We start from the raw sequence: 115,343 nt of genomic DNA on the forward strand, positions 1-115,343 counted from the left end.
CTAAAGTAAATAAAAATAGAGAAGATAACAATACCCCTAACCAATCTATTTTCTTCTCTGATAATTCATCATAAGATTCTTTAAATAAAATCAATACTAATACACAGGCAATCAATCCTATAGGAATATTTATGAAAAAAATCCACTTCCAGCTTAATTGATCACTTAGTATTCCCCCCAAAGCCGGTCCAATAGCTGCAGCAAGTCCTCCAAAGGCCCCCATTATTCCTCCTATAATCCCTTGCTTTTCTTTTGGTACTAATTCTAAACCTAAAGGCATTGCCACCGGAACAATTATAGCTGCTGAAATTCCTTGAATTACTCTAAATAGGACTATTGTTTCCAATGAAATAGATAGTCCACATAATAAAGAACTAATTGTAAATACAAATAAACCTATTACATAAAACTTTTTACGTCCAAATCGATCAGCTAATTTTGCCATAGGTAACAAACAAACAGCAAATGCTAAATTATAACTATTTATAACCCAAGAAATATGTTCTACCGAAGTGTTAAAACTGATTGTCATTTCAGGTAAGACAATATTAACTATGTTTGAATCTAAAATTGCCATAAAAAAACCTGAGATTAAAGCAAATAAAGCAAAGCTATGAGTTAATTTATTATTCATTCTTATCTCCCCAATCTTTAAATTTTTTTACCTTACAGTGCCTTGATAGTAGATTTATATTAGTAAGTACTTACTAACATTTTATCACTTTTTTTACCTAAAACAAATAAATTCTTTGTGCATCAATATAATATACTTCAAAGCTCTCATCGTTAAAGTTAAATATAGGTTGTTGATAATTCTCACCAACAACCTATATTTATTTTATTTAATCTAATTGATTATAAAATTTTTCTATATATTCATTATGATTTGATAACCATTTAAACCCTAAACGCTCTAACATTAAATTTGTTCTGTCACACACTCTTAGAAAATTTGATTCCTTAGTATTTCTAAATAAAAATGAATTTAATAAAACTTGAATTACAGATTGTCTTTTCATTGGGTCTTCAAGGTGATTAGATAAATATTGAACAAAATCATCAAAATTAACAACATCAACCGCTATACCCAAAGATTGAGCAACAATCCCCATATCATTCCAACTAATCTTATTAGGGTTAAAAACATGAAAAATCTCATTTTGAAGACACTCTTTATTAAAAAGGGTTACTATGGCTTCTGCTACCTGATTTACCCCTGATAAATCTAGTACTGGATTTATTAAAAAAGGATAGATTCCTAAATTATTCATTGCCTTTATTACCATATAGAAGCCTTCTTCTCTAAAATTATAAGGCATTTTTTTGGAGCAATAATTCATAAATAAAGAATTCAAACGATATATATTACAATTCAGTCCAGAATCCCTTGCAACTAGTACAGCTTCTTCTGCTAGTACTTTACTTCTTAAATAGTAGTTTTCAATCATATGATTTCCCTTTTTGTCATATTCACTAAATATGACATAATCACCACCACTTGCTATACTAAGTGTAGATATATAGTTGAAATCTTTTTTTAAACCTGTCTTTGCAAACTTCAATACATTTTTTGTTCCTTCGATATTAACATTATGGAAATCTTCCCAGTTCCCATAATGTTTTATTTTTGCCGCACTATGAAGAACACAATCTATTTTATAAGACAGTTTCTCATATTCCTTACATTCCATACCAAATTTATTTTGGGTAATATCTCCTAAGATAATATTGATTCTGGATTGATATTTCTTTAATAGATTTTCTTCATTAAAGTAATAAAGAAATCTTTTATTTAATTTTTCTTTAGCAGCTTCTACTGAAATTGAATTGACTAATAGATATATAGTTGATTCTGTTCTGTTTAATATTTCATTAACTAAATGAATTCCTAGGTACCCTGTTCCTCCTGTTAAAAATATATTGTTATAATTCTTTTGTGACAAAAGAACTTCATTAGAATAGCGCTTAACATCATTAGTATAGATATCTTTATATTCCTCTAATGCTTCAATATCGTTATGATTTATTAAACCTATGTCTTGTGTTATTTTATCTAGTTTGTTTTTTAAATAATTTTGCTTATAAGTCATGTTCTTTGCAAACTCAAAAATTGTAGGAAATGCATATACGTCATTAATAGATACCTCGAATAAATCTACCAACTCAGAAATTATCTCTATCGCTTTTATAGAATTACCACCAAGTTCGAAGAAATTGTCATAAATACTAATAAACTCAGTATTTAATACTTTCCCCCATAAGTCTGCAAGTAGTTTTTCTCTTTCACTACTTGGTTCAACTCTTTTATTCTTTTCTCTTTTTTGAAGTATTTGTAATAATGCATTTCGATCAGTTTTCCCATTTGCATTTAATGGTATTTTATCTATACATATAAAGTTTGATGGGACCATATATTTCGGTAATATTCCTAACAAATACTTACGTAATTCTGAACCACTAAACTCTTTTTCCTCTTTTATAACCAAAAAGGCATATAAAGTCGCTTTTTCATCTTGTTTCACTATCACTTTAGCTTCTTCGATACAATAATAATTTTTTAATATAGATTCAATTTCTTCTAGCTCTATTCTATATCCATTTAACTTAACTTGATTATCTTTTCTTCCTAGAAATTGAATGTCTCCTGTTGGAAGATAGCGAGCTAAATCTCCAGTTTTATACATTAAGGATTCTTCACTAAAAGGATTATTAACAAATTGTTCTTTGTTTAATTTATGATTGTTTAGATACCCTTTTGACAAGCCTTTACCAGCTATAACTAATTCTCCAACCCCACCAATAGGTTGTAACTTTAAGTAATCATTTGGATTAACAATAAAGCACTGATAATTCATAAGAGGGGTTCCGATCGTTATTTCAGTATCTTTAGTAACTTTTTTATATGTAGCCCACACTGTAGCTTCTGTAGGACCGTATGCATTATAAATATCAGCTGTTGTATGCTGCTGAACCTGTTTTAGTAATTCTTTTGGAAAAGATTCTCCGCCTACTATAATTACTTTTAATTTTTCAAGACCGCTTGCATCCTCAATTAATAATTTTAATCTTGAAGGTGTCAATTGTATTATATCAACTTGATTATCCATAATTAATTTATTTATTTCTTTAATATTCATATGTTGCTTCTCATTTGCAATTATAACTTTTAATCCTACCGCTAATGAATATAAAGATTCTAAAATAAATATATCAAATGATATACCTGTTAATGCTAACATTACAGTAGTTTGTTTTTCATTTAATATATTCCTCATAGCTTCTACAAAGTTAGTAAGTGCCTGATGTTGTATTTGTACTCCTTTAGGCTTTCCAGTTGATCCCGATGTGAAAATAACATACGCTATTTGATTCTCTTGTATCTGTAAATCAAGATTTTCAGAACTATACTCTAACAACTTCTTATAATCATGCTGTTTTTTCAACAGATTAGATTCATTAGACTCTTTTACTATGAGTTTATTTACTTCTAAAATCACATCATAGCGATACTTTGTCAGCTCATTTTCAATTTTGCAATTTTTTCCCGATATATTTAATGAATGAATTATATGGCTTTTTATTTGCAAATCATTAAACCAAGATTTTGCTAGAAATAACTCTGATGAAAAATCAACTTTGGTTCTATAATTTGGGTTACTTTTAGAAAAATGAACAAGTGATTCAATCATTTCAGATTTTTTATCCTGATCCATTATATCACCAAGAAATATAACACCTTTCTGATCCAACATATCTGTGGCAATATTTATAACCTTTTTCAAGTAATTATGACCTGGAAAATATTGAACTGTACTATTAATAATAATCACATCAAATTTCTGCTTAATTTGCCCAATTTCATGAGCTGCTAAACATTCTAATTTAATATTTTCAATACCCTGTTTTTTAATGTAGTTTTTATTTTTTTCAATAGTCACATTTGACATATCAGTACCATAATATAATTTACAATATGGCGCTATCTTGTACATTGTAATACCAGATGCACAACCTATTTCCAATACACGAATATTTTCATGTAAATAAGGAGTCAATTTTCTCAAAACGTTATTTGAATACTCTTCCATCTCCTCCCTACTAAATTCTTCTCCTGTATAACTATTTATCCAACCACCCATACCTATTCTATTATTTGTACTAGCTCCAATATGATTCCATAATTTCGGATCCATTAATTCATTATTATGTGTATCTTCCACTTCTTCAATGTTATTACTATCCAAACATACATAAGCTTTAAATTCGAAACATTCCCACTGAAGTTTATTTAGCATCTGAACATAATTAGATTTCGAAATAATAACTTTTATTGCAGTATTATCTATAATATTTTTAATTCTATTTGTAGGTAAAGTCGGATCAATAGGTACATAAGAAGCGCCTGCTTTTAAAACCCCTAACATTGCTATAATGGTATAATGTGATCTCTCAAGTAAGATACCTACACACTCATTTGAATCTATGGTATACTCGCTAATTAAATACTGAGCTAAACGATTAGCACATTTATTAAGCTCCTCAAAAGTTAGTACTGTTTCTTCAAACTTTAAAGCTATTTTATTCGGTGTTAATTTTGCTTGTTTTTCTATTAAGACATGAATTGGTTCATTAAATTCTTGATTAATCGCCTCTATATTGGAATTAAATTCAAATAAAATTTTGTTAGAATCATATTCAGATGTAGCATTTATATTTTTTAGTAGAACATCTGGATTTGTTGTTGTCTCCTCATAATACAATATTAGTGTACGTAGCATCGCCTCTATTGTTTCTCTAAAATATACGTTTTCATTAAATTCAACTTTTATTTCAATGCCGTCGTTTAAATTAAATATAAATGCAATATCCGCAAATATCGGCTTTATGTAATTTATATCTTGTATTTCTTCTAGTAATGTAACTATTGGGAACAAGGGCATTTTTTCATCTTCTAATAAGATTTTATTCTCTTGTAAAATCGTTTGGTAAGGAATTTCTTGATTTTGTAATGCTTCCACTACAACTCCTTTAACTTCATTTATCCAATCTCGAAAGCTTATTTGACTATTAATTTTCTTTCTTAAAGTAAGTAACTGATTTATTGTCTTCTCATCCCCTCCCATATTAATTATAGGAGTTCCAATAACAACATCTTCATTATCAGTATATTTATATACTAAATACATGATTCCTGATAGTAATAAAATATAGGTTCCTAACTCAGAATTTTTACTTATCCGAAAAACATCTCTTACCAATTCATCAGGAAATTTTAATTTTACAATTTCTTTTTTATATTCTTTTAATAAAACACGTGACTTATCTGTTGGGAAGCTGCTCATAGCAACTTCTCCTTTTAGTTTTTCTTTCCAATAACCTTTTTGATTCTCAAAAATTTGATTTGTTACATACGGATCATTCGTTGCTTTACCCATTTTCATTCACCTTTCTAATGAATTCAAAATTGAAACTCTATATTTTCTACATTTAAATTAATTTGCGTAGGCTTTTCTCTCAAAATATCATTAATCTGTATTTCAGGGTTTGAAGTAATATCATCTAAGATCTTCAAATAATGTTCACTCATCATTTTAATTGTTTCTCTTTTAAACAGTTGAGTACTAAATTCAAATGTAAATTCTATACCCTGAGCTTGTTCAGAAGCAAACAACGTAATATCAAACATAGAAGTAGTATTTTCAAATGGATACTTTTCCAAAGAAACACCCTCAAAATCAAAATTAGGTTTCTCCATATTTTGAAGTACAAACATTGTATCAAATAAAGGATTTCTTGCTGCTTCACGTTTTACTTTTATATTTTCAACTATTTTTTCGAATGGATAATTCGAATTATCAAAGAACTCCATAACATTTTTCTTTGTGTTTCTCATAAAGTCAAAAAAGCTTTGATTTGTTTGTATGCTAGTTCTTATAGGAATTGTGTCAACAAACATCCCTATAACATTTTCTAAATAATAATGTGGGCGACCATTTATTAACGTGCCAACTACAATATCCTTTTGAAGAGTATATTTATACATTAAAAGATAATAAGCTGATAACAAAACAGTAAATAAAGTTGTTTCGGCTGTTAATGCTAACTTTCTCAACTTACTTTCTAATTCTTTTGAAGAATAGCAAATAAATTTTTCTCCACTATATGTTAGCCTATCAGACCGTGAAAAATCAGTCGGTAAATTTAGAATTGGTATCTCTCCTGAGAAAATTCTTTTATAAAATTCCTCTTGTTTTTGATATTCATGACTATTTACCATATTTTCTTTCCAATTTGTAAAGTCCTTATATTGTCTATTTGGTTTATAAATCTCTTGTCCCGAATATGCTTTTATAAATTCATTTGTAAAAATCGCCATAGAAGTTCCATCTGCAATGATATGATGAATGTCTAGTAATAATAAATATTTATTTTCTTCTATTTCACCAATACCTACTCGAAATAATGGTGGTTCTTGTAAATTAAATGGTCTAATAAAATTCCGAATAGTTGTATTTATATTTTCTTTAATTTTTATTTCTTCAACTTCAAATGGCAGTGAAGCATGGATTTTTTGTACAGGTTGGCCATTAATTAACTGAAATGAAGTTCTTAATGACTCTTGTTTTTCCATTAGATCGAGAAAGGATTGTTTTACTTTTTCTAAATTTAAATTCCCCTCTAGTATAAAAGCTTGTGGCATATTATACGTTGTTGTTCCACTTGTAAATTGTTCCATTATATATATTCTTTTTTGGGCAGATGAAATGGGGTAGTAATCCATTACTTTACTTAACTCAATGTCATTTTTTAATTTAGTAACTTTTTCACTAGCGTCTTTATCTATATGCCTTATTAAATCTTTAAAAATTGGGTATTTTAATAAATCAGTAACTTTCCACTCTAAAGATAAATATCTATTCAATTTATTGATAACTTTTAAAGCTATTATTGAATCGCCACCTAGTTCAAAGAAGTTATCAATTATATGAATAGTCTTTAATCCTAATTCTTCTGCCCATACCTTTGCTACAAGTAATTCATTTTTAGAATAATTTTGTTTATCTTTTCCAACTATTTTTATTTCACTTAATATATCCTCAACACTGTTATTAATTGATATATAACTATCCCATTTCATTGTTAAATTTTCTATTTCTTTTTTTAAATCAGCAGGCACCTTAGAGTCTTTTAGTAAATGAGAAATATTCAAACTAAACTCTTTACTGTCATTTTTTTCTGGGATACTTAACCAGCATGGGTATTTGTCAAATACATATACAGGTAAAATTACTTTTTTCCGCAATTCACCTTTATACAGAAAACCCCAATCAATATCTGCTCCTTCAATGTAGTATTCACATATATTTTGCAATTCATTTCCTTTTACGTAATAAGGATTTTCTATTTGATTTATATATCTTAACGCTTCTTGGCTTGACTTTTTTATGTTTAACTCACTTAAAACTTTTATGTTTTCATCTGTCCTTCTATTTATTAGTGAGTATTCCCCCCAAAAAACCCCTTGTTTTTTTTGATTTTTTAAATTTTCTTCAGTAACTAGCAAATTTAATTTTGTCTTAAGTTCTTCCTCACTTTGGAATATGATAGCAAGACGGTAATTATAATGCCCTCTTCCAGTATTTGCTGTATAACATAAATCTCTAAGGTCATACTGGTTTTCATTTAATAATTTTTGGTATTTTTTTATTAATTCTTTCACTGCTTTTTCACTTTTTGCTGAGATAGTTAATAAATGAAACATGTTATTATATTGATGGTTATTTACAGAATTCTCATTATTCCATTCTGACAAGACAATATGGCAATTAGTTCCACTCATTCCAAATGAACTTACACCACAAACCCTAGCTTTCCCTCCATTTTCCCAAGGTAGTAACAAATCATTCACAAATACAGGAGATGACTCAAATTCTATTTTACGATTAGGACGGTAAAAATGGATTGAAGGTGGCAACTCCTTCATTTTCATGGCCATGACACTCTTTACAACTCCAGCCAATCCAGCCGCTGCCTCTAAATGTCCTAAATTAGACTTTACAGAACCGATTGCACAAAATTGCTTTCGCTCAGTAAACCTTTCAAACGCTTTTTCTAAACCAGCTATTTCAATTGGATCACCTAGAGACGTCCCTGTAGCATGTGCTTCTATATACGTAATATCTTCGGGAGATACTCCAGCATTTTCCCACGCTTGACAAATTACCTTTTCTTGAGCTTCTACATTTGGTGCTGTCAAAGCAATTGAATTTCCATCTTGGTTAATTGCCCCTCCCTTAATAACAGCTTCTATATGATCACCATCTTCTATCGCACAATGTAAAGGCTTTATTAGAATGGCTATAACTCCCTCTCCAGATCCAGTCCCTTCCGCCCCATCGTCAAATGATCTCGTTCTATAATCCGAAGCCTCAATGCCTAACTTTTGTTCTATTTCAAATGGCAATAAATTAATATGCGTAGTACCAACAATGGCTTGTTTACAATCTCCATTTCTAATAGCCTGACATGCTAAATATAATGAGGTAAGTGATGATGAACAAGACGTATCAATTAACATGCTTGGCCCTTTTAAGTCTAAGAGATAAGATATTCTACTTGGAATAATCGATGGTAAATTCCCAATAAATCCTGTCATATATGAATCTGGTTCAATATTTTGAATCATTTCTCTATAGTTTATTCCGCCTAGTTCACTATGCCCTACAAATACTCCTGTCTCTGTGCCATTCAGCCTTTTCCCTCCATAACCAGCATGCTCAATAGCTTGATACGCAACTTGAAGAAATAATCTTTGTTTCGGGTCCATTAAACTTGCTTCTTTAGGTGATAAATTAAAAAATTTGTAATCAAAATTATCTATCCGATCAATATAACCCATTTTTTTGTATCTATATTCATTTGTATTCAATATATTTACATGATGTAAATATTTATCCGCATGTTCTTTTCTCAAATTTGGAATAGAATGAACACAATCTGTACCTAAACGTATATTCTCCCAAAAACTTTCAACATTATCAGCTAATGGAAATATACCCGCCATGCCAATTATCGCAATATCATTATCACTTTTATCTAACTCTTTATTTTTCGAACTATTGTCCATGAGATCTTCAAATTTTATATCCTTAAAATCTAGCATGATTCTCCTCCATCCTTAAAAACTTCATTGAAAATTCAAATTAAAAAGAGTATTTTACTCCAGTTTCTTCATATAATTTTTCAAAACGTTTTTGTTGTTCCTGAAAAGGAACTCTTTTTGTATCAAATACTGTTTTAAGAAGTTTTAATGCATAATGCATTTGTTCTATAGATGGTTTTTTATCATTTAATTCAAGATCCTCTTGAATATTGCGTAATATCCTGATTGAATTAATAACCTCTGACATATATTCAGAAGTATCCATATTATAGTTTTTTGTTGCTACCATCATTCCTAAGCATCTAGTTATCAATGAATATTTAGGTCGTGGAGCAACATTCAATCTGTCAAATAATAGCTTTTTATCCGTCCCTTTATCATAAGAAAAAAATTCCATTTCTTGAACATGTCCTTTAGACAAATTAGTTAATACACCTTTAGGACCCATTTCAATTGCTACCGTTACTCCTTGATTTTTTAGGTATCCTATTGTTTGACTCCATTTAACTGCTTTAGTGATTTGAAGTGTTAGGTTCCTTTTCATTTCTTCTATGCTAACATAGGGCAAAGCTGTAGTATTTGAAATAATTTTCCCTTTAAATGAATGATATTTATTATTATCTAAATGTTTTGTAAAACTTTTGGCTACTGATTCCATTAAACTTGAATGAAAAGGGGCACTAACATTCAATAAGCTTGTACTAACTTTTTTTTGTTTCAAAAAGCTCTCCACTTGATGAATGGCCTGCGTATCACCTGAAATAACTGTTTGAGTCGGGGAATTATAACAAGCAATACTTACTAGATTACCTTGTTCATTTAACTTCTCTAAAACTTCCTTTACAATATTCTTATCAGAGTTATTTATAGCTAACATCATCCCAGTATGCATATCACTGGCCGCTTTCATTAACTGTCCCCTTGTTCTAACTAATTTTAGAGCATCAGAAAATGAAATTGCTTGCATACAAGTTAATGCTGAAAACTCGCCTAAACTATGGCCAGCGACATAATCAGGAAAAACACCAAACTCCTGTAAATATACACGAAACATAGCTACACTTGTTGTTAGAATAGCAGGTTGTGCATTCTCAGTACTTGTTAATACCTTAGAATCTCCTGAAAAACATATTTTCTTCAAATCCATGTGTAAAACGTCTGACGCTTCTTCAAATACCATTTTAGCAAGGGAAAACTCTTCACAAAGAGCTTTCCCCATTCCAACATATTGAGAACCCTGTCCCGGAAATAACATTGCAATCTTTTCCATAAAACCTACCCCTTAATGGAATATTTACTTATTATCATTTCTATTAGCTTGATAAACATATTAGATAGTTCCTGTAATGTGTGCATCGCTATTCTTTCCTTATTAGATTTAATTGTAAAATGAACTATATTATTTAATTCCTTAATTTCTATACTAGTATTAGACAGTGCTAAAGATTCAATTTTCCCCTTCAAGAATGTTTGATTATACATAAGGTAATCAAAATTGTTACTTTCCAAATGTTTATTATTGGTTGTCTTTACGTTTATAATTTGCTTACGCTGCTTATAAATTTCTTTAAACATAGTATTGAAATCATGTAAATTGTTCATATCTAAAGTAATAGTTTTTACATTTTCACTATCCAATAACGTTTGAACTTTCATATTCATCTTATTTGTTATTTTTGTAAACAAATACGTTGAGAAAGCTATTAATAAATCTTCTAACTGTACTTTTTCTTTATGAGCAATGCTTCTAATTTTTTGTGTTAATAATGCTGTAATTTGTCCTTCAGCAATATAAATATTTTGAGCTTTCGATATCTCAATATCATTTTTATCAATAAACTTTGCTAACTTTGATACGGTGTTATGAATAAACATATCTGTTATTTTACATTTCCCAGGATATAATTGTTCTAGCTTCCTATGCATTTGAATTAGATGTATAGATGATCCTCCCAGTTCAAAAAAGCTTTTATTTAAGTTAATATCCTCAACATGTAATACCTCACCGATTAACTGTTTAATTATATTTTCTGTTCGTGTTAACAACTTAGGGGCTTTTTCTTCCAATTTATTTTTTCTTATTTCCAAAGCAAGTAACACCTTACGATCGATCTTTCCATTCGGAGTCAGTGGCAATTGCTCTAATTTTACAAAATATTGCGGAATCATATATTCTGGCAACTTTTGTGCTAGATACTCTCGAATAGTTTCCATGACTTTCTCATCATCTACAACAATATACGCACATAAGAATTTTTTCCCGTCTGAATCTACTTGATCTATTACTACTGCTTGTTGAACATTCTTATGCTCTAATAGTTGATTAGACACTTCACCTAATTCCACTCGGTATCCTCTAATCTTAATTTGTTGATCTTTTCGACCTAAAAATTCAATATATCCTTCTTTTCTTAACACTCCATAGTCCCCTGTTTTATACAAGCGCCCAAATGTAGGATGTTCTATAAATGCATTTTTTGTTTTTATATCATCATTTTTATATCCTTGTGCTAGGCCTATTCCTCCAATATAGAGTTCTCCTTCTACCTCTACTGGACAAACCTGTCCTGCATAATTTAAAACATAAAATTTTTGATTTGCTAATGGCATTCCGTATGGAATGCTCTTCCACTCAGGGTTTATTTCATTAATCGGATAATAAATAGACCATATTGAAGCTTCTGTGGCTCCTCCTAATGAATTAATTTGTGCTTCCCCAAAATATTTCCAAATTTTCTCTGGTAATGTCAACGGAATCCAATCCCCACTTAACAATACAAGACGTAATTCGTTATCTTGATATTCTTTCATAGATTCTATAAATTCAATTGTTAAATCCATAATAGCTGGAACCGAATTCCAAATGGTAATATCATACTTGTCGATTGTTTCTATGACTTCTTGAATATCCCTTTGATCCTTAATCTGAACAATTGAAGCTCCACTACTCAAAGCACCAAAAATGTCATATACGGATAAATCAAAACAAATAGATGAGAGACCAATAAAACGATCATCTTCATTTACTTGGAATTTTTGATTCATATCTAAAATGGTATTAACTGCTGATTCATGAGTAATTATTACCCCTTTAGGCTTCCCTGTGCTTCCAGAAGTGTAAATAATGTAAGCTGTATCATTTGGACTACTTTCATTTTCCACATCTTCTATAGAACAAGAATGTAGACCCTCTTTTGAATACACATCCGGTGTCAATAATAAATCACATTGGCTATTATTTAAGATGTAGTCAATACGTTCTTGTGGATATTCTGGATCTACTGGTACATATGCCGCTCCTGTTTTTAAAATCCCTAAAATATTTACAATCGTATCTGGGCAACGTTGTGCAAGCACCCCAACTAGTGAACCCTTTCCTACTCTTTTTTCTTGTAAATACCTTGCGACTTGATTAGATTTTTCATTTAATTCTTGGTATGTCAAGCTCTCTTCTTCCATGATAACCGCTGTATAATCTGGTGTTTTCTGTGCTTGTCTAGCAAATAAATTGTGTAATGTTGTTTTTTCAGTTTCTTTCTCGGTTTGGTTATACTGCTTAACTATATTTTCATCAATCCTAGGAAGAGTTAATTGAGCTAAATCTTTCGATTCCACTAAATGATGTAACATTTCGATGTATTGAGAAAACATCGATCCAATCACTTGTTCATCAAATAAGTCCTCTACATAATCCCATGTAATCTGTAAATCTCCCTTTATCTCCATAACTTGATAATCCAAATATACTTGAGAAGTTTGACTGACTCCCAATTTAACTTCTCCTAAGTCTGTCCAATCTACCTCTTCTTTTTCTGGAAATAGCATACTAGTAAATACAATTGGCATCACTGCTTTTCCATTTAAGTTATGAAAATTTGAGAATTCCCTTACAAAGTCTATACCATCATACGATTTATGCTCTAAAGCTTCTATTAATACCTCTTGCAACTGTTGTGCACGATTAGCAAAAGAAAGTTCCCCCTGACTAAAATCAACATCTAGCAAGGAAATCATTGTGAAATCACCTATAATTCTATTAACATGTTCATGAAAAGGCTCCCTGTTAAATAATGTTGTATTAATAGCTAATTTAGGCTGATTACTCCATTTTGCAAGTATTTCTGCATAAGACGTACACAATAAAACTGAAGGCGTTATGCTATAACTTTGTGCAATCTTTTTGAGTTTACTCCAAATATTTCGAGATATTTTATATTCCAATCTTTTAAACTTTGGATTTTTTATTAAATTTGGTTCCTGTTTCATTGGTAGTTCCGGTGCAAAAGGAAAACCCTTCAATTTAGACAACCAATAGGCTTTATCCGTACTATATTTTTTTGTATTTTTAAACTTTATATGTTCTGTAATGTAGTCTCTAAACGTAAATTCTAATTTAGGAAGCTTCTTATTTGGATTCAAATACAGTTCTAACAATTCTTTGGAAAAGATATGAATCATACTGGCTCCATCCATTATCAATAAATCAAAGCTAACACAAAGAATATGTAGATTCTCTGCTATTTTTAATGCACGGAATTCAAATAAAGGCCATTGACTACTATCAAAAACATGATGTGACATTTTATTTCGTTCCTTAATAATTTCCTCTTGTCTTGATTTATCGTCAAGATAAGATAAATCAACTACCTTTATGAGATAATCTGGAACAGTTTCTAGTATTTTTTGTTCTCCAGATGGTAAAATTATACCTCTTAACATTGGATGTCGTTGAATCATTTCTTGTAAAGCTTTATTCAACCTTTCTATATTAACTGGTGTCTCTATTTCTACATAACTATGTGTAGACACCCCTCCCATTTCAAACGTATTCTCTCTTCCTAGCCAATAGGCTGTTTGTACTTCTGTTAATGGAAAAGGATTATATAAATTTTCCCAGTCTGCTGTCTTACTATCATGTTCTTCATGTATTATTTCTTCTTGTTTGCAGGATTCAATTTCTTTTGAAAGTTTAAAAATCGTTCTCAATTCAATAAACTTTTTAATTCCCACGTTTATTTTAAATTCTTTATTTATGGAATTCACCACTTGTATCATAGCAATAGAATTACCGCCTAATTTTAGAAAATCACTGTGTATATCAATAGGGGATATACCTAATACACCTTCCCATATACTACCGATTTTTTTCTCTATCTCTGTATTTGGATACTCGATATTTAAACTCTTATCATCTTCTATCAACTTAGGTTCTGGCAACACTTTACGATCGATCTTTCCATTCGGAGTCAGTGGCAATTGCTCTAATTTTACAAAATATTGCGGAATCATATATTCTGGCAACTTTTGTGCTAGATATTCTCGAATAGTTTCCATGACTTTTTCATCATCTACAACAATATACGCACATAGGAATTTTTTCCCGTTTGAATCTACTTGATCTATTACTACTGCTTGTTGAACATTCTTATGCTCTAATAATTGATTAGACACTTCACCTAATTCTACTCGGTATCCTCTAATCTTAATTTGTTGATCTTTTCGACCTAAAAATTCAATATATCCTTCTTTTCTTAACACTCCATAGTCCCCTGTTTTATACAAACGGCCCAATGTAGGATGTTCTATAAATGCATTTTTTGTTTTTGTATCATCATTTTTATATCCTTGTGCTAGGCCTATTCCTCCAATATAGAGTTCTCCTTCGACCTCTACTGGACAAACCTGTCCTGCATAATTTAAAACATAAAATTTTTGATTCGCTAATGGCATTCCGTATGGAATGCTTTTCCACTCAGGGTTTATTTCATTAATTGGATAATAAATAGACCATATTGAAGCTTCAGTGGCCCCTCCTAATGAATTAATTTGCGCTTTTCCAAAATATTTCCGAATTTTCTCTGGTAATGTCAATGGAATCCAATCCCCACTTAACAATACAAGACGTAATTCGTTATCTTGATATTCTTTCATAGATTCTATAAATTCAATTGTTAAATCCATAATAGCCGGAACCGAATTCCAAATGGTAATACCATACTTGTTAATTGTTTCTATGACTTCTTGAATATCCCTTTGATCCTTAATCTGAACAATTGAAGCTCCACTACTCAAAGCACCAAAAATGTCATATACAGATAAATCAAAACAAATAGATGAGAGACCAATAAAACGATCATCTTCATTTACTTGGAATTTTTGATTCATATCTAAAATGGTATTAACTGCTGATTCATGAGTAATTATTACCCCTTTAGGCTTCCCTGTGCTTCCAGAAGTGTAAATAATGTAAGCTATATCATCTGGACTACTTTCATTCTCCACATCTTCTATAGAACAAGAATGTAAACCCTCTTTTGAATACACATCCGGTGTCAATAATAAATCACATTGGCTATTATTTAAGATGTAGTCAATACGTTCTTGTGGATATTCTGGATCTACTGGCACATATGCTGCTCCTGTTTTTAAAATCCCTAAAATATTTACAATCGTATCTGGGCAACGTTGTGCAAGCACCCCAACTAGTGAACCTTTTCCTACTCCTTTTTCTTGTAAATATCTTGCGACTTGATTAGATTTTTCATGTAATTCTTCATATGTCAAGCTCTCTTCTTCCATAATAACCGCTGTATAATCTGGTGTTTTCTGTGCTTGTCTAACAAATAAATTGTGTAATGTTGTTTTTTCAGTTTCTTTCTCGGTTTGGTTATACTGCTTAACTATATTTTCATCAACCTTAGGAAGATTTAATTGAATTAAATCTTTCGATTCCACTAAATGATGTAACATATCGATGTATTGAGAAAACATCGATCCAATAACCTGTTCATCAAATAAGTCCTCTACATAATCCCATGTAATCTGTAAATCTCCCTTTATCTCCATAACTTGATAATCCAAATATACTTGAGAAGTTTGAAAAGAGCTTATTTTTACCTCTCCAAAATTTTCCCAACTAAATTTATTATTTTCTGTTAACATACTAGTAAATACAATTGGCATAGCCACTTCTGTACCTAATTCATGCAATTTGCTATATTCCCTAATAAATTCCACACCATCATAGTTTTTATGATCTAACGCTTGAATTAAAGATCTTTGAATACGTTGAGCACTTTCACTAAATGCTTCTTCCCCTTGCAATTCAATATCCATTAATAATAGCGAAGTAAAGTCCCCCACAACATGTTCTATCATTGGATGGACTGGAAGACGATTAAATACTGTTAAATTCAATGCAAATCTCTCCACATTACTCCAGATACTTAATACTTTTGCATACGTTGTACACAATAATACTGACGGAGTAATGTTCATGGATTTCGCAATGTTCTTTAAGGAGTCCCATTCCTTTTTATTCAAATTAAATTGTAATCTATTAAAACGTGGCTTTGTTAACAATTTTGGATTTTGTAACAAAGGTAACGATGGAGCTGGTGGGAAATCCTTTAATTTTTGTAACCAATATTCCCTATCATCCATATATTCATCTGTATTCTTTTGTTTTTGATAACTTAACATATAATCTCTAAAAGAAATCTCTACTTGTGGCAATTGTATATTAGGGTTTTTATAAAATTCCATTATTTCAGATCCTACAATTTGCATACTGATACCATCTGCTATTATTGCGTCAAAACTAATACAAAGTATATGTCTATTATCTGATATTTTGAATGCCTTATATTCAAATAGAGGCCATGTGTCCGACTTGAAAATAAAATGGGACATTCGTTCCCGTTCTTCTTTAATTATCAGTTCTTGTTCTACTGCATCTAGATGTTGGATGTTTTCTATTTCGATTTTGTATTTAGGAACATCTATAAGTATTTGTTGTTCTCCAGTAGGCAAAATGATTGCTCTTAACATCGGATGGCGTTCAATTACTTTTTGCAAACTATCATTAAACTTTGTTATATCTAAAGTTGTTTCTATCTCATAGTAACCATGGGTAGAAACGCCGCCTAACTCAAATTGATCATCTCTTCCTAAAAGATATGCTGATTGTACAGCAGTTAGCGGAAAGGGTTTATGTAAATTTAAAGGGTCTGGATAGGCAGATATTAATTCATTATTATTCTTTTTCTCTTGAATTGATTCAGCTAATCTAGAAATTGTTCTATTTTCAAACAAAGTACTTACTGTAGTACCTAAGGAGTACTCATTCTCTAGACAGTTTACAATTTGAATAGCTTTTAAAGAGTTTCCACCGAGCATAAAGAAATCTTCTTCAATACCTATCTTTTCAAAGCCCAAAACTTTTCCCCATATTTCCGCTATTATTCTTTCTTTATCATCTCTTGGTTCTATATACTCTTTTTGTACAACTAAGGCAGGATTAGGTAGTGCCTTCTTATCCAATTTCCCATTAATAGTTAGTGGCATTTGATCTAATTGTATTACCGCCTTAGGTACCATATAACTTGGTAAATTTCTTGATATAAAACCTTGCAACTGTTCAATTGAAATTTTTTCTTTGCCTTGAATATATGCACAAAGATAACTTGAACCATCCTTATTTCCCCATTTGAGTACAACTACATCTGTTACATCTCCAAATTTTAAATATTGTTTCTCTATTTCCTCCAGCTCTAAGCGATACCCATTAATTTTCACTTGAGAATCGTTTCGACCAATATATTCTATTTCACCATTTGGAAGCCATCTAGCTAAATCTCCTGTTTTGTACATCCGTTCTTCTAAAACAAAAGGATTTGAAATGAACTTTTCATTTGTCATTTCAGAAAGATTTATATACCCTTTAGCTAAACATTCCCCAGAAATATATAATTCTCCAATTTCTCCTACTGGTTGTACATTTTTCTCTTTATTTAATATGTAACATTTATAATGTGGAAGCGGTTTTCCTATAGTTACGTGTGTTTCATTAGTAAGTTCTTTAATTGTGGACCAGATTGTTGTTTCAGTAGGACCGTATAAATTAAAAATTCTTGAATCTGTTATAGTTTTAACCTCATTTAATAATTTTGAAGAAAATACTTCTCCTCCTACAAGAAGAATAGAAACCCTTTTTAGACACTTAGAATATTCCTCATTATCAAGTAATAATCTTAATCTAGAAGGTGTCATCTGTAAGATATCTATCTTGTGATTGAAGATTAATTCTTTTATAGCTAAAGGATTGCTACATTGTTTTTCCTTTGCTATAACAACTCTGATTCCATTTACTAGAGCAAATATTGTTTCGACAAAAAATATATCAAAAGAAATACTTGTTAACGCTAAAATTGACATATTCTCTCTCAATGGTATATTCCTAGCCATCCCATCAATGAAGTTACATACTGCTTTATGTTCGACGCTTACTCCTTTAGGTTTTCCAGTTGAACCTGATGTGTAAATAATGTAAGCTGGCCCTTGTCCTAGATCCTCTGCATGTCTATTTTTAAAGTTTGTAGATTCAGAACCTAATTTTTCTCGATCTAAAACAATGGTATTTGTACTAAGCTTTATACCTTTTAGTGCAAATTTACTAGTAATTACAAAAGACGCATCACTATCTTCTAACATATAGTTTATTCTGTTAACCGGATTTATTAAATCAATTGGCAAATACGTGGATCCTAATTTTAAAACTGCTAAAATTGTGGCTACTAGATCTAACGATCGCTCTAACATGATTCCTACAACCATATCCTTTTTCAAACCTTGCTTCTGTAAGTAATTTGCTAACTGATTTACTTTATCATTCAATTCTTGATATGTGAGCTGTTCACCATTAAACTGGATAGCAACCATATCACGATAAATTTTAACGTTATTTTCAAAAAGTTCAGATATATTATTTTCTAATACCTGATACTGCATGTTTTTACTATTAAAACCTTCAACAATTTCTTGCTTCTCTTTAGTAGATACTAATTCGATATTAGAACATTTACAATTCATATTATTTAAAACTTGTTCTAATATATTTTGATAAAATTCCAACATTCTGCAAATTGTTCTTTTATTATATGACATTTTATTATAAAATAATTCAACCCAAAAACTATCCTTGTCTTTTATACAAATAAAGTTTAATGTACTCGGCTGATTAGAAAGATACTCACCCACATAAGATATAGAATGTATTGTTTCAAAAAGTAAATTAACATTAAACTTTTCATTAGAATCTAATGACTTGCTAATATCTCCCAAAGGATAGTATTGCTTATTATATACATCCAATGTAGTATTCTTCACATTTAAAAGTAAATCTTTAAACTTAAGATTTTGGTCTACAATATTGTAAAGCGGCAATAGTTTATTTATTTTTTGTGAATTTTCATCAACACTTTGATACATAGGTGTTCCTATTGTAATTTTTCTTTGCCCACTTATTTTATACATTAAAACTTTTAATACAGTTTGCATAAATACATATATTGATAAGTTTTGACTTTGGCACATCTCAAAAAGCAGGTTAGCTACATTGCTTTTAATATGAATTTTTTCAATACCTAAATCTAATTTTTCCGAATGATTGTCAGCTGGAATTTTACATTGTTGTATTTCATTTAACGTAGTAACCCAATACTCTTCAACTTCTTTTAATTCGTCTATATCTATATTTTTGTTTACAGTTTCAAGGCTCATGTTTACATTCTCCTATTTCCTAAATTCTATTGCTCTAATTTTAATCCACCTTCAATAACATGTAGTAACACTTGATTCCCTTGTAACTTAAAATATTTTTTAACCTTATCAAAGTGTAAATCTCCTATTGAACATAAACCTATACCTTGATGCTCAGCCACAGATGTTAGTGTTGCCGTAATAATTCCTGCTTCAATTAAAGCATATGAATAAGCATTCCCACCGTACTTTGCCATAGAAGATTCAGAATTATATATCATGAAAATAGAAAATGCTGAAGACTCAAATATATTTTTATTATTATAGAAATGTACATCTTTAGTAATTAAAGCCATATCATCAACAAGATATATACTATGGCTGACAGGATGGTAATAATACAACCCTCTTCTAACCCCATCAATTCTATTTTTCTTAATATAGATAAATATATCAATTGGGTATAATCCTCCCGCACTACCATATGCATACTTAACTTCTTTTTTGTTTTTAATTTGCTGAAGAACTCCGAATAAGTTTGAAAAAACATCTTGAGATATCTTGGTAGTCTCGTCAAAAACGCGCTGTGATCTCCTTTCAAACATGGATAGAACTGTGTCATTTGGCTTAAGTAGTTCTATTTTCGTTTTTTTACAACCTTTAAACATACGATTTAACTGTCCGTTTGTATAAACATCCAGTTTTTCTTTATCAAACATAAGATTCTCATCGTATTTTTGAAATAATTTAGTCTGAGATTCAAACAAATCTTTTGGATTTAAAATAGATTTAATTAAAACTTTTTTTTCAATTAAAAACATAATCAATTCTTGTATTTCTTTTTCATCTATATTAGAAAATCTATCAATTAGTTCGTTGATTTCAATTCCATTCTGAGTACAAAAATAAAATTCAGGAAAAACCTCAACTGCAACTGTAGGTGCATTATATTCATTTATGATAATACGATTTCCACTCTTTTCCCAATGCATTATAGGAGACCAAAAATAAATATTTTTTTCTTGCATATTAATTCTCCTTTTATTAAAAATTAAAATCTGCCACGATATGTTTTTTTGATTTATTAAAGTTCTCTACTATTCTCATTCTCTCTAATCTAGTTAAAAGTTCAATTTCTTCAAGCTTTAACTTCGGATTCTCTATAATTTGTTCTATAATATTAACTAATCTTCCTAGCATAAGTTTTACTGTTTCTTTTTTATACAAATCCGTACTATATTCCATAGTAAGCCTGTATTCTTTTCTTTTTTCATTAATTATTAGATTTAAATCAAACATAGAAATATTTTTGTTTATATCATATAAATTACAACTAACATCTAGGTTATCCATCAATTCATTTTCTAGAGTTAAATAATTTATCATCACATCAAACAGAGGCATTCTTGATGGATCTCTATTTATATCGAGCTGTTCTACTAACTTCTCAAATGGATAATCTGAATTCCCATACATTTTTATATTTTTTTCTTTAACTTCATTTAAAAACTCATCAAATTGCTTATTTCCATTAGGATAATTCCTTAATGGAAGACTATTTACAAACATTCCTACTACTGAAAATAAATCTGGTTGTTTCCTACCATCTACGGGCACACCAATAACAATATCTTTTTGATGTGAGTATTTCGATAGTAATACATTATACGCTGCAAGAAAAAACATAAATGGTGTTACTTGTTGTGCTCTTGAAAACATTCTTATCTGATTTGTCATCTCCTCAGTAAGAAATAAATCAACTTTTTCACCTGTTATTTTTTTTACAGGACTCCGATTAAAATCAGTAGGTAAATTCAATTTGGGAACCGAATTTAAAAACTCTTCTTTCCAAAAATTTAATTGTGAATGTGTTTTCTTTTTCTCTTCAGGTGAGTTTCTCCATTCTAAATAATCATAGTATTGCAGAATATCTTGCTTTAATTTATTTCCTTTATATAGCTGTATTCCTTCTGTAATTAGATTTTTTATTGCTGTTCCGTCAGCAATCATATGATGAATATCAAAAAGTATTAAATACTTTTTGGTATTAATTTTAATCAATTTTATACGCATTAATGGCGCACATTTTAAATCGAACTCTTGAACAAAGTCCGCGATTAAATTATCTACTTCAGTCTCTTTGATTTCACAATATTCTACATCTAAATCTAACTTGTCATTAATTATTTGAAACAGATTTTGATTTTCCCATAAAAATGATGTTCTTAATGAAACATGTCTTGCTATTAATTTTTCGCACACTTGTTGAAACTTATCATAATTTATCTTTCCTTCTATAAAGATTCCATGCGGTAAATTATATAAAAGTTTGTTGTCATACAACTGACTATGCATATAAATCTGTTTTTGAGCAAATGAAGCTTCATATTTTTTTGCTCCCTTGTTAACTGTTATTCCCTTTTGAGAAATCACATCACCCATACTTAACTTTATTACCTTCGACATCCCAATAATTGTAGGAGCCTCAAATAGTTTGTTTATAGGGATATATAGATTAAATGATTCTTCTATCATACTATTTAATAAATTGGCCTTTAAAGAATCTCCACCTATTTCAAAAAAATTATCTGTAGGTCTTAAAATAGTTTTATCGAAAACCTTTTCCCACAATGATTGCATTTTTCTTTCAACATAATCAATAGACTCAACTTGTATATTATCTATCAATTCCAACCCATTTTGCTCTTTTTTAATTTCTTCCAATAATAAAGTGTACATCCCTTCACGATAACATTGTGCCAAAAAGAGTCTTCTTACTTTCCCACTAGTCGTCTTAGGTATTTTTTTTATGGGAATAATATTTTTTACAGGTATCGCAAACATTTCTTGTATAATTTGTTTTGCTTGGTGAAGTAATGGAATAAAACTTCTTATCTTTCCTTTATACAAAATAAATAGAATTAATTCATCTGTATGTTTTTGTTCATTAAACACTCCACAAGCTACAACTTTTCCTAATTCCATAGAAGGTAGTGATTCAATCATTCTTTCAATATCATGTGGATATATGTTCTGTCCATTTATAATTATTATTTCCTTAGCTCTACCAGTAATGACGATTTCACCATTCATCATAAAACCCAAATCCCCTGTTTTTAACCAACCATCACTAGTTATTGTTTCATTTGTTGCTTCTATATTGTTATAATATCCCTGCGTTACATTATCCCCTCTAATTTGAATATTACCAATATACATATCTTCCATAACATTATTTTTATTATCACAAATTCTAACCTGACAAGAATCTACAGGAAATCCTACTGCAACAAATGGAGCTGCATCTTCACTTTCACTACCCACTTCTTTTACTTTTTTACCAAAATTTAAATTTTGACGTTGTAAATAGATTGGATTGATTTCTTTATCTATTGTTGGGCCCGAAATACCGACAGTAGCTTCCGCCATTCCATATACTGGATACATAGATGTGGTTTTTAAATCATATGGTGTCATACGTTTCAAAAATTCATTAACTGTATTAATAGCAATAGGCTCAGCGCCATTTAAAATTAATCGTATACATGAAAGATCCCAATTCTCTGCATATTTTTCTTTAAAATATTTTAAGAAATAATGATACCCAAAGTTTGGTGAGCTTAATATTGTAGTTCTATATTCATTTGCCTTCTTTAACCATAAAATCGGGTTGCGAATAAACAGCCATGGATTCATATTCACTTGGTTAATCCCCTTAAATATAGGCATAAGATGGCAACAAATTAATCCCATATCATGGGTCAAAGGCATCCAACTTAACATTGAATCCAATTCACCAACTTCTATTCTTTTAACAATATCTCTAATGTTTGTAAGTAAGTTATGGTGAGTAAGAATAACTCCTTTAGGCGCCCCTGTAGAACCCGAAGAAAACTGTATAAAAGCAATATCTTGTTGCTTAGAAGAATAAATTACCCCCTCCTTCACTACATTTATTAATTCTTCTATAAAGATAACCCTTTCACCAATCATTTTTTCTTTATTTTTTATATCGGAATTTCGTAAAAATAAACTTAACTTTTGGTGTGTGTTTTTATCAGTTACAATATAAGGATTCGAAAGGTTCCCCCATACATTTACTACTTTCATTTTATGCAAATCATTGTTCCCTACGGTAATAGGTACAGGAATCATCCCTCCTAAAATACATGCCCAAAACAAGTACATAAATTGTTCATTATCATCTATTTGAAAAATCACTTCATCCTGGGGCTTTAAACCTTTTTTTTGTAAATTATATAAAACGCCTTTTGACTTTTTGTATAAATTTTCAAACGATATAAATTTTTCTGTATTACTATTCATTATTATGGTAATACCTTTATTCTTAATCTCTCTCTTAGATTCTAGCATCTCTATTAATGTTTTCATTCGATTACCCCTAGATTATTTTTAATTGATGATAATTTTTTTCATCAATTAATGTGTTATTTATAATTTTGGTAATGTCCCCAACATGCTTATTTATAAAAAAGTGGTCATCATTAAACAAATGAAAAGAACATTGTTCAGTAGAAAATTCTCTCCATTCCTCTAATTCTTTAATATCAATTAACTGGTCTTGAATACCATTAAGAATAGTCATAGGAACTCTGACTTTTTCATTTCCATATATAAATCTATGTTCATAATTTTCAACAATTTTAAAATCTGATTTCAAAATCGGCATAAAAATCTCCATTAATTCTTCGCAAGCCAACACTTCTTTAGGTGTTCCTCCCAAAAGAAGAACCTCATTTTTAAATTCCTCATCGGGTAATTTGTGCATAGAAGTTATAGATTTTTTATTAGGTGAATTTCTTCCTGAACAAAAGAGATGTACAGGAAGATTATTATCTTTCTGCTGTATAACTCTTGTTAACTCATATGTAATTAAACTTCCCATACTATGCCCAAATAAGGCATATGGTTTTTCTAGTAGCTGATTTCTAATTTTCATATATACATCATCAATTAACTCTTCAAATTCTTCATATAACGGTTCAGTGATTCTATTTCCTCTACCAGATAACTCTATTATTTTCAAATCAATCCCAGGGTGCAAATACTTCTGCCATCGCATATAATAGGTTGATGATCCTCCCGCAAATGGGAAACAAAATAAATTTATTCCTCCCATCTCACCCCTCCTTTACACTTTACTTTGACTCTTTAAGATAGTTATTGTACATCGATGCGCAGGTAGCAACAAAATGCTCACTTGTAACATTGTTCATCTCATCATTTCCAATTGCCACCATATTGATTAAGTAGGTAAATAATTGACCATAAAACATAGCAGAAATCAATTTAAAATCCTTCAATGGGATTTCACCTTTACCATGTAATTTATTTAAATAGGTAACTAAGTGATCTATCAAGCGCATATTAATTTCATTAAATAACCCTTTCATTTCTTCATTTTGTCTAGCTTCAATAAGAACAGCCCAAATTTGACTAACCTTCGGTATATTAATTTCCATATAAATATTCCCTAATAAATTTAGGTCATGTTCTACATCTCCAGTTAGTTTGGTTGTTAAATCAGCTAGTATTGCAACAGGTGTAGTTTTCAAAATAATACCCTCTTTAAATAACTTCTCCTTGTTACCAAAATGTCTAAAAATAGTTACTTCACTTACTTTTGCTTTTTCTGCAATTTCACGGGTTGTCGTCGAACTATACCCTTTCTCACCAAACAAGGAAATTGCTGCTTCTAATATTCTTTCTTTTGCTGATATTTTTGTCATTTTAGTTTTTTATCCCTCCTTATTAGTATTGTAAAACAATTATGTTAGTTAGTGTTTACTTACTTTCATTTTAGCACATTTTTTTCCAAAAACAAGATAAAATTGTAAAATAACTTTAGGTCAATTTAATAATTACAAAAGTATAAATTTCATTTTTTACATAATTCTTTTTAAAAAGGATCCCCAACAAAATCAAACGTCTCTTTGCCTACATCTATGAAATTGTGCAGATAATATGCAGATATAAATTATCATAAGTACACATATGATGAAATGAACGATAGGACAAGGAGGTATCATAATGTTTGCTTATACGTTAACTACCTTAACACTTTGCTGTACCTCAATTCTTATTACATCCAATATTTCTAAACGTAAGGGTACCCTAATGGAGTATATGGTATTTATTATGTCTTTTAGTATGAGTATCGGTTTAAGTATTGGTTTTTATTTAGGCATTCTCTTTAAGGGGGAATTACTATATTCTACTTTACTTGCTATTTTAATTAGTGGTTTTATCGGTTTTTTAGTGGGTCTACGTTTTCACCTATATACTGCTTTAGAAGGAATGTTTTCTGGATTAATGGCAAGTATGATGGGAGCAATGATTACAGAAATGTTAAATGCTCAACAAGCTCATAGTATATTGTTCATTAGCCTTTTACTTACTATAACAATAACTATGTCATGTATGATTCAGTTTTTATCAGAAAGTTTTTCTGCTGTTATTCAGCGACGTTTTCCATTATTACTGTCAATTGGTGTAGTAATTATCCTGACTATATTTGTAACGTTCCCAGAGCATATCCCGCCCACCTCTTCCACAGAAGAACAACATAAACATTAACAACTATAATCGATCCCCTCTACTATTTCATCATAGTAGAGGGGATCGATTTCATTATTTTTATTTCTTAACAGACAAAGATAAAAACACTTTGAATTGTTAGTTCAAAACTTCTAAATCTATGAAATTCTCTTTGCTTGAGAAAATATACTATTCCAGGTTGAAATAATAAAGCGAAACTTTAATCAGTAGGGGTTTTGTTCATCCCCACTGATTATCAGCCCTCACCAATCGGGCTTTTACGGGCAGTTGATCCCCAACCTAACTTCTTCGCTTTCGCTGAATTTTGAGACGTGGGGCTTACTGCCCGTTAGTGCGGGATAAATTTTCAATTAACCAATATATATTTTTGGATCCATAGCATTGCTCTTCTTTGCATTCCATTCACCTTTATGGATTTCAAAATGTAAGTGCTGTCCTTCAGATTGTCCTGTATTCCCCATTATGCCAATTTGTTGTCCTTGCTTCACTTTTTGACCAGCAGAAACAGGACGACTCTTTAAATGAGCATATACAGTCGTATATGTTTGTCCGTTAATATTGTGAGAAATAAACACAACATTACCATAGCTTGTAGAATAATAAGAGCGAGTGATTACCCCCTCTGCGGCAGCAACAACCGGCACTGTTCCTGAAGCAGCAATATCTAATCCATGATGCATTTTCCCACCACGTTTCTCAAATCTAGAAGTATATCTTCCTGCAGCTGGTTGAATAAAGTCATTTGTTTTATTTACCTCTTGGGATTGCCGCCACTTCTCTGCATCAGTCTCACTTGTTTTTGATAAAAATTCACTTGATACATAACCGTTTTTACCGTTGTAATTAATTTTCAACCAGCCATTTTGTTCAAATAGAACCTGTACTTTTATTCCTTTTGATAATGCACCAATTACACCATGATTTGTACCAGCGCCGTTTCTTACATTTAACACGTTTACGTTAACATAGTAGTCACCAACTGTTGCCCCAGTAGATAGATTACTAGTTTCAGGTTTTGATGGTGTACCTCCTTTAACGAATTTTACATATTCACTACTTACATAACCAGTTCTTCCATTATGATTAATTTTCAACCAGCCATTTTCAACGCCAGTTACTTGCAATATTCGTCCGTTTAATACACCACCAATTACACTATGGTAAGTAGCAGGGCCCGTGCGAACACGTAAAGAAGTAGCGTTTACAATGTATGTGCCGTCAGTTTGAACCGTAACATTCTTTTGTTGTTCATTTGTTTGGTCTACATTTGCATTAGAACCACTCTTTGAAATATAATCTTTACTAATATAAGCAGTTTGTCCACTATAGTTAATTTTGATCCAATCTTGAATTTCACCAGTTACTTGAACAACTTGTCCTTTATGTATAGAGCCTAAAATTGCATGGGAAGTACTTGGACCTGTACGTACGCGGAGAGAAGATACGTTAACTTTGTAATTGCCACTCGCTACTTGAACTTTTCCATTGTTATTGTCGCTTCCATTTGAACTACCGTCTATTACAAATTGACTGCTTACATAACCTACTTCTCCATTATGATTAATTTTTAACCAACCGTTTTCTTCTCCAATAACTTGTAAAGCTTTCCCTTCATATACGCGCCCCATTATTGCACTAGACGTATTTGGCTGTGTGCGAACACGTAATACATTAGCAGTTACAGTTTTACTACGACTCATGCTTACATTTGTCTTCGCTGATACATTATTTCCCGAAACAAATTCACTACTTACATAGCCAGTTTTTCCTTTATGATTAATTTTCAGCCAACTGTTTTCTTCTCCAATAACTTGTAAAACTTCTCCTTCATACACGCGTCCCATTATTGCACTAGACATATTTGGTTGTGTGCGGACACGTAGAGCATTTGTATTTACTGTTACTTGATTTTCATATTTTACTACATCAGTCGTTTGCTCATGCTTCGTGTCTTTTGGTATAACAGTATTTTTCGCTTGAGCAGTACTAATAAATACACTTCCTGTAACAGAAGCTACTGCTACACTAGCTAAAATCTTTTTCATAAGTACAAAACACCTTCCTATAAACACATTCAAGTATCATTATATTTTTCCCACTTAAACCATTCAGCAAAATTATTCTTTTACTTCCCATATTAAATTTCTAATCATTCACAATAATCTATATCTAGTAATAAAAGAAATTTAAATTCATAACACTCTGAAAATCCTCTCATTCTTTCAATCGAACACTACACAATGTAGTTTTAATTACCAAAAAAATACCGAAAAAATAATCACCTATAATTAATACTACAAAAATAAAAAAATCATAATTGAATCCTTCTTCATTTAACTCATAATTTTGCTTGAATATCTGACTTCTCCTTTCACACTACGAATTGTAGTATAAAATAAAAGAAAGGTCAAATATAAGTATTCAATCTTGTGGAACTACAATATAATACAATAAATTTATCCACTTCTAATCAAAAACCACCATGTTTTTTAATTCTTAAATAACAAAAAACATTCTCACCTTGTAAACTCTTTCTACAGGATAACCTTCTCGTATTATCTAAACTTTTATAAAAATAATATTCCCAATTCACAACATGACATATAAAAGCAGCAACCTATTAAGATAACTGCTTTTATCATTAATAAACTACATGATTTTCACATTATTCTGGTTTATTAGGAATATTAGGGTTTGGAACATAACCAGATTCATAATCTGTATAGTTCACTTCCGTTACCATCCCTGCTGAAGCATGATGTAGGTCGTGACAGTGGAACATCCACTCACCAGGATTGTCTGCTACAAAGGCTACTTCATATTCTTCTCCTGGCCTCAAATTCAATGTGTCTTTAACAATCGGAGAACCTTCTATCGGTTTTCCATCTTTACTCAACACCTGGAAGAAATGACCATGTAAATGCATTGGGTGATCATCCATTTTAGAACGATTTACCAACTTCACTTTTACTAAATCACCCTTTTTTACTTGAATTGGGTCAATATCCGGAAATACCTTTCCGTTAATTGTATATACCATTTCATTTCCATTCATTTGCGTATTTAAGTCCATATTATATGTGGCAGTATACTCTTGATTTAACGGGAAACTTCCTAATTTTTTAGTACCATATTTCATGATATCTACTTTCGGTAATTTTTCTTTTTCGTCTGCTTTATCTTTCATCTCTTTGCTGCCATCATATTCAATAACAGCTTTCATTCCTTTTGCACCTTTATTTTTCGAATGGTCTTCAACATACCATTTCCCAGTTTTATTAGCAGTAAATTCAATATCATAACGTTCACCCGGTGCGATTGAAATTACTTTATCCTTTATAACTTTTGGATCATTTATTGGTTGACCATCTGTCGCAATTACTTTTATATCATGACCGTGAACATGTATATCATGTGATAGATAACCAGCATTAACGAGTCGAAGACGAACTTTATCTCCCTTATTCACTTTCAATGGCACTACTAAATCACCGCTTTTTCCATTGATTGTGAATAAATCATACATACTCATATCATGACCTTCCATCTTCATATTTCCATGGTCCATTCCCGCCATATTGCCAGAGTCTTTTTGATCACTGCCCATGTCCATACCAGAATGAGCCATGCCGTTCTTATCATCATTCTTTTCCTCATTTTCATTACCTTTAGATTTATTACCTATTTGCCCTTTTGTCATTTCTTTTAACTGCTTATTCATTTCTTCTTTATCTGTAACCCATTCATCCAACATTAATGTGTAATCTTTATCATATTTTTCCTTTGTATCTTCTACAATGAGCGCTCCATACAAACCTCTATCTAATTGATTTACAGAATCTTGATGCGAGTGATACCAGTACGTTCCTGGTACGTTCGCTTCAAATTCGTAAGTGAAACTTTTTCCTGGTTCAACTGCATCTTGTGTCACGCCTGGAATTCCATCCATGTTATTTGGGACAGGATATCCATGCCAATGAATAGATACTGGTGCAGATAATTCATTTTTTAATGTCACTTTCACCTTTTCACCTTTTTTCACCCGAATTTCTGGACCAGGTGATGAGCCATTAAATGTCCAGACTGGAACAATAACACCGTTACCTAACTTTTGCTTTTCTTCTTTCGCTACTAAAGTAACTTCTGGTCCTTTTTCAACCTTCAATGGTTTTGTAGCTGTTTCAGCCTGTATTGTTTTTTTATCTTTCATATTTTTATGATCATTTGTTGTATTTGTGGCCAAAGAACATGCAGCAATTAAAAATATTACAGAGACCGTAACAGCTGTTAATACAAATCGCTTCATGGAAAATCCCTCCTTTTTCTTTTTCAAAATCATTATAGAACTTGATTTTCAAGAAAATAAGGAGATGTAATTAGATAATACGTAAGCTAATTGGAAGATTACTAAAAGCGGAGACATTACAAGAGGCGAATATTTTAAAAGTATAAAATACTTCCCTTGTAGCGACTATATTAGCCGTTTTCATATTTATTTTGACGTTATTTCTTAAGAAACAATAACACTGCTATTATTAAATAAGAAAAATGTAGCTAAAATGCTCTTCACAAAAGAACTTAGATTTTTGTATAATAAGAACTAATGTTCCTCACAAGGAAACAATGGACTCAAATTACACAAATATATCAAATAGAAGAGGATTGATATACGATGAAAATTGATAGACCAAAAATTTCAACAGAGTTATCTTCAAAGAATTTTCAAGATATTTTTTATGAAGAAGATCCAACATTGGAAGTGTGTGAAATTATAGACTCCACTTTCGAAAATGAATCTGTAGATAGAGTGCGATTATATGATGCGGTGATAAAAAACTGTAAGTTTACTAATACAGACTTTAGCAATATTGATATTACAGATGTTTGTTTTGAAAACTGTGATCTATCAAATGTTAATTTAAGCAATTCTTCTGTTCACAGAGTCGAATTTAAAAACAGTAAATTAATCGGAGTAAATTTCACAGAATCTAGCTTAGGAAATGTTAAATTTGAGAATTCAATTTTGAATTTAGCGGCATTTGGAAATTCCAAACTAGAAAAAATCATCTTCAATGAAACTTCATTAAATAATGCAGATTTTTTTGACTGTAAACTTAAAAAAGTTGAATTCCAATTATGTAGTCTTGATGAAGCTAATTTTGATCAGACATCACTGAAGGGGATAGATATTAGTTCTTCTACCTTTGATACACTTACAGTTTCAGTGAACGATTTAAGAGGATGTAAAGTATCAACATATCAAGCTGTTCAGTTTGCTACTTTATTAGGATTAATAATTAAAGATTAGTATTTCGAAGAAAAGAACCCTATCCCGAATCATGGATTTTTTAATTGTCCACGATTCGAGATAAAGTTCAAATAAATTAGTGATGACTCTTTTATTATTTAACTACAGCTTGGTTTCCTTTTACATGTTCATTATTTACACTCATAAATTCTTCAATTTCTTCAACTTCCCTAATGATATCTTTTGACAAGTTTTCATACCCGTCTTTCGTTACAAGAATGTCATCTTCAATACGAATTCCAATTGATTCTCCTTCAATATAAAGACCAGGTTCAATTGTTATAACCATACCTTCTTCTAACACTCTATCTTTATATGTTCCTACATCATGTGTATCTAAACCAAGGAAATGGCTGACACCATGATAATAGTATTTTGATAACTCTTCATCTTCTTGAATTAAACCAATTGCTTTACACTCTTCTGCCAGTACTTTTTTTGTATGCTCATTTAATGCAGCGAACTTTAATCCTGGCTTAATAAGTGCTGTTGTTTCTTTTAATGCTTTTAATACAATATTATAAATTTGTTTTTGACGACTAGAGAATGTTCCATTTGCCGGGAATGTATAACTAATATCAGCGTTATAGTAGTCTTTTTGAGCACCTAAATCTAGTAATACTAAGTCACCATTTTGAATTTGTGCATCATTATCTTCATAATGAAGAACTGTAGCATTTTTCCCACTCGCCAAAATTGTATTGAACGCATGGTGCTTAATGCCAGATGATTTCAGTGTAAAATCAAATTGAGCTTCTAATTCATACTCCATCATGCCTGCTTTTGCATTTTTTAACACATTGTAAATACCATCTTTCGTTACAGCAATCGCTTCTTTAATAATTTCAATTTCTTCCTCTGTTTTAAATACTCGTAATTCACAAATGTTCGGATATACATTACCAATTGTTACGTGTGGGTATTTTTCTCTTACATGTTTAGCAAATGCTAATGTTTTTGTCTCCGTACCATTCCAATCACGACGTTCTATATCTAAATATAGATGCTTCGCATTTTCTGTAAAAAGTATATTTGACATTGTCTTTTCAAAGCTATCTAAATATACAACTTTCTTTATACCTGAAATTTTCTCTGCTTCTTCGTTAGAAACTGTTTTACCGACCCATTTTTCCATTACTGGATCTGACTTTTCAATGAAAAGTGTTTCTTCAACACTACTTCCAACCTTTTTCAGCATAAAAATAACATTTGGTTCATCGATTCCCGTTAAGTAGTAAAAATTACGATTCGGTACAAATTTATAATGTGCATCAGCTGACATATGCGGTGCTTGTCCCGCAAATAATATCGTAATAGATCCCTCTGGTAATGTGTTTGCTAATCGTTCTCTATTTTGAGCAAAAAATGTTGATTTCATAATAATCCCCCTAGTGTTCTATGTATGCTTGTGAAACTAATCATCAATACAATTCATTCTATTATTGTTATAATTTTTCGTCAATTAATAGTACTCATAGCCAAAGGAGAATTTTCATTACTAAGGTCCCTTCCACGCTAAATTATGCATACCACTCCACAATTTCTTGACATTTATTCCATATACTTAAAATCACGTATATAGGAAAGGGGCCTACAAATTTGAAACATTATGTAGCAACAGGGTTAGCAATTACTTCTTTATTAATAATTTCAGGATGTTCTAGCAACGTCGAAACAGCACCAGTGAAGAAAGGAACGGCGCAATCTCAACCAAAAAATACAAAAACAGCAAATACGAATCCGCAAGACTCCTATAAAGAAATTACATCTGGAAAAATCGAGCACATTCATGGAATTGGCTATGCAGGAAATATGCTAGGTGTTTCTATTGCCACTCATAGCGGGATAAAAGTTTATCAAGATGGCAAATGGTTTGAAACTAAGACTGAGCTACATGATTATATGGGATTTCAGGCAACGAAGAACGGATTCTTTGCCAGCGGTCACCCTGAACCAGGTGCAAATTTAAAAAACCCTTTAGGATTATTGAAAAGTTCTGATGGTGGTAATACTCTTGAAAAGCTAGCATTTTACGGAGAATCTGATTTTCATAACCTTGCTGTCGGATATAATACAGAAGCAATTTATTTATACAATGAGCGTCCAAATTCTAAATTACAACAAGGTTTTTATTTCAGTACGAACAACGGACAAGATTGGGAAAATAGTAAGTTAAAAGGTCTTTCAAGTACGATTCATTCCTTTTCCGTACATCCGAATCAATCTAGTGTAGTCGCAGTAAGTGCCAAAGACGGTGTTTACTTATCTACAGATTACGGAAATACGTTTGAAATATTCGCTAAATCACTTGAATCGACCGCAATTACATTAAGTAATGAAGATGTTATTTACGCGCCTATCAATAAGCAAATCGTAACGAAGAAATCAATTGCTACAAATGAGGAGACAAACATACAAATTCCACCTTTAGATCCTAAAGATACAATTATGTATATATCACAAAACCCTCAAAATTCAGCTGAAATTGTATTTGCTACAATGAAAGCAAATGTGTTCCTTTCTACGGATGAGGGTAAAACATGGAAGCAGCTTACTAAAGAAGGAATATTCCAAATTAATTAGAAGGGTGAATATAACGTGTTTTCAATAATTAGTGAATGGAGCTATCAACTCATGTCTCCTTTAATGGATGCCGCGAATGCTACGAAATCAGTACCTCTTTTATTTGCGTTTTTATTAGGCATTGTAGGTACACTTGCTCCTTGTCAATTAACAGGAAACATTAGTGCTATTACACTTTATAGCAACCAATCTTTACAAAAAGGACATGTATGGAAACATATACTTTTATTCATTTTAGGAAAAATAATGGCTTTTACGACGCTTGGACTATTAGTATGGTTTTTAGGAAAAGAGATTCAGCAAATATTAACTTTGTATTTCCCATGGTTACGCAAAATGATGGGACCCCTATTAATTTTAATGGGGTTAATGTTGGCAGGTATTATAAAAGCAAGAAACTTCTTCTCAATCAAATTTATAAGAAAACAAAATGAAACTGGCTCATTTTTACTTGGATTCTTCTTTTCCTTAGCTTTTTGTCCGACCATGTTCGTTCTATTTTTTGGAACGTTAATCCCTTTATCTTTCTCATATAATTATGGTTACTTGTTTCCAACATTCTTTTCGCTAGGAACTGCTCTCCCTATCGTTGGAATTATGTTCATCATCTCTTATCTTGGATTAAATGGAACATTACTTAAAAAAAGTAGGAATATTGGCAAACGCGTTCAACAGGTAGCCGGTGTTCTTCTTATATTAATCGGACTTTATGATACCGCTCTTTATTGGTAATACATACAAAAGATAAGCTTCAGTGAAACGAGCTTACCTTTTGTAATATTATATTCATTTTTTCTTTTGCTGTAGTTGAGCTAATAAGTTCTTAACAAACGCGAGAAACAGCGGGTCATTCTCTTTTTTAGGTGACCATTGCATAATAAGTTGTCGTGGAATTGTAATTTCTATCGGCTGTACAATGAAGTCATGAATAATTTGCTTATGTAGTCCTGATAACGGAACGATTGTTATGCCATTAACTTGTATAGTAAGTGCTAATGCTGAACTAATTGATTCTGACTCCATCACTTTATTAACTGTTATTTCATTTTTCATCAAATACGGTTCGAGCACTTCTTTGCAACCAGAAAGCGGCATAATAAAAGGATAATTTTTTATATCATTAATAGTAAGGTTAGGCGGAACTTTTTTTGAAGAAACCATAACATACGGATCTTCACCAATGACATCATAATGAAATCCTTGTATTAAATTTTCTTTTATAGAAATAGAAAAATCTGCACTACCTGATGATAGCCAATCTAACACTTCTTGATAGCTTCCTTCTCGAACTGCAAGTACATATTGACTATGATCAATATTCCCTAGTTGAATACACTCCGCCAAACAATATACAGTAACGGAAGGATACGTAGCTAGTACAATTTTATACAAGCTTTTATTTTTCAACTGGAAAGCTGTTTCCTCAAGTTTTTCATACTCCATTAGAAGTCGATTCACACCAACTAAAAATTCTTTGCCATTTTCAGTTAGAATCGTTCCTTGTCTAGAGCGATCAAATAACGTTATAGCATATCGTTTCTCTAATTTGTTAATAATATGGGTTATTGCTGGCTGTGTCATATGTAATTCCTTTGCTGCCAGACTAATACTATTTAAACGAGCCACATATGTAAAGACTTTAAAATCAAAAACATTCATTCTGTTCTCCTTATATAAAATATATTTATATCATCTATAAATAACCTTCATTATATTTATGAAACCACTTCATTTACACTGAGTATACATCATCAATATTACAAATAGATGAAACTTATATACCCTAGAGGAGTGTTGATTAAATGAGTACTTACATTTTAGTACATGGAGCATGGCAAGGTGAATGGGCATGGGAATTAGTAAAACCTCAACTAGAGGCTTTAGGTCACACTGTTATTACACTAGACTTACCTGGAAGTGGGAAAGATACAACTCCTTCACAAAATATAACGTTAGATTCCTATGTTGATGCAGTAACAGCTAATATAAATCAACAAAATGAAAAGGTTATTCTTGTTGGACATAGTATGGGTGGAATCGTTATTACTCAAACTGCTGAACTTATACCAAATAAAATCGATAAATTAGTATATCTTTGTGCCTTTTTACCACAAAACGGAGAAAGTCTTGGTAGTAAATTAGACGGAGAAGATGGCCCGCAATTCACTATAAATGAAAATGACTTGACTGCTGAACTTATACCTAATCTAATTGAACAAACATTTTTAAATGCTACAGAAGACGGTTCTATTAAAGAAGCATCTTTTAATCAAATGCGTCCTCAACCACTAGGACCCTTCCAACAAGAGCTGAAAATATCTGAAGAAAACTTTGGAGCCATAGATCGCATTTATATTGAAACGACTCTAGATAGAGCGATTCCAATTGATTTTCAGCGCCGAATGAATACAGAAACACCTTGCAAGAAAGTTATTACTTTAGAAGCTGATCATTCTCCATTTTTCTCTAAAGCATCGGCACTTGTTCATTACTTAAATGAATTAAACTAAATTTTTCATAAAATAAATAGACACTCACAGGTGTCTATTTATTTTACTAATTAAAGCTATCTTTACTCTATCTACATTGCCATGCCCTTTTGCTTCATCTCCCACTTTTTATACAGTAGTACTGCACCAAATAAAAATACTCCCGCAACAAATGAAGCTACTGGTAACATCTTTATCATTCCATCTGGAAATACGAGCGGCAATAATGGAAATGCATACACTGCTGGAATACGTACACCAACAATTTTTAATAAAATAAGCATTAATATCATATTTAATAAAGTGACTACAATCCATGAATCAATCGCAAAGTACAATATTGTTCCAACAGTTGCAGATGCAGTTAATACGACTATTTGTTTAAAAGCCATTTTTTCATTGTACATCGGCTTTTGAAGTGATTCATACACGACAACTAATATTGGTGGAATAACTGCTAATTGTTCATAACCAGTTATCCAACATAAACTGATCCACACAAAGTTTAGTATTAGAAATACAATCATATACTTATACTGTATATTCACTTTTCGCTCCAGACCACTGTTCAATTTAAATATAAGTACACCAACCATTAATATAAATGTTAAAGCGCAGACCGCGATAACAAATGACCATTCCGTCGCATTTGTTACTAATGGTAATAAACCTGTCGCAATTGATGGTGCTAAATTGGATTGAATTACACGCAAAAACAGCATCATGAATACAAGCGTTAAGCTTACTTTCCCTAAATAGGCTATATCCATTTGATTCACCATAAAACCGATTACAGCTGTTATTGACGGTGCAATAAAAATTTTTTCTGGTTGTCTTAACCATCCTGGCTCACGATACGCCCATAAAGCAATTGCCATCGCCGCTATTTCCGGCAAAATGACTTCTGGATCATTTAATAACACACCCGCTGTTACCATGGCTAAAATAAATAAAATAGCAATCGTATATGAGATGATTGTTTCTTTCTTTGAAATTACTGCATTCATTATTACATACTCCTTTGTGCTCATTTCTTTCATAATGTAAAACAACAATTTTATACCCTACTACGGTATTGTATATTAACATCTTTTCTATTTCAAGTATTAGTAGTCATTTACATTCTCTCTCACCCCATACACTTACAAAACAAGGCATTTTATAGACATTGACACTTATTAAAAGATAGGTTAAAATAACTATACATTAGTAAGTAGCTAATGTAATTAAATCTAACTAGAGGTGAAACAAATGAAAAATATTTTATTCCGTATTAACGAATTGTCCAAAAAAGAAAAAGCAACTGGATTAACAGTTGATGAAAAACAAGAACAACAAATGTTGCGTCAAAACTATACACAAACATTTCGTGGAAGCTTAGATTCCATTTTATTAAACACAAAAATTGTTGATCAAAATGGTCTTAACGTTACACCAGCCGCATTACAAGATGCTCAAATACGTTTAAAATTAAGCAAATGAGTTCCGCGCTAAAGAATTTTAATAAAACATAAACAGAGCTGGATTTCCTATATAGAAATTCCAGCTCTGTTTATTGTCTTTTCTAATTTAGTAAACGAGCGATACATCGCAATTCTCCACGACACAATCATCGCAAATGCAAGTAAGAAAAACATTCCGCTTAACTCTGCCAAATCAATTGATTGGCTTAAATATGACTTTAATGCCACGCGTACAGCTAATAAGCCTACTAAAATAAATATGAATGCTTTTGACGGTTTCATAAATATATGTTCGCCTTTTATTTCGAACTTAGTTGTTTTAATAAGAAAAATAGAAAAGATAAGCCCTATACTAATTGCCTCGACTATTTCTAACGATGTTAATCGAAACTCTGGTAAAAAGTACATCATCCCGCCTGTACTCATAAAAATTGGCGGCAATATAATTTTCTTTTTCGTTACCGGCTTTTTCGCTGCTTTAAAACGTAGAAACATTACCCCAACAGCCATACAAACTGCTACGACACTTGATAAAAGTGCTATCATACTTTCCACTCCTATCTATTTAAATGACTTTTTTAGCAAAATCATAAACCAAACGAGCCCGATACTTATAATAACATGACCTAATCCAGCCATATGGCTTAAACCGTAAAAGTCAGTTCCATTTACTTGTAGAAGACCTCTCCATAGCATTGTAGCAATAGTAAAGATTACTCCTACATTATAAACAACAAACCATGCACAAAAGCTCTTTGTTTCTTGTACATGAAACACTTTACATAAAGCTAAAGCAATTAAAAAGAATACAAAACCGAGCACTAATACATGTGTATGCACTAATTGCAACATTGTGGATCCTTTAATTCCTTGTGCTTTCGTATACTCTCTTGCAAATACACCTGATAATAAACCAATAATTAAGTAAATAAATGCCGCATTATATAATTTCTTCATTCTATTCCTCCTGTTGTAAACTTTCTATATTCGCTGCAATCATTTTACGGAAAGTTTATGAACGGAATATGAATAAAATATTACATCCTATTTTCAAATAAAAAGCCATTTTGTTTATATTGGTTTACCCATTTCAAAATTACGGTGTCTCTTATACCAATAGCTTTACTAATTTCTCGGTAACTTTCATTTCCGTTCAAATAACGTTGAACGATGTATATTTTTTCATCAGTTGTGAATTTAACCATAGAAAAACTGCACCTCCAATTGTTAGACTGTGTCTAACAATTGGGGTGCAGTTCAGTTTTTAATGGTGGGATGCTCTTTTATAATTTATTCATTATTGATTATTTTCCATCCTGTAAGTTTCTAGCTTAATTTAAACCATTGCTTCAGTTTCTATAATTACTAAAATTACCCTTTTCTCATAACCGTCTAATATTCCTAAAATTTCCGGGATTTTTGAGTTCATGCGGTTAAGCCCTCTCAATTATTTTAGAACTTAACTAATCTTAGTTTGTAACTCCATTCCAAACATCGACATCATTATCATCTAAAATGGCTTTGATTTTATCTTTCTCAAAAACTACCAGATATTCATAAGGTAAGGCTAAAACTTGAATAATTGAAGGTCTAATTTTTAGTAGCTGATATGCGTAATATACTTCTAATTCACCGTCAGTTTCTTCTGTTTCATCGACAGGACCGATATACCAACCAGAATCACCTTTGTCACAATCCCTAGCTCTTTGTAAATAAACCTCATCTAGTTGTAACACATTTTTTGAAGTCACTATTTTATCGCTAAACTTTATTGTTTCACCGTCAATATTTAACTGACGTAAACAATGTACTTGTTCTAATTGCACCCATAAAGCAATTGTTAGATCATCTGTAGTATCCTTAAATGGATTTTTTGTATAATCTGGGGCAATAATATGATACCCATCTTCACGTTTGGATAGAACAAAAATAGACCAACCAACTTGCATAGAAAATCTATCAACTAATTTGTTATCTTCTACTTTAGTTAGCAAATACAATAACTTTTCTATCTGGGGGCCTAAATGTTCTTCTGCTGTAGCTATTATCTTTTTACCACCTATATTTTTAACTATTGTTTTCAATGGATTGTAACCTCTCTTTTATTGATTTTTTCAAAGCTTCTCTAGCCACTGCTTCACGTTCTAACATTTCTAGTCTTATAATTTCCGGAACATTACCGTATTTAGGGTGCCCCGGCCATGTACTCCAATCTTTTGCATTCAATGTAAGTTTTCGCTCAATGTGTTGTGCTTCTTGACGGATATTTATAAAGAAATGAGATAACTCTTTATCATTGTGCCAAGTTTCTAAAATACGGTTAAATAAGCGGTTGCTTCGATTTTTCAATTCGTGAAAATCAGCTTCCGCTTGTTCCTGAGTTCGAAGCGCGGATTAATTTCGGTCCTGTTCTTCAAATACACTTCGTAATTTTTGATTTAACTGTTTAATTTGGTTTTTGATATCTCGATCCATTTTTTTCCTCCTACCGTTTTATCTTTACGAAGGTGGTCATATTAGCGGAAAGTATTGTGAAGCTCGTGATCCATTCTCTCAAACTCTTTGGCTACCGAATGAATGTTATCGACCGCTTGTTGAAAGGCGGTGGATAATTGTTTCGTCAAATCTAAAACTTGTTGGTTCGCTTCTTGTGCTTTTGAATTAACTGAAAGCGTAGTACGTGTCGCCTTTTTTATAGAACGATTTGTTGCGCTTTGGATTGTATCTGAAGCTGCCCTCATTTGCGTTGCGATTTGTGTAGCGCTTTGAAAATTACTTTGAAATTGTCCCATCGTATAAACCCCTTCTATACTTAATAGAGCATGAAATTTATACCATATTAGTATAGATTTTTATATTGATAGAGAACCTTTGTTGGTAGGGTGTTTTTTAGAGTACGAAAGGTAATTCAATTATAAAAATAGCCTATCATCTTTTAATATTAATTGGGAATTTATATTGTACTTACACTACATTAATATTTAATTTTTAAAATTTCACATGTGGTAAAATAATAAATTGATGAAAAAGGGGACAAAATATCAGTAAATAATTCACCGCAATATAAAGTAAAAAAACTGCACCTCCAATTGTTATGCGTGTCTAACAACTGGAGGTGCAGTTCACTTTTCAACTTATTTTAAATCTTCTATTGAGAAAGCACCTGGAAGTAATTGCTCAACAGTCACTTCTTTTTCATCACCTTTTACATTCGTTAATAATACAGGCATTTTCGGATCACAGAATTCAGCAATTACTTGTCTACACGCACCACATGGTGAAATAGGTCCATCAGTTTCTCCTGTAATAACTAAATAACTAAAATCGCGCTCACCTTCTGATACTGCCTTAAATATTGCTGTTCTTTCTGCACAGTTACATAAACCGTAAGAAGCATTTTCTATATTACAACCAGTATAGATTTTCCCTTCTTTCGTAACTAACGCTGCGCCAACAGGAAATTTAGAATACGGAATATACGCTTTCGATAACATCTTGTTTGCTTCTTCAATATATTTTTTCTTATCCATATTATTTCCCCCTTAAAGTAAATGAAATGATGATTAGTCAGTAATAACTGTATGAACTAATTTAGGAGCCACTGCTGTTTCAGCAATAGAGATGTTCTCATAAATTTTTGCTTTTACATCTTCTACATTTTCACGATTTGCGTAGATTGTTACGAATGGCTCGCCTTCTTTTACTGCATCGCCAACTTTTTTACGTAACATTAAACCTACCGCTAAATCGATTTCATCTTCCTTCGTTGCACGACCTGCACCAAGTAACATAGCTGCAATACCAATCTCATCTGCAACAATGTTAGAAATAACACCTGAAGTTTTTGCAGGTACATCAATTACATACTTAGCTTGTGGCATTTTTTCTGGATTGTCTACAATTGAGCTATCTCCGCCTTGATTACTTAAGAACTCTTTAAATTTCTCAATTGCTTTTCCGTTTTTCATCACTTCAATTAGCATTTCACGAGCTTCTTCTAACGTATTTGCTTTTTTCGCAAGTACAACCATTTGACTTCCTAATACAAGTACTAATTCTGTTAAATCTTCTGGACCTTCACCTTTTAACGTATCAATCGCTTCTTTCACTTCTAGAGCATTACCAATCGCAAATCCAAGAGGTTGTGACATATCTGAAATAACAGCCATAGTTTGACGTCCTACATTATTTCCGATACGTACCATTGCATGTGCTAATTCTTTTGCATCTTCTTCTGTTTTCATAAATGCGCCAGCACCTGTTTTTACATCAAGTACGATTGCGTCAGCACCAGCTGCAATTTTTTTACTCATAATTGAACTTGCGATTAAAGGAATTGAGTTAACCGTTCCGGTTACATCGCGTAATGCATAGATTTTTTTATCTGCAGGTGTTAAGTTTCCTGTTTGCCCAATAACAGCTACTTTGTCACGGTTTACAATATCAATGAACTGCTCTTTCGTAATTTCAACGTGGAATCCTTCTACCGCTTCTAATTTATCAATTGTTCCGCCCGTATGTCCTAAACCACGACCAGACATTTTTGCTACTGGTACATCTAAAGCAGCAACTAATGGTCCTAATACTAATGTTGTTGTATCACCAACACCGCCAGTTGAATGTTTGTCTACTTTAATCCCTTCAATTGCTGATAAGTCGATCGTTTCTCCAGACTCAACCATCGCCATCGTTAAATCTGCACGTTCGCGATCTGTCATATCTTTAAAGAAGATTGCCATTGCAAGCGCACTCACTTGATAATCAGGAATACTTCCGTCTGTATATCCATTAATAAAGAATTTGATTTCTTCAGTCGTTAATTCTTTGCCGTCACGTTTTTTTGCAATAATATCTACCATTCTCATTACAATCACCATTCCTTTTTATATTATATGAATCTATTAAAATAGTAAGCCAACGATTGTTGCTGATAAGAAACTTACTAATGTTGCACCGAATAGTAATTTCAAACCAAATCTTGCGACTACATTCCCTTGCTTTTCATTTAAACTCTTAACTGCCCCTGCAATAATCCCAATTGAAGAGAAGTTTGCAAATGAAACTAAGAATACAGAGATAATCGCTGTCGTTCTATCTGAGAAATTAAAGTTTCCTTGTGCTAAATCTGTCATAGCGACAAATTCATTTGATACTAATTTTGTTGCCATAATATTTCCGGCATTAACTGCTTCATGCCAAGGTACACCCATAATAAATGCAAATGGTGCAAATGCATAACCAAGAATTTCTTGGAATGAAATACCGATTACACCTTTAAATACTGCATTAATGAATGCGATAAGAGCTACGAAACCGACTAACATAGCTGCTACTGTAATCGCAACTTTAAATCCATCAATAATGTATTCCCCTAATACTTCAAAGAAAGTCTTTTTCTCTTCTTCTTGTACTTCTAACATATCTTCTTCCTCAGTAACTTCATACGGGTTAATGATAGAAGCAATGATGAAGCCACCGAATAAGTTAAGCACTAAAGCGGTTACAACATATTGTGGTTTTAATAACACCATATATGATCCAACGATAGACATAGAAACTGTAGACATTGCTGATGCACATAATGTATACATTCTTTTCTCTGGCAATAACCCTAGTTGTTTCTTAACTGAAATAAATACTTCTGATTGTCCTAAAATCGCTGATGCCACAGCGTTATATGATTCTAGTTTCCCCATTCCATTTACTTTACTTAATGCTAGACCGATAGATTTCACAATAATAGGTAATACTTTAATATGTTGCAAAATACCTATTAAGGCTGATATAAATACGATTGGCATTAATACACTTAAAAAGAACGAAAACTCTTTTTGATTTACTAGTCCACCAAATACGAAATTCACACCGTCAGCAGCATATTTTAATAGCTCTCCAAAACCATCTGCTATTCCGCTTATTAATATATTCCCTACACTTGTATTTAATAATAGAAACCCCAAAATGAATTGTAATATAACCATCGTTATGATTGGGCGATATTTGACTTTCTTTCTATCATTACTAGCAAGCCAAGCGATACCTAAAATCAATACGAGGCCAAAAACACCGATTAAGTATTTCATAAGCCGTTTCCTCCCATTCGTATCCGCTTACATTTTTTTCAATTATTAAAGCAATAGATACACTTTACTTTGTGTATCTATCGCTTTTGACTTCATTAATGATTAGTAGTTATCTGTAGCACCTTTTGCATCATTTAATACGATTGCAACACTAGCACTTGCTCCAACGCGAGAAGCTCCAGCAGCTACCATTTTGTCTGCATCTTCACGTGTACGAACACCGCCAGATGCTTTTACACCAACGTTTGGTCCTACTGTTTTACGCATTAATGCGATATCTTCAGCAGTTGCTCCGCCAGTTGAGAATCCAGTTGAAGTTTTTACGAAATCAGCACCAGCTTTTACTGATAATTCACAAGCGCGTACTTTCTCTTCATCTGTTAATAGACAAGTTTCAATGATTACTTTTACAAGAGCTTTTCCTTTTGCTGCTTGTACTACTTCATAAATGTCTTTTTCAACAAGTTCGTTGTCACCATCTTTTAAAGCGCCTACGTTGATTACCATATCAACTTCAGTTGCACCTTTTGCGATAGCATCTTTTGTTTCAAATGCTTTTGTTTCAGTCGTACTTGCTCCTAATGGGAAACCGATTACAGTACAAACGTCTACATCATGTCCAGCTAGTTCATCAGCCGCTAATTTTACCCATGTTGGGTTAATACAAACAGAAGCGAATTTATATTCCTTTGCTTCTTCGATTACTTTCATAACATCTTCTTTAGTAGTATTAGCTTTTAAAATTGTATGGTCAATTAACTTTGCAATGTTCATTATCTTCACTCCTCATATCTTTTAACAACTTCATTCTAACTCTTAGTTGAACAAATGTAAATATACTTTTGAAATTTTGTTCATTTTTTTTAAAAAGTAATTTTCTTGTAGCAAATAAAGCGCATTCTAACAAAGAACACTTCAGATATATAATCAAAATTTTTATGTTAACAATGGTAGTATGTATCTCCATATCCATAATTATTTTTAAAAAGGCAATTTGTGTTCAAAAAAGACTCCTATCATTCATACATAACAAAATAAAAGGCATTCTCAAAATTAACATCTTGAGAACGCCCTTTATTTCTAATCTTTTTGATAATGTAACAATTCTTTTGCTGTATGCTGATCGATAATTAATACATTTGCATACCCGCCACGTAACGCACCATCAATTGCTTTTATTTTTCTATTACCACCTGCAACTAAAATAGAGCGTTTCTTTAATTTCAGTTCCTCTAACTCAATTCCAATGGTACGCTTATTGATTTCTTCACTACTAATATTTCCGTCTCCATCAAAGAAACGTGAACAAATGTCACCGACCGATTGTTTTTTGAGTAAATTTGTTTCATCCTTATCGAAATAACCTAATCGGAATAATAGCGCTTCATCTCGCACTGTTCCTACAGTGAAAATTGCAATATTCGCTTGTTTTCCCATTTCGATAATGTGATGAATATGTCGATCCTGCTCCACTAATTCTTTTGTCACTGCATTATCAAATATAACCGGAAGAGGTAGATTTCTTGGCGTCGTTTGAAAAGCATCTGCAAATAAAGCTATCGTCTCATTCGCATATGTATTTACACTTGAATGACTAATACCACCTTTTAGCTGGACAACCTCTACCCCTTTTACATGTTGCGGTACGATTTTTCTAGCGATTTCATACATAGTCATGCCCCAGCTTACACCAACAATATCACCGTTTTTAACTGTCTTTTCCATATACTCAGCAGCATATTTACTTATATACTCTGTAATCGTTGCATATTCCGGCACTGGAGAAAATACCACATGTGCCTCTAACAAGTTGTACTTTTCTTTCAGTAAATTCCCGACGTTATCTAAATCAGCAAATGGATCAGCGATGCTAATTTGAACAAACCCTTTTTCTTTCGCGTACTTTAACAATCTAGAAATCGTCGGTCTTGAAATATTTAATTTATTAGCAATTTCTTGCTGACTATAATCTGATTGATAATATAATCTTGCAACTTCAACGCTTAATTGTTGTTTATCTTTTTCCATAGTAACTCATTACAAATCCCTTCCTGTATTTCCCTTTCGTTACAAGCATTATACAGCTTTATGCAAAAAAATTCGACTACTGAATTTTATTTAACTGAACTTCTATTACGCTTATTATATATAATGAAATCGTTCAATAAGAAACATGAAACATCATCTAAAGACTACCTTTGCTAAAAACTATTCAAATACCCCTTATAAACAGAAGATACTGTTTATAAGGGGTATGTATTCAATTTAACTTTATAAAAATTGGATGGAAACAATGCAAGTTCTCACTTATTTAGAATAAGTGAAAAGATGATGTTTTATTTGTTCAATAAAATAATGATGGTGTATATTATCGTTAGATACTCGACTTGCCATAATAGCTCCCTCCATTGAAGATGCAAGAAAAGAAGCGAGCGATATAATGTCTATATCTTCTTTAAGTTCTTGTTTCTCTATTCCTTCCTTTATGAGAGAAGCCATTAACATTACTGTATCATCATAACCTTTTGCTGCTGCTTTTTGTAATTCTGGAAATACTCCAGTACTTTCGATTGCGCTATTAAGTAATGGACAGCCTCCAGCAATAGGAGGATTATTAGCTGCATCTTGATATACAAGGAATATTGCAAGGATTTTATCGATTGCATTCTTTTTATTTTCCATTGCTTTATGAAAATGACTCCACATAATCTCACCACTTTTGTCGTAGGCAGCAAGGACAATTTCTTCTTTACTTTTAAATCTACGATAAATAGATCCTTTAGGTAACTCAGTAGCTGTCATTATATCCTGAATGGATGTGCGAGTTATCCCATTAGTATTAAATAAATATAAAGATGTTTCAATAATTTTTTCTTTTACCTTATCAACTTTAGTCATGCTTTGTAATCCTCCTAATGAAAACAATCCTAATATTCTAGGTAATGTTTACCCTCTATTTTCTTAATTTTTTTGTAAGTATAAATAAGTTCGGAACAGAAATATCTTATCAATCCCTATCTTATGGAAACCTCAAACAATACAGTTTGAAAAGAAGTTAATCAAATTATATTATCTATATAACTTAAGTGAATTTTCTGTCAAAATAACATGACCGATTGTTTAATTCAGTCATATTATACAACTAATTTTATCTAAAATCGTAGAGGTGTAAAAAATATAGTTAATTTTAACGTATAGACATATGATTATTATATATAATTTTTATTAATATGTTTAGCTAAAGTGTTTGAACTACTCCCACTTTCACTTCGTATATTAGGGTATCTCCCGCAGTCCTTGCGGTTAAAAGCCTTATCACTTCATTCTATAAAAAGCTAATTGTCAAAAATGAATGAGTACTGAAATTTGCTTGTAAATAAGCAACTGAAATATAAATATATTTGTTGTTTACCATTTTTATTTTATTAATAATTTATAAAAGGGGTTTAAAAAACTAGAAACTTATAGTATCATTAGTTCCCGAACCGAACGGTCCGGTTCGGTATTTATATAAATATATTTTAGAAGGAGAACATAATGCAGAAAGAAAAATCAAAGATTCTAAGTAATTTAATTATGGAGGTAACAAAGTGAAATTTATACAAACCAATAAAAAAGAAATTAATATGCTACTAGTTTTTACAATCTTTACACTACTTCAATTTGGCTGGTTCATATTATTTGGCCTATCACTTTTAACTAACAGCAATTTAGCTGACTCAGAATTTATTATTAGTGCCATTGCTTTTACTGTACCTGCTATTATAGGAATAATTTTATTTAAGAAAGAAATTATTGAGAGTTTTGCTTATTTTAAAGAGAAGACAATTTTGAAAATAGTAAGTGTTCCTCTGGTGGTTTTATTTACGGTAATTGTAGAACAGACTGTTATGCGTTTTCTCGCACTTGGTCAGCCAGAGAATCAAGAACAGCTCCTTGAAACGGGCGCGGAGATACCTCTTATATTTACATTACTTGTATTTGGTATTCTCGGTCCAATACTTGAAGAAATTATATTTCGTCATATAATATTAAATCGTTTTTCACATTATATTGGTACTGCTATTGCATCTATCATTTCGATTCTAATTTTTACATTCCTTCATACGAACCAGCTTTCGGATTATGCTATATATCTACCTGGCGCGGTGATACTTACTGCGGCTTATCTTATTTCTAACAGATCCCTTGCATATGTTATGGCGATACATATGCTAAATAATTCTATTACTTTTATTCAATTGCATATGTCATAGGAAAACATATGTTAGACAATTGCAAGTTTTAATGCAAAAATGCTCTATGTTTCTATCGAGTATTCTTGGCAACAGAACCACTTTTTCTACGGCATAAGAAAGCCATAAGAAAGCTAATCAAAAATTATAATATATTAGGAGAGTGTCAGTCATGATTGTAACAACGACTTCTGGAATTCAAGGTAAAGAGATTATTGAGTATATTGATATTGTAAATGGGGAAGCTATTATGGGTGCAAACATTGTACGCGATTTATTCGCTTCAGTTCGTGATGTTGTTGGTGGCCGTGCTGGTGCTTATGAAAGTAAGCTAAAAGAAGCCCGTGATATTGCGATGGACGAAATGAAAGAACTTGCAAAACAAAAAGGTGCGAACGCTATCGTTGGTATTGATGTAGATTACGAAGTTGTTCGTGATGGAATGTTAATGGTTGCTGTAAGTGGTACAGCTGTACGTATATAAGTAAATAAAAAGAGATATTAATAAATCATTGTACGCCGAAAAAACACAGTTTGAGTGTAAACTGTGTTTTTTTATATAGAGGCCCCATCCCATCACTATCAAGCTAAAAATTTTGTGTTAACTTGTACAAAATGTCCATTTTTTCGCTTTGGGGTAATTTTGAATCCTTAAGTTTATGGGCATGTGGCGTTACCCTAATACTGTACAACTTTTTTATAAACGGTTGTAAGTTTCTACGTTTTTGACCATTCTGTACAACGATAACTTTGGTTTATTGATTTCACCTGTAATCTGGTAGCCTATCCTCTGATACAATTTAATGGCAAGTTGGTTCTCTTTCTTTACCGTCAGAGAGCATTTGGCAAAGCCTTGCAGCGAAGCTTGTTCCTCAGCAAATTCAATTAGTCTGGTACCTATCCCTAGTCCTCGACTTTCGGGCAGTAAGGCAATTGTTCCGATGTGAAACTCGTCATCTTCTCCCTCCTTCAAGGTAAACATGGAATAAAGCATTTTGATATTCAGAATGTTATAAACAACAAAACCCAGCTTTCGGAACGAAAGCAGCTGTTTAAAAGTGGGCCAGGCAAGACGATTTAAAACGGGTATGGGATAGCAAGTAATCATCCCTAAAGTTTTCCCGTCCATTTGAGCTTCATAAGCGTATTGATGACTGAAACGGTTGTTCTCCTGCCGCCATAGCTTACAAAATGTCCAATCGACTGTGTTCTTCTCCTCAGATCCTGCAAGTGGAAACGCCATGTATTCCAATGCCATTACATTTAGCTGGACGCCGACCATGGATTGATGAACAGCCTTTACAATAGAGATTTTATTCATTATCCTATTGCTCCTTTTCACTTTCTATATTATTAATATTAATTATCATGGATGTGAATCAGTTCACTTCCCTCTCAATTCATCCTTAGCTTTGAAACCATAATAAAATGTATTTAAAACAAGCTCTGCAGCAGATTTTTTAGCCACATTTCCTTCATGTACCTGTTCCCAGGTATGGAAAAGCAGAGCATAAAGCGTATTCAAAATCCATTCGCTGCTAACCATTTGCTGAAAGTAACCTCTTTGTTGTAGCAGTTCAATAACGCGTCGTAAGGGTTCCCTCAGCTTCTCTTCTGCTTCACCTAATTCTTTGTTGTTAAATACAGATGCATCATGACCTAGAAAATAGATTTTGTCACCTAAAGGGATTAACGCTTCAATGAGTTCCGGGATATAGTTTTCGCTTCTTTCCTCATCCAGTGGAATCTGGTTTACAGTATCACTTACCAGTTGTATAGCCCGATGGCCCAAGAACAGCATCAATTTCTCCCTGCTTTCGACGTAGCGATGGAGTGTAGCAATTCCAATTCCCGCATATTCCGCAATTTCATTCATCGAAGCAGTAGGATTTTCAACAAGCAATATAGTAGCTGAATCAAGAATTGCATTAAATCTCGCTTCCTTCAACGCTGACAAGTCTTTCTTCATCGTCAATCTCTCCCTTTTTCTGTATAAAGTCGTCATTTTTGATAGATAAATATATCATTTGATATTATAATAAACAATCTCAAATAAAGTGTCCAGCTGCTGAATGTAGCTTTTCAAAAAGAATTATATTACTGAAACTGATAGCACTTTGAATGTTTCATTTTTAGCATTTCATTATTTAGATAACGATGAAGAAATTAAATTCTTTAATGTAATAAATACAAGAGCCAAAGGAAATGGTACGAGTTACTTTCTGCATAAAGTTATCGGTTTATTTTAAAATTCACTTCCGGGTATTTGGTCATCAGCCTTTTAAGGATGGAGCCGTCATCCTTCTGTTTTACATACTGGTCAAAAAATGCCAGACTGAATTCGTTGATAATACGATGAACTTCCTTTGGATTTTCACCTGGGCTCTGCAACACAGGGGAGAACAAATGTAAATCAGTGAAGCTTGTATGATCCGTATGAGGAATGAGCATTGACATACCACCACCAGCTAACCCACGTCCGTATCGCTCCCTCACTTCATAGGGATCTGCTTCATCAGGCTCTTCTGCACTCATGAGCAGAAACGGTTTTCCAATTCCATTTTCAGGAAAAAATTTCCCATAGAATGTACCATCCATATTGATAGCTGCTTTGACACGAGAATCTTTTGCAAGTATTTGTGCTGCGGTAGCTCCACCGTAAGAGTGGCCAAACATTCCAATTCGCGATGTATCCAGTCTTCCTGTAAAGAAGCCGGTCTCATCGTTTTGGTTAAGTTTCTCTATCTGACTAAGGACAAAGCTGACATCTTCCTCCCATAATTTTATGTGGCTATCCCCTTCATCAGTTAAATTGATGGGCTGTACGTAAGCAGTTCGACCATCTGGAAAGACGGTAGCTGCAGCATCAAAGGTATGATCGATACTTAGAACAATGTACCCTTGACTAGCCAACTCCTCAACTTGAAACGTGTTTTGATTACGAAAACCATTAAAACCATGAGAGAAAAGTAATATGGGATAGTGATTCTCTGAGTCTGAGAGTTGTAAATCCATAAACGAATGAGACTTTACCAATTCCATGTGGCTGAATGCAAATGCAGGAATGGACAATGTTTTTTCCAATCCCTTGGAGAGCTCATTTATGTTACGAATATAAGGTTCTCGATCCCCCTTGCTTTTTTCAGCTGCAGGATACCAAATTTGCACCATCAGTTCGCGCCGATCGGTTGGATTTTTCGAATATGGTTCATTTCTCTGATGATCAATCCAATGATATACCTTCGTACCGACCCTATGTGGTCCAGTTGGTTCTTCAAATGAAAATACTGGCATAAGTAAGGGTAGCGCAACTGCTACAGACAAATAGATACATAGCAACGAAGTCTTAACTATGAATATACCCGAACTTCTAAAACCCTTTTTCCGCCCAGTTAATAAATAGCATAAAATTAAGATAACTGGGGATATATATGCCGGAATCATCTGCCACCTAAAACCTTCTGCCAATAACTGAACTGTAACCATTACAACGGCAACCAAAGTAGCTAATTTAGACCACTTTTTCGTTTCTCTGCCTACTAACAGTACCCAACTCAATAGACTAAAATTTACAATTATCAAAACAAATTCCCAGAAATTCATTGGCCTATCTCCTTTGCATGCATTTTACTTCTAATTAAAGAGCTAGTTTTCAGCCTGAGCAAAAGCAGATGAAAAACCTATATAGTTGCACCGATTATGCTAATCGCTTCATCCACTCTACTCCTTTATTCAAATTAAAAACTTAAAATGCCCAGCTACCTTTACGGAAAATTGGTTCTACAGTTCCATCTGGTAGAATACCGTCGATGTCCATCTCACTGCTGCCAATCATAAAGTCCTCATGTGTTACTGAAATATTTGCCCCTAACGTTTCAAGTTGATCGTTTTCTAAATCTCTTCCACCCTCTAAGCAAGTTGGATAAGCTTTACCAATCGCTAAATGGTTCGATGCATTTTCATCAAACAATGTATTAAAATATAAAATTCCCGATGCTGAAATTGGTGATTCATGTGGTACAAGTGCTACTTCACCTAAATAGCAAGAGCCTTCATCCACATTAATAAGCTCTTGTAATAAATCGTGTCCTACCTGTGCTCCAGCATTAACAATTTTTCCTTCTTCAAATGTCAGTTTAAAGCCATCGATAATATTCCCTTGATAAACTAATGGTTTTGTATTGCTTACATAGCCATTTACACCTTGTTTCATCGGTAACGTATAAACCTCTTCTGTCGGCATATTAGCCATAAAGATAGTATCATCAGGAGTTTTACCACCTCCAGTAACCCATTTATGCTGTGGTGCTAATGCAATTGTTAAATCAGTACCTGGCGCTGTATAGTGAAGCTTCATATATTTTTTATTGTTCAGTAGGACCGCACGAGATTCTAAATTTGTTACATGTTCACGCCATTTTTCAATAGTACTGCCTTCACCAATACGAACAGCTTTAAAAATAGCCTCCCATAATGCTGGTACTTGATCCTCTGCTGCTAAATCCGGGAACACCTTCGATGCCCACTTTGGTGAAGGAACTGCTACCATCGACCAAGCTATTGAATCCTTCATTACGGCGTTGCGATTGTTTCTCAGAGCAGCTCCTGCTACCTTTTGATAGGTAGCTAGACGATCAGATGAAATACCTGTAAATTTATCAGGATCTGTAGCATCTATCATTAATAGTGCTCCTTTACGTTCGATCAGCTCATCATTCATTTTGACTATCCACTCTGGGAAGCGATTAAATTCTTCATCTGAGGCATAATCAAAGTAAGCACGTTCCATTTCTTCATCCGAAAAATTAACATGAACACGCCCTGCCCCAGCCTTATAAGCCTCTTTCACAACTATACGGGCGAAATCCAATGCATCCACTGATGTATTGACTAATAAGTATTGCCCTGGTTGAATATTGACACCGATTTTCACCGTAAGTTCTGCATATGCTTGTAATTTTTCTTCAAAAGTCATATTATTTACCTCGCTTTTATTAAATTGGTTTTGAATTCCCCTCACTAACCTGCTTTCATACCATACTTTCTAAACTTTGATTCAATTAATATTGGTTTGTTTTTCAAAAAATCTAATCGAAGGTATCAAACACTACATCAAATTATAGAGTTCTTTATTGTGAAAGCTCACTCATTTCTTCCCAATCTTTTCAATGCTGCTGCACCTAAAGGCTTACCATCAATGGGGCGTTTAACATTCTCAATCACTCCTTTATCTTTACAAAAGTATTTTTGATAGATAAATATATCATTTGAGATAAGATTAAATCATTTTAAACGAATTATCAAGTCATAAAATTTAATTTTTAAAAAATTCGGTAAAAAAACCATATGAACATGGATTCTATCAAAGGGAGCGATAACGAAAAGATTTTTACACACACATGGATAAAACACATGACAAACTTATATATAATTGCAAGCTCAACTCTCACAAAAAACAGGATAAAAAAATAAACAGCAGAACTAGTCCACTGTTTACTTTGCCACACCTTCATGTAATTTTTCTGTATAATCCTTTACATCTTTCCAGCTATCTTTCGCTGTATGTAAATCTTCTTTTATAAACGTAAACTCTTCCGGACTAATTCCTTTTACGTTTTGTAGTAAATTATTATATTTTGCACCTACTGTATACCATTGATTTGATATGTTTTGTAGTGCTGTAATTGCTGCATCAATTGTTTCTGTCATGTTTGTTGTTTTATTTTTTACATCAGTCAAAATTACGACTTCTGCTTGTGCTCCTGAAATTCTATCTTTTAAATTGGCGATTTCTCTTTCTGCATTTGCGATATCTTTTTTCGCAACCGCAATCATCGGCCCGCCAGCAAGACATGTTATTAGAGCTACGCAAAGTACGCCACCAGCAATGACCATATCATTACTCTTTTTAATCGAATCGTTATATGTATTTATTTGTTGCTCTAGAGCTGGAATACCAGCATTCGTACTTGCCAATATCGATGTTAACTGATTTGTATCCTCTTTGAAACTATTTGTATCTTTCGCCATTCTATCGCGAAAAGCTTTCAAATTTCCTAATAATCCATCTACCTCATTTTGATTCTTTACAATATCCGCATACAACTTTTCTAAATCCGCTTTTAATTTTCCGCTATCCTTTTGATCAATCGCTATTAACATGTCATTATAATACGATTGAAAAGTATTATTGTAATTAATAATATTTTGATCCGTTTTCATAATTTGAGGCTTCATATTATTTAACCAATATGCCGCATTAATTTTTGCATCTCTTTGATGCTGAATCATATTCCCTTTAAATTCACTATTAATCGACCTTATTTTACTTAAATCCGTCTCTTGTTGATTTTGAATTAATTTTGCATATGAATCTATTGCAAATATGCTTGATGTCGTTTGTGCCATTACATCTTGGAATCCGGCTGGTCCAAGAGAATAGCTTTTCACATTTTCTTGTAGCATCTTTACATTTTGTTCTGCTGCAAAAGGATGTAAAGGAAATGCGTTACTCGTTGCCACCCCAGCAATCATTACCGCTAAAAGACATTTTTTATAAAATCGTTTCTGCATATTTTTCACCTATTCTCTTTATAAGGATATCAAAAGCTCCTGCTCACAACTGAACAGGAGCTTCAAATCATTCATCAACACTTAACGCTCTAACGATTCGTATTCGATTATGCTTTTTTCGTATCTACTACTTTAATATCTTCCGCATAAATCTTTTCTGCATAGTCTTTAATGTTTTTCCAGCTATCTTTCGCAATGTTTAAATCTTCTTTAATGAAAACAAGATCGTTTGGACTAATTGAATCCACATTTTGAAGTAAAGAATTGTATTTTGATCCCATTGTATACCATTGGTTTGAAATGTTTTGCAACGCTGTAATTGCAGTATCAATCGTATTTGTTAAATACTCAGTTTGTGTTTTAATGTTCGTTAACCCAGCTACTTCTAATTGAGCAGTTGTAATTTGTCCAGTTATTTTTTGAATTTCAGCTTGTGCATTGTCAAGTTCTTTCTTCGCTAATACGATACCAGCTGTACCACCGCCTACAGCTGCTGCACCACCTGCAATTAATGCGACTCCTAGCGGTGTTCCTGCGCCCGTAGCAATAACTACTGCACCACCAATAATTGCAATTGGTCCTAGAGCTGTCGCAACAGATGAACCGATAATAATTGCATTATATTTACTAATTGCTTCATTGTACGTTGTAATTTGATTTTGCAGAAGGGGAATCCCTGCATCTTGACTAGCTAATATAGATGTAATTTGATTTGCATCACCCTTGAAATTTTGCGTATCCGACGTCATTTTATTTCGGAATTTCTTTAAGTCTTCTACTAACTGATCCACTTGTGCTTTATTTTCATTAATACTACTTGATAATCTAGTTAGGCCTTTCGTAAGAGTCGCTTTATCTTTTGCATCTACCGCAGCAACTAAAGTATCATAATAGTTTTGGAATTTCGTATTGTAGTTAATGATGTTTTGATTCGTTGAAATAAGCTGTGGCTTTAATACATCTAACCATTGCTTCGCATTTCCTCTAGCTGTATCTTGGTGCTGAATCACTTTTCCTTTTAAAGCTGCATCAACAGTCGATACATTTCCAAAGTTAACATTACCTTGTTTAATAATTGTTAAAGCATACAGATCCATTACTAAAGCATTTGAACCTGTTCTTTCCATTGCATCTTTCAAGCCTTCTGGTCCTAATGAATATTCTTCATAGTCATTATAAGCTTTTGCTACCGCATGAACTGGAGCTTGTTTCACTGTACTTTCAGCTGCATACGTATGAGCCGGCATAATATTTCCTGCTGCAAATACTGCCATCAGTGCTGATAGAGCCATTACTTTATAAGGTTTTTTTGTCATTTTTCTTCTCTCCCTATATCGCTAATTATTTTTCTGTTTAATGTACTTCAACGTTTGTAACGTAATCTTCAAATTGATTTGTTTGCTTATTCATTTCATCACTTACTTTTTTAATTTGATTGAAATGTTTTTGAAGTAAACTACTGTCTGTATACGTGCCTTCTTCAACATTTGTTTGAATTTGGATCATATTATTATTTAAAACTTTCCAATCCGTTAATAACGTTTCTAAAGTTGTAATTTGACGATCAATTAATTCTGTAAAGCTATTTACTTGATCTTCAACGAATGTAATTTGAGTCGCTTCTGCTTCAGTTTGTGATAACTTTTGAATAAGTGGCAATAACTCTTTTTGCTTTTGTTGAATGCGAAGAGCTGCTTCCCTCGTTTGACTATCTGCGGCATTTACAATTTCATTACTTAAAGTACCGATAGAAACAAAATCGATTGTTTTCGTTTGTGCAGTTTGATTTGTGATTGTAAATACTTGTTTACCGATATTAATAGAACCTTTAATGATTTCTTGAGGTCTATTCAAAATAGTAGTTAGTTCAGCTTGAATTTCCCCTTGAATCCTTTTAATATCTTCTCTTAATTTCACAATATCTCCGCTTGATCCTTGCAGTGTTTTTATTGCTTCATCGGCTTTAATTGATAAGTTGTTACTATCTTTATCTAATACTGTTTTAAATCGATTTAACTCTAATAAATCTTGCTCCATACTCTCTTGGATGCTCTGTACTTGCAATTGTAATTTTCCATATGCACTCATAAAATCTGATTTTGCTTGCTGATCTTCATTTACGTTTCCTGCTAGTTCATAGAGCTTACTATAATAGCTATTGAATCTAGTGCTGTATCTCATCATCTCTTGATTTAAGTCAATTAGCTTCGGATTATATTCATCAATCCACTCTCGTACATTCGCCTTTGCAAACTTTTGATGATTCGTTAAGCTACTCATCGCATTTACCTTAATGTCTGGCTGTTGCAAAATAATTAATCCGTATGCTTGAATAAGCGGTGATTGTGATCCTAACATTCTAATTGAATTGGATAATGTATTTGGAGCAATTACATTTTGCGCATATACTGTTTTCACTTCCGTTTGCCCCTCCTTAGCGTAAGCGCTTACAGGAATGAAGCAACTCGTAGATACTGCTGTAACCAATAACCCTGTAATTAAAGTTTTTTTCACTTTAACTCCTCCTATGTATTAGCAACTATTACTATCGCATTTTATTATTCTATTTTCTTGCATATAATTTAAGATAGTTAAAATAGAGGACGTACTCACCGTGATTGACGTACGAACCATCTCTCCCAACTGTTATTGCCACAGTACTTACTTATTGTTATAAAACTTTTCATATGTGCTTAGTATGAATAACATTGCATAAATTTTCTATCGACCCTCATTTTCCACATCAATACAGTGAATATATTACATAAAAATATTATTCATTTTAAACTTAATAACGTAAGTAAATATGAAATTCCGTTTTGTTTTCATATAAGTTTTGTACTGTAAGGTCATTTAAACACAGCTGTTTATATATCGTAAAGAAGTATTTTCATTCCCTTTATTTTCAAGCTTTCATGTCCTTATTTCAAAATATAATCCGATTCGCTTTATCGATTGAAATATCTACATATCACAACAGAAAACACTACTTTCAAATAACCAATTAAATTATATTAGTATAATTTTTAAGCCCATATGCAATTATGCATAGCATATACACAAAAAGGATAGCTTCATTTTCACAAAGCTATCCTTAAAAATCTTCTTATTTTTTCAAATGATATGGAACTGTCGTAATAACAACATTTCTTTTATAAAGTAAATACGCACGTATGAGTAAACTGGATTGATTATGAAGAATGTTATGCCAACCTTTTTTCGGAATAAACTGTGGTATAACGACCGTAACACGGTAATTCGATTCACTCGCCTTATATTGCACTGTATCGATAAACTTCGTTAGCGGCTGAATAATACTTCTATAATGGGAATGTAATGTAACAAGCCTTACTTCAGGTTGCCACTTCTTCCATTTCTCTTCAAATTTCTTTTCCTCTTCTCTGTCAAAAGCAACATATACTGCGATAACTTGATCTGCCGAAAGAGATTTCGCATAGTTCAATGAATTTTCTACTACATGGGTCATACCTGCTACAGGAACGACAATTACATTCCCCTCAATTGGAATAAGAGGTTCGCAAGTTTTTAAACTTAATTGATCACCCACTGCATCATAATGCTTCTTAATTCGATGGAATAAGAAGATAATAACTGGTAAGAAAATAAGAATCGACCAAACTTGTGCAAATTTAGTTAAAAAGAACATGCTCATTACGATAAAACTAATAACTGCACCAATTAAATTAACCGTTAATCTTAAAGCCCATCCTTCAGGCTTTTCGCGAAGCCATTTTAATACCATCCCTGTTTGAGAAAGTGTAAATGGAATAAATACACCTACTGCATATAACGGAATTAAATGTTCTGTTTGTCCTTGGAAAGCTACAATTAAAATAATCGAAGCAACTCCAAGTATAATAATACCGTTTGAGTAACCTAGACGGTCTCCTCTAATCGTAAACATTCTCGGTATGAATTTATCTTTTGCAAGGTTAACCGCTAATAAAGGAAATGCAGAATAACCTGTATTAGCAGCGAGAATTAATATTAAAGCTGTTGTACCTTGTATGAAATAGTACATGAAATTACGTCCAAATGTTTGTTCAGCAATTTGAGAAACAACTGTTACTTCTTTACTCGGAGTCACTCCGTAATAATAAGCTAAAAATACAATTCCTGAAAATAACACAGCAAGTAATGCACCCATTGCAAGCAATGTTTTTGCAGCATTGTTTGGCGCAGGATCTTTAAAGTTCGGAATTGCATTTGAAATTGCTTCAACACCTGTTAAAGCAGAACTACCTGATGCAAATGCTCTTAGTAATAAAAATAAACTAATCCCTGCAACTGGTGTACCAATCGGCGCATGTAAAGTGGGTGAAACATGACCAGTTAAAATATTATATATGCCCACACCAATTAATATAAATAGTGCTAAAACGAATAAATAAACAGGATATGCTAAAACGGAAGCTGATTCCGTTACTCCCCTTAAATTTAATATCGTAATTAATATAACAAATATAACCGCAATAATTACGTTGTGTGCATGTAAGCTAGGAAACGCAGACGTAATTGCATCTGTACCAGCGGACACACTTACCGCAACAGTTAAAATATAGTCAACTAATAAAGATCCTCCAGCAATTAAGCCTGGATTCATCCCTAAATTTTCTTTTGATACAACATACGCTCCCCCGCCATGCGGATAAGCAAAAATAATTTGACGATAAGATAAAATAAGGGCTGTCAATAATACTAATACCCCAACAGCGATCGGAATGGAATACCAATAAGCGATCGCTCCAACACCTGCTAAAGCAATTAAAATTTGCTCTGGACCGTAAGCAACTGATGACAATGCGTCAGAAGATAAAATAGCTAAAGCTTTCGTTTTATTAAGCTTTTGTTCTCCAAGCTCCGTTGATTTTAACGGTCTTCCAATTAAAAATCTTTTAATAGATGAAACCAATGCTGTCCACTCTCCAATAATTTTGTACGAACTTTTCTGCTTGTTACAGCCAGTAAACTATTTCCTCAGAAAACAAAAAATGTCTACAAGCCATAGCGAAATAGACTTGTAGACATTATTTTTTTTGTCGCACAAGCTCCACCTTCCTTCTCAATATAACGCTTACGAGGTTAGCTGTCGGATTCGGGCCTATGAGTAGCCCTACCTTTTTTAAGGATTCACCCCATCGGATTATGTACTAATCCGTAAAAACGGGTCCCCCGTACCATGCGGTTTCAGCGATTTAGAAAATTGAAACTGTGGATTATAATACTCCTTTATTTTCAAAAAGTAAACAAAAATTTTCAATAAGAAAAAAATTAAAATGATTGTGCATAATCCACTGAGAAATATACATAATGAATACTAAAAAATCCGCAAAGGAGACCCATATGTCTAAAGAAAAGAAGCCTATTTTTTCCGATTCATATTTAGATGCAGTAGCAAATGAAATTAATCAGTTATATGGTAAACGTGAACAGGAAATAAATTTGACAGATAGAACGAAAAGAAATAAATAATTTGTCATACAAAAAAATAAAAAAGATAGCAATACACTTATATATTGCTATCTTTTTTATTTTTTCATACATCTAATTCTATTACAGATTTGTTAAAGGTCATCTCTTCATACACCTTTAAATTTTGATATATAGATTCTAATAATGGTGCCGCTATAGAAAATTTCTCTGCTACATCCAGTAAATATCCTTGCAAGTGCTTCCCTTCAATAAACGAACCCTTTTCCATATCACGTTGCATTGATGACTTCATATCATACGAAATTTTATCAATCGTTTTCATATGTTCCTGGGCAATATTTTCCTTTACTGGAGCTCCTAATACTCTCATGATTTGTACAGATTCCTCAAACACATTACGGATAAAATCACGGCCGCCTTCACTTTCACGGATTGGTCCAATTGGTGCACGCATTAACGTTGTCACACCTGACATTACAGTAATAAATAAATATTTATGCCACATATCTTGCGTAATATTTTCACTTAAAACAAAACTAGATTTCGTACCTGAAAATGCTTTAGAAATATGCTTTACTCTCTCTGAATTTTGAGACTTAATTTCTCCAAACACAAGTCTGTTGGCAGCGCTAGTTTGTACAATTTCTCCTTGATCGTTTAACGTCGTCTCGATAAAGCATAAACCGCCAATTACTTTTTCTTCGCCGAATTCTTTTTGTAATAGCGATAAATGAGCGATACCATTTAACAATGGAATGATTACAGTATTTTCGCCAACAAACGGCTTCAAATCTTGAATTGCCTCGTTTAAGTGATACGCTTTTGTTGAAAATAAAATGACATCAAATGGAGAAGTTCGCTCTTCTTTCGTTATTAATTTCGGTCGGAAGGAAAAATCCCCGTTAACACTTCGGATTACAAGTCCTCTTTCCTCTAATTGTTTTTTCCGTTTACTACGAACAAGAAACGTGACATCTTCTCCCTTCTCGACTAATCTGCCACCAAAAAATCCTCCGACTCCACCAGCGCCTAATACTAAAATCCGCATACAGCATCCCCCTTTTCAAAATACAATTTTATAACTTTTAGTATACATAACATTATACATGTTCCCTGCTAAATAAGCTGAATTTTCACTCTCAATTGAGTATAAAAGAGTGGTTATTTTCAAATAAATTTGGGCATGTTGTTTCTATAGCATATATGGAAAGGACACAATGTAGATGGAGGCAATACAATCAATTGAGGAAAAAGGTGTAGCAACAGCTATATTTCAATTTATATTCCCGTTTTCTTTTAAAACTGGATATGAACAAAATATGTTCCCTTTCTTACAAAAAAACGATTTTCGTCCTTTTCGGCTCGATCATCTCGATGATGAAAATACATATTATGGGGAGTTTAAAGTTTCACATCAAAATATGGAAGCATACTATCTTTCATTTACCAATAAAATTCTCTTTCCTCACTCAGAGCATCAAAAGGGCTTGCAACGTTATTCAAAGGACCTTAACTTAACTGGACATTTAACAACAAACCTTATTTCAATCCCATTCAAGATACACTCTATTGATGTAACACTTTGTCCTTATGAACTTGGCTTCTTAACAATTCGAACAGAAGTAAACACTGCTCCAAACATGACTTTATCTGAAGCAATCGAATTCGCTGCTCGCTTCCGTGTACTTGAAACTAAAAATGATACAAATGAGACTATTTGTATTGAATGTAACGGAAAAAAGTATTCCCAAGTTGAAAAATTCATTTTTGGTTATTTATTTCATGGCGTAACTGATTTCTTTGAAAAGAAGAGATTAAGAAGTTCATACTTTCAAACCTTCCCTTTCTTCGAAGACCAAAGAATGTACGTCCAAACTTTATTGTCACTAAAAGAAGGTATGGAACTTAACGAAGTGGATGTTTATCGTACTTCTAGTCTTTCCGGATTAACAAGTGATGGTAAGCCATATGTGAGTGCAAATAACCTTCCTTACATTCATGACTATTTAAAAAAACACGCTTACCAGAGATGGGCTCCAAATCGTTATTTCATAATGGAAGAACATATTTTTACATGTGTAACAAATGAAGGAGAACGCGAAATCGCTAAACTTGCTAGTCAAATGTACGGGGAATTTTATTACGCTTTATTATTAAACCTATTCCATAAAATTGTTTTATTAAAAATGGCGAACGCCTATGCTGAGCTAAATATTGAACAAGATACTAATGAAATAGAGAAATTAATTTATTCGATCAATTCGTTCACTGCTAATTATTTTTCTTTAGAATTAGTATCCCAATCACAGAGTGAAGATATTTTCTTCCGCTTAAGAAAACTTTTTAATATTGAGGTTCTATACTCGAACGCGAAACAAAATCTTGATAGTTTGTTTAAATATCAAGAAAATGTCGCCTCTAAAAAAGATAGCCTTTTATTATTAATTTTAACGCTCTACTCTGTAGTGGGCCAAATGTTAGGGTTTACTATGATTGACCTTTTAAGAAACACCGATTCAAACAAAATATCGTCACCTCTTGAATTTTTCGCTCTATTAATTGCGATTAGCGGCATTGTCATTTCACTTATTTTAGGATCCCAAAGTTTATACCAATGGGGTCTACAACATAAACGAAGAAAAGCTTGGGTAAAACAAACTGTACTTTCTGCCGTTAAAGAGAAAGAAGATAAAAATTAAAGAAGATTATTTTCAAATTCTTGGCCCGCTGCAGTAAGTGAATTTTTATCAGTGATTTTCCCATTATATCGGCGCAACTCGAAATATATCAGCGATTTTTTTAATATATCGACTTACCGACAAATAACAGGACCGGATAATAAAAAAAGGGTGCTCCAAAATTAAACTTGGAGTATCCCTTTTATTATACGAATTCAGTTTACTTCCCTGCTTCGATTTGCTCTAATGCAGCAGCTACTTGCTCTTCCGTTAATTCATGTTGTATTACGTAGCGGTTACGTGGACTTACACGACATTCATGAGAACATGCACGTAAATATTTCGCTTCGTTTTCTTCAGAACATAAAATTTTCTTATTACATTCTGGATTTGAACAGTTTACATAGCGCTCACAAGGTTCACCTGTAAAGTGGTCTTTACCAACGATAACATGTTCTTTTTGGTTTACTGGTACAGCAATACGCTCATCGAACACGTAACATTGTCCATCCCAAAGCTCACCTTGTACCTCTGGGTCTTTTCCGTACGTTACAATTCCGCCGTGAAGCTGACTTACATCTTCATAGCCTTCACGAACTAACCAACCAGAAAACTTCTCACAACGAATTCCGCCTGTACAATAAGTTAAAATCTTTTTACCTTCAAGTACTTCTTTATTTTCACGAATCCAATCTGGTAATTCACGGAATGATTCGATATCAGGTTTAATCGCACCTTTGAAGTGACCTAAATCAAACTCATAATCATTTCGTGCATCAATGATAACTGTATCTTCTTGTTTCATTGCTTCATAAAAATCTTTTGGTTCTAAATACTTGCCAGTTATTTCGTGTGGGTTAATGTCATCTTCTAGACGAAGTGTAACTAACTCTGGACGAGGACGCACGTGCATTTTCTTGAATGCATGACCATCAGCTTCATCTATTTTAAATACGATACCGTCAAAACGTGGATCATTGTTCATTGCTTCCATGTATTTCTCTGTTTGTTCTACAGTTCCAGAACAAGTTCCGTTAATACCTTCTTTCGCTACAAGAATTCTTCCTTTTAATTCAAGTGAATTACAAAATTCTAAATGCTCTGCCGCGAATTCTTCTGGGTTTTCAATTGTTGTGTACATGTAATATAGTAATACTCTGTATGGTTTTGTAGTTGCCAATGTATTTCTACCACCTATCTAATTTTTAAAATCATGTATAAGTTAACGTTCATATCAAAACATATATAATAAGAAAATGAATCCCATTTTCTTTTCTTTATACTATTTTCTATCAGTTAACAAAAATAAAAAACAAGATTACACATCAAAACACTATGGTTATGTTGTAATCCCAATATATTATATATCATACAAATGCAATTCCATCAATTAATATGCTGGATTATCGGCTTTATGTTCACATAAATTTCAAAATTGACCCTTTAATTTATTATGTTTCCCCACGTCATCACACCATAAACTCCCAATTTATTTTACGTTATCACACCATCCATTGCATAAAGGCATATAATTTGCATTAAGGAAACTTTCGTGTTCAAATGAAATTATCATATAACATATTTAAATGTATTGAAATAATGAGTAAGAATAAATACAATAATTTCATCAAGTTAACATTTTAAAGGGGAAAACTACTATGAATAAAGATATAACAAAAGATGAACATCTCCCTTCTGAAAGTACAACCGTACAATCAGCTCACTTAGCTTTAAGTGGAGAAACAAAAGGCTGGAAAAGACTGTTACCATTTTTAGGGCCCGCTTTTATCGCGTCCGTTGCTTATATTGATCCTGGCAACTTTGCTACAAATATCGCAGCTGGTTCACAATATGGATATTTACTATTATGGGTTATACTCGCTTCTAACTTAATGGCTGTATTAATCCAAACTTTATCGGCTAAATTAGGAATTGCTACAGGAAACAATTTACCCGAAATAGCTCGTGAAAACTTTCCAAAGCCTGTGTCTATCGGCTTATGGATACAAGGTGAACTAGTTATTATGGCTACAGATTTAGCGGAATTTATTGGAGCTGCATTGGGGCTTTACTTACTATTTGGAATCCCCATGCTACCTGCCGCTTTAATTACAGCAGCCGGATCATTTATTATCCTTGAATTTCAACGTAGAGGATTTCGTCCACTAGAAGCTATTATTACAGGAATGATTTTCATTGTAGTAATTGCTTTTGGGATTCAAGTTTTTTATGCAAAACCAGAATTAAGTCCCCTTCTTTCAGGACTATTTATTCCAAAATTCCAAGGTGTAGACAGTATATTACTTGCAGCAGGGATTTTAGGTGCGACAGTTATGCCGCATGCAATATACTTGCATTCTGCATTAACACAACGCCGTGTGGTCGGAACAACTGACGAACAAAAGAAAAAGATTTTTCGTTTCGAATTTATCGATATTATTATTGCAATGGTTATTGCTGGAGCAATTAATGCAAGTATGTTAATTGTAGCAGCTGCACTATTTTTTAAAAATGGCTTGCACGTTGAAGATTTAGATGTTGCTTACACTCAATTTACCAATTTAGTAGGTCCTGTATCGGCTGCATTATTTGGGATTGGACTTTTATCAGCAGGACTATCTAGCTCTTCTGTCGGTACAATGTCGGGTGATATTATTATGCAAGGTTTCATTCGCATGCATATTCCGTTATATTTACGCCGATTTATTACAATGATTCCACCACTAGTAATTATCGCTTTAGGTGTAAATCCAACATACGCTCTAGTCATGAGCCAAGTCGTCTTATCATTCGGTATTGCATTTGCATTAGTGCCACTTATTATGTTTACAAGTAATAAAAAGATTATGGGTGCACTCGTTAACCACCGCATAACAACATTTATCGCATGGATAATTGCTGCTCTCGTTATCGTTTTAAATATCTTCTTACTGTATCAAACATTTGTAGGGTAATGAAAAAGGGTATTCCAATTTTAATTTGGAATACCCTTTTTGGATGAAATGATTTTCTTCTAGTTACCACTTATGTATGCCCCTCTTTCCGGCATCATCACACCATTTTCAGTTCGAAAGTAAAGTGGCAATCCTTCCGCAAAAAACATACTTACTTTGGACGGATCTTGCCTTTGATGATGAATATGTAAATGCGGCTCACTTGAACTTCCTGAGTTACCAACTTGCGCAAGAATATCCCCTTCATTTACACGTTGCCCTTCTTTTACTTTAATTGAGCCTTTCTTTAAATGACCAAGGAACAAAAATGTGCCCGTTTCATCTAGTCGTAAATAAATATGATTACCAGCCATTGACTGAAAATTATCCGATCCCGGAACTAAATCTTGTTCATTATTATTAATTGATACAACCGTCCCAGAAGCTGGCGCCATTACTTTTGCTCCATATATTCCGTAATCCTCTAACTTACTACTTTTCACTTCAGCAGGTGGAATGAGAATATCATATGCCCACCTTTCATTTGGTTTTATAACGTGATAGTTCGTTTCTAACCGATCACCACCCCAACCGATTAATGCTCGTTCCTTCAAAGGAAAACGAACTACTACTTTAGGACTCATAGATTGTATATCTGCTGGGTAAGCAATTCTACCTATATTAGCAAACCAACCGAAAGGCCAAGCTCCAATTATAGAAAACAGAATGATTAAAAATAGCGTTCTATCTATCCGCTTTCTAAAAATGCCTTTCCAAAAAAATATTATTATTGATCCTATTAAGAGAAAAACGGAAATTACACTAAAAGCCTGTATACTCCACCAAACAAAGACTGATGTAACACCATTAGCTACATAAACTAAGATCCAACTTATAATTAAAAAAGAAACTATAATTACTAATAAAAATTTCTTCCACATGTCGCATCCCTACTCTGATATCCTTTTTCTCAATGATACAAAGTAAAAATTACGACATATAAAAGAAATACTTACGACTTTCTTACTTTTTTATACTGCGGTAATTTCACAGTAAAAACTGTTTCTTTATCATTACTACGTACAGTGATATCCCCTTGATGGAGCTCGGCTATACTTTTTGAAATTGCAAGTCCTATTCCTTTACCGCCCGTATGAGAACTACGTGATTTTTCACTACGATAAAACTTCTCAAAAATGTAAGGAAGGTCCTCTTTCGGAATGCATTGTCCAAAATTTTTAATTTCTACTTCAACATTCATTGTTTTATTGAAAATTTCAATTGCAATTCCCTTTCCATCTCTCCCGTACATAATACTATTACCTATTACATTTTCAAATAGTCTCACTATAAGTGTCACATCAACTTCTACATGTAGCACTTCATCACTTTTAATATAAAAGCTCATATTGGCATCATCTAATTGTGGTACAAAGTCAATCATGATTTGTTCAATTAATGCTTTCATATCTACTTCATCTTTATGTAATTCAATCTCTCTATAATTTATTTGACAGTATTCTAATAAATCATCTACTTGATTTTTTAATTCATAACTTTTTCGCTTTAATATACTTACATACTGTTCACATTCTTCTCCATTCGAATGAAGTTTATTTCCTAACAGGTCCGCATAACCGATTAAAGATGTTACTGGCGTTCGTAAGTCATGAGAAATATTACTAATCATTTCATTTTTCATTTCCTGTGATTTTTTTTCATTCTCGATAGACTCTTTTAAACTTTTCGCCATTCTATTAACATTTGCCGCTAGTTCACCAATCTCGTCATTTTTCAAAATAGGTATATGTATTTCAAAATTACCGTCACTTATTTCCTTCACGTTCTTGTTAATTTGAGACCACCTTTTCATCAGTGTTTTTGTCATTAATGCAAAGTATGTTGTAGTAAAAATCAAAAAAACTATAAAATATAAAAGTGAATATTTTTCCTCTAAAACATTAACCTGACTATATATATTTCCAACCAAAATTTGAAACACTATTATACTTACAGTCGCTAACAAGATGCTACATATGAATGCGATAAAAAACTTAGCTCTAATGCATTGTAATGATTTAATCTTCAATTTTATATCCGACTCCCCAAACATTTTGTATAAACTTCGGTTCTTTTGGATTCTCTTCAATTTTATTTCTCAATCTTGCAATATGAACCATTACTGTATTATTACTTTCATAGGCTCTTTCGTTCCAAACGCTCTCATATATTTCTTCAATTGTGAACACACGATTCCTTGCAGCTTCCATTAAGTGTAAAATATCATATTCAGTTTTCGTAAGATTGATTCTCTCTCCATATAACATTACTGTTCTCGACACTTCATCTATTTCTAAACCTCTAATATTTATTTTCTTTTCCATTACTTGGGGAGCATTTTGATTGAAATATGTATACCTTCTTAATTGAGCTTTCACTCTTGCTATAAATTCAATTGTACTGAACGGCTTCACAATATAATCATCTGCCCCAGTACTAAATCCAATTACCTTATCTACATCCGATGATTTCGCGCTTAAAAACATAATTGGTAAACTATGTTTCTCTCTAATCCTTCTACAAAGTTCTATACCATCCATTTGAGGCATCATAATATCCAAAATAGCAAGTTGAATACTGTTATTATTTATTATTTCTAAAGCCTCTTCTCCGTTATGAGCACTAAAAACTTTAAAACCTTCTTGTTTTAAATTCACATTAATAAATTGAATAATATCTTTATCGTCATCTACAATTAATATCGAATTTTTTTCCATTTCCAAACCTCTTTTTTGAAATATATTCCACATCTAAGTTTATCATAAATCAAATCTACCCTTACACCTTGAATAATCTTTATTTTCAGATTAAATTATATAATAACAAATACATTCTATTTTCATGTGAAAAGGAGCGAAAATATGTTTCCTTTATTAAAAACTGAAAGACTTATTTTAAGAGAACTTACCGAAGAAGATGCACCGCGTATACTACAATGCTTTTCTAATACTAATGTACTGCGCTATTATGGCCAAAAACCGTTACAAGATGTTGATCAAGTGAAACAAATCATTCATAACTTTAAGTTGAGTTACAATGCAAGAAGCGGTATAAAATGGGGAATCGAATTAAAAGACAAGAAAGAACTCATCGGTACCATTGGTTTTCACGATTGGTCTTCTGAGCATAAACGAGCCAATATAAGTTATGCCTTTTTGCCTGAACACTGGGGAAAAGGATATGCGACTGAAGCTGTTTCTGAGGTTATATCATACGGTTTCCATACGATTCATTTAAAGCGGATTGGAGCAATTGTATTTCTTGAAAATGAAGCTTCCAATAAAGTACTATTAAAATTAGGTTTTGAAAAAGAAGGCGTTCTAAAAAATTATATGTATCAAGATGATATCCCATATGATACGAATTTTTACGCTTTATTAAAATCAGTTTAATAGAATTTATGTGTAAAAAACCTTACTTTTAAAAAGTAAGGTTTTTTGTATTTATTCATTAGCAATATAAGCATTCTTATAAGTATAAATACCACCAAATTGATGCTTTTCAATTCCTTTTACATAATCCTTTTGTACATATGCTGAGCCAATATGATAAAGCGGCGCCACCGCAGCATCTTCTAATAATACCTGCTCGGCTTCTCGCAACGCTTCCCATCGTTTTTCCGTATCTAGTACAAAATCCGTTTTCGCTTTCTTTATTAATTCATCGTAACGAACATTAGAATAATTCATTTTATTATTCGGATTCCCTGTCGTAAATAACTCTAAATAACTAATTGGGTCTTTATAGTCAGGTCCCCAATTTGCCATAGTTATATCGTAATCACCTATTTGTTCTAACTGTAATTTTTGCTTAAATGGCTGTTGTTTAATTTGTATCGCGAGTCCTTGCAAATTCTTCTCTAAATCACCTTTTATATATTCTGCCATACGTATTGCGTTATCTTGTTCGAACGTTAAGAACCCTAGGTTTACTTGTTCTACCCCAAGCTCTTTTTTCGCTTCTTCCCAAAGTTTTTTCGCATTTTGCAAATCATATGAGGAAATATCTCCATTTTCTTTTCTAAAATCTTTACCAGTCACTTCATTTACATGACCAACTGGTACAAGTCCACTTGCAGGTTTTGCTCCGTTATTAATAAAGTGAGCAACGAAATCATCTTTATTTAACGCTAATGAAATAGATTGACGCACCTTTTTATTTGCTAACGCGTTATTTTTTTCATTAAAACGAAGCATAGCAATTCCAGGATCACTCGACATATGTAATTCCTTATTCCCTTTATACTTGTCTACAACTTGCGAATTAATAGGTACTCGATCCAAATCTCCGGCTTCATATAAATTTACAGCTGTCATTGTATCCTTTAGGATATGAAAGTTTATTTCATCTAATTTCACTTTCTTTCGATCCCAATATGTAGTATTTTTCTTTAATTGAAACTCTTGTTCATGCTTCCATTTTTCTAATACAAATGGGCCGTTATATATGAGATTACTAGGTTCCAATGCATAATTGTTTCCTTGTTCTTTCAAAAATGATTCATGCTGTGGTAAGTATATAGGTAGTGCTAACAACTGTAAAAAATACGGAACTGGCTGTTCGAGTTCAACTTCTAACGTATAATTATTTATCGCTTTAACCCCAAGTGCATCAAGAGGCATTGTTCCCTTATTGATCTCTTTCGCATTTTTTACATAAAAGAGCATGGACGCATATTGAGAGGCTGTTTCAGGGTTAATTGCACGTTTCCAAGCAAATATAAAATCATTTGCTGTTACATTATCCCCATTTGACCATTTTGCATCTTTACGCAAGTCAAATGTATATTTCTTACCATCTTCACTTCTTTTAAACGATTTTGCTATGGCTGGAGTAGGCTGATCTTGATCGTTTAATACATATAACCCTTCAAATATATTCTGCATAATGTGTGCTGATGTACCATCTGTTGTTTTCACAGTGTCCAGAGAAGGAATTTCTTCTGATACTGTTACATTTAACACTTGTTTTTTAACCTCTATGTCACTTTTATCCGCTTTATTATTACAAGCTGTTAATAATAAAGATGTAACAAGTGCCATTACCATTAAATGGCTCTTTTTTCGCTTCATGAGTTGTTCTCCTTAAATATAAAATATTATAAAGCGTAATATATTATAGCAGAAATACTAACAGAAAGATGCGACATTCTTTTGAATATTTATTCGTTCAAGAAAAAAGCTATCCTTTTAAAAGGATAGCTTTTTCAACTGTCACATAATTATCTATCTTTGCAGACCTCGTTTATAACGACTTGCTTCAAATATAATACGCTCTTCATCTAACGTTTTACATTCGCCATTCCAAACGACACGTTTTCCGTTAATAATTACATCGCTTATATCTTTTCCACTAGCAGCATATACAAGGTGTGATAACACTTCATCCGCTGGTTGTAAATGCGGCTTATTAGACGGGTCAATCGTAATAAAATCAGCACACTTACCAGCTTCTAGTGACCCTGTTTGTTTCATCCCGATTACTTCAGCAGCCCCTTTAGTCGCAAGTGTAAGAGCTGTTTCAACTGGTAATGCTGTTGCATCTTGGTGAATACCTTTTTGTAATAAAGTCGCTATGCGCATTTCTTCAAACATGTCTAAATTATTGTTAGATGCAACACTATCTGTTGCAATTCCTACTTTTATTCCTGCTTCTAGCATCGCTTTTACATTCGCTATACCAGAACCTAGTTTTAAATTACTATTTGGGTTATGTGCTACTCGAACATCATGTTCTGCTAAAAATGCACGCTCATCATCATTTAATACTACACCGTGTGCAATAACTGTTGGGCGTTTAAACAACCCGCAGCTCGCTGCATATTCTACTGGACGTTTTCCGTACTGTGCTTCAATATCACGTACTTCACGCTCTGTTTCAGAAAGGTGGATATGAACCATTGTTTGATTCTCTACTGCAATCCGTGCGCACTCTTCTAACAATTCTGTACTACATGTATATGGACTATGTGGTGCAACCATCGTAGTTAACATGCCACTTTCGTTATAGTAACGCTTCACATATTTCTCAGCTTCTTCAATCGCTTTCTTTTCATCGTCTTTCGTTCCGAAGCTAAATAAAGTCCTTGAAACAGCAGCTCGCATCCCGCTCCTTGATACCGTTTCCTTAATTGCGTCTTGATCTACTCCAATTGGATTAAACATGTCAGAGAATGATGTTGTACCACTTTTCACCATCTCAAGTAATCCTAATTCCGTACTAGCGACCGCAATTTGGGGAGTAAATTGACTTTCCAGTGGCCAAATTCTCGTCTCAAGCCACGGCTGTAATAACATATCATCGCCAATACCTCTTAGGAGACTCATTACAACGTGTGTATGTGTATTTACAAACCCTGGTAAAACCCACTTTCCTTTCATGTCAATTACTTCATCTACTTCAAAATCATTAGCAAATTCTCCGCTCTTTACATCTATAATTTGATCATTTTCTACAATAATATATCCATTTTCTATCACTTCGTTTTGTTCATTCATCGTTACAATTGTAGCGTTTACATAAGTTGTTTTCAAAAGTATTTCCCCTTTCAACTCTATGAAGTTCCCTTTAATAAGTTACCACCATTATAGTAACTTATTAAAGATTAAGAGTCAAAAGATAATTTTAATTCTTTCGTTATTTTTCCCTTCAAAATGCTATATTGTTTTTCATTTGTATCTGCAAATGCTTCTTCCCGATTTGACTTTTCATCCATATAATTCAATTTCCCATTGAATTGAGTCTCTGTAAAATCAAATCTCTGCCCATCTATAAAGTTATAAAAGTGCCATACCTCTCTTACTTTTGTCTTTTTAATTTCTCCTCCATATATGTCTTGAACGACAAGAGCTGTAACACCACATTGTCCCTTTGCTGGGTTTTCAATTATCCACTTTGAACTTGTTTCAATCGACCACGATTTTATTAGTGCTTCATATATTCTTTTTTCCTTTACATCATCCATTCTAATCTTCCCCTACTATTAATAGTTTTACACATCATATTTCAAAAGAGGCAGTACACGACCCTTAAAGACAGTTGATGGTGTCTCTCCTATTAACTGTGCTCCCATTTTCAAGTAATATCCTTTTGCATTCGGATCACTATCAATCGTAAAACTTTTTAATCCTAGTTCATTGGCTTTTTCTATTACATACTCCCAAAGTATTTTCCCGTAACCTTTTCCTTTGTAATCAGGATGAATGTACAAGAAATCGAGAGCTTTATCATTACGTAAAAATGAGAAAAAACCAATCTTCGCATTATCGTTTTCTAAAACATATACAAAATTATTTTTTATGTATTCTTCTGTAATTGTTAAATCTTCCTTACAAGCAAGTATGAATTCTTCACTATAATCCCACGTTGCTTTTGATTGTAGTGCGAGTTCACTTAATTCATTTGCTTCACTTAATAACGCTTCTCTTATCTTCATGATTCTTTTTCCTCACCTTCGATATGTAAACTACTAAATTGATTCGGAAAGCACTTCAAAAAACCTTTTATTTTCATAAATTAGAGATTATTTTTATAAATCTTTATTATAACCAGTACAATTTTCAACAATTTTTTTAAAGAAAAAGAACGCCATCCCTAAAAGTTGGCGTTCTCTTTTTCTAAAATTTAATCTTCAAACTCACTCATTCATTTTACTATTTTGTACGATACAAACCTATACAGTTTCTACTACCGCTTCAAGCATTGTTCCATTTTTAGCATAATTCGTATGCCAAGAAAAAGCTTTTTCTAAAATATGAGGAGTTTGTCCACCTCTTGTTTTTGCTTCTTCGTAATAAGCACGTAGTTGATCACGATACATTGGATGTGCGCAATTCTCAATAATAAGTTCCACTCTTTCTCTTGGCGCAAGTCCCCTTAAGTCGGCATACCCCTGTTCAGTGACGATAACATCTACATCATGTTCAGTATGGTCTACATGAGAAACGAAAGGAACAATACTTGAAATGTTACCACCTTTCGCAATCGATTTAGTAACAAAGATAGCTAAGCGTGCATTTCTTGCAAAATCACCAGACCCACCAATACCATTCATCATTTTTGTACCTAAAACGTGAGTAGAGTTAACATTTCCGTATATATCTAATTCTAATGCAGTATTAATTGAGATTAATCCAAGGCGACGAATGATTTCAGGATGATTGGAAATCTCTTGCGGACGCATCATTAATTTGTCACGATATTTTTCAAAGTTAGAAAATACTTGTTGCATTTTCTCTTCAGAAAGCGTGATAGAACAACAAGAAGCAAAATTGACTTTTCCAGCATCCATAAGATCAAAAACTGCATCTTGTAAAACCTCGGAATATACTTCTAAATCTTCAAATTCTGAATCTAACATTCCATGCAATACGGCGTTAGCCACTGAACCAATTCCTGATTGTAACGGCGCTAAACGATTTGTTAATCGGCCTACTTTAACTTCTTCTCGAAGGAATTCTATTAAATGCTGTGCCATAATAACAGTTTCTTCATCCGGAGGAACAATTGTCGATGGCGAATCCAATTGATTCGTAAACACAATTCCCTTTACTTTTTCAGGATCAATTGGAATACCGATTGTTCCAATTCGGTCATCTGTTTTCACAAGCGGAATTGGAAGCCTCTCCCCTTGTTTACCTGGTTCATATAGATCATGTAGCCCCTCTAATTGCGCGGATTGAGCCATATTCATTTCAATAATAATAGACTTAGCATTTAAGGAAAACGCTAAGGAATTTCCAATTGAAGTGGTTGGAATAATCATTCCGTCCTCTGTAATCGCAACCGCTTCCAAAATAGCGAAATCTATATCCAGAACGTCAGCGCGGAGTAACTCTGCTGTATGAGACAAGTGTTGATCCACAAATAAAAAGTCTCCGTTATTAATTCCTTTTCGCATAGTCGCGTCAGCTTGGAAAGGTAATCTTTTCCCTAAAATTCCTGCCTCAGCAAATAATTTGTCTACATCCGAGCCTAAAGAAGCCCCAGTATAAACATTTACTTTAAAAGATTCATCATTCTTAACTCGGTTTACAAGCGCAAATGGGACTGCTTTTACATCACCTGCACGTGTAAACCCACTTAAGCCTAAAGTCATTCCACTTTGAATCCAGGAGGCTGCTTCTTCAGGTGTAACTACCCGATCTTTTAGACGTTGATCTCTGATTCTATCTAAATTATTCTCCATATGTAATCCCTCTCTCATTGAATATTCATAATTATTTTACACATTAACACTATCAAAATAGGGATTTTAGTATACAATGCCGAAAATTCAGACAGAACAGCAAATCTAGGTTCTAAAGCAGAAAAATTTAGAATCCTAGAAGCTTACGGAAATAACTAGCGTATGATTGACTAACTGGTACTCTCTCACCATTATCCATCGAAAGTACAAAAGTAGAATGGGTATCAGGATAAATCGCTTTAATATGATTAACATTTACAATAAACGAACGGTGACATCTAATAAATGAATCTTTCGGAAGCAAGTATTCGAATTCTTGCAGAGAGTATTTATGTGTTCCTGATAACTCTTCTGAATTCACGTACGTCTTTTTATCTTTAGCCTCTAAATACATAACCTTTGAAAAAGGAACCGGAATCCAGCCGTCTGTTGTTTTTAAAGTAACGACTGACTTTCCATCCGTTAAAGCTGGATAAATTGCCGTTACGCACCCTTCAAGCTTTCCATTGTTTGAAAATGGTACAGCCATTCCATGATAAGGAATACCAAAAACATCCCGATTCATAAACTCAGATGTTTTTTGATTCATCACCATCGCTTTATGAGCAATCGTTCCTTCCTTTATAGGATCCCCGACACTAATCTTTAAATCAATTCGTTTACTTGGCCGATAGTAAATATATTCTTTCGTATTCGAAACAGCAATTGAAATTTCATCTGAAAATAATTCCCCAACAACATCTAGTAATAAACCTAATGTTCTATCTTCCATTCTATTAACACCTCATTCACTATTATACTACTATTATGAACGAGCATCTGTTGCTTTATAAAAAGTTTGATTTTAGGTTACTTTTAAAATTAGTTTTATTCACTATTACTTCGTTACTACAAAAAACCTCACTTCAGAAAAGTGAGGTTTCCTCTCATACAATATTTCTTTATTTTTTGAACGACTATAGAATAAGATTTATTTTTTATTAAGTAAAGTGAATTTAAGAATTTATTGCCCCTATTTCTGTATAATAAATAATCCCAAATTACAAACAGTTTGGGATTATCTTTCTCATTTATTATGCGCATCTAACCACGAAATTAAATCTTTAAATACTTCATCCTTATTTACTTCATGAAACATTTCATGTCTACCATTTTCATATAAACGTAGTGTCACGTCTTTCACACCACATTTTTTATAGTTTTCATATACTTCTTTTACACCTTTCCCCATATCGCCAACAGGATCACGATCACCAGAGAATATATGTATTGGAAGATTCTTTGGCGTCTTCTTGTATTCTTCTAGTTTATTTACTTCTAATACTCCAGAAAATAATTCTCGGTAAAAACTCGTCGTACAAATGAAACCACATAACGGATCCGCAATATATTTATCAACTTGATTATTATCTGAAGATAACCAATCAAATTTTGTACGATTTGGCTTAAAGTTCGAATTGAAGTTTCCAAAAGATAAAAAGTTTAACATTGGACTTTTCGTTTTTGCCCCGCGCAATTTCATTTCGATTGTTGCTACTTTATGACCAATAGCTCCTAAAAGCCCTGGATTTCCACCTGTTCCTGAAATCAGAAATCCATCGTATAGTTCACCCCTAAGTTGTACAGCACGTCTTGATAAAAAAGAACCCATACTATGTCCAAGTAAAAACAAAGGACTTGACTGCTCTTCTTTTATCCTTTCTGAAACAAAGATAACATCCGATACAACTTGATTCCACCCTATATTTGGTTCAAAATGACCATAATCTTCTTCTTTTTTTACTGTTTTCCCATGTCCTTTATGATCATGCGCATAAACACCATACCCTGCTTCCAATAAAGCATCTACAAATTCTGTATACACCCCTGCATGCTCTGTCATGCCATGTGCAATTTGAATAATTCCTCTCGGATCTCCTTCTGGTAACCATTTACGCAAATAAATTTCCGATCCATCCAATGCCGTAACGAAACTTTCCTGTACATTCATTTCGTCAGCCCCCAACTCTATTATGTATAGCTTTAAGAAAATGAATATCCATTCACTTTTCTTATTTTATATTATATGTAATTGCTTTCATTATGACAAATGATGTATTTTTCAGACTTGCTTTTAAACTAATCTCTTGACGAATTCAAAATAAAATTATATAGTTACTTACATAAAGTAATTATATAATTTTTAGGAGGTTTCTACTATTATGATGCCATCATTATTTTTAGCACATGGTTCGCCTATGCTCGCTATTCAAGATACAGACTATACACGATTTTTAAAAATACTTGGAGAAACATATAAACCGAAAGCAATTGTTATTTTCACTGCTCACTGGGAAAGTGAAGTATTAACGATTTCCTCATCAGATAACGAGTATGAAACAATTTATGATTTTGGAGGTTTTCCCCCTGAGTTATACGAAATCAAATATCGTGCGAAAGGCTCTTCTCATATTGCATCTATTTTAGAAACAAAATTTAAGAACAAAGGTATTTCAGTCCATCATAATATGACGAGAGGTTTAGATCATGGTTCATGGACACTCCTGCACCGCATGTATCCAGAAGCAAATATTCCTGTCGTGCAAATATCAGTCAATCCATTCCTTTCTGCAAAAGAACAATTTGAAATTGGAGAAGCACTTAAAGGACTCGGACAAGAAGATATTTTAGTAATCGGGAGTGGCGTTACCGTTCATAATTTACGAGCACTGAAATGGAATCAAACTACACCTGAAAAATGGGCAATTGAATTTGATGATTGGATTATTAAACATATGCAGAATAACGATAAAGATGCATTGTTTAATTGGGAGAAAAATGCTCCTCATGCACAATTAGCAGTACCAAGAGCAGAACATTTTGTTCCTTTATTTATCGCTATGGGAAGTAGTGAAAATAGCGGTGAAGTCATTCACCGTAGTTACGAGCTTGGTACATTAAGTTATCTTTGTCTTCGATTTTAAAGAAAAGGATGAAGCACATGTTGCTTCATCCTTTTTCTTTTTCATTCACTTAGTTAACTAACTTCCAAACGTTGTTTCTCTGATACTTCTTCGTTCTTATTATGAAAATAAACCCAAATACACGCAATAAATAATAGTGATGATGTAGAGAGGAAAACATATTGGAAGCCTGCATGCGCTGCAATTTGTCCCCCGAGCACTGGCCCAATCATATTTCCTAAAAACTGAAACGACTGATTATATCCAAATATTCGTCCCGTAACATGGGTTGGTGTATGTTGTTTTAGTAGAGTTTGTACGGAAGGCAATAATCCTGCTTGTGCGATACCTAATAAAAATCGAAGAATTAATAGTTGCCAAGCTGAGGTTACAAATGCTTGCGGGATAAAAATAATTCCAGCTGCAAACAACGCTACAACTAACGTTTTTTGAGGACCGATATGATCTGATAATCTTCCTAGTCTTGGTGCTGCCAAAATAACTGCTAATCCTGTCGCTGACATAACTGCACCCGCAATTGTTTCAATATGTGCAGTATGAGGACCTACTAAATTTTTCACGTACAATGTAACAATTGGTTGAACTGACATATTAGCAAGTTGAATAATAAATGTTGTTACAAATAAACTAATAATTAAATGCTTCGCTGGGACCATCGTCCATACTTTTTTCGGCTGTGTTTTTTTTGCTTGAGCAGAGTGATTTTCTTCATGCAAGAAGAAAAAAACGATGAGAAAGGAAAGGAATAAAAAAGCTCCTGTAACAAGAAAGACATGACGCATTCCAATTAACTCAGACAAATAACCTCCAAGTAACGGGCCAAGTAACGAACCGCTCACACCACCAGTTGAAATTGTGGAAATCGCCCAACCTGAATGTTCTTTCGGAGTTTCTGCTGCAATAAATGTCATCGCTGTTGAAAGGAAACCAGATACTGCTCCCATTAAAAATCTTAGTGCGACTAGTTGATACACATCCGTTACAAACCCCATAAGCGTCATAATAATCGCCATACCGAGGCTAGCACGAATAAGCATCAATTTCCGTCCATGTATATCACCAAGCTTTCCCCATATTGGCGATACGATCGCACCCATTAAAAATGTTACACCAAATGCAAGTCCCGACCACTGTGCAATGCTTGAAGTGCCAGTTACTCCTAATTCCTCAATATAAAAAGATAAGAAAGGAATTACTAAACTCATACCGGCTGCAGTGGTAAAACAACCTAGCCAACAAATCATTAAATTCCGTTTCCAGCTGGCCATTTTCACACCTTCTTTCTTTAGATACCCATTCTACACCCTTTCTTGTAAAAAGTTTAGTAATTTGCTTTATATGCAAGATTTACTACAAAACCCGCTATTTTCTAGTAAAAACCAATACATCTCTACATCATTTTCATAATAAAACCAACTCCTCTATATGAAGTTGGTTACTTATTATCTATCGGTATTAAACGAGCATTACAATTTCTCTCGTAAAACTCAATGGGACCTGCTTGTCCAATAATCGCATATTCATATCCATCTTGCTTCATATTATATAAACAATGATGCAATAATTCTTTTCCTACACCTTTCACACGATTTTGTTTCGCTATGCCCATTGGACCAAACAAGCCTTTCTTTCCCCTCACTACATCGTAACAGGCGAAACCAACTATTACTTCCTCCTGCTGTGCAATATAGATAGGTAACTTTTCGTTATATGTCCGAAATCCATAATCAACCGACTGTAACCACCGTTCACCAAATTCATCCACTACAAATCGTGATAACTTATCAAAATCAGAAGGACTAACTCTTCTTACATGACAAAATAATGTATTATAAATAGCTTTAAAACGATTTAAATCAACCGCTAAGTCTCTCGGTGCAGCTGTAATACGTAATATATCTTTTTGCATTTGTGTATGTATAAATCCACCAATATTTGTATCTACACGAAATAATGCATACATAACATGTCCTTCATTTACTACTACTTGCTGAAAGCGTTCCATACGTTTCTTCGCTATTTGTAAAATTTCTATCGCCTTATAAGATAGTTTATATTGCCCTATTTTTTTATACTCTTGATTATGTAAATCGAATTGTTTTCGTAACGAAAGTTTTTCTAAAAAATCTGGACCGACTTTGTGAAACAAATACATAAATAACTCAGCGCAAACTCCTGTACCTTCTTTACACATACCTATAAACAGATGGACTGGGTGAATTATGTTATACTCACTCTCTTTTGCTGCAATCTCCAATATTTTATGCACACGTTTTGTAAATTGAAATTCCTCCATATGTGTTTCCATCCTCTACTAATTTACTAACAAACCGTAACCATAAATAATTGAAACAATTACACCCACTACCAATATACCTGGAAGTAAATTTGCCACCTTGATTTTAATAATACTAAGCAAGTTCAATCCAATAGCAGATATCATAATGCCGCCCGTAGCCGTCATCTCCACTATAAATTGGTTCATTAATTCTTTCGAGACAAAACTATTAATTTGTGTTGCAAAAACTGCAATACCACCTTCATATAAAACAACTGGAATCGCCGAAAATACTACGCCAATTCCTAGAGTTGTCGTTAATATAATAGAAATAAATCCATCGATAATCGCCTTTGTAAATAAAATATCATGATTTCCGCGAATCCCACTGTCAAGTGCACCAAGTATCCCCATCGCGCCAATTGCAAAAATTAAAGTAGCTGTTACAAAACCTTCTGATATGCTACCTTTCCCTTTCGATCCAACTTTATTTTCTAGCCAATCCCCTAAATGTTTTAACTTTTCTTCTAATTGTAACCATTCTCCAATTACCGTACCAATCACTAAACTCAGTATGACAACAAGAAAGTTTTCACTTTTTAATGCCATTTGAAGCCCAAGCACAGTAACCGCTAAACCGATTGCGTGCATTATCGTCCCTTTCATACTTTCTGGAATCCTACTAAATAATTTACCAAGTAAAGTACCAAATATAATACAAATTCCATTTACAACTGCTCCTAATATAACCATTTCTCATTCTTCACCCTTCGAATTCTTTATTTCTATATTTTGGTTTATACATTGATTTACAGGTCATCTATATGTTAACTTAATATTGAGAATATTAACAAATGTTTTCCACTACATAACCCGCTATTTTTTGTAACTTTAATTACCTTTAATAGATTCAGTGTTAATTTAATTGCGGGATAATATTAAAAGGGAAGGTATACATGCAAACTTTACTAAAACGATTTTTGTTAATAGCCTTTTTCATTACACCGATTGTTTTATTAATCAATTACTCTTTTATTTCAAAAGCAAAAGACAAACCCGATTTACAAAACAAATCTAGTAAAACCGCTTCAAAAAGCGAAAAGAAAATAGAAGACCAAGAAATCACACTCACCTTCTCTGGTGATACAATGTTTGATTGGCAATTACGTCCTATAATCGAAAAGAATGGGGCTGATTACCCATTCCAACATGTAAAAGAAGAAATAAAAAAAGCTGATATTTCTTTTGTGAATTTAGAGTCGGCATTTACAACGAAAGAAAAGAAATCACCTGGGCAACTGTTTTGGATTAAAAGTGATCCATCTACACTACAAGCTATTAAAAACACTGGATATGACATCGTAAATATTGGGAATAACCACACACTTGATTATGGGCAAGATGGATTATTAGATACGATTTCTCACGTAGAAAAATTAAAGTTCCCTTACACTGGAGCCGGAAAAAATGCGAAAGATGCATATACAGCACGAGAAATGACCGTAAAAGGGAAAAAATTTAAATTTCTTTCCTTCGTTCGATTTATGCCTGATTCTAATTGGGTAGCTGGTGAGAATAAACCTGGCGTTGCGAATGGCTATGATTTAAATCTTGTAACAAAAACAATTAAAGAACAAAAGAAAGATGCAGACTATTTAATCGTCTATATGCATTGGGGCGTTGAAAAATCAAACCGTCCGGTAGAATACCAAAAGCAATATGTACCTAAAATGGTTGAAGCAGGAGCTAACGCGATTGTCGGGAGTCACCCACATTGGTTACAAGGATTTGAGTATTATAATAAAGTTCCTATCGCTTACTCATTAGGTAACTTTTTATTCCCAAGTTATGTGAATGGAAAAAGCGCCGAAACTGGCGTATTAACTTTAACTTTTAAAGGAAAGGATGTCCAAATGTCATTCAATCCTTATATCATTCGCAACAACCAAGTTTCCCCTGTAAATGAGGAAGAAAAGAAAAAAGCTCTTCAATATTTACAAACAATTTCAACTGATGTAGAAATTGATGATACAGGGAAAATAAAAAACAAACGAAACTAGACAGTTCAAGATCTATTTCTCTGTAATATACTTTACAGAATAGGTGATAAACATGCTGAAAGACTTATTAGAAAATGTAAGTTTGTTAGAGAATATTTATAAAATGTCTATAGCAGTTCTACTTTTATGTTCTAGTTTAACTATAAAAAAGATAGAACAAGCACTATATTTCCTCGCTTGTATCTATCTTTTTTATTTAGATGCTAACTCTTCCCTTCTATTAAATAAGCAAATCAAACAAAACAGGGTTTTTATTAAGCTCCATAAATTGAATATTATTTTCTTTAAAGCGAGTAATTAATTGCTCATAATCTCCTTTATGTTTTAATTCTACTCCGACTAATGCTGGACCATTTTCTTTATTATGTTTCTTAATATACTCAAAGCGCGTAATGTCATCTTCTGGTCCTAATCCTTTATCAAGAAATTCTCTTAGCGCACCTGAACGTTGCGGAAATTCAATGATAAAGTAATGTTTCAGTCCTTCATAAATGAGCGAACGCTCTTTCATTTCTTGCATTCTATCAATATCATTATTTCCACCACTTAGCGTACATACAACTGTTTTACCTTTTATTTCATCCCTGTATAAATCAAGTGCTGCAATAGAGAGTGCACCAGCCGGTTCAGCTACAATCGCATTTTTCTTATACAGTTCTAAAATCGTCGTACAAACTTTTCCCTCTGGTACTAAAACAATGTCATCAATTACATCTTTACAAGTTTCAAAAGTTAACTTTCCTACCTTTTTAACCGCTGCCCCATCAACAAAACTATCTATTTTCTCTAATGCGACATTATCATTTTGAAGAAAAGCCTCTTTCATAGATGCAGCTCCCATCGGTTCTACACCAATAACCTTTGTAGTAGGACTAACACCTTTTACATATGTACCAACACCTGATGCTAATCCACCACCACCGATTGCTGTAAAGATATAATCAACCGGTTTCTCCATATCATGCATAATTTCAACTGCCACTGTCCCTTGACCAGCAACGACATACGGATCATCAAACGGATGAACAAATGTCATTCTATTTTCTTCACAATAACACTGTGCTTCTTGGAAAGAGCTATCGAATGTATCACCAACTAATACAATCTCTGCGAAATCACCACCGAAAAATTGTACTTGTGATACTTTTTGTTTCGGTGTTGTTGTGGGCATAAATATTTTCGACGGAATCTTCAATAAATTACATGTATAAGCAACTCCTTGCGCATGATTACCAGCACTTGCACAAACAACACCGTTTTGTAACTTTTCTTTCGGTAAACTTTGAATCAAATTGTATGCACCACGAATTTTGAAAGAGCGAATTAATTGTAAGTCTTCTCGTTTTACATAAACGTCACAATCATATTTCTCAGATAAAACTGTATCACGTTGTAACGGTGTTTTAATAACGATATCTTTCATGCAATTATGAGCCATTAAGATATCTTCAATTTTCACTCTCTCCTTTACCTTTTGCACCATTATATATCATCCTTATCTCTTTTAAATTGGCTCAATCAAAATTTGGGATTTTCAGAACAGCCCCTGTATTCGCCGATGTTACCATTTGTGCATAACGTCCAAGCCAGCCAGTTTTCACTTTCGGTTCTGGTCGTTTCCATTCTTTTTTACGCTTTTCTAATTCCTCATCACTCACTCTTACTTCTAACAAACGTTCTTCAACATCAATACATACAATATCCCCTTGTTCAAGAAGTGCAATCATCCCGCCCGCTGCTGCTTCTGGTGAAATATGTCCTACTGAAATTCCACGTGAAGCTCCAGAGAAACGTCCATCCGTTAATAATGCAACCTCAGCACCTAATCCCATTCCAGCAATTGCTGATGTTGGTGCTAACATTTCTGGCATACCAGGGCCACCTCTTGGTCCTTCATAACGAATGACAACTACATCTCCTTTTTTCACTTTCCCAAGCATAATGCCAGCAAGTGCCTCATCTTGTGAATTAAAAATAACGCAAGGTCCTTCAAAACGCTTTACTTCTGTTGCACCGCTTTTAATAACCGCTCCATCTTTCGCAAGGTTGCCTTTTAATATACGCAATCCTCCTTCCTCACTATGAGGGTTTTCAAGAGAGTGAATAACTTCCTTATCTTTAATCTCTGCCTCAGCAATATTTTCTCTTAATGTTTGCCCCGTAGCAGTTATTCGATCAAGATGAAGTACTCCTTCTTTCCGGCTCATCTCTTTCAAAATTGCACTAATCCCGCCCGCACGATCAATATCTTCCATATGCCAATTGGAAGCAGGGCTTACTTTACATAAATGTGGTACACGTCTTGAAACGGCATCAATACGGTTCATATCGTAATCTAATCCAGCCTCTTGCGCGAGCGCCAATGTATGCAACACTGTATTTGTTGAACCGCCCATCGCCATATCAAGCGCAAACGCATCATCAATTGCTTCTTCCGTTACAATGTCTCTTGGTTTAATATCTCTTTCAATTAAAATTTTCAATTTCTCTGCTGCTTGTTTAATTAACTCTTCACGTCTTGGATCAATTGCTAAAATACTCCCGTTACCAGGAAGAGCTAAACCTAACACTTCACATAAACAATTCATAGAGTTCGCGGTAAACATACCCGAACAAGATCCACAAGATGGACAGCCATGATCTTCAATATCTTTTAATTCTTCTTCTGAAATTTTCCCAGATTGATAAGCTCCTACTCCTTCAAAAACGGAACTCAGATCAACAACTTCTCCTTTAGATGTTTTTCCTGCTGCCATCGGGCCGCCTGAAACAAACACAGTCGGAATATTAATACGTAGTGCAGCCATCATCATACCTGGTGTAATTTTGTCACAGTTTGGGATACAAATCATGCCGTCAAACCAGTGTGCATTTACAACCGTTTCTACTGAATCTGCAATTATTTCACGACTCGGAAGAGAATAACGCATACCAATATGCCCCATCGCAATACCATCGTCAACTCCAATTGTATTGAATTCGAATGGTACCATACCTGCCGCACGAACTGCCTCTTTTACAAGTTTCCCAAACTCGTTCAAGTGTTTATGCCCTGGAATAATTTCAATAAAAGAATTACAAATCGCTATAAAAGGTTTATCAAAATCTTCATCTTTCAAACCAGTTGCTTTTAATAAACTACGGTGCGGCGCTTTATCAAAACCTTTTTTAATCATGTCACTTCTCATCTTGTCAAATCCCCTCTTACATATTTTTCATTTATACTCTCTTACTCTATTTCTTTACTAATTCTTTCGGTGCATGAATCCAACTCATCATTTCACGAAGCTCTGCTCCCACTTTTTCTAATTGATGATTTTGCTCTGCTTTTTTCATTGCGTTATACGTCGGACGCCCTGCTTGATTTTCTAAAATCCATTTCTTCGCAAATTCACCTTGCTGAATTTCTGTCAAAACACGCTTCATTTCCTTCTTCGTTTCATCTGTAACAATTCTCGATCCTGTTACATAATCTCCAAACTCTGCCGTATCTGAAATAGAATGGCGCATAGTCGTTAATCCACCTTCGTACATTAAGTCAACAATTAGCTTTAATTCATGCAAACATTCAAAGTATGCAATTTCAGGGCGATATCCACCTTCCGTTAACGTTTCGAACCCGGCCTTCACAAGTGCAGTTACCCCGCCGCAAAGTACAGCTTGCTCACCGAATAAATCCGTTTCGGTTTCTTCTTGGAATGTCGTTTCAATTACACCCGCCCGTGTACAACCTACACCTTTTGCATACGCTAATGCTACATGTAGCGCTGTTCCCGTCGCATCTTGATGCACTGCGACTAATGCCGGAACACCATTTCCTTCTTGATATACACGGCGAACGAGATGACCTGGACTTTTTGGCGCAACCATTGCTACATCTACGTAACTTGGCGGATTAATTTGGCCGAAGTGAATGTTAAATCCATGTGAGAAAAGTAACATTTGTCCTTCACGGAGATTCTCTTCTACTTCTGATTTATATACATGTGCTTGCTGTTCATCTGGCAATAACATTTGTACAACTTGTGCGGTTCGAACCGCTTCTGAAACAGACATTACTTCAAACCCATCCGCTTTCGCTACTTCATACGACTTACCAGGACGAACACCAACTACTACTTCTACACCAGAATCACGTAAATTTTGTGCTTGCGCATGCCCTTGTGATCCATAACCAATTACTGCAACAGTTTTCCCTTGTAATAACTCTACATTTGCATCTTTTTCATAATATGTTTTCATATTCCATACACTCCTTATAATTTATTTACTTGCAGAACATCAATTAATTTTTTCAACTGACTAACAAGTAATGTCGCTTCATTTTCAGTACAAACTGCTGTGAGTTTCATTTCAGAAACACCACTAGTATCTCTTTCGTTTAAATGTAAAGAAGAAATATAATAACCACGCCGAGCAAAAATCCCACTTATACGTAATAAGACACTTGGCTCGTTATGAATAACGAGTGAAAAAGTATGACTCATTCTTCCCACCTCTTCATAATCATTTCGTTATTTCCTTTGTTTGGCGGAACCATCGGAAATACGTTTTCACCTTCTTCTACACAAAAATCAACTACGACAGGACCTTCGTGAGCAAATGCTTCTAACATCACTTGTTTCGCCTCGGTTGAATTTGTTGCTCTTAATCCCTTTACTCCATAAGCTTCTGCTACTTTCACAAAATCTGGTGATCCAATTTTTGACTCTGATAAACGATTTTCATAAAACATTTCTTGCCATTGCCTTACCATCCCTAAAAATTTGTTATTTATGATAAATACTTTTACAGGGATATTATTTTCAGCAATTGTTTGTAGTTCTTGAATGTTCATTTGAAAAGAAGCGTCACCTGCAATACAAATGACAAGTTCTTCTTTTTTAGCTAGCTGAGCACCAATTGCTGCTGGAAAACCAAACCCCATCGTTCCTAATCCTCCAGAGGTAAGGAACGTCCGAGGTTTTCTTGCTTTATAGAAGTGAGCAGCCCACATTTGATGCTGACCTACTTCTGTTGTGACAATCGCTTCACCATTCGTTAATTCACTTACTAAGTTGATCACGTGCTGTGGTTTTAACTCAGATTCTTTTTGCTTATAAGAAAGTGGATATTCTTCTTTCCATGTCTTTACTTTCTGAAGCCATTCGTCTGTTTGTGTATAAATAGACATATGTAACAGCATGTGTAACGCTTTTTTTACATCACCAACAATCGGATGTTCTACAGTTACATTTTTATGAAACTCAGAAGAATCAATATCAATATGTACTTTTTTCGAGTTTGGAGAAAAAAGTTCTAATTTTCCTGTTACACGATCATCGAAGCGAACACCTAATGCAAGTAGTAAATCACATTCTGTTACCGCCATATTAGCAGCGTATGTCCCATGCATACCAAGCATCCCTAGAAACAATGGATCATCCGGTGGATATGCACCAAGTCCCATTAAAGTTGAAACGACTGGAATACGGTTCTCCCTTGCGAATTCGAAGAGTTCATCGGATCCACCTGAATGAATGACACCTCCTCCAATATAAAGAAGTGGACGCTTAGATTTTGAAATTGCTTTAGCCACCTCTCTAAGTTTCATGCTGTCTGGTACAAGTTCTGGTTTGTACCCCGGAATATCAACTTCTTCATTAAAGAAACTGGTGACTTTTGCATTTTGAACATCTTTTGGAATATCAATTAATACTGGTCCCGGGCGCCCGCTTTTGGCGATGTAAAAAGCTTCTTGCACAATTCGTGATACATGATTCACATCACGAACCTGGTAATTATGCTTCGTAACAGGTACTGTAATTCCGACAACATCCGCTTCTTGAAATCCATCTTTACCAATTAAAGGCGTTGCAACTTGCCCGGTAATGACAACTAAAGGAATCGAATCCATATAAGCGTCTGCTAAACCCGTAACTAAATTTGTCGCCCCTGGGCCAGAGGTAGCAAAGACTACCCCGACCTTTCCAGAAGCTCTCGCATATCCTTCAGCCGCATGAATGGCAGCTTGCTCATGACGAGTTAAAACATGTTTCAAACCACTTTCGTATAACGCATCGTATACTGGTAAAATCGCTCCGCCTGGATAGCCGAAAACGGTCGTTACACCCAATTTCTTCAAACATTGAATCACGTGCCCAGCGCCTGTCATTTCTTCATACTGTAACTTCTCATACGCTGTATACTGCTGCTTCATTTCCATTAACTCCTCTCCTTATTTATGCTAAGCTTTCCGTCAGCCCAGGAACACGTACTCCTCTTTCTCTCGTTAATTTTTTAAATTCTTCGGTCAATTGTTTCGTTACACTTCCTGGTTTCCCATCTCCAATTTCTCTCGAATCAACTTTTACAACTGGAATTAACTCCGCTGCTGTTCCTGTTAAAAATACTTCATCCGCTACATATACATCATGGCGAGTGAACGGTCTTTCCTCACACGGAATACTCAGTCGTTCACATAGCTCGATAACACTATTTCTCGTAATACCTTCTAATGCTCCTAAATAGGATGGCGGGGTTAGCACTTTTCCATCTTTCACAACGAAAACATTATCACCAGAACCTTCACAAACATATCCTTGTTGATTTAACATAAGAGCCTCCAACACTCCTGCTTGTGCTGCTTCAATTTTTACAAGTACGTTATTTAAATAATTCATTGACTTAATACGTGGATCTAACGCATCTGGCGTATTACGTCTTGATGCAACCGATACAACGCTTAGCCCATTATCATAAAATTCTTGTGGGAATAACTTTAATTGTTCTGCAATGATAATTACGCTCGGCTTCACACAACTTCTCGGATCGAGCCCTAAGTCACCTTTTCCTCTTGAGACAATTAAGCGAATGTAAGCATCAGTATATTCGTTTTTTTGGAGTGTATGTAAAACTGCTTCTTCCATTTCTTCTACCGTCATTGGAATTGTTAGTAAAATAGATTTCGCTGATTCATACAATCGTTTCACATGTTCTTTTAAACAAAATACATTTCCTCCGTAACTACGAACCCCTTCAAATACACCGTCTCCGTATAAAAAACCGTGATCATATACTGAAACAACTGCCTTTTCTTTTTCTACAAATTCCCCATTCATGTAAATGTACTGGTTTCCCATCTCACATCGCTCCTCTTTTTTTCTCTATTTTTTGCAATCTATTTCTACATCGATTGCTGAGATGAGTATTTTTAACAGAATATTCAGTATATAAACCTTAAAAATATACTCGTCTCAACAATCGATTACTTACATACTTGTAGCAATCCATTGCTGAGACGAGGGAATCGTGGTACCACTCAGCTTCCTTATACTTCTCACGAAATATAAGCTCTGCAAGTCCAATTAGACTTTTGTTTTTCTATCGGGAACAACCCCGCTACTTTTTACTAGTTTTCAAAAGTAGTGCTCCAAGGTGATTTTCAATGAGTGAATTGTTACCACCCTCACAGCCTCGGGGCAGCTCTCTGAAACAATCTTTATCATTTACTCTCCTCTTCTACGCATTCTCTTCTTCTATTTTTAAAAATAAAAACTCTCGCCTCAGCAATCAACTACTACAATTTAGTAGCTTTGATTGCTGAGGCGAGAGTTTCGCGTTACCACTCAGCTTCCTTATACTTCTCACGAAATATAAGCTTTGTAGGTCCAATCAGACCTCCGTCCTTTTACCGGAGACGATGCCGCCGCCCTCTACTCAGTTTCCCTTTCGCAAGCGATGCTCCGAGGTGATCTTCAATGATTCGATTGTTACTACCCTCACAGCCTTGGAGTAGCTCTCTGAAACGATCATAATCATCTACTTTCCTCTTCTTTGCATATACAACATATAAAGTTAGAAAATTCTTAATTAACTTTTATTTGTTACACGTATTATAGGACGTTGTTCTTTTCATTGTCAATATGTTTTTTCAAAAAAATCAAAATTCATTCTATTTATTTTTTCTCAAATCAAAATTGGAATGCATTACTTACATACACTCATATATTACTTAAGTATGTTTGCATTACTACATAAAGAAAAGCTTATAAAGTTTATGAGGAGATGAGGAAACTATGTTAAAAGGGAAAGTAGCGTTAGTTACAGGAGCAAGCCGAGGAATTGGACGAGCGATCGCTAAACGTTTAGCAAATGACGGTGCATTGGTTGCTGTTCATTACGGTAGTCGAAAAGATGACGCTGAAGAAACTGTTCATGAAATTCGATCAGATGGTGGCCAAGCTTTTTCTATCGGCGCAAATCTAGAATCCTTACACGGTGTAGAAAACCTTTATAACGCTTTAGATACTGAATTACAAAAGCGCACTGGTGAAACACAATTTGATATTTTAATAAACAATGCTGGCATTGGTCCTGGTGCTTTTATTGAAGAAACGACTGAACAGTTTTTTGATAGAATGGTTTCAGTAAATGCAAAAGCTCCATTCTTTATCATTCAACTAGCACTACCACGTTTACGTGACAATAGCCGAATTATTAATATTTCATCCGCTGCCACCCGCATTTCTTTACCTGATTTTGTTGCATATAGTATGACGAAAGGCGCTATTAATACAATGACTTTTACGCTAGCAAAACAGCTTGGAGCACGAGGAATAACGGTGAATGCAATACTTCCAGGATTTATTAAAACAGATATGAATGCAGAACTCTTGAGCGACCCAATGATGAAGCAGTACGCTACTACTATTTCCGCTTTCAATCGCTTAGGTGAAGTAGAGGACATTGCCGATACTGCTGCATTTCTTGCTTCTCCAGACAGCCGCTGGGTTACTGGACAATTAATTGATGTGAGCGGAGGATCTTGTTTATAAAAAACATATATTTTCAAATCTTTTTTATTGCGCAATAAAACAATTTATATAATACTATATAAAACATATACATTTAGGAGGATTACAGCAATGTCCGAAAAAACATACGAACTCGCAACCTTCGCAGGCGGTTGCTTTTGGTGCATGGTAAAACCATTTGATGAACTTCCTGGTATTCATAAAGTACTTTCTGGCTATGCAGGAGGTCATGTAGAAAATCCAACATATGAACAAGTAAAAGCTGGAACATCTGGACATTTAGAAGTTGTTCAAATTACATTCGATCCTTCTATTTTTCCTTATCAGAAATTACTAGACTTATATTGGCCACAAATCGATCCAACTGACGATGGCGGACAATTTTTTGACCGTGGTCCATCTTATCGTACCGCTATTTTTTACCATAACGAAACACAAAAAGGGCTTGCTGAAAAATCAAAACAAGCTCTTGCAGAAAGCGGTATGTTTAAAGATCCAATCGTGACTGAAATTCGTCCTGCTGCACCTTTTTACGAAGCAGAGGAATACCACCAACATTTCTATAAAAAGAATCCAGAGAAATATGCTACTGAGCAAAAAGAATCTGGGCGTGAAGACTTTATAAAAGAAAATTGGCAAAAAAAATAATAAAAACGCATCGTGCTTTTTTAGTACGTTGCGTTTTTATTTTTGATAAAAGTACCATACAATTAACAGAACAATTGCTGTTAGTGACCAAAGTATTATCTCGTTTTTCACTCTATTCTTTTTCTTAGTCATTTCATTCCCTCCTAATAACTATTAAACATATTCAATTTTTTCTTTGTTTAATTGTCCATCTTATATACGTGAATACATCCTTACAAATTCTAATAGCAAGACCACCAATAATTCCGATTGCAATGGAAATTACTAGCATCTGTCCAAAACTAAAAGAATTTGTGTACATTATGTAGAGAACGATACATATAAGTAAAACATCCGGTAAAGAAAGTAAAAACCTTTTAAGCATTCCTTTATCTCCTCTATACTTTTTAATTTATATCTTCTACTGTAATTTTGAAATAAAATTTGTTCAAAAATTCCATTTACACCCTCATTTTATGAAAAATAATAAGAATCCCTTTTCAAAAGAGATTCTTATTCAGCAGATTTAAGTTTAATTATTTTCTACATATCCTATTCCATAATTACTCCTAAAATAGAATAATATTACTAATGATTTATTGTAAATTGACTATTTGCCAGGTAACCGAATGTCGCGCCAGCTAACTACATCGCATTGGCCAAATTCATTATTACCTACCGCAATCACCGTGCCGTCTGATTTTAGTCCGACTGTATGTGCACAACCAGCCGCTATCGCTACAATATCTCTCCAATCACTTACGTTACATTGACCATACTCATTCCAACCCACTGCCACCACGGTACCGTTTGATTTAAGTCCGATTGTATGATTCGTACCAGCCGCTATTGCTACAATATCTCGCCAGCCACTTACATCACACTGGTTATGTTTATCATTCCCCACTGCTGTCACCGTACCGTCTCGTTTAAGACCAACAGTATGAAGATACCCAGCCTTGACCGCTACAATACCTCGCCAGCTACTTACATTGCATTGACCATATCGATTATTCCCCACAGTCGTCAATGTGCCGTCCAATTTAAGACCGACTGTATGCCAGTCACCCGCTGTGACTGCCACAATACCTTGCCAACTGCTTACATTGCATTCTCCTTCTTTATTTCGGCCCACCGCTACTACCGTGCCATCCGATTTCAGGCCAATAGTACGACGCCACCCTGCCGCAACCGCTACAATATTATGCCAATCGTTTACATCACATTGTTCATGCTTATTCCAACCCACTGCTACCGCAGTACTGTCACATGTAAGACCGATTGTATGAGCATTACCCGTGTTCGTTGCCATATGAACATTGCCCACTGCGACTGCTTCAATATCTCGCCAGCCACTTACATTACATTCCCCTTCTTTATTCCGGCCCACCGCTACTACCGTGCCATCCGATTTCAGGCCAACTGTATGACAACGCCCCGCCGCTATCATATCTTTGGGCCATCGCTTCACTTTTTCTTTCGATAAAAGGTAATCCATGTTTTACCTCCTTGCATATAAGCAACTGTATCATAATAGATATTTTTATCAAATTTCATTATAAATCTACATTTACAAAGAAAGCTTATTGTACTTCTTCAAAAAATAAAAACCTCCAGTTTAAATACTAGAGGTTTTCTCGTTATTTCTTCAAGCGTTCAATAAAATCGTTCAATTTATCTAGCGATTTCATATTCTGATTGCAAGCTACACCATCTTTGCAAATGTAGTTTCCCTTTTTAACGAAAGTTCCTGGTACATCGCCTTTAATTTCAACTAAAAACATTCCTACTTCTTCATGTCCATGACATAACGAACAAATGCTTTTTTTATTTAAACTTTGGAACGTTCCTTGCAGACCAACAAATTTATTTTTATCATTTTTCGCTATAATAAATTTCCTGCTTGACCCCTTATCAATCCAGCTTAAATAAGATATTTCTTTCATATCCATTTCTTCCATATCAGGAAGTTTTAACTTTTTCGCTTTAGGAAATAATTTTTTTAATGTTTGTGCTGTAACTTCTTGAAACGGAATTACATACGGATTTATTTTCATTAAAAATGATTCTGCATCTTCTCTATTTTGAACTGTTAATACCGTATCAATTAACTCTTTCTGTTCATCCGTTAAATTCTCAAATACATGTATTATCTTTTCAATCGCAAGCGATTTTAACGCTTGAATTACACCTCTATCATTTGCCGTTGCATGCCCGTTTGCTAAAATATAAGCTTGTGATTTTATAAAATTATATTGATCACTTCTAATAAACGCTTCCATCTTTATCACTCCATACAAATTGTTGATCTAGTTTTATTGTATACAATGATTACGTTTTTTGATATGTAAAAGATAACTTAGAAACAAACATTACATATATCACTTATTCTCTACCGCTGCATTTCCTGACAAAAGAAGCCATCATCTGTTTTCCATTCCGCATATAATACGTCTTCAAATTTAGTAATTCCTTTTTGCTTTATTTGTTTATAAAGCCATCCTTCATCAAATCCCGCTTCCCTCAAATTATCCTTAACTACTTTTCCATCACTAATTAATGAAATTGGTAAGTATACAGGCTTATGTTTTAAACTTAAATCATTTATAGTAGGAGATTCGTATTTACTTTTTTTCAGAACGCTTATGTTTCCGTTCGGTTCCAATATCATATATTCAACTTCTCGGATTGAAAATATATCTTTTTGTTGCCTAAGCATTTGTTGTAATTGGTTTATATCCAAATGATTTACGCTTAATTGTTCACGATCAATCTTTCCATTACGAATAATAATTGAAGGATATCCTTCAAAAAACCTTCTTGTTCCTCTTACTTTTTGTGTTATCACTTCTATAGTATAAATTAAAATTACCCAAACAAATACTGAATATAAAATAGACCATACTTTAATTTCAGGATCATATATTGAATTTCCAACGAGCTCACCTAGGACGATTGCAGAAATAAAATCAAATGGCGTTAGCTGAGATATTTGTGTTTTCCCTAATATTTTTGTAGCAATTAATAGAACAAAAAAACCAACTAAAAGCTCTATCGTTATTTGTCCAATATGATTCATATATGTTCACCTTTCTACTTTTCAAATGCTCTGTATACCATTTAATAAAAAAACGGCACATTTTTTCTATTATCATGCCCATTCACACCTCATATATCCAATACATATAAAACAAAAAGAGTCTGATTCAAAGTAATATATGAATCAGACTCTTTTCCTCTTATTTAGAATACACAATCTTTTTAATCGTTTCCCCAGAAAGAAAATATTCTTCTGCAAGTTGATGAATAGCAATCCCACTTTTAAAAGCTTCTTTAATTGCTTTATTTCTTTCATCTAGTTGTTTTCTTCCGCCAGATCGTGTACCCCATTTATAATGTTTCGTTTCTTGTTTCGGAATGTAAATTGTTTCACCTTGTATATACTTTTGAATTTCAGTAATTAAACTCTCCGGTAAAACAGCATTAGCTTTTACGTATTTCATTTCTGCTCGCCCCTTATTTTTTATGGTTCATTTCAATAAGGTGCAAAGCCAAATATAAAAAATGATACGAGCTCATATAGGCGATTGTATATTACTTGTCTACCTCACGCAAAGTATCGCCATTTCCATACTTGGCTTTGCATGAGACGTTGCAGTGTCTGGCAATTGAATTATAATCGCCATATAAACACCTCCTAATATACCTTTTGTATTTTATTATATGATAAATTCCTTCTCCTTGCATCCACACCCTTCTTAAAGCACGAAATTACTTAGTTTGATATAATACTTTTTAATTGAATCAAAAATCATTGTGAGGTTACATTATGAAGAAAAAAATTATCATTACAATCGTTACACTATTCTTTATTATCACGGCATTATTCGGAACATACAAATTGATGAACGCAAGAAGCTTTCAATTATTTGGATATTTAACACAACGTGTAGAAACAAATGAAAAAGTGATCGCTTTAACTTTTGATGATGGCCCTACTAACAATGTAAAACAAATATTACCGCTACTAGATAAATACAACGCTAAAGCTACTTTCTTTTTAATTGGAAATGAATTAGAGAAAAATCTATCGTTAGGTGAAGCTATCGCGCAATCTGGGCACCAACTTGGAAACCATACATATTCTCATAATAGAATGGTTTTCAAAACACCTTCTTTTATTAAAGGTGAAATAGAAAAAACGAATTCATTAATCCGCCAAACAGGATTTACAGGCGAAATTGATTTTAGGCCCCCTAACGGTAAGAAGTTAATAGGGCTGCCATATTATTTAAATAAAAACAATATCGGAACAATCACATGGGATCTTGAGCCCGATACTTTTTTTAAATCTGCGGCTGATAAAATTAAATACGTTAATAAAAATGTAAAACCAGGTTCTATCATTTTACTGCACTCTATGTATGATGAGTCTAATGAAAATTTACAAACGATTGAAGGTATTTTAGATTCTTTATCTAAGAAGGGCTATCAGTTCGTAACAGTAAATGAATTGCAAAAAAGAGCAAAATAAAAAGGTAGCGTATCTTTGTATGATACGCTACCTTTCTTTTTATATAATGCCAAGTACATTTAAGAATACGATAATAATCGCAATTGGTGCGATATAACGAAGTAAGAATAACCATAATACGAATAGTTTATAACCTTTATTTTTACTTACACCTAGCTCTTTCATTAATACATCTTTCTTCATTTTTAAAGGAACAAAGATAGAAACTAATAATACACCAAGTGGCATTAATACGTTACTTACTGCATAGTCCGCTAAATCAAAGACTGTCTTCCCGAAAATCTTCAGATCACTTAATATACCGAATGATAATGCTGATGGTACCCCAACAACGAAGATTAATAACCCTACGATTAAGGCCATTTTTTCACGTTTCCCTTTACCTTTTGATGTTAACGATGCAACACTAATTTCTAACATCGAAATTGCTGATGTAATCGTAGCGAAGAAGAATAGTAATAAGAAAACAATGAAGAATAATTTTCCGAACGCCATTTTACTGAAAATAGCTGGCAACACGATAAATAATAGTCCCGGCCCTTGAGATGGTTCCATTCCAAATGCGAACACAACTGGGAAAATTGCAAGTCCTGCAAGTAATGTAATAACAAGAGTTAAGGCTACGATAGAAAATGCTGAACGTGGTAAGCTTTCTTCTTTCGGTAAGTATGAGCTATACGTTACCATAACGGCTACCCCGACAGATAATGAGAAGAACGATTGCCCCATTGCGTATAATATAACTTCTGATGTTACATGTGAGAAATCAGGTTGTAAGAAGAAACGAACGCCTTCTCCAGCACCATCTAATGTAAGTGCACGAACGATTAATACAAAGAATAAAACGAATAATGCTGGCATGAAATATTTATTTACTTTTTCAACACCATTTTGTACACCTTTACTTACGATGAAAATAGTAATAAGGATGAATAATAGCTGTGATCCAACTGCTAAATATGGGTTGGAAATGATTTCACCAAACGTAGCTTCGTATGCTCCATTTCCTTCCCATAGTCTACCTGTAATTGCATTCCATAAATATAATAAAATCCAGCCTCCTACAACACTGTAGAAAGAAAGTAATATGAAACATGTTACAATTCCTAATTTACCTAACCAAGGCCATAACGTTTTAGGAGCAATCTCTCTATATGCATCGACAGCCTCTTTTTGTGTACTTCTTCCAATAACAAATTCAGCTAATAATAGCGGTAAACCAATTAATAATGTGAAACCGATGAAAATTAGGAAGAACGCTCCGCCTCCTCCAATGCCGGCCATATATGGGAATTTCCAAATCGCCCCAAGACCAATTGCCGAACCTGCTGCAGCTAATACGAAACCTAATTTCGATGTCCATTGCTGTGAATTCATTTGTTAATCTCCTCTCTATCTCTTTTTCTTTGTTACAATTCGGTATTTATATTGTTCTATCAATACTCTTTTCTAATACGTGCACTTCCTCCCTAATAATAAAAAAACGCCCCTACGTAAATACGTAGGGACGACAAAATTATCGCGGTACCACCCTAGTTGTGAAGAACACTAAGAAACCACCTAAATAAAAACGCCCCTACGCAAAAACGTAGGGACGATAAAATATCGCGGTACCACCCTAGTTATGAAGCCACACCAAAGTTAGGACCTAAATAAAAAACGTCCCTACGTAAATACGTAGGGACGATAAATATCGCGGTACCACCCTAGTTGTGAAAAAATCTTCACCACTTTATTTGATAACGGTATAAACTACCGTCTTTCATTTCCTCAAAATATGAGATTTATGAAAGATGCTCCAGGACGAACTTCATGAATAATCTATATACTGATTCACACCAACCATCAGCTCTCTGAAATAGGGAGATATTCACTACTATACCCTTTCATTGCCCAAATATTATTTTCCGAATTGATTACTATCATTTTTATCACACATTAAAAATAGTGTCAACTTATATTTCGAATTTTTATGTATTACAATCTATTTGAAAATTCGAAATATAAGTTTTAGTTTAGAAAACAAGTAGCTTAGTACATAACGAATTCTAACAGGCAATAGAAAAAGAATTACGTATTATTGATACTTATTCAATAATACAAATTATCTAGAAACATAACCTGTCTCTCTGTATTCATTTTTTAAGAGTTTGATGGATACCAAGAAAATTTCGCATCACTATCCAGTGGTCTATTTTTCGTTTCTTCTTTAATTACACGAAACCATTCATTTAGAATTTGAGTTTTGGGCAATTGAGCAGCAAGGCTATCTTCCCAAATTATATGTGAGAACCAGGCTTTCGTTTCCCATTCAAACTGCAATTGTGCGAACGAAATTATAGGGTGATCAGCTCCACGAAATTGCTCATTTACTGCATTTGAAACTTCTGGAGCTTGCGGTAACAACTCGTTCTGAATTCTATTTCTTATCGTCTCATTTTCTAGCTGATCCCAGAAATACAATTGCCCATTTATTTGATAAAAAATATCAAATGAAGCCTCACCTTTCTTCAAATTCAATAACACGAAGGCACGTTCCACATCATTGTCAGCCGCTTTTACAGCATTAACAATTATATTTTGTGCCATTGATACCCAGTAACTAGTCGCTTCCTCTACCGGTGATTCAACATACAATTCTTCACTTAATTCATGAAGAGTAGCTTCTTGCTCATTTACTTTTTCAACTTTTTTAAAAAACCTATTAAAAAACCCCATAACTTCCCCCTTATTACTATTTTCTATTTCACAAAATAAAAAATAGATTTTTCTTGCTCATCCACATTTACTCCTGGCGCGTATGTATGAACTTGTTGCAACACTTCTTCTATTAGCAACTCTAACTCCTGCACACTTTTTTCTGGATTCCCTATTAATGTGTCCGCCATACGTTCATATAATTTTTCAGGTTTAATAGTCATTCGTTCCACATTATTAGGCATCCATTTAAACGCTGGATGATGTACGTACATTTTATTCAAACCAAATAAAACACCCAATATGTTCCTTTGTACTTCGCAAATAACGTCATAAAGCATAAGCCAATCTTTCCGTTTTAAAAGCGCCTTTCGATTGTGCCAACGATTACTTAACCATAGATTTTCTGAAATCATCCGTTTTGCTAGTTCATCTGGATATGCCGCTACTTTTTCTTTTAATTCATTCACTTTCCCTTCTCCATACAAACTAACACCATCATGAATGGATGATACAATACATTGTTTTTCATAACTTATATCATATTGATCCACCACATCCGAAATCACTTTCTCTACTGTCTCTGTTAAAAAGTTACTAATCTCTAATTTAATTCCCTCTTTCGTTAAATACGTTTCCGACCATTCTTCTTCCTCATACGGATGATACGATAATATTTTCCCATCAATATGATAAATAGGGGCCCTACGATCCTCATCTTCCGGCGGTGTTGACCATAAAATATGTAATTCTATATCTGAATGTTCATCTTCAAGCCTTCTAGCTACTGAACCCGCTAAAATAATAGCTTCTACTTTCGGATTTTTCCTATAAATCTCTGACATCTCTATCGCTTTCTCTTTTAATCCCATTTCATTTCCCCCTAAAATTGCAGTAATCCCCTATATTTCATTTATCTATTTCGATATTACAGCTTGCATTACCTTTTCAAATTCCTACTTAATCATATTTCTATCCAATAGCGCTGAATAACTTCACCAGTACGAGAAGAAACTACTTCATTTTCTAACACACCTCCAACCTTTTGAATCGTTTTAGCAGAACCGATATTGGATTTATCGCAAGTTATTAATACTTTCTGCAATCCTAATTTTTGCGCTTCAGCTAATGCAAGTTGTAGTTGTTTCGTAGCGTAACCGTGGCGACGTTTATTCGGATGGACACTATATCCAATATGACCACTTTCCCGTAATAATTCTGGATTTAATCTATGTCTAATATTCACAAAACCTATAAGTTCCCCTTTTTCAAAACTTAAAAACTGACTAGATGGCACTCTATTAGCTAGTAAGTTTTCTCCTAGTTCTTGTTTACTCACTTTTTCAAACCATTCATCAAGAGAATCAAAGTTTTGTAAAGAACTACTTCCATGTGGTTGTTCCCCTGAGTGTAAAAACGCTCGTCTATACGCCGTAATATGCTCACTATATTCATGGATTGGTTTTAATAGTTTCATTGTTCTTCTCCCCCTCTTCATTCCATAAAACAAACACCTTAATAGCAGCTATTCACTATTAAGGTGTTTCTATCCTTTTTATTCAAATAACCCCATGCTCAAATAACGTTCACCTGTATCAGACGCAATACATAAAACTTTTTTACCAACGCCTAGGCGTTTCGCTATCATGATTGCAGCGTAAACAGATGCTCCAGAAGATGGGCCAACTAATAATCCTTCTTGTCTAGCTAAGTTTCTCATTGTCGTTAAAGCCTCTTCATCTGCAATTTGAATAATTTCGTTATACACTTCTGTATTTAAGTTTTTCGGAATAAATCCTGGGCTTGTTCCTACTAGTTTATGAGGACCTGGTACACCACCGGATAAAACGGGAGATCCTTTCGGTTCCACTACTGCAATATATAAGTTTGGTAATTTCTCTTTTAACGTTTCACCAGTCCCTGTAATCGTTCCGCCTGTTCCTGCCGTTGCAACAAAAGCGTCCAGCTCTCCATCCATTTGTTCGTAAATTTCAAGCGCAGTCGTATAACGGTGAATATTCGGATTAGCTGGGTTTTCAAATTGTTGCGGAATAAAACTATTCGGTATTTGCTTTTGCAATTCTAACGCCTTCGCAATTGCTCCTGGCATTCTTTGTTCTGCTGGTGTTAAAACTACTTCTGCTCCGTATGCTTTCAATAAATTAATACGCTCTTTTGACATATTATCTGGCATAATTAAAATCGCTTTATACCCTTTAGCTGCTGCATTCATCGCTAAACCAATCCCTGTATTCCCGCTTGTCGGTTCAATAATTGTATCTCCTGGTTTGATGAGACCATTTTCTTCTGCAACGTGAAGTAAATTATAAGCAGCACGGTCTTTCACACTGCGCGATGGATTAAACATTTCTAGTTTCACATACACATCTGCTGCGTCTTCCGGAATAAATTTAGATAATCGGACGACAGGTGTATCCCCTATTAATTCCGTAACGTTTTCACACAATTTCATAGCGCATCCCCTATTCTATCGTTTTCTTATCACTTGGCAGTAACCATGAAGTGAGTCCAATTAATGGTAGACAACTACATAATAGCATAATAAATTGCAGGCTATATATATCTGCTAATTTCCCAAGAACTACAGCACCTAATGCTCCAAGTCCAAATGCAAGACCTACGATTAATCCTGACACCATTCCCACTTTTCCAGGCACAAGCTCTTGTGCATATACAACAATTACACTAAAACTACTTGAACTAATAAAACCGATACATAAAAATAACGGTACGACCCACACAAGTGAGACATGTGGTAATAACAGTGCAAGTGGCGCTGAACCTAACATTGAAAATACGATGATATTTTTCTTACCAAATCGATCTGCTAACGGTCCTCCGAAGAAAGTGCCTAACACACCAGCAATCATAAATGCGAATACGAAATACTGGGCATTTTTTATAGATAAACCGTAATGCTCTATTAAGTAAAATTGATAGAAATTCCCGATACCAGCACCGTACCAAGAGCGTACAAAAGTAAGAAAAACAAGAAGTATAATAACGAATTTAATGTGTGTACTTACAATTGCATTTTCCGCCTCAAGTGCAGCCCTCTTCTTCCTTCTTACAGCACCGGTTGCTAATTCATTTTTGTACCAATTCGATACGAAAATTAATAATGCAATTCCTACTGCTGCAAATGCTGTAAAACCCAATGAACCAATTTGACCGAGTGGAACGAAAATTAGCGCTGTAAAAATAGGAGCTAAAGAATTCCCCGTGTTTCCCCCAACTTGATAAATCGCTTGCGCTAACCCTCGTTTTGCACCTGCCGCCATATACGCAACACGAGCGCCTTCTGGATGAAAGACTGCGGAACCTAAACCAATAAATAAAACAGAAATAATAACAATAATAAAGTTCGGTGCAAACGCGAGTCCAATCATTCCAAGCATACTTGAAAACATGCCGAGTGGTAATAAAAATGGTGACGGCTTCTTATCTGAATACATACCAAACACCGGTTGCATAATCGATGACGTCATATTTAACGCAAACGCAATCCACCCTACTTGCATATAGGATAAATTCATCGTTTTTTCCAAAATAGGAAACAACGCCGGCACAACTGCTTGCATCGAATCATTTAAAAAATGTCCAAAGCTAATCGCAAATAATATTCGATATATTGTCGGTGTTTCTACTGTGTTTTTTTGCGAAACTGCCTGCATATGTGAATCGCTCCTTTCTGTACAAAAAATATATTTATTACAGTAGGTGTAATAAATTCTGACTTTTGAAACATTTCTATTCTATACTGCTTTCATTTCTTTTTCCAGAAATATAACTTAACTCCCATCATTGACTTGCATCCTTGTAACTTTCAGCAGTAAAACATTATAGAAAAAGGCAACCCAATCACAAACTGGGTTGCCTCTTACATTAAATTGCAAAACGCTTATACTTCTCGTAATCGCTCGTCTTACATTCCACTTCTAGTTTCGTACCTTCATTTTCATAACTCGTTGATAAAACGTGCGCATGATTATTGAAATACGAAACTACCTGTCCTTGATCATACGGAATTAACATTTCACATTTCGTATATTCTTTATAAATATGGGAACGAATCATTTCTACAAGCTCTTCCATTCCAACATGTTTCTTCGCAGATAAATACACGCGGTCTTCTTGTACTTTCGGAATTTCAACATCCACCATATCTGATTTGTTATAAGCATAGATCGTTGGAATATTTTCTACTCCAATTTTCTTTAACGTTTCATTTGTAATATCAATTAATTGTTCATAATTTGGATTTGCGTAATCTACGACGTGAATAAGTAAATCTGCTTCCGCTACTTCTTCTAACGTTGAACGGAACGCCTTCACAAGATGATGTGGTAATTTACTTACAAATCCAACTGTATCTGTTAATAAAAATGATTTATTATCTGGCAAATCAATATTTCGTACAGATGTTTCTAACGTCGCAAATAACATATCTTTTTCAAATACTTGCTTTTCTTCTGTACCATTATAAATTTCAAGCATTGCATTCATCGTCGTTGACTTTCCTGCATTCGTATAACCTACTAATGCTACAACAGGTATTTCATTTTTCTTACGTTGCTTTCGCTGTGTTTGACGCTGAGCAACGAGCGCTTCTAAATCTTTATTTAAAACTGAAATTTGTTCTTCAATTTTACGACGATCTAACTCTAACTTTTTCTCACCGACACCTTTATTTTTCGTACCAACGCCGCCGCTCTGTCTTCCTAACGATTCACGAAGACCGATTAAACGAGGCATCATGTACTGAAGATGTGCTACTTCTACTTGTAGCTGTGCTTCTTTCGTTTTCGCACGTTGCGCAAAAATATCTAAAATTAAAATGGTACGATCAATTACCTTACAATCTAAATCCTCTTCTAAATTTCGAATTTGTGAAGGAGATAATTCATCATTAAAGATGACCATATTCGCATCTATTTCGCGTACATACGCTGCAACTTCTTCAATCTTTCCTTTTCCGATATAATGCGACGGATTTACTCGTTGTAAATTTTGCGTTACTTGCCCAATTACCTCTACATCGCAGGCTTCCGCAAGATTTGTTAACTCTTCCATCGAATACGCAAAATCATCTTCATTACCTACATTTACTCCAACTAAAACTGCTCTTTGTAATACTTCTTCCATATATTTATTCCTCCATTTCGATTACGTAAAATAAAAAACACAGGTCGCTGCCTGTGTTTTCGTAAACGGATAAGGGTTCACCAAAGAAATAGAAGAAAGCTATGCTTTCATCCTATTTTATAGTCAAAAAGTCCCAAGATCGTATACGTATCCACAATAAGCGTTCACCTATACAATCCCATTCTATTTATAAAGGCAAAACAAAAAGAGGGCGTATTCGTCCCTCCCTCTTTTTCACATATAAGCTTAATAAAGGGTTCCTTTAAAATAGGCAGACCAATCCCGTTCACTCTGTACACAGACAGAGCCTTTGAGCGCTATTCAATTATTGGCACAAAGTATTGAGACGTAATCTGATTAAGATCAAAGGAAGCCCCTCCGTTCATTTTAAGTTACATAAAGTGTAGCATAAGTAATTCGCTTTCACAAGGTTTAACAACCTATATCACACGAAAGAAAATCGTTATATTTTTACTTTAATCGTCATTTTTTGCGAGTTTTTCTCACAATAAAAATAACAAAAACAATCATCAATAACAAACCAATGGAAATAATAGCAACTTGCCGCCAATTTAAACCGCTCACCATCTCACCTTTTAAATCCACTTTCTTCGTCGGAACAGACTCTTTTGCAATTTGACTTAAAGCCGCTTTGTCCGCCCCTGCCTCATCCAATCTCTTCGTTCCACTACAACTATTTGTGTGTAATTGTTTTTCTGATCCTCTTTGAGTAGAAAATACTAAGTACCCTCCTCCTTCTACAAAGCGAAACATACAATCACCACCCTTTGTATATACGATAATTTGCGAAGAAGTTGTCCCTTTCCAAATTTTCTTCACTTCAAATAACACTTCAGTTCCAACCTCTTCTTTCCTTCCAACCTCAATTACTTTTCCCTCAAACACTACATCGTTTTTTTGAAATGCAGCTTCTGTTGATACTTTAATACAATCACAAGCATAAGATTTCTCAGGAAAAATAATAAGAATAAAGCTACAAATGATGACGACAGGAAACATGTGTAAAATCCTTTTCAAGGAGCTTAACTCCCTTCATTATCAATTTTAGAAACTTCTCGTATATTATTTTTACAGCACTCGCCAAATTCCTTCATAGTAAGTTAAGTATTATCGTTTTAATACAACAAAAATCTTTATTGACATTTTTATAACCTAATATTAGTATCAGGTTATAAAAATAAAAGTTAGGAGATGTTCCTATGCATTCTAAATCTCGTATTACTGCAATTGGTACTTATGTTCCAGATCAAATATTGTCTAATAACGATTTAGAAAAGATGGTCCATACGAATGATGAATGGATTGTACAAAGAACAGGAATGAAGGAAAGAAGAATCGCTAGCGGCGAAGAATACTCCTCAAACTTAGCCATTAAAGCAATTGAAAATTTATGTACAACATATAAGAAAAACTTAGAAGATGTCGACTGTATCATTGTCGCTACTACTACTGCTGATTACGTTTTCCCTAGTGTTGCTTGCCAAATACAACAATACTTCAACATACCTCATACACTAGCTTTTGATTTAAATGCAACTTGTGCTGGTTTTACATATGGACTACACGTCGGTAATAGCTTAATCACTTCTGAATCACATGAAAAAGTACTTGTCGTAGCGACAGAGACATTATCTAAAGTTACTGATTATACCGATAGAACGACCTGTATTTTATTCGGTGATGGTGCTGGAGCTATTTTATTAGAAAGAGATGAAAACACCCCAAGCTTTATCGCTGCTCACATGGGAACAAACGGTGATGGCGGCATTCATCTATATAGAACAAACTTATCTACTACTATGAATGGCACACCACTGCAAACAAATGAAAAAATCGTTCAAAATGGAAGAGAAGTATATAAATGGGCAACACGCACGGTACCAAAAGGCATAAAAAATTTATTACATACCGTAAATATGCAAGTAGATGATATAGACTGGTTCATACCCCACAGCGCTAACTTACGAATGATCGAATCTATTTGCGAAAAGTCTCAAATTCCAATACAAAAAACATTAACGAGCGTGGAATATATGGGGAATACCTCTTCAGTCACCATTCCACTCGCTTTAAATTTAGCTATAAAAGAAGGGAAATTAAATAACGGAGACACACTTTTACTATACGGATTTGGTGGCGGACTTACGCATTTAGGGCTTATTGTAGAGTGGAATTTAATTTAAGTGTATAAAAAGAGGTTCTAGTCAGTAACTAGAACCTCTTTTTCATTTAATTTCTTGCCCCTTTTCGAGACCATATCACAACAGGAATAAGTAATAACGCTAACACGCCTCCAGCCAATGACAATGCCGCATAACTTGAATTCGCTACTACCATACCTGACATTGCTCCACCAGAAGCTCCAGCTAGCGCAATAAAAACATCTATTTTCCCTTGTGTTTTAGCACGTGTAGACGGTGTTGTGGAATCAACGATTTGTGCTGTACCACTTATCAATCCGAGGTTCCATCCTAGCCCAAGTAAAGACAGAGCAACGATTAATAATAATAAAGAATCACTTGGCGCTATCGCAGCTATGACACCCGCTGCAAGTAAAATCACTCCACCAGCTATGCTCATTGTAGTTCGGCCAATTTTATCAATTAACATTCCTGTAACGAGAGATGGAAGATACATTGCACCTACATGAAAACCTATCACAAGTCCTACTGCACTTAAACCATGACCGTGGTGTCCCATATGAACTGGCGTCATCGTCATAATCGCAACCATCACGATTTGCGTAAGTATCATTACGATTGCTCCAACTGTAATACCTCGTTTATTTTCTTTCGCTTCTTCTGTTATTGGTTGTCCTTTATATGTATGTTCCTGTTTATATCTTTCTATTATGTTAGCAATAATCAAAGGATCTGGACGAAGCATAACAAAAAGAACTAAACCCGCCAGTATAAATGCTGCTGCCGATAGTATGAACGGACCTGCAAGTTTAGGAACTCCAATTGAATGAGCAAAACTTCCCATTACCCCTACTAAATTTGGTCCTGCAACTGCACCGAAAGTCGTCATTACCATCGTAATACTAACAGCCGTTGCTCTCTGCTTCTTATCTGCTAAATCTGTACCTGCATAACGAGCTTGTAGATTTGTGGCTGTACCAGCACCATATATAAGTAAAGAAATAAGTAAAAGAATAATACTATTTGTTAAAGCTGACATTACAACACCAATTGCTCCAAATCCACCTACTATAAACCCTGTTGCAAGACCTATCCGGCGTCCATATCGTTGCGAAAGCTTCCCTACTATGAAAGCTGCTAATGCCGATCCTAATGTAAACATAGCAGTTGGTAATCCTGCAAACGCATCTGTTCCAAGCATTTGCTGCGCAAGAAGTGCTCCCACTGTAATACCAGCAGCTAGTCCTGCACCGCCAAACATTTGTGAAATGCTGACGATTATTAACGTTCGTTTGTATAGTTTTTGTTGCTCTTCTTCTGTGTACACATGATTATCTATTAAAGCCCCTGCCTTATCTAGCAATTCCCCATCCTCCTTTTAAAATTAACCCCTCTTGTTAATGTACTATGTATAACGTTACATATTCAATGGCATTTTCCATTCCTTCCTTTCATTCTAAAAAACTTTCTAATCATACTCGACTTATCCCATGCTATATTAAAAATACTACTATTCACAATAGGCAAGGAGGAAACAATGAAAAAAACAGTAGAATTATGTGAAGCTTGCAAACATGATCCAGTATATAAAATAGAAGAATCCGATGAAGCAAATCAACCTTATAAATTATGTAACCAATGTCATGAGCGTCTTATTTCGTTATCTTTACATCCTAAAGAATGGTACCACCTTGTAATGATTCACTCACCTTATAAATATTATTTGCATGATAGTTTTTATGAAGAAGATGGTAAAGCGAAGCAACCAAAATTAGAGATGAATGAGCACAAACTTACACCCGTCCCCACTTTAGAAGAAGTTCGCTCTAGTTTAGAGGAATTACTTGATTACACCATGACTAGATGGTTTCTTCAAGAAGCAGAAATTGAAGCTCTTAATAGGTACGATCAAAACGAAGTACTAGATGCTGTTATAAACCGCTTTTCAAACACAATGAATGGTGTAATTAAAACTAGATTACTTGAGATTGTTATATGTGTACTAGGAGAATTCGCCTCAGATTGGATAAGAAAACTGTGGAAGGCATTTAATGAAGATTTACTTGCACCTCTTTCTCACGCTGCAGCTTATTGTTTACCATTTGAAGAAGCCTTTCCTTTAGTAATAGAAAGGCTAAAAACAGTATTAAAAAGTGAGCTTCCGACCACTTCCTTCATTTGTCTGCATTCTTTTCAATCCTCAGAAACATTAGATTGGATAGAGGAACATGCAGTATCATTTCATAACGATTGGGCGCGATTAGCTGCAGTATCACAACTAACTTGGAGACGAATTAAATCTTGGCTAACAAAAGGACACCCTTTAAGTTTAATAGCACTGGATGCAATGGTTAGCTGTATACCTGCAAATGAAGATGTACTATATGAAATGGCTCCAAAAATTTTATTAGCAGATCCGTCAGAAATAAAGTCAACCTTAATAGCTTACAAACAAAGAGACAATGTTCCAACTGTCAAAAGAAGTGTTGAAACTATTTTAGAAAACAAGACAGAAATATTTCAATACATGAATCCTTTACAAATATCTATCAAAAAGAAACCACAAAACTTTTTAGTTATGGATGGCACAGTACAAATCCATGAAAACAGACTGGATGAATACGTAGAATTCATTAATACAAACAACTTTACTGATGTTTACATTAATGATCTTAGGTATAGTTTGCACCATATTAATTTTCTTGAACACTGCCCGCAAATTGAAAGCTTACACATTAGTAGTATATATATTACTGATTATTCAGCCCTATATAAATTAAAAAACTTAAAATCTTTATCACTAGAAGAACCACAAGTTCCACTAAACTTAACAGAGTTAGAAAGCTTTACAAATTTAGAGGAACTTCACATACAGTGTAATAAAAACATTAAAGGCTTCGAATCTTGTCCTAACTTAAAAGAACTATACATTTGGAAATACAAACCGAAACAAAAGAACCTTGAAGAATTAATGTCTTTACAAAAAATTGAAAAACTAAGCATTACACAAGGGAACATTAATTCATTAAAAGGATGTAGGTCATTACCTAAATTAAAGCATTTAGAACTCAATTATTTAAGACATTTAGAGCATATTGATGAAATTGAAAACAATGCTTCAACTTTAAAACACATCGAATTCGACCATTGCAGTAAGCTTAAAAACCACGAATATTTGCGCTATTTAACGGAATTAGAAACTCTCATCTTATCAAGTTGTGGTAACATACGAAATCTACAATTCATTAAAGAACTACAAAAATTAAAACATTTAAGCTTCGTGGATTCTACGATTGTAGACGGAAATTTAGAATCTTGCGTCGGAATTGATTTTGTTGGTTTTAATAATAAAAGGCATTATAGTCATAAATTTAAAGAATTAAATCCAGATTTTTCATACTAACGTAAGGAAAACAGGCTAATAGCAGCCTGTTTTCCTTTACGCTTCTTCTACTATCCTTCCCTTTCTCTTTTTACTCAAAGCTTTCCCTTCCCAAAACAACAAACTTACGAAAGCACAAATTAAAATAATTGGCACACTTGCTTTATATAAATCTGTAAAACTCATAGCCATCTGATTCTTGGCATAATGATTCACATCATTTGAAAATGTGAGTACCTCTTTCTTTATACTTTCCCCTTGTTTTTCAACTTCTTTTGTCACTTTCCTCATAACTTCTTCTCTTTTTACATCTCTATATTCTACTGGAACTTTTCTTAATATTTCATCCGTCTTGTCGCGAATCAATTCTTCCTTTTTCTCTTTACTTAATCCCATTGTCATTGCATTTTGTTTCTTATTTATATTCGACTCTAAACTTTGATTCTCTATTTTCTCTTTAGTCATTTGTAAAATTTCAGTTTGCTCAGTACTATTCACATGAATAGTACGCACCTTTTCTTCTGCATAACGATATACTTTTTCTTTATTTACAGTTAAATTGTGAGTTAAGTTAGAGACAAATATTGCGACTGCCAATACAATTCCAACTTGTCGTAACATTGATACAACACTTTGAGAAGCAGTTAACAATTCTCCTTCAAACGAAGACGCACTTAAAACTGTAATTGGCCCCACTACTAAACCATATCCAACACCTAATATCATACATGGAATAATAATTTCTATATTTGTTGAATGAACATCAATCATTTGCAACCAATAGTAGGAAAGCCCCATAATTTGGTTTCACCAATTCACAGGACCATTTTCTTATTTACTCTTTCACACCTACATCTTGCAAAACTTCAATATCCTCTTTCATTTCATAATAATAAGAAGGCAATTCTATACCATGTTCTAAGAAATAATCCTCAATGAATGAAATAATAATTTTTAACGTTTTCACACGAGCATACAATTTATCGTTACTTTCAATAATATGCCACTTCGCATTTGGCTTACTTGTTTTTTCAAACATGTCTTCCATCGCTTCAACATATTCATCCCATTTTTCACGATTACGCCAATCTTCGTCTGTAATTTTCCATCTTTTCAAAGGATTTTTCTCTCTATCTTTAAATCTCTTTAACTGTTCCTCTTTACTTATATGGTAGAAGAACTTCCCTATTATGTAATGGTCATCTGTTAGTAGTTTTTCAAAATCATTAATCTCATCATATGCTCTCATCCACTCTTCCTTTGTAGCAAAACCTTCAACACGCTCAACTAACACACGACCGTACCATGAGCGATCAAAAATAGTAATTTGCCCGTACTGTGGAATTTTGCGCCAGAAACGTTGCAAATAATGGTAACGTTTTTCATGAGGTGCAGGCGCTCCAATTGGATCTACTTGGAACCCACGTGGGTCAAGATGTTCCGTCACCCGCTTAATTGCCCCACCTTTACCAGCCGCATCCCATCCTTCCATAACAAGCATAACCGCGATTTTTTCTTCTTTCAAAATTTGTTGTAATGCTAATAAGCGCCTTTGATATTTTTCGAGTTTCTTATTGTACTTAGATTTTGATTCAATTTTTTTCGTTAAGTCTACTTTAGCAAGATGTCCATTTTCCATAAAACAAATCCCCCTTGTTGTATGACAATGTTATTTTAACGTATTTTTGGCAATTTTTTCATATCCTAAAAAGCTGTGTAGAAACATCTCTACACAGCTTCCCTCTCTAATTTCACATATACAAGCACATTTAACTACATTAAAATAAATAATTTATACGGAACTCTTAGTATATTCTTTTTATTAAAACATAAAAATAGCCCTTTTAAAAAGGGTAGCAATCTAAGTATAGAAAAAACAAATTTATTCTTTCTTACTACATACGTAATTATGCCAGCTATAAGAGTAGTGAATAATATATTAATTCACTACTCACAATAACCACTTTACATTATATGGTATATTTACTCGTAAAAAGAAGATAATAACAAGTAAATCCATTAAAGAATGGGAGCTCTTAAAAAATGAAACGAAAAATATTAACTCTCTTTACGCTTGTATGTTTAGCACTACCAATGCAAGCTAGTGCTTACACATTTCAGTCACTACCGATTGCGTCAAAGTCTAAACAATGGTATGTCGAAATTGATAAATCTCATAACTCAAACAAGCAAGCAATCCAGCCGAAACAAGGTGTATTTGATACGTATAGTTTACTCGTAAAAAACATCGGTCATGATGTATCAAACGTATCTGTGGAAATACTTGATAACAATCCTACCTCTAAGGCTACCTTTAAACCTACTACACCTAATGAAAATATTTCTAAAAGTCATACAAGCTTTGACTACATGGTATTCCCATTAGACTTTAATAGTCATAATTTTAAAGTTGTAATCACTTGGGAAGAAAAGAATTTCTCTTATAACGGCCATCCGGTAAATGAAGGTAAAAAAATGAAACAAACATTTGTATTTAATGAAGACTAAGTCCTAATTTCTTTAGGCCTTAGTCTTCTTTTTTGAAACCTGCTTGTATCGCTTCCGTCACTTCTTTTGTGATTTCTAATTTTGTTGCTTCCATACTAATTTTTTTGTGCCAAATGTGTATGGAAGGCTTTTCATTACAAAGATGTTTTATTAATACTAGTTGATTATATGCTAAGTTATTTTCTATATAGGTCTAGCCCTATTTTCCCATATAATCAATTAAATCGACGAATACTCGGTACAGACAATGCTATTCCAATTGTTAAAATTACTAAACTAGCTAGTGTTATAATAGTTATCTCGCCACCTATGACAGTAGCTAACCAGCCTACAACTACGTATCCTAATGGCAATAAAGCAAAAGAACCCAACATATCAAGGCTTGCCACTCTTCCGAATGCTTCTTCTGGTACAAGCTCCTGTAAACTCGTTTCCCAAATGAGTCCAAATATCATCATGCCAAATCCTTCAATTGCCATTAAGAATATTAAAGCGGGTGCCCAAGAAATGAATGGCATAATTAATAAAGCAATGCCACTCATTAAAACACCTCCATAAGCCAGTAATCCTCTCTTATGCCACAGCTCTTTCCCACCAAATATTAATGCGGCAATTACAGCCCCACCACCAGAAAAGGCCATGCCAAGTCCATACACGTAAGCTTCAAAATGATGATGAACATTAAATAACCATGGAATTAATACGACGATAATGCCGGCATAACAAATATTTATAAAAGAAAAAACTAAAATTGTAATCCACAGCCACGGATGACTTTTTAAAACTAAAACACCTTCCATAAACTCTTGTTTGTAATTAAGCTTACTCTTTTCAATGGGTTTTACTTTTTTAAACTTAATTTCTTTTAAAAATAATAAACATAAAAATGATAATAAGTACGTTGCTGCATCTAGTCCGAAACCTATCCCTGCAGATGCAACCGATACGATTAACCCACCAAGTGCTGGCCCAATTAATCGTATACCTTGATTACTCATTTGAGTGAGTGCGTTAGCTGCATTACGAATTTCAGGGACGAATACTTTCGCCCTTACAGCAGAATATGCTGGTTGGAATATCCCTTCCATAAGTCCGTATATGGCAACGAGAATATATAAAATCGTAATTGTTAATAAATCCATAAATATAAGCGATGCAAGTAATAGCATTAATATACAGCGGATTATATCCGTAAATAACATTAACCTAACCCGATCAATTCGGTCTACAATTAAACCCGCAAACGGTAAAGCAAGAATATTAGGTAGCATGTACATTGCCATCGTCATCCCCATTACAACTGTTGAACCAGTTAACGAATACACAACAACTGGAAGTATGACCATAGTTATCGAACTACCTAAGGCCGAGAGTAATTGTCCAATCCATAAAAACTTAAAGTGCGTTGATACTTTAACTGGTAATAATAATTTTCCAATATAACCTAAACTTTTCTCCTTTTGTATTTCTCCTTGCATGTCTCTCCCCTCTTTTCGAATGACTATAGAATTTATAATATATAACTGAAAATTTATAACATTCCATTTCTAATTATATAAGAAACAATTATGTTATGGTAAAATTATCAAAAAAATATAAAGGAGAATACATCATTATGCCTCCAAATTCACATAACATCGAACATCAGATCTATACAATGTGTATGATCCAACGTAACAATGAAATTTTACTCATAAAACGCCCCAGCCATCGAGGTTTCCCTGGCTACATCGCTCCTGGCGGCAAAGTAGATTTCCCCGAAAGTATCGTTCAAGCCGCTATAAGAGAAGTAAAAGAAGAAACTGGGCTACTTGTTTCCAATTTAACTTTTAAAGGATTAGATGAATATGTAAATCCGAAAGGTAATGTTCGATATATGGTATTTAACTATTGGACAGACTCATTTGAAGGTGAACTTCTTTTGAACCCTCCTGAGGGTGAATTATTATGGATGCCAACCGATACAGCACTAAAGCTACCTATGCAAACTTGGTTTAAAGAAAGATTCCCATTATTTTTTGAAACAGGCACTTTTGAAATTCAACGTATTTGGGATAATGAGCTAGATAAACAAGTTGCTATAACAATTACACATACGTAAAAAAGCTTGGAATCTCTCCAAGCTTTTCTTACTTCTCCTCTACTTTCTTAATCTTATAATCAATTTCTAAAAACTTAACTCCAAATATCCACATTCTATGATTAGCTTCTAGTATGTGATCCGTGCGCTCTTTTATAATAAAAGTCTCTGCTAATGGTAAACGGATTGTTAAGAACCGAGTATGTAAATAAATCCCCTCATCTCCCTGACCATTTTCTCTTAACTTACTAGTAATGATTAAATCATGACTATCATTATATAGTTTCAAAATACCAGTCATATTCGAATAAGGTAAAGGTAAGGCGATATTCATATATGTCTCATTCTTATTTGTATGCTTTGAATAAAGAGCTACAAAAATAGATTCACCTGCTTCATTTTTCCTTATCCAAGCCCTTACATTCTCTCTTCCATCTTCCTCATCCATTACACCAATGATAGAGCCATGCATCGTTTCCCAATTGCCGCCCATCCCTAAATGTATTTGTCCTACATGCTTGCTCATTTTCTCATAACAAAATGCAAATAGGCGGAACCAACGAGCCCATTTAATATTTGATTGCAACTCATACTCTGTTGTATTTTCATAAAAACGAATCATACTTAAAGGTACCTTCGTCACGTCAAATGACTCACTATGAAAATCAGTTATTTGATCAACTAAACCGTTGTATTCCTTACTGCCTACTAAATTGCCGCTATATAAAAAAGCCTCACCAATTGCCACACTTCCTCTTAATTTA

General features: G+C 33.6%; 92 protein-coding genes, 3 pseudogenes, 1 riboswitch and 2 other annotated features (2 of these 98 only partly in view). Of the genes and pseudogenes, 22 read left to right on the top strand and 73 right to left on the bottom strand.

All coding sequences use genetic code 11. The annotated features are described in order from the left end of the window. The 9 genes from HMAS_RS14900 to HMAS_RS14940 all read right to left on the bottom strand — a co-directional run. On the bottom strand, nucleotides 1-634 hold the beginning of the coding sequence (locus HMAS_RS14900; RefSeq protein ID WP_016122316.1) for an MFS transporter. The gene continues 1,040 nt to the left of window position 1, outside the view; only the first 634 of its 1,674 coding nucleotides appear in the window; it begins with the start codon at nucleotides 632-634; its stop codon lies beyond the left edge, outside the window. Nucleotides 635-842: 208 nt separating this feature from the next. Next, the gene (locus tag HMAS_RS14905) at nucleotides 843-5,435 is read right to left on the bottom strand and encodes an AMP-binding protein (protein ID WP_025710403.1); all 4,593 of its coding nucleotides are present in this window, start codon (nucleotides 5,433-5,435) and stop codon (nucleotides 843-845) included. A gap of 23 nt (nucleotides 5,436-5,458) precedes the next feature. Beyond that, entirely contained in the window at nucleotides 5,459-9,163 is a 3,705-nt protein-coding gene (locus HMAS_RS14910) for a condensation domain-containing protein (RefSeq protein WP_025710402.1), read from the bottom strand. A 40-nt stretch (nucleotides 9,164-9,203) separates the two neighbouring features. Then, the gene (fabD, locus tag HMAS_RS14915; protein ID WP_016122313.1) at nucleotides 9,204-10,433 is read right to left on the bottom strand and encodes an ACP S-malonyltransferase; all 1,230 of its coding nucleotides are present in this window, start codon (nucleotides 10,431-10,433) and stop codon (nucleotides 9,204-9,206) included. A 5-nt stretch (nucleotides 10,434-10,438) separates the two neighbouring features. Next, complete coding sequence (locus HMAS_RS14920) at nucleotides 10,439-19,723, bottom strand: amino acid adenylation domain-containing protein (protein ID WP_116344901.1); 9,285 nt, start codon at nucleotides 19,721-19,723, stop codon at nucleotides 10,439-10,441. A 26-nt stretch (nucleotides 19,724-19,749) separates the two neighbouring features. Continuing rightward, entirely contained in the window at nucleotides 19,750-20,730 is a 981-nt protein-coding gene (locus HMAS_RS14925) for a SagB/ThcOx family dehydrogenase (protein ID WP_016122311.1), read from the bottom strand. Between the two features lie 16 nt (nucleotides 20,731-20,746). Continuing rightward, nucleotides 20,747-24,094, bottom strand: coding sequence for a condensation domain-containing protein (locus HMAS_RS14930; RefSeq protein ID WP_025710120.1), 3,348 nt, complete (start codon nucleotides 24,092-24,094; stop codon nucleotides 20,747-20,749). A gap of 10 nt (nucleotides 24,095-24,104) precedes the next feature. After that, a complete protein-coding gene (locus HMAS_RS14935; protein ID WP_016122309.1) occupies nucleotides 24,105-24,842 on the bottom strand; it encodes a thioesterase II family protein in 738 nt (245 codons plus the stop codon). Between the two features lie 19 nt (nucleotides 24,843-24,861). Further along, nucleotides 24,862-25,452: a TetR/AcrR family transcriptional regulator gene (locus tag HMAS_RS14940; protein WP_016122308.1), complete on the bottom strand. Its 591-nt coding sequence runs from the start codon at nucleotides 25,450-25,452 to the stop codon at nucleotides 24,862-24,864. 301 nt (nucleotides 25,453-25,753) lie between these two features. On the opposite strand from HMAS_RS14940, the gene HMAS_RS14945 reads away from it, so the two are divergent. Then, nucleotides 25,754-26,299, top strand: a complete 546-nt coding sequence (locus HMAS_RS14945; protein ID WP_025710121.1) for a hypothetical protein — start codon at nucleotides 25,754-25,756, stop codon at nucleotides 26,297-26,299. A gap of 332 nt (nucleotides 26,300-26,631) precedes the next feature. Here HMAS_RS14945 and HMAS_RS14955 read toward each other — a convergent pair whose 3' ends face one another. After that, nucleotides 26,632-28,326, bottom strand: coding sequence for an SH3 domain-containing protein (locus tag HMAS_RS14955; protein ID WP_061113241.1), 1,695 nt, complete (start codon nucleotides 28,324-28,326; stop codon nucleotides 26,632-26,634). 620 nt (nucleotides 28,327-28,946) lie between these two features. Then, a complete protein-coding gene (locus HMAS_RS14960) occupies nucleotides 28,947-30,587 on the bottom strand; it encodes a multicopper oxidase family protein (RefSeq protein ID WP_016122305.1) in 1,641 nt (546 codons plus the stop codon). A 366-nt stretch (nucleotides 30,588-30,953) separates the two neighbouring features. Here HMAS_RS14960 and HMAS_RS14965 point away from each other — a divergent pair, with 366 nt between their 5' ends. After that, complete coding sequence (locus tag HMAS_RS14965; RefSeq protein ID WP_025710123.1) at nucleotides 30,954-31,589, top strand: pentapeptide repeat-containing protein; 636 nt, start codon at nucleotides 30,954-30,956, stop codon at nucleotides 31,587-31,589. A gap of 94 nt (nucleotides 31,590-31,683) precedes the next feature. On the opposite strand, the gene HMAS_RS14970 is transcribed toward HMAS_RS14965, so the two are convergent. After that, the gene (locus HMAS_RS14970) at nucleotides 31,684-32,967 is read right to left on the bottom strand and encodes an aminopeptidase P family protein (RefSeq protein ID WP_000842971.1); all 1,284 of its coding nucleotides are present in this window, start codon (nucleotides 32,965-32,967) and stop codon (nucleotides 31,684-31,686) included. Between the two features lie 221 nt (nucleotides 32,968-33,188). Between HMAS_RS14970 and HMAS_RS14975 the strand changes: the two genes are divergently transcribed. Continuing rightward, on the top strand, nucleotides 33,189-34,172 hold the full coding sequence (locus tag HMAS_RS14975; protein ID WP_025710125.1) for a F510_1955 family glycosylhydrolase: 984 nt from the start codon (nucleotides 33,189-33,191) through the stop codon (nucleotides 34,170-34,172). A 15-nt stretch (nucleotides 34,173-34,187) separates the two neighbouring features. Continuing rightward, on the top strand, nucleotides 34,188-34,904 hold the full coding sequence (locus HMAS_RS14980) for a sulfite exporter TauE/SafE family protein (protein WP_222124715.1): 717 nt from the start codon (nucleotides 34,188-34,190) through the stop codon (nucleotides 34,902-34,904). A gap of 54 nt (nucleotides 34,905-34,958) precedes the next feature. Here HMAS_RS14980 and HMAS_RS14985 read toward each other — a convergent pair whose 3' ends face one another. After that, nucleotides 34,959-35,831 carry a LysR family transcriptional regulator gene (locus HMAS_RS14985; RefSeq protein WP_001100328.1) on the bottom strand — a complete coding sequence of 291 codons (873 nt, stop codon included), beginning with the start codon at nucleotides 35,829-35,831 and terminating at the stop codon, nucleotides 34,959-34,961. A gap of 143 nt (nucleotides 35,832-35,974) precedes the next feature. On the opposite strand from HMAS_RS14985, the gene HMAS_RS14990 reads away from it, so the two are divergent. Next, nucleotides 35,975-36,682: an alpha/beta fold hydrolase gene (locus HMAS_RS14990; RefSeq protein WP_025710127.1), complete on the top strand. Its 708-nt coding sequence runs from the start codon at nucleotides 35,975-35,977 to the stop codon at nucleotides 36,680-36,682. 71 nt (nucleotides 36,683-36,753) lie between these two features. Here the strand turns inward: HMAS_RS14990 and HMAS_RS14995 are convergent, their stop codons facing one another. Next, a complete protein-coding gene (locus tag HMAS_RS14995) occupies nucleotides 36,754-37,668 on the bottom strand; it encodes a hypothetical protein (RefSeq protein WP_000994721.1) in 915 nt (304 codons plus the stop codon). A 244-nt stretch (nucleotides 37,669-37,912) separates the two neighbouring features. Between HMAS_RS14995 and HMAS_RS15000 the strand changes: the two genes are divergently transcribed. Continuing rightward, nucleotides 37,913-38,143: a DUF896 domain-containing protein gene (locus HMAS_RS15000; protein ID WP_000789783.1), complete on the top strand. Its 231-nt coding sequence runs from the start codon at nucleotides 37,913-37,915 to the stop codon at nucleotides 38,141-38,143. 47 nt (nucleotides 38,144-38,190) lie between these two features. Here the strand turns inward: HMAS_RS15000 and HMAS_RS15005 are convergent, their stop codons facing one another. From HMAS_RS15005 to HMAS_RS15065, 12 genes and pseudogenes are all read right to left on the bottom strand, one after another. Next, nucleotides 38,191-38,670: a CcdC family protein gene (locus HMAS_RS15005; protein WP_000561076.1), complete on the bottom strand. Its 480-nt coding sequence runs from the start codon at nucleotides 38,668-38,670 to the stop codon at nucleotides 38,191-38,193. A gap of 15 nt (nucleotides 38,671-38,685) precedes the next feature. Continuing rightward, nucleotides 38,686-39,081: a DUF2871 domain-containing protein gene (locus tag HMAS_RS15010; protein ID WP_000737876.1), complete on the bottom strand. Its 396-nt coding sequence runs from the start codon at nucleotides 39,079-39,081 to the stop codon at nucleotides 38,686-38,688. Between the two features lie 104 nt (nucleotides 39,082-39,185). Then, nucleotides 39,186-39,329 (bottom strand): annotated as a pseudogene (locus tag HMAS_RS15015) (transposase); the annotation flags it as partial. A 264-nt stretch (nucleotides 39,330-39,593) separates the two neighbouring features. Beyond that, nucleotides 39,594-40,208, bottom strand: coding sequence for an immunity protein Imm33 domain-containing protein (locus HMAS_RS15025; RefSeq protein WP_006919945.1), 615 nt, complete (start codon nucleotides 40,206-40,208; stop codon nucleotides 39,594-39,596). Between the two features lie 127 nt (nucleotides 40,209-40,335). Further along, nucleotides 40,336-40,599: pseudogene (locus tag HMAS_RS28115) on the bottom strand (DUF3958 family protein); the annotation flags it as partial. Nucleotides 40,600-40,640: 41 nt separating this feature from the next. Further along, nucleotides 40,641-40,916, bottom strand: coding sequence for a TIGR04197 family type VII secretion effector (locus tag HMAS_RS15035; protein ID WP_016122301.1), 276 nt, complete (start codon nucleotides 40,914-40,916; stop codon nucleotides 40,641-40,643). Between the two features lie 342 nt (nucleotides 40,917-41,258). Next, nucleotides 41,259-41,654 (bottom strand): cytidine deaminase, encoded by a 396-nt coding sequence (locus tag HMAS_RS15040; RefSeq protein WP_000358532.1) that lies wholly within the window; start codon nucleotides 41,652-41,654, stop codon nucleotides 41,259-41,261. Between the two features lie 33 nt (nucleotides 41,655-41,687). Next, nucleotides 41,688-42,989, bottom strand: coding sequence for a pyrimidine-nucleoside phosphorylase (locus tag HMAS_RS15045; protein WP_025710128.1), 1,302 nt, complete (start codon nucleotides 42,987-42,989; stop codon nucleotides 41,688-41,690). Nucleotides 42,990-43,025: 36 nt separating this feature from the next. Beyond that, complete coding sequence (locus HMAS_RS15050; protein ID WP_000876188.1) at nucleotides 43,026-44,207, bottom strand: NupC/NupG family nucleoside CNT transporter; 1,182 nt, start codon at nucleotides 44,205-44,207, stop codon at nucleotides 43,026-43,028. Nucleotides 44,208-44,309: 102 nt separating this feature from the next. Then, nucleotides 44,310-44,981, bottom strand: a complete 672-nt coding sequence (gene deoC, locus HMAS_RS15055) for a deoxyribose-phosphate aldolase (RefSeq protein WP_001017441.1) — start codon at nucleotides 44,979-44,981, stop codon at nucleotides 44,310-44,312. A 306-nt stretch (nucleotides 44,982-45,287) separates the two neighbouring features. After that, the gene (locus HMAS_RS15060) at nucleotides 45,288-46,235 is read right to left on the bottom strand and encodes a sugar-binding transcriptional regulator (RefSeq protein WP_000409780.1); all 948 of its coding nucleotides are present in this window, start codon (nucleotides 46,233-46,235) and stop codon (nucleotides 45,288-45,290) included. A gap of 279 nt (nucleotides 46,236-46,514) precedes the next feature. After that, nucleotides 46,515-47,105, bottom strand: coding sequence for a TetR/AcrR family transcriptional regulator (locus tag HMAS_RS15065; protein ID WP_000169644.1), 591 nt, complete (start codon nucleotides 47,103-47,105; stop codon nucleotides 46,515-46,517). Nucleotides 47,106-47,797: 692 nt separating this feature from the next. Here HMAS_RS15065 and HMAS_RS15070 point away from each other — a divergent pair. Next, nucleotides 47,798-48,463 carry a CPBP family intramembrane glutamic endopeptidase gene (locus HMAS_RS15070; protein WP_000668793.1) on the top strand — a complete coding sequence of 222 codons (666 nt, stop codon included), beginning with the start codon at nucleotides 47,798-47,800 and terminating at the stop codon, nucleotides 48,461-48,463. A 151-nt stretch (nucleotides 48,464-48,614) separates the two neighbouring features. Continuing rightward, on the top strand, nucleotides 48,615-48,926 hold the full coding sequence (locus tag HMAS_RS15075; protein WP_000637507.1) for a YbjQ family protein: 312 nt from the start codon (nucleotides 48,615-48,617) through the stop codon (nucleotides 48,924-48,926). Nucleotides 48,927-49,139: 213 nt separating this feature from the next. Here the strand turns inward: HMAS_RS15075 and HMAS_RS15085 are convergent, their stop codons facing one another. From HMAS_RS15085 to HMAS_RS15120, 8 genes are all read right to left on the bottom strand, one after another. Further along, entirely contained in the window at nucleotides 49,140-49,763 is a 624-nt protein-coding gene (locus tag HMAS_RS15085; protein ID WP_001033861.1) for a GNAT family N-acetyltransferase, read from the bottom strand. Between the two features lie 63 nt (nucleotides 49,764-49,826). Continuing rightward, nucleotides 49,827-50,411, bottom strand: a complete 585-nt coding sequence (locus HMAS_RS15090) for a TetR/AcrR family transcriptional regulator (protein ID WP_000710978.1) — start codon at nucleotides 50,409-50,411, stop codon at nucleotides 49,827-49,829. Between the two features lie 263 nt (nucleotides 50,412-50,674). After that, the gene (locus HMAS_RS15095) at nucleotides 50,675-52,045 is read right to left on the bottom strand and encodes an alpha/beta hydrolase family protein (RefSeq protein WP_044307028.1); all 1,371 of its coding nucleotides are present in this window, start codon (nucleotides 52,043-52,045) and stop codon (nucleotides 50,675-50,677) included. A 142-nt stretch (nucleotides 52,046-52,187) separates the two neighbouring features. Next, a complete protein-coding gene (locus HMAS_RS15100; protein ID WP_025710130.1) occupies nucleotides 52,188-53,417 on the bottom strand; it encodes an aminopeptidase in 1,230 nt (409 codons plus the stop codon). Nucleotides 53,418-53,935: 518 nt separating this feature from the next. Next, nucleotides 53,936-55,015 carry a non-hemolytic enterotoxin NHE subunit C gene (gene nheC, locus HMAS_RS15105; protein ID WP_025710131.1) on the bottom strand — a complete coding sequence of 360 codons (1,080 nt, stop codon included), beginning with the start codon at nucleotides 55,013-55,015 and terminating at the stop codon, nucleotides 53,936-53,938. 107 nt (nucleotides 55,016-55,122) lie between these two features. Continuing rightward, nucleotides 55,123-56,331, bottom strand: coding sequence for a non-hemolytic enterotoxin NHE subunit B (gene nheB / locus HMAS_RS15110; RefSeq protein WP_000162975.1), 1,209 nt, complete (start codon nucleotides 56,329-56,331; stop codon nucleotides 55,123-55,125). A 37-nt stretch (nucleotides 56,332-56,368) separates the two neighbouring features. Then, nucleotides 56,369-57,529 carry a non-hemolytic enterotoxin NHE subunit A gene (gene nheA / locus HMAS_RS15115; protein WP_025710132.1) on the bottom strand — a complete coding sequence of 387 codons (1,161 nt, stop codon included), beginning with the start codon at nucleotides 57,527-57,529 and terminating at the stop codon, nucleotides 56,369-56,371. 592 nt (nucleotides 57,530-58,121) lie between these two features. Further along, on the bottom strand, nucleotides 58,122-59,948 hold the full coding sequence (locus HMAS_RS15120; RefSeq protein WP_000254887.1) for an APC family permease: 1,827 nt from the start codon (nucleotides 59,946-59,948) through the stop codon (nucleotides 58,122-58,124). Nucleotides 59,949-60,092: 144 nt separating this feature from the next. Continuing rightward, nucleotides 60,093-60,239, bottom strand: a riboswitch (cyclic di-AMP (ydaO/yuaA leader). A gap of 140 nt (nucleotides 60,240-60,379) precedes the next feature. Here HMAS_RS15120 and HMAS_RS28255 point away from each other — a divergent pair. Continuing rightward, entirely contained in the window at nucleotides 60,380-60,508 is a 129-nt protein-coding gene (locus HMAS_RS28255) for a hypothetical protein (RefSeq protein WP_000031873.1), read from the top strand. Nucleotides 60,509-60,572: 64 nt separating this feature from the next. Here the strand turns inward: HMAS_RS28255 and panE are convergent, their stop codons facing one another. Next, a complete protein-coding gene (gene panE, locus HMAS_RS15125) occupies nucleotides 60,573-61,517 on the bottom strand; it encodes a 2-dehydropantoate 2-reductase (protein ID WP_016122294.1) in 945 nt (314 codons plus the stop codon). Between the two features lie 175 nt (nucleotides 61,518-61,692). Here panE and HMAS_RS15130 point away from each other — a divergent pair, with 175 nt between their 5' ends. Next, on the top strand, nucleotides 61,693-63,168 hold the full coding sequence (locus tag HMAS_RS15130) for a hypothetical protein (RefSeq protein WP_116344902.1): 1,476 nt from the start codon (nucleotides 61,693-61,695) through the stop codon (nucleotides 63,166-63,168). 199 nt (nucleotides 63,169-63,367) lie between these two features. Here the strand turns inward: HMAS_RS15130 and HMAS_RS15135 are convergent, their stop codons facing one another. Further along, nucleotides 63,368-64,327 (bottom strand): rhodanese-related sulfurtransferase, encoded by a 960-nt coding sequence (locus HMAS_RS15135; protein ID WP_000246231.1) that lies wholly within the window; start codon nucleotides 64,325-64,327, stop codon nucleotides 63,368-63,370. Nucleotides 64,328-64,805: 478 nt separating this feature from the next. On the opposite strand from HMAS_RS15135, the gene HMAS_RS15140 reads away from it, so the two are divergent. After that, nucleotides 64,806-66,101, top strand: coding sequence for an Nramp family divalent metal transporter (locus HMAS_RS15140; protein ID WP_001030679.1), 1,296 nt, complete (start codon nucleotides 64,806-64,808; stop codon nucleotides 66,099-66,101). A 59-nt stretch (nucleotides 66,102-66,160) separates the two neighbouring features. Here HMAS_RS15140 and HMAS_RS15145 read toward each other — a convergent pair whose 3' ends face one another. The 3 genes from HMAS_RS15145 to HMAS_RS15155 all read right to left on the bottom strand — a co-directional run bounded on the left by HMAS_RS15145 (nucleotide 66,161) and on the right by HMAS_RS15155 (nucleotide 68,857). Next, on the bottom strand, nucleotides 66,161-67,021 hold the full coding sequence (locus HMAS_RS15145) for a M23 family metallopeptidase (protein ID WP_000265538.1): 861 nt from the start codon (nucleotides 67,019-67,021) through the stop codon (nucleotides 66,161-66,163). Between the two features lie 71 nt (nucleotides 67,022-67,092). Further along, nucleotides 67,093-68,193 carry a sensor histidine kinase gene (locus HMAS_RS15150; RefSeq protein ID WP_162871154.1) on the bottom strand — a complete coding sequence of 367 codons (1,101 nt, stop codon included), beginning with the start codon at nucleotides 68,191-68,193 and terminating at the stop codon, nucleotides 67,093-67,095. Next, a complete protein-coding gene (locus HMAS_RS15155; protein ID WP_116344904.1) occupies nucleotides 68,159-68,857 on the bottom strand; it encodes a response regulator transcription factor in 699 nt (232 codons plus the stop codon). Before HMAS_RS15155 ends, HMAS_RS15150 begins: the two co-directional genes overlap by 35 nt. A 144-nt stretch (nucleotides 68,858-69,001) precedes the next feature. On the opposite strand from HMAS_RS15155, the gene HMAS_RS15160 reads away from it, so the two are divergent. Next, entirely contained in the window at nucleotides 69,002-69,532 is a 531-nt protein-coding gene (locus HMAS_RS15160; RefSeq protein ID WP_000484225.1) for a GNAT family N-acetyltransferase, read from the top strand. Nucleotides 69,533-69,583: 51 nt separating this feature from the next. Here the strand turns inward: HMAS_RS15160 and HMAS_RS15165 are convergent, their stop codons facing one another. From HMAS_RS15165 to HMAS_RS15195, 7 genes are all read right to left on the bottom strand, one after another. Then, nucleotides 69,584-71,212 carry a peptide ABC transporter substrate-binding protein gene (locus HMAS_RS15165; RefSeq protein WP_000823500.1) on the bottom strand — a complete coding sequence of 543 codons (1,629 nt, stop codon included), beginning with the start codon at nucleotides 71,210-71,212 and terminating at the stop codon, nucleotides 69,584-69,586. Between the two features lie 153 nt (nucleotides 71,213-71,365). Next, nucleotides 71,366-72,691 (bottom strand): bifunctional S-methyl-5'-thioadenosine deaminase/S-adenosylhomocysteine deaminase, encoded by a 1,326-nt coding sequence (locus tag HMAS_RS15170; RefSeq protein ID WP_116344905.1) that lies wholly within the window; start codon nucleotides 72,689-72,691, stop codon nucleotides 71,366-71,368. A gap of 53 nt (nucleotides 72,692-72,744) precedes the next feature. After that, nucleotides 72,745-73,104: a YunG family protein gene (locus tag HMAS_RS15175; RefSeq protein WP_000342902.1), complete on the bottom strand. Its 360-nt coding sequence runs from the start codon at nucleotides 73,102-73,104 to the stop codon at nucleotides 72,745-72,747. A 27-nt stretch (nucleotides 73,105-73,131) separates the two neighbouring features. Continuing rightward, complete coding sequence (locus tag HMAS_RS15180; protein ID WP_000701909.1) at nucleotides 73,132-73,575, bottom strand: GNAT family N-acetyltransferase; 444 nt, start codon at nucleotides 73,573-73,575, stop codon at nucleotides 73,132-73,134. A 237-nt stretch (nucleotides 73,576-73,812) separates the two neighbouring features. After that, nucleotides 73,813-75,327 carry an acetyl-CoA hydrolase/transferase family protein gene (locus tag HMAS_RS15185; RefSeq protein ID WP_000429811.1) on the bottom strand — a complete coding sequence of 505 codons (1,515 nt, stop codon included), beginning with the start codon at nucleotides 75,325-75,327 and terminating at the stop codon, nucleotides 73,813-73,815. A 127-nt stretch (nucleotides 75,328-75,454) separates the two neighbouring features. Further along, a complete protein-coding gene (locus HMAS_RS15190) occupies nucleotides 75,455-76,099 on the bottom strand; it encodes a LytTR family DNA-binding domain-containing protein (protein WP_000390211.1) in 645 nt (214 codons plus the stop codon). Between the two features lie 294 nt (nucleotides 76,100-76,393). Further along, nucleotides 76,394-77,317, bottom strand: coding sequence for an alpha/beta hydrolase (locus HMAS_RS15195; protein ID WP_001102583.1), 924 nt, complete (start codon nucleotides 77,315-77,317; stop codon nucleotides 76,394-76,396). Nucleotides 77,318-77,528: 211 nt separating this feature from the next. Here HMAS_RS15195 and HMAS_RS15200 point away from each other — a divergent pair, with 211 nt between their 5' ends. Next, nucleotides 77,529-78,290, top strand: a complete 762-nt coding sequence (locus HMAS_RS15200; protein WP_006918225.1) for a DODA-type extradiol aromatic ring-opening family dioxygenase — start codon at nucleotides 77,529-77,531, stop codon at nucleotides 78,288-78,290. 53 nt (nucleotides 78,291-78,343) lie between these two features. Here HMAS_RS15200 and HMAS_RS15205 read toward each other — a convergent pair whose 3' ends face one another. The 3 genes from HMAS_RS15205 to HMAS_RS15215 all read right to left on the bottom strand — a co-directional run bounded on the left by HMAS_RS15205 (nucleotide 78,344) and on the right by HMAS_RS15215 (nucleotide 81,321). Then, nucleotides 78,344-79,558, bottom strand: a complete 1,215-nt coding sequence (locus tag HMAS_RS15205) for a multidrug efflux MFS transporter (RefSeq protein WP_000179302.1) — start codon at nucleotides 79,556-79,558, stop codon at nucleotides 78,344-78,346. Nucleotides 79,559-79,725: 167 nt separating this feature from the next. Continuing rightward, nucleotides 79,726-80,586, bottom strand: coding sequence for a GNAT family N-acetyltransferase (locus tag HMAS_RS15210; RefSeq protein ID WP_000390856.1), 861 nt, complete (start codon nucleotides 80,584-80,586; stop codon nucleotides 79,726-79,728). An 18-nt stretch (nucleotides 80,587-80,604) separates the two neighbouring features. Continuing rightward, on the bottom strand, nucleotides 80,605-81,321 hold the full coding sequence (locus HMAS_RS15215; RefSeq protein WP_000236032.1) for a DUF554 domain-containing protein: 717 nt from the start codon (nucleotides 81,319-81,321) through the stop codon (nucleotides 80,605-80,607). Nucleotides 81,322-81,524: 203 nt separating this feature from the next. On the opposite strand from HMAS_RS15215, the gene HMAS_RS15220 reads away from it, so the two are divergent. Beyond that, on the top strand, nucleotides 81,525-82,628 hold the full coding sequence (locus HMAS_RS15220) for a CapA family protein (protein WP_116344906.1): 1,104 nt from the start codon (nucleotides 81,525-81,527) through the stop codon (nucleotides 82,626-82,628). Between the two features lie 52 nt (nucleotides 82,629-82,680). Beyond that, nucleotides 82,681-82,929, top strand: coding sequence for a hypothetical protein (locus HMAS_RS28340; protein WP_016122285.1), 249 nt, complete (start codon nucleotides 82,681-82,683; stop codon nucleotides 82,927-82,929). Here HMAS_RS28340 and ilvA read toward each other — a convergent pair. From ilvA to ilvE, 6 genes are read right to left on the bottom strand one after another with little or no spacing between them, the layout of a single operon-like run. After that, the gene (ilvA, locus tag HMAS_RS15230) at nucleotides 82,849-84,111 is read right to left on the bottom strand and encodes a threonine ammonia-lyase IlvA (protein ID WP_046392610.1); all 1,263 of its coding nucleotides are present in this window, start codon (nucleotides 84,109-84,111) and stop codon (nucleotides 82,849-82,851) included. The genes HMAS_RS28340 and ilvA overlap by 81 nt on opposite strands. Nucleotides 84,112-84,142: 31 nt before the next feature. Next, nucleotides 84,143-85,816 (bottom strand): dihydroxy-acid dehydratase, encoded by a 1,674-nt coding sequence (gene ilvD, locus HMAS_RS15235; RefSeq protein ID WP_001255815.1) that lies wholly within the window; start codon nucleotides 85,814-85,816, stop codon nucleotides 84,143-84,145. Nucleotides 85,817-85,862: 46 nt separating this feature from the next. Next, nucleotides 85,863-86,870 (bottom strand): ketol-acid reductoisomerase, encoded by a 1,008-nt coding sequence (gene ilvC / locus HMAS_RS15240; RefSeq protein ID WP_000861137.1) that lies wholly within the window; start codon nucleotides 86,868-86,870, stop codon nucleotides 85,863-85,865. A gap of 14 nt (nucleotides 86,871-86,884) precedes the next feature. Next, on the bottom strand, nucleotides 86,885-87,115 hold the full coding sequence (locus tag HMAS_RS15245; protein WP_000019916.1) for an ACT domain-containing protein: 231 nt from the start codon (nucleotides 87,113-87,115) through the stop codon (nucleotides 86,885-86,887). Then, nucleotides 87,112-88,827 (bottom strand): acetolactate synthase large subunit, encoded by a 1,716-nt coding sequence (gene ilvB / locus HMAS_RS15250; protein WP_002153104.1) that lies wholly within the window; start codon nucleotides 88,825-88,827, stop codon nucleotides 87,112-87,114. Before ilvB ends, HMAS_RS15245 begins: the two co-directional genes overlap by 4 nt. A gap of 22 nt (nucleotides 88,828-88,849) precedes the next feature. Next, on the bottom strand, nucleotides 88,850-89,749 hold the full coding sequence (gene ilvE, locus HMAS_RS15255) for a branched-chain-amino-acid transaminase (protein ID WP_116344907.1): 900 nt from the start codon (nucleotides 89,747-89,749) through the stop codon (nucleotides 88,850-88,852). Between the two features lie 151 nt (nucleotides 89,750-89,900). After that, nucleotides 89,901-90,140 (bottom strand) — a binding site (T-box leader). Between the two features lie 545 nt (nucleotides 90,141-90,685). Between ilvE and HMAS_RS15260 the strand changes: the two genes are divergently transcribed. Beyond that, the gene (locus HMAS_RS15260; protein ID WP_000911822.1) at nucleotides 90,686-91,444 is read left to right on the top strand and encodes an SDR family oxidoreductase; all 759 of its coding nucleotides are present in this window, start codon (nucleotides 90,686-90,688) and stop codon (nucleotides 91,442-91,444) included. A 90-nt stretch (nucleotides 91,445-91,534) separates the two neighbouring features. Further along, entirely contained in the window at nucleotides 91,535-92,071 is a 537-nt protein-coding gene (gene msrA, locus HMAS_RS15265; RefSeq protein ID WP_001291883.1) for a peptide-methionine (S)-S-oxide reductase MsrA, read from the top strand. A gap of 163 nt (nucleotides 92,072-92,234) precedes the next feature. Here msrA and HMAS_RS15270 read toward each other — a convergent pair whose 3' ends face one another. From HMAS_RS15270 to HMAS_RS15290, 5 genes are all read right to left on the bottom strand, one after another. Continuing rightward, the gene (locus tag HMAS_RS15270; RefSeq protein ID WP_000919314.1) at nucleotides 92,235-92,435 is read right to left on the bottom strand and encodes a hypothetical protein; all 201 of its coding nucleotides are present in this window, start codon (nucleotides 92,433-92,435) and stop codon (nucleotides 92,235-92,237) included. 225 nt (nucleotides 92,436-92,660) lie between these two features. After that, nucleotides 92,661-93,548, bottom strand: coding sequence for an RCC1 domain-containing protein (locus HMAS_RS15275; protein ID WP_000385092.1), 888 nt, complete (start codon nucleotides 93,546-93,548; stop codon nucleotides 92,661-92,663). Nucleotides 93,549-93,690: 142 nt separating this feature from the next. Next, nucleotides 93,691-94,332 (bottom strand): FusB/FusC family EF-G-binding protein, encoded by a 642-nt coding sequence (locus HMAS_RS15280; RefSeq protein WP_000387074.1) that lies wholly within the window; start codon nucleotides 94,330-94,332, stop codon nucleotides 93,691-93,693. 110 nt (nucleotides 94,333-94,442) lie between these two features. After that, nucleotides 94,443-95,129: a DUF421 domain-containing protein gene (locus HMAS_RS15285; RefSeq protein ID WP_116344908.1), complete on the bottom strand. Its 687-nt coding sequence runs from the start codon at nucleotides 95,127-95,129 to the stop codon at nucleotides 94,443-94,445. Between the two features lie 160 nt (nucleotides 95,130-95,289). Continuing rightward, nucleotides 95,290-95,553: a CD3324 family protein gene (locus HMAS_RS15290; protein ID WP_000878325.1), complete on the bottom strand. Its 264-nt coding sequence runs from the start codon at nucleotides 95,551-95,553 to the stop codon at nucleotides 95,290-95,292. Nucleotides 95,554-95,879: 326 nt separating this feature from the next. On the opposite strand from HMAS_RS15290, the gene HMAS_RS15295 reads away from it, so the two are divergent. Continuing rightward, nucleotides 95,880-96,584 (top strand): polysaccharide deacetylase family protein, encoded by a 705-nt coding sequence (locus HMAS_RS15295; RefSeq protein WP_016122281.1) that lies wholly within the window; start codon nucleotides 95,880-95,882, stop codon nucleotides 96,582-96,584. A gap of 39 nt (nucleotides 96,585-96,623) precedes the next feature. Here HMAS_RS15295 and HMAS_RS15300 read toward each other — a convergent pair whose 3' ends face one another. The 8 genes from HMAS_RS15300 to HMAS_RS15335 form a co-directional block, all read right to left on the bottom strand. Further along, nucleotides 96,624-97,961 carry a sodium-dependent transporter gene (locus tag HMAS_RS15300; RefSeq protein ID WP_001088187.1) on the bottom strand — a complete coding sequence of 446 codons (1,338 nt, stop codon included), beginning with the start codon at nucleotides 97,959-97,961 and terminating at the stop codon, nucleotides 96,624-96,626. A gap of 299 nt (nucleotides 97,962-98,260) precedes the next feature. Next, nucleotides 98,261-98,483 (bottom strand) — a binding site (T-box leader). Between the two features lie 243 nt (nucleotides 98,484-98,726). Next, the gene (locus tag HMAS_RS15305) at nucleotides 98,727-99,302 is read right to left on the bottom strand and encodes a hypothetical protein (RefSeq protein WP_000505545.1); all 576 of its coding nucleotides are present in this window, start codon (nucleotides 99,300-99,302) and stop codon (nucleotides 98,727-98,729) included. A gap of 23 nt (nucleotides 99,303-99,325) precedes the next feature. Further along, nucleotides 99,326-100,153 (bottom strand): DUF4037 domain-containing protein, encoded by an 828-nt coding sequence (locus HMAS_RS15310; protein ID WP_000523182.1) that lies wholly within the window; start codon nucleotides 100,151-100,153, stop codon nucleotides 99,326-99,328. Nucleotides 100,154-100,245: 92 nt separating this feature from the next. Then, entirely contained in the window at nucleotides 100,246-100,758 is a 513-nt protein-coding gene (locus tag HMAS_RS15315; RefSeq protein WP_061113559.1) for a GNAT family N-acetyltransferase, read from the bottom strand. Nucleotides 100,759-100,836: 78 nt separating this feature from the next. After that, nucleotides 100,837-101,754, bottom strand: coding sequence for a cysteine synthase A (gene cysK / locus HMAS_RS15320; protein WP_116344909.1), 918 nt, complete (start codon nucleotides 101,752-101,754; stop codon nucleotides 100,837-100,839). Between the two features lie 10 nt (nucleotides 101,755-101,764). Then, nucleotides 101,765-102,976, bottom strand: a complete 1,212-nt coding sequence (locus tag HMAS_RS15325) for an MFS transporter (protein ID WP_001149412.1) — start codon at nucleotides 102,974-102,976, stop codon at nucleotides 101,765-101,767. Between the two features lie 211 nt (nucleotides 102,977-103,187). Next, nucleotides 103,188-104,447: a GTPase HflX gene (gene hflX / locus HMAS_RS15330; RefSeq protein ID WP_000393291.1), complete on the bottom strand. Its 1,260-nt coding sequence runs from the start codon at nucleotides 104,445-104,447 to the stop codon at nucleotides 103,188-103,190. Nucleotides 104,448-104,930: 483 nt separating this feature from the next. Further along, nucleotides 104,931-105,485 carry a cobalamin biosynthesis protein CbiN gene (locus HMAS_RS15335; RefSeq protein ID WP_042866697.1) on the bottom strand — a complete coding sequence of 185 codons (555 nt, stop codon included), beginning with the start codon at nucleotides 105,483-105,485 and terminating at the stop codon, nucleotides 104,931-104,933. Between the two features lie 182 nt (nucleotides 105,486-105,667). On the opposite strand from HMAS_RS15335, the gene HMAS_RS15340 reads away from it, so the two are divergent. Then, a complete protein-coding gene (locus HMAS_RS15340; RefSeq protein WP_098770846.1) occupies nucleotides 105,668-106,651 on the top strand; it encodes a ketoacyl-ACP synthase III in 984 nt (327 codons plus the stop codon). Between the two features lie 46 nt (nucleotides 106,652-106,697). Here HMAS_RS15340 and HMAS_RS15345 read toward each other — a convergent pair whose 3' ends face one another. After that, complete coding sequence (locus tag HMAS_RS15345; protein ID WP_000884521.1) at nucleotides 106,698-107,972, bottom strand: MFS transporter; 1,275 nt, start codon at nucleotides 107,970-107,972, stop codon at nucleotides 106,698-106,700. 174 nt (nucleotides 107,973-108,146) lie between these two features. Here HMAS_RS15345 and HMAS_RS15350 point away from each other — a divergent pair, with 174 nt between their 5' ends. Continuing rightward, nucleotides 108,147-110,012 carry a leucine-rich repeat domain-containing protein gene (locus tag HMAS_RS15350; RefSeq protein WP_116344910.1) on the top strand — a complete coding sequence of 622 codons (1,866 nt, stop codon included), beginning with the start codon at nucleotides 108,147-108,149 and terminating at the stop codon, nucleotides 110,010-110,012. Nucleotides 110,013-110,048: 36 nt separating this feature from the next. Here the strand turns inward: HMAS_RS15350 and HMAS_RS15355 are convergent. Next, a pseudogene (locus tag HMAS_RS15355) lies at nucleotides 110,049-110,792 on the bottom strand (MFS transporter); the annotation flags it as partial. A gap of 34 nt (nucleotides 110,793-110,826) precedes the next feature. Beyond that, complete coding sequence (locus HMAS_RS15360; protein WP_000427312.1) at nucleotides 110,827-111,630, bottom strand: polyphosphate kinase 2 family protein; 804 nt, start codon at nucleotides 111,628-111,630, stop codon at nucleotides 110,827-110,829. Nucleotides 111,631-112,034: 404 nt separating this feature from the next. Between HMAS_RS15360 and HMAS_RS15365 the strand changes: the two genes are divergently transcribed. After that, nucleotides 112,035-112,499, top strand: a complete 465-nt coding sequence (locus HMAS_RS15365; protein WP_000823346.1) for a hypothetical protein — start codon at nucleotides 112,035-112,037, stop codon at nucleotides 112,497-112,499. A 215-nt stretch (nucleotides 112,500-112,714) separates the two neighbouring features. Here HMAS_RS15365 and HMAS_RS15370 read toward each other — a convergent pair whose 3' ends face one another. Continuing rightward, the gene (locus HMAS_RS15370; RefSeq protein ID WP_001161164.1) at nucleotides 112,715-113,977 is read right to left on the bottom strand and encodes an MFS transporter; all 1,263 of its coding nucleotides are present in this window, start codon (nucleotides 113,975-113,977) and stop codon (nucleotides 112,715-112,717) included. 137 nt (nucleotides 113,978-114,114) lie between these two features. On the opposite strand from HMAS_RS15370, the gene HMAS_RS15375 reads away from it, so the two are divergent. Next, entirely contained in the window at nucleotides 114,115-114,600 is a 486-nt protein-coding gene (locus HMAS_RS15375; RefSeq protein WP_116344911.1) for an 8-oxo-dGTP diphosphatase, read from the top strand. A gap of 28 nt (nucleotides 114,601-114,628) precedes the next feature. Here the strand turns inward: HMAS_RS15375 and HMAS_RS15380 are convergent, their stop codons facing one another. After that, nucleotides 114,629-115,343: the final stretch of a YndJ family protein gene (locus tag HMAS_RS15380; RefSeq protein ID WP_025710154.1), read on the bottom strand. 911 nt of this gene lie beyond the right edge of the window; only the last 715 of its 1,626 coding nucleotides appear in the window; its start codon lies off the right edge, out of view; it ends in the stop codon at nucleotides 114,629-114,631.

Source organism: Bacillus sp. HMA207, from assembly GCF_003402455.1.
GTDB classification, from domain to species: Bacteria; Bacillota; Bacilli; order Bacillales; family Bacillaceae_G; genus Bacillus_A; species Bacillus_A cereus.

Excerpts from the sequence above, each read along its gene's own strand:
- HMAS_RS15045 (WP_025710128.1), bottom strand. The coding sequence starts at position 42,989 with ATGAGAATGGTAGATATTATTGCAAAAAAACGTGACGGCAAAGAATTA.
- HMAS_RS14985 (WP_001100328.1), bottom strand. The coding sequence starts at position 35,831 with ATGAATGTTTTTGATTTTAAAGTCTTTACATATGTGGCTCGTTTAAAT.
- HMAS_RS15340 (WP_098770846.1), top strand. The coding sequence starts at position 105,668 with ATGCATTCTAAATCTCGTATTACTGCAATTGGTACTTATGTTCCAGAT.
- HMAS_RS15150 (WP_162871154.1), bottom strand. The coding sequence starts at position 68,193 with ATGTTTGGGGAGTCGGATATAAAATTGAAGATTAAATCATTACAATGC.
- HMAS_RS15350 (WP_116344910.1), top strand. The coding sequence starts at position 108,147 with ATGAAAAAAACAGTAGAATTATGTGAAGCTTGCAAACATGATCCAGTA.
- HMAS_RS14970 (WP_000842971.1), bottom strand. The coding sequence starts at position 32,967 with ATGAAATCAACATTTTTTGCTCAAAATAGAGAACGATTAGCAAACACA.
- HMAS_RS15050 (WP_000876188.1), bottom strand. The coding sequence starts at position 44,207 with ATGAAATACTTAATCGGTGTTTTTGGCCTCGTATTGATTTTAGGTATC.
- HMAS_RS15155 (WP_116344904.1), bottom strand. The coding sequence starts at position 68,857 with ATGGAAAAAAATTCGATATTAATTGTAGATGACGATAAAGATATTATT.
- HMAS_RS15035 (WP_016122301.1), bottom strand. The coding sequence starts at position 40,916 with ATGGGACAATTTCAAAGTAATTTTCAAAGCGCTACACAAATCGCAACG.
- HMAS_RS15305 (WP_000505545.1), bottom strand. The coding sequence starts at position 99,302 with ATGGGGTTTTTTAATAGGTTTTTTAAAAAAGTTGAAAAAGTAAATGAG.
- hflX (WP_000393291.1), bottom strand. The coding sequence starts at position 104,447 with ATGGAAGAAGTATTACAAAGAGCAGTTTTAGTTGGAGTAAATGTAGGT.
- HMAS_RS15260 (WP_000911822.1), top strand. The coding sequence starts at position 90,686 with ATGTTAAAAGGGAAAGTAGCGTTAGTTACAGGAGCAAGCCGAGGAATT.
- HMAS_RS15165 (WP_000823500.1), bottom strand. The coding sequence starts at position 71,212 with ATGAAGCGAAAAAAGAGCCATTTAATGGTAATGGCACTTGTTACATCT.
- HMAS_RS14955 (WP_061113241.1), bottom strand. The coding sequence starts at position 28,326 with ATGAAAAAGATTTTAGCTAGTGTAGCAGTAGCTTCTGTTACAGGAAGT.
- ilvB (WP_002153104.1), bottom strand. The coding sequence starts at position 88,827 with ATGAAGCAGCAGTATACAGCGTATGAGAAGTTACAGTATGAAGAAATG.
- HMAS_RS15280 (WP_000387074.1), bottom strand. The coding sequence starts at position 94,332 with ATGGAAGCGTTTATTAGAAGTGATCAATATAATTTTATAAAATCACAA.
- HMAS_RS15185 (WP_000429811.1), bottom strand. The coding sequence starts at position 75,327 with ATGGAGAATAATTTAGATAGAATCAGAGATCAACGTCTAAAAGATCGG.
- ilvE (WP_116344907.1), bottom strand. The coding sequence starts at position 89,749 with ATGGGAAACCAGTACATTTACATGAATGGGGAATTTGTAGAAAAAGAA.
- HMAS_RS15005 (WP_000561076.1), bottom strand. The coding sequence starts at position 38,670 with ATGATAGCACTTTTATCAAGTGTCGTAGCAGTTTGTATGGCTGTTGGG.
- HMAS_RS15065 (WP_000169644.1), bottom strand. The coding sequence starts at position 47,105 with ATGACTAAAGTTGATAAGGTAAAAGAAAAAATTATTGAAACATCTTTA.
- HMAS_RS15085 (WP_001033861.1), bottom strand. The coding sequence starts at position 49,763 with ATGAATAAAATCTCTATTGTAAAGGCTGTTCATCAATCCATGGTCGGC.
- HMAS_RS14990 (WP_025710127.1), top strand. The coding sequence starts at position 35,975 with ATGAGTACTTACATTTTAGTACATGGAGCATGGCAAGGTGAATGGGCA.
- HMAS_RS15375 (WP_116344911.1), top strand. The coding sequence starts at position 114,115 with ATGCCTCCAAATTCACATAACATCGAACATCAGATCTATACAATGTGT.
- HMAS_RS15275 (WP_000385092.1), bottom strand. The coding sequence starts at position 93,548 with ATGGATTACCTTTTATCGAAAGAAAAAGTGAAGCGATGGCCCAAAGAT.
- HMAS_RS15175 (WP_000342902.1), bottom strand. The coding sequence starts at position 73,104 with ATGGATGATGTAAAGGAAAAAAGAATATATGAAGCACTAATAAAATCG.
- HMAS_RS15325 (WP_001149412.1), bottom strand. The coding sequence starts at position 102,976 with ATGCAGGCAGTTTCGCAAAAAAACACAGTAGAAACACCGACAATATAT.
- HMAS_RS14940 (WP_016122308.1), bottom strand. The coding sequence starts at position 25,452 with ATGACAAAAATATCAGCAAAAGAAAGAATATTAGAAGCAGCAATTTCC.
- HMAS_RS15360 (WP_000427312.1), bottom strand. The coding sequence starts at position 111,630 with ATGGAAAATGGACATCTTGCTAAAGTAGACTTAACGAAAAAAATTGAA.
- HMAS_RS14925 (WP_016122311.1), bottom strand. The coding sequence starts at position 20,730 with ATGCAAGAAAAAAATATTTATTTTTGGTCTCCTATAATGCATTGGGAA.
- HMAS_RS15075 (WP_000637507.1), top strand. The coding sequence starts at position 48,615 with ATGATTGTAACAACGACTTCTGGAATTCAAGGTAAAGAGATTATTGAG.
- HMAS_RS15210 (WP_000390856.1), bottom strand. The coding sequence starts at position 80,586 with ATGGAGGAATTTCAATTTACAAAACGTGTGCATAAAATATTGGAGATT.
- HMAS_RS15220 (WP_116344906.1), top strand. The coding sequence starts at position 81,525 with ATGCAAACTTTACTAAAACGATTTTTGTTAATAGCCTTTTTCATTACA.
- panE (WP_016122294.1), bottom strand. The coding sequence starts at position 61,517 with ATGCGGATTTTAGTATTAGGCGCTGGTGGAGTCGGAGGATTTTTTGGT.
- HMAS_RS15180 (WP_000701909.1), bottom strand. The coding sequence starts at position 73,575 with ATGAAGATAAGAGAAGCGTTATTAAGTGAAGCAAATGAATTAAGTGAA.
- HMAS_RS14945 (WP_025710121.1), top strand. The coding sequence starts at position 25,754 with ATGTTTGCTTATACGTTAACTACCTTAACACTTTGCTGTACCTCAATT.
- HMAS_RS15300 (WP_001088187.1), bottom strand. The coding sequence starts at position 97,961 with ATGAATTCACAGCAATGGACATCGAAATTAGGTTTCGTATTAGCTGCA.
- HMAS_RS15365 (WP_000823346.1), top strand. The coding sequence starts at position 112,035 with ATGAAACGAAAAATATTAACTCTCTTTACGCTTGTATGTTTAGCACTA.
- HMAS_RS15310 (WP_000523182.1), bottom strand. The coding sequence starts at position 100,153 with ATGGGATTAAAAGAGAAAGCGATAGAGATGTCAGAGATTTATAGGAAA.
- HMAS_RS15130 (WP_116344902.1), top strand. The coding sequence starts at position 61,693 with ATGGAGGCAATACAATCAATTGAGGAAAAAGGTGTAGCAACAGCTATA.
- fabD (WP_016122313.1), bottom strand. The coding sequence starts at position 10,433 with ATGGAAAAGATTGCAATGTTATTTCCGGGACAGGGTTCTCAATATGTT.
- HMAS_RS15000 (WP_000789783.1), top strand. The coding sequence starts at position 37,913 with ATGAAAAATATTTTATTCCGTATTAACGAATTGTCCAAAAAAGAAAAA.
- HMAS_RS14920 (WP_116344901.1), bottom strand. The coding sequence starts at position 19,723 with ATGAGCCTTGAAACTGTAAACAAAAATATAGATATAGACGAATTAAAA.
- HMAS_RS15040 (WP_000358532.1), bottom strand. The coding sequence starts at position 41,654 with ATGGATAAGAAAAAATATATTGAAGAAGCAAACAAGATGTTATCGAAA.
- HMAS_RS14905 (WP_025710403.1), bottom strand. The coding sequence starts at position 5,435 with ATGGGTAAAGCAACGAATGATCCGTATGTAACAAATCAAATTTTTGAG.
- deoC (WP_001017441.1), bottom strand. The coding sequence starts at position 44,981 with ATGAACATTGCAAAGTTAATTGACCATACAATTTTAAAAGCTAATACT.
- HMAS_RS15090 (WP_000710978.1), bottom strand. The coding sequence starts at position 50,411 with ATGAAGAAAGACTTGTCAGCGTTGAAGGAAGCGAGATTTAATGCAATT.
- HMAS_RS14960 (WP_016122305.1), bottom strand. The coding sequence starts at position 30,587 with ATGAAGCGATTTGTATTAACAGCTGTTACGGTCTCTGTAATATTTTTA.
- HMAS_RS15060 (WP_000409780.1), bottom strand. The coding sequence starts at position 46,235 with ATGGAAAAAGATAAACAACAATTAAGCGTTGAAGTTGCAAGATTATAT.
- HMAS_RS15010 (WP_000737876.1), bottom strand. The coding sequence starts at position 39,081 with ATGAAGAAATTATATAATGCGGCATTTATTTACTTAATTATTGGTTTA.
- HMAS_RS15160 (WP_000484225.1), top strand. The coding sequence starts at position 69,002 with ATGTTTCCTTTATTAAAAACTGAAAGACTTATTTTAAGAGAACTTACC.
- HMAS_RS28255 (WP_000031873.1), top strand. The coding sequence starts at position 60,380 with ATGTCTAAAGAAAAGAAGCCTATTTTTTCCGATTCATATTTAGATGCA.
- ilvD (WP_001255815.1), bottom strand. The coding sequence starts at position 85,816 with ATGAGAAGTGACATGATTAAAAAAGGTTTTGATAAAGCGCCGCACCGT.
- HMAS_RS15145 (WP_000265538.1), bottom strand. The coding sequence starts at position 67,021 with ATGTGGAAGAAATTTTTATTAGTAATTATAGTTTCTTTTTTAATTATA.
- HMAS_RS15270 (WP_000919314.1), bottom strand. The coding sequence starts at position 92,435 with ATGCTTAAAAGGTTTTTACTTTCTTTACCGGATGTTTTACTTATATGT.
- HMAS_RS14910 (WP_025710402.1), bottom strand. The coding sequence starts at position 9,163 with ATGCTAGATTTTAAGGATATAAAATTTGAAGATCTCATGGACAATAGT.
- HMAS_RS15190 (WP_000390211.1), bottom strand. The coding sequence starts at position 76,099 with ATGGAAGATAGAACATTAGGTTTATTACTAGATGTTGTTGGGGAATTA.
- HMAS_RS15095 (WP_044307028.1), bottom strand. The coding sequence starts at position 52,045 with ATGAATTTCTGGGAATTTGTTTTGATAATTGTAAATTTTAGTCTATTG.
- HMAS_RS14935 (WP_016122309.1), bottom strand. The coding sequence starts at position 24,842 with ATGGGAGGAATAAATTTATTTTGTTTCCCATTTGCGGGAGGATCATCA.
- HMAS_RS28340 (WP_016122285.1), top strand. The coding sequence starts at position 82,681 with ATGCTGAAAGACTTATTAGAAAATGTAAGTTTGTTAGAGAATATTTAT.
- HMAS_RS15200 (WP_006918225.1), top strand. The coding sequence starts at position 77,529 with ATGATGCCATCATTATTTTTAGCACATGGTTCGCCTATGCTCGCTATT.
- HMAS_RS15245 (WP_000019916.1), bottom strand. The coding sequence starts at position 87,115 with ATGAGTCATACTTTTTCACTCGTTATTCATAACGAGCCAAGTGTCTTA.
- ilvA (WP_046392610.1), bottom strand. The coding sequence starts at position 84,111 with ATGGTGCAAAAGGTAAAGGAGAGAGTGAAAATTGAAGATATCTTAATG.
- nheB (WP_000162975.1), bottom strand. The coding sequence starts at position 56,331 with ATGACAAAAAAACCTTATAAAGTAATGGCTCTATCAGCACTGATGGCA.
- HMAS_RS15315 (WP_061113559.1), bottom strand. The coding sequence starts at position 100,758 with ATGAAACTATTAAAACCAATCCATGAATATAGTGAGCATATTACGGCG.
- HMAS_RS14995 (WP_000994721.1), bottom strand. The coding sequence starts at position 37,668 with ATGAATGCAGTAATTTCAAAGAAAGAAACAATCATCTCATATACGATT.
- ilvC (WP_000861137.1), bottom strand. The coding sequence starts at position 86,870 with ATGAAAACATATTATGAAAAAGATGCAAATGTAGAGTTATTACAAGGG.
- HMAS_RS15370 (WP_001161164.1), bottom strand. The coding sequence starts at position 113,977 with ATGCAAGGAGAAATACAAAAGGAGAAAAGTTTAGGTTATATTGGAAAA.
- HMAS_RS14965 (WP_025710123.1), top strand. The coding sequence starts at position 30,954 with ATGAAAATTGATAGACCAAAAATTTCAACAGAGTTATCTTCAAAGAAT.
- HMAS_RS15205 (WP_000179302.1), bottom strand. The coding sequence starts at position 79,558 with ATGGCCAGCTGGAAACGGAATTTAATGATTTGTTGGCTAGGTTGTTTT.
- HMAS_RS15100 (WP_025710130.1), bottom strand. The coding sequence starts at position 53,417 with ATGACTTTTGAAGAAAAATTACAAGCATATGCAGAACTTACGGTGAAA.
- HMAS_RS15295 (WP_016122281.1), top strand. The coding sequence starts at position 95,880 with ATGAAGAAAAAAATTATCATTACAATCGTTACACTATTCTTTATTATC.
- HMAS_RS15195 (WP_001102583.1), bottom strand. The coding sequence starts at position 77,317 with ATGAATGTACAGGAAAGTTTCGTTACGGCATTGGATGGATCGGAAATT.
- nheC (WP_025710131.1), bottom strand. The coding sequence starts at position 55,015 with ATGCAGAAACGATTTTATAAAAAATGTCTTTTAGCGGTAATGATTGCT.
- HMAS_RS14930 (WP_025710120.1), bottom strand. The coding sequence starts at position 24,094 with ATGAAAACATTAATAGAGATGCTAGAATCTAAGAGAGAGATTAAGAAT.
- msrA (WP_001291883.1), top strand. The coding sequence starts at position 91,535 with ATGTCCGAAAAAACATACGAACTCGCAACCTTCGCAGGCGGTTGCTTT.
- HMAS_RS15215 (WP_000236032.1), bottom strand. The coding sequence starts at position 81,321 with ATGGTTATATTAGGAGCAGTTGTAAATGGAATTTGTATTATATTTGGT.
- cysK (WP_116344909.1), bottom strand. The coding sequence starts at position 101,754 with ATGAAATTGTGTGAAAACGTTACGGAATTAATAGGGGATACACCTGTC.
- HMAS_RS15285 (WP_116344908.1), bottom strand. The coding sequence starts at position 95,129 with ATGAATCATATTGGACAAATAACGATAGAGCTTTTAGTTGGTTTTTTT.
- HMAS_RS15140 (WP_001030679.1), top strand. The coding sequence starts at position 64,806 with ATGAATAAAGATATAACAAAAGATGAACATCTCCCTTCTGAAAGTACA.
- HMAS_RS15290 (WP_000878325.1), bottom strand. The coding sequence starts at position 95,553 with ATGAAATACGTAAAAGCTAATGCTGTTTTACCGGAGAGTTTAATTACT.